Annotated in this window: 101 protein-coding genes and 3 pseudogenes (1 of these 104 only partly in view); 57 read left to right on the plus strand and 47 right to left on the minus strand. The window is 62.9% G+C overall.

Annotated features, from left to right (window positions below):
• Positions 1-83: 83 nt before the first annotated feature.
• Complete coding sequence (locus AC0L14_RS02845; protein ID WP_473484034.1) at positions 84-1,259, minus strand: Mrp/NBP35 family ATP-binding protein; 1,176 nt, start codon at positions 1,257-1,259, stop codon at positions 84-86.
• Positions 1,260-1,501: 242 nt separating this feature from the next.
• Between AC0L14_RS02845 and AC0L14_RS02850 the strand changes: the two genes are divergently transcribed.
• The 9 genes from AC0L14_RS02850 to AC0L14_RS02890 all read left to right on the plus strand — a co-directional run bounded on the left by AC0L14_RS02850 (position 1,502) and on the right by AC0L14_RS02890 (position 9,866).
• Positions 1,502-1,879 carry a VOC family protein gene (locus AC0L14_RS02850; RefSeq protein ID WP_473484036.1) on the plus strand — a complete coding sequence of 126 codons (378 nt, stop codon included), beginning with the start codon at positions 1,502-1,504 and terminating at the stop codon, positions 1,877-1,879.
• 95 nt (positions 1,880-1,974) lie between these two features.
• Positions 1,975-2,874, plus strand: a complete 900-nt coding sequence (locus tag AC0L14_RS02855) for a LysR family transcriptional regulator (RefSeq protein ID WP_473484038.1) — start codon at positions 1,975-1,977, stop codon at positions 2,872-2,874.
• Positions 2,875-3,008: 134 nt separating this feature from the next.
• Positions 3,009-3,488 carry a formate dehydrogenase subunit gamma gene (locus AC0L14_RS02860; protein WP_473636147.1) on the plus strand — a complete coding sequence of 160 codons (480 nt, stop codon included), beginning with the start codon at positions 3,009-3,011 and terminating at the stop codon, positions 3,486-3,488.
• A complete protein-coding gene (locus AC0L14_RS02865; RefSeq protein ID WP_473484044.1) occupies positions 3,485-5,041 on the plus strand; it encodes a formate dehydrogenase beta subunit in 1,557 nt (518 codons plus the stop codon). Before AC0L14_RS02860 ends, AC0L14_RS02865 begins: the two co-directional genes overlap by 4 nt.
• Positions 5,042-5,051: 10 nt before the next feature.
• Entirely contained in the window at positions 5,052-7,928 is a 2,877-nt protein-coding gene (gene fdhF / locus AC0L14_RS02870) for a formate dehydrogenase subunit alpha (RefSeq protein ID WP_473484046.1), read from the plus strand.
• 3 nt (positions 7,929-7,931) lie between these two features.
• Positions 7,932-8,762, plus strand: coding sequence for a formate dehydrogenase accessory sulfurtransferase FdhD (gene fdhD / locus AC0L14_RS02875; protein WP_473484049.1), 831 nt, complete (start codon positions 7,932-7,934; stop codon positions 8,760-8,762).
• Positions 8,752-9,099, plus strand: a complete 348-nt coding sequence (locus AC0L14_RS02880) for a formate dehydrogenase subunit delta (protein WP_095493685.1) — start codon at positions 8,752-8,754, stop codon at positions 9,097-9,099. Before fdhD ends, AC0L14_RS02880 begins: the two co-directional genes overlap by 11 nt.
• A gap of 83 nt (positions 9,100-9,182) precedes the next feature.
• The gene (locus AC0L14_RS02885) at positions 9,183-9,389 is read left to right on the plus strand and encodes a hypothetical protein (protein ID WP_473748595.1); all 207 of its coding nucleotides are present in this window, start codon (positions 9,183-9,185) and stop codon (positions 9,387-9,389) included.
• Positions 9,390-9,503: 114 nt separating this feature from the next.
• A complete protein-coding gene (locus AC0L14_RS02890) occupies positions 9,504-9,866 on the plus strand; it encodes a nuclear transport factor 2 family protein (RefSeq protein WP_473484054.1) in 363 nt (120 codons plus the stop codon).
• A gap of 155 nt (positions 9,867-10,021) precedes the next feature.
• Here AC0L14_RS02890 and AC0L14_RS02895 read toward each other — a convergent pair whose 3' ends face one another.
• The 7 genes from AC0L14_RS02895 to AC0L14_RS02925 all read right to left on the minus strand — a co-directional run bounded on the left by AC0L14_RS02895 (position 10,022) and on the right by AC0L14_RS02925 (position 17,819).
• Positions 10,022-11,449, minus strand: a complete 1,428-nt coding sequence (locus AC0L14_RS02895; RefSeq protein ID WP_473484057.1) for a gamma-aminobutyraldehyde dehydrogenase — start codon at positions 11,447-11,449, stop codon at positions 10,022-10,024.
• Between the two features lie 29 nt (positions 11,450-11,478).
• Positions 11,479-12,294, minus strand: coding sequence for an ABC transporter permease (locus AC0L14_RS02900; RefSeq protein WP_473748596.1), 816 nt, complete (start codon positions 12,292-12,294; stop codon positions 11,479-11,481).
• Complete coding sequence (locus AC0L14_RS02905) at positions 12,284-13,249, minus strand: ABC transporter permease (protein WP_473748597.1); 966 nt, start codon at positions 13,247-13,249, stop codon at positions 12,284-12,286. The genes AC0L14_RS02900 and AC0L14_RS02905 overlap by 11 nt, the downstream gene beginning before the upstream one ends.
• A gap of 250 nt (positions 13,250-13,499) precedes the next feature.
• Positions 13,500-14,498, minus strand: coding sequence for an ABC transporter ATP-binding protein (locus AC0L14_RS02910; protein WP_473636142.1), 999 nt, complete (start codon positions 14,496-14,498; stop codon positions 13,500-13,502).
• Between the two features lie 215 nt (positions 14,499-14,713).
• Entirely contained in the window at positions 14,714-15,868 is a 1,155-nt protein-coding gene (locus AC0L14_RS02915) for an ABC transporter substrate-binding protein (protein ID WP_473484068.1), read from the minus strand.
• A gap of 182 nt (positions 15,869-16,050) precedes the next feature.
• Positions 16,051-16,977 (minus strand): LysR family transcriptional regulator, encoded by a 927-nt coding sequence (locus AC0L14_RS02920; protein WP_123146441.1) that lies wholly within the window; start codon positions 16,975-16,977, stop codon positions 16,051-16,053.
• Positions 16,978-17,042: 65 nt separating this feature from the next.
• Entirely contained in the window at positions 17,043-17,819 is a 777-nt protein-coding gene (locus tag AC0L14_RS02925; RefSeq protein ID WP_473484070.1) for a DeoR/GlpR family DNA-binding transcription regulator, read from the minus strand.
• A 426-nt stretch (positions 17,820-18,245) separates the two neighbouring features.
• Here AC0L14_RS02925 and AC0L14_RS02930 point away from each other — a divergent pair, with 426 nt between their 5' ends.
• Both AC0L14_RS02930 and AC0L14_RS02935 read left to right on the plus strand, forming a co-directional pair.
• Positions 18,246-19,130, plus strand: coding sequence for a phosphotransferase (locus AC0L14_RS02930; protein ID WP_473748696.1), 885 nt, complete (start codon positions 18,246-18,248; stop codon positions 19,128-19,130).
• Complete coding sequence (locus AC0L14_RS02935; RefSeq protein WP_473748599.1) at positions 19,127-21,580, plus strand: GcvT family protein; 2,454 nt, start codon at positions 19,127-19,129, stop codon at positions 21,578-21,580. Before AC0L14_RS02930 ends, AC0L14_RS02935 begins: the two co-directional genes overlap by 4 nt.
• Position 21,581: 1 nt before the next feature.
• On the opposite strand, the pseudogene AC0L14_RS02940 reads toward AC0L14_RS02935, so the two are convergent.
• Positions 21,582-21,716, minus strand: a pseudogene (locus AC0L14_RS02940) (class I SAM-dependent DNA methyltransferase); the annotation flags it as partial.
• Positions 21,717-21,872: 156 nt separating this feature from the next.
• On the opposite strand from AC0L14_RS02940, the gene AC0L14_RS02945 reads away from it, so the two are divergent.
• On the plus strand, positions 21,873-22,868 hold the full coding sequence (locus AC0L14_RS02945; protein WP_473748600.1) for a class I SAM-dependent methyltransferase: 996 nt from the start codon (positions 21,873-21,875) through the stop codon (positions 22,866-22,868).
• Between the two features lie 263 nt (positions 22,869-23,131).
• Here AC0L14_RS02945 and AC0L14_RS02950 read toward each other — a convergent pair whose 3' ends face one another.
• Complete coding sequence (locus AC0L14_RS02950; protein ID WP_473748601.1) at positions 23,132-23,764, minus strand: class I SAM-dependent DNA methyltransferase; 633 nt, start codon at positions 23,762-23,764, stop codon at positions 23,132-23,134.
• A gap of 158 nt (positions 23,765-23,922) precedes the next feature.
• On the opposite strand from AC0L14_RS02950, the gene AC0L14_RS02955 reads away from it, so the two are divergent.
• Positions 23,923-24,825 carry a phosphotransferase gene (locus AC0L14_RS02955; RefSeq protein ID WP_473748602.1) on the plus strand — a complete coding sequence of 301 codons (903 nt, stop codon included), beginning with the start codon at positions 23,923-23,925 and terminating at the stop codon, positions 24,823-24,825.
• 42 nt (positions 24,826-24,867) lie between these two features.
• Here the strand turns inward: AC0L14_RS02955 and AC0L14_RS02960 are convergent, their stop codons facing one another.
• The 4 genes from AC0L14_RS02960 to ilvD form a co-directional block, all read right to left on the minus strand.
• A complete protein-coding gene (locus tag AC0L14_RS02960; RefSeq protein WP_473748603.1) occupies positions 24,868-25,788 on the minus strand; it encodes a DMT family transporter in 921 nt (306 codons plus the stop codon).
• 173 nt (positions 25,789-25,961) lie between these two features.
• Positions 25,962-26,216, minus strand: coding sequence for a hypothetical protein (locus AC0L14_RS02965; RefSeq protein WP_473748604.1), 255 nt, complete (start codon positions 26,214-26,216; stop codon positions 25,962-25,964).
• A 114-nt stretch (positions 26,217-26,330) separates the two neighbouring features.
• Positions 26,331-27,623: an amidohydrolase family protein gene (locus AC0L14_RS02970; protein ID WP_473748605.1), complete on the minus strand. Its 1,293-nt coding sequence runs from the start codon at positions 27,621-27,623 to the stop codon at positions 26,331-26,333.
• Between the two features lie 235 nt (positions 27,624-27,858).
• Positions 27,859-29,703: a dihydroxy-acid dehydratase gene (gene ilvD, locus AC0L14_RS02975; protein ID WP_473484088.1), complete on the minus strand. Its 1,845-nt coding sequence runs from the start codon at positions 29,701-29,703 to the stop codon at positions 27,859-27,861.
• A gap of 253 nt (positions 29,704-29,956) precedes the next feature.
• On the opposite strand from ilvD, the gene AC0L14_RS02980 reads away from it, so the two are divergent.
• On the plus strand, positions 29,957-30,430 hold the full coding sequence (locus tag AC0L14_RS02980) for a VOC family protein (RefSeq protein WP_473484090.1): 474 nt from the start codon (positions 29,957-29,959) through the stop codon (positions 30,428-30,430).
• Between the two features lie 212 nt (positions 30,431-30,642).
• On the opposite strand, the gene AC0L14_RS02985 is transcribed toward AC0L14_RS02980, so the two are convergent.
• Positions 30,643-32,235 (minus strand): peptide chain release factor 3, encoded by a 1,593-nt coding sequence (locus tag AC0L14_RS02985; RefSeq protein ID WP_473526141.1) that lies wholly within the window; start codon positions 32,233-32,235, stop codon positions 30,643-30,645.
• A gap of 136 nt (positions 32,236-32,371) precedes the next feature.
• On the opposite strand from AC0L14_RS02985, the gene AC0L14_RS02990 reads away from it, so the two are divergent.
• Positions 32,372-33,448, plus strand: coding sequence for an NAD(P)/FAD-dependent oxidoreductase (locus tag AC0L14_RS02990; protein ID WP_473526142.1), 1,077 nt, complete (start codon positions 32,372-32,374; stop codon positions 33,446-33,448).
• On the opposite strand, the gene AC0L14_RS02995 is transcribed toward AC0L14_RS02990, so the two are convergent.
• From AC0L14_RS02995 to AC0L14_RS03005, 3 genes are all read right to left on the minus strand, one after another.
• Entirely contained in the window at positions 33,442-34,815 is a 1,374-nt protein-coding gene (locus AC0L14_RS02995; RefSeq protein WP_473748606.1) for an amidase, read from the minus strand. The genes AC0L14_RS02990 and AC0L14_RS02995 overlap by 7 nt on opposite strands.
• 169 nt (positions 34,816-34,984) lie before the next feature.
• A complete protein-coding gene (locus AC0L14_RS03000; protein ID WP_473748607.1) occupies positions 34,985-35,785 on the minus strand; it encodes a class II glutamine amidotransferase in 801 nt (266 codons plus the stop codon).
• Between the two features lie 14 nt (positions 35,786-35,799).
• Positions 35,800-36,054: a DUF6356 family protein gene (locus AC0L14_RS03005; RefSeq protein ID WP_473526246.1), complete on the minus strand. Its 255-nt coding sequence runs from the start codon at positions 36,052-36,054 to the stop codon at positions 35,800-35,802.
• 114 nt (positions 36,055-36,168) lie between these two features.
• Between AC0L14_RS03005 and AC0L14_RS03010 the strand changes: the two genes are divergently transcribed.
• The 6 genes from AC0L14_RS03010 (at position 36,169) to AC0L14_RS03035 (ending at position 40,664) form a co-directional block, all read left to right on the plus strand.
• The gene (locus AC0L14_RS03010; RefSeq protein ID WP_473748608.1) at positions 36,169-36,639 is read left to right on the plus strand and encodes an Lrp/AsnC family transcriptional regulator; all 471 of its coding nucleotides are present in this window, start codon (positions 36,169-36,171) and stop codon (positions 36,637-36,639) included.
• A gap of 84 nt (positions 36,640-36,723) precedes the next feature.
• Positions 36,724-37,209 carry a dUTP diphosphatase gene (gene dut / locus AC0L14_RS03015; protein WP_473526146.1) on the plus strand — a complete coding sequence of 162 codons (486 nt, stop codon included), beginning with the start codon at positions 36,724-36,726 and terminating at the stop codon, positions 37,207-37,209.
• Positions 37,209-37,865: an HAD family hydrolase gene (locus AC0L14_RS03020; RefSeq protein ID WP_473526147.1), complete on the plus strand. Its 657-nt coding sequence runs from the start codon at positions 37,209-37,211 to the stop codon at positions 37,863-37,865. Before dut ends, AC0L14_RS03020 begins: the two co-directional genes overlap by 1 nt.
• Positions 37,866-37,950: 85 nt before the next feature.
• Positions 37,951-38,799, plus strand: coding sequence for a hypothetical protein (locus tag AC0L14_RS03025; protein WP_473526148.1), 849 nt, complete (start codon positions 37,951-37,953; stop codon positions 38,797-38,799).
• A 69-nt stretch (positions 38,800-38,868) separates the two neighbouring features.
• Positions 38,869-39,672 (plus strand): isocitrate lyase/PEP mutase family protein, encoded by an 804-nt coding sequence (locus AC0L14_RS03030; protein ID WP_473526149.1) that lies wholly within the window; start codon positions 38,869-38,871, stop codon positions 39,670-39,672.
• Positions 39,669-40,664: a proline racemase family protein gene (locus AC0L14_RS03035; RefSeq protein WP_473526150.1), complete on the plus strand. Its 996-nt coding sequence runs from the start codon at positions 39,669-39,671 to the stop codon at positions 40,662-40,664. Before AC0L14_RS03030 ends, AC0L14_RS03035 begins: the two co-directional genes overlap by 4 nt.
• A 100-nt stretch (positions 40,665-40,764) precedes the next feature.
• Here the strand turns inward: AC0L14_RS03035 and AC0L14_RS03040 are convergent, their stop codons facing one another.
• On the minus strand, positions 40,765-41,460 hold the full coding sequence (locus tag AC0L14_RS03040) for a sulfate transporter family protein (protein ID WP_473526151.1): 696 nt from the start codon (positions 41,458-41,460) through the stop codon (positions 40,765-40,767).
• Positions 41,461-41,653: 193 nt separating this feature from the next.
• Between AC0L14_RS03040 and AC0L14_RS03045 the strand changes: the two genes are divergently transcribed.
• Entirely contained in the window at positions 41,654-42,646 is a 993-nt protein-coding gene (locus AC0L14_RS03045; protein WP_473748609.1) for an adenosine kinase, read from the plus strand.
• Positions 42,647-42,756: 110 nt separating this feature from the next.
• On the opposite strand, the gene AC0L14_RS03050 is transcribed toward AC0L14_RS03045, so the two are convergent.
• Positions 42,757-45,036 carry an NADP-dependent malic enzyme gene (locus AC0L14_RS03050; protein ID WP_473484123.1) on the minus strand — a complete coding sequence of 760 codons (2,280 nt, stop codon included), beginning with the start codon at positions 45,034-45,036 and terminating at the stop codon, positions 42,757-42,759.
• Positions 45,037-45,176: 140 nt separating this feature from the next.
• Here AC0L14_RS03050 and mutS point away from each other — a divergent pair, with 140 nt between their 5' ends.
• Positions 45,177-47,927 carry a DNA mismatch repair protein MutS gene (mutS, locus tag AC0L14_RS03055; protein WP_473748610.1) on the plus strand — a complete coding sequence of 917 codons (2,751 nt, stop codon included), beginning with the start codon at positions 45,177-45,179 and terminating at the stop codon, positions 47,925-47,927.
• Between the two features lie 223 nt (positions 47,928-48,150).
• Here the strand turns inward: mutS and AC0L14_RS03060 are convergent, their stop codons facing one another.
• The 3 genes from AC0L14_RS03060 to AC0L14_RS03070 form a co-directional block, all read right to left on the minus strand.
• Positions 48,151-48,996 (minus strand): aldo/keto reductase, encoded by an 846-nt coding sequence (locus AC0L14_RS03060; RefSeq protein ID WP_473748612.1) that lies wholly within the window; start codon positions 48,994-48,996, stop codon positions 48,151-48,153.
• Between the two features lie 79 nt (positions 48,997-49,075).
• Positions 49,076-49,462 carry a CopM family metallochaperone gene (gene copM, locus AC0L14_RS03065; RefSeq protein WP_473748613.1) on the minus strand — a complete coding sequence of 129 codons (387 nt, stop codon included), beginning with the start codon at positions 49,460-49,462 and terminating at the stop codon, positions 49,076-49,078.
• Positions 49,463-49,505: 43 nt separating this feature from the next.
• Positions 49,506-52,010 carry a heavy metal translocating P-type ATPase gene (locus AC0L14_RS03070; RefSeq protein WP_473748615.1) on the minus strand — a complete coding sequence of 835 codons (2,505 nt, stop codon included), beginning with the start codon at positions 52,008-52,010 and terminating at the stop codon, positions 49,506-49,508.
• 454 nt (positions 52,011-52,464) lie between these two features.
• On the opposite strand from AC0L14_RS03070, the gene AC0L14_RS03075 reads away from it, so the two are divergent.
• Positions 52,465-55,266, plus strand: coding sequence for a [protein-PII] uridylyltransferase (locus tag AC0L14_RS03075; protein WP_473748616.1), 2,802 nt, complete (start codon positions 52,465-52,467; stop codon positions 55,264-55,266).
• Positions 55,267-55,312: 46 nt separating this feature from the next.
• Positions 55,313-56,911: a murein biosynthesis integral membrane protein MurJ gene (gene murJ, locus AC0L14_RS03080; protein ID WP_473748617.1), complete on the plus strand. Its 1,599-nt coding sequence runs from the start codon at positions 55,313-55,315 to the stop codon at positions 56,909-56,911.
• Positions 56,912-56,941: 30 nt separating this feature from the next.
• On the opposite strand, the gene AC0L14_RS03085 is transcribed toward murJ, so the two are convergent.
• Complete coding sequence (locus AC0L14_RS03085; RefSeq protein WP_473748619.1) at positions 56,942-57,103, minus strand: hypothetical protein; 162 nt, start codon at positions 57,101-57,103, stop codon at positions 56,942-56,944.
• Between the two features lie 425 nt (positions 57,104-57,528).
• Here AC0L14_RS03085 and trpS point away from each other — a divergent pair, with 425 nt between their 5' ends.
• The 3 genes from trpS to AC0L14_RS03100 all read left to right on the plus strand — a co-directional run bounded on the left by trpS (position 57,529) and on the right by AC0L14_RS03100 (position 60,111).
• Positions 57,529-58,626 (plus strand): tryptophan--tRNA ligase, encoded by a 1,098-nt coding sequence (gene trpS / locus AC0L14_RS03090; RefSeq protein ID WP_473748620.1) that lies wholly within the window; start codon positions 57,529-57,531, stop codon positions 58,624-58,626.
• A gap of 89 nt (positions 58,627-58,715) precedes the next feature.
• Entirely contained in the window at positions 58,716-59,207 is a 492-nt protein-coding gene (locus tag AC0L14_RS03095) for a universal stress protein (RefSeq protein ID WP_095493836.1), read from the plus strand.
• Between the two features lie 334 nt (positions 59,208-59,541).
• On the plus strand, positions 59,542-60,111 hold the full coding sequence (locus tag AC0L14_RS03100; RefSeq protein WP_287138436.1) for a NifU family protein: 570 nt from the start codon (positions 59,542-59,544) through the stop codon (positions 60,109-60,111).
• Between the two features lie 124 nt (positions 60,112-60,235).
• On the opposite strand, the gene AC0L14_RS03105 is transcribed toward AC0L14_RS03100, so the two are convergent.
• A complete protein-coding gene (locus AC0L14_RS03105) occupies positions 60,236-60,853 on the minus strand; it encodes a L,D-transpeptidase (protein ID WP_473545279.1) in 618 nt (205 codons plus the stop codon).
• A 225-nt stretch (positions 60,854-61,078) separates the two neighbouring features.
• On the opposite strand from AC0L14_RS03105, the pseudogene cueR reads away from it, so the two are divergent.
• Positions 61,079-61,500: pseudogene (gene cueR, locus AC0L14_RS03110) on the plus strand (Cu(I)-responsive transcriptional regulator).
• A 234-nt stretch (positions 61,501-61,734) separates the two neighbouring features.
• Entirely contained in the window at positions 61,735-61,950 is a 216-nt protein-coding gene (locus AC0L14_RS03115) for a hypothetical protein (RefSeq protein WP_473748623.1), read from the plus strand.
• Positions 61,951-62,031: 81 nt separating this feature from the next.
• Here the strand turns inward: AC0L14_RS03115 and AC0L14_RS03120 are convergent, their stop codons facing one another.
• Positions 62,032-62,820, minus strand: coding sequence for a TSUP family transporter (locus AC0L14_RS03120; protein WP_473748625.1), 789 nt, complete (start codon positions 62,818-62,820; stop codon positions 62,032-62,034).
• Between the two features lie 117 nt (positions 62,821-62,937).
• The gene (locus AC0L14_RS03125; RefSeq protein WP_473748626.1) at positions 62,938-63,171 is read right to left on the minus strand and encodes a hypothetical protein; all 234 of its coding nucleotides are present in this window, start codon (positions 63,169-63,171) and stop codon (positions 62,938-62,940) included.
• A 181-nt stretch (positions 63,172-63,352) separates the two neighbouring features.
• Between AC0L14_RS03125 and AC0L14_RS03130 the strand changes: the two genes are divergently transcribed.
• The 3 genes from AC0L14_RS03130 (at position 63,353) to AC0L14_RS03140 (ending at position 65,850) form a co-directional block, all read left to right on the plus strand.
• Positions 63,353-63,853, plus strand: coding sequence for an MmcB family DNA repair protein (locus tag AC0L14_RS03130; RefSeq protein WP_473748697.1), 501 nt, complete (start codon positions 63,353-63,355; stop codon positions 63,851-63,853).
• A 185-nt stretch (positions 63,854-64,038) separates the two neighbouring features.
• Positions 64,039-64,785, plus strand: a complete 747-nt coding sequence (locus AC0L14_RS03135) for an SDR family NAD(P)-dependent oxidoreductase (protein WP_473748628.1) — start codon at positions 64,039-64,041, stop codon at positions 64,783-64,785.
• A 42-nt stretch (positions 64,786-64,827) separates the two neighbouring features.
• Positions 64,828-65,850 (plus strand): RNA polymerase subunit sigma-70, encoded by a 1,023-nt coding sequence (locus tag AC0L14_RS03140; protein WP_473748629.1) that lies wholly within the window; start codon positions 64,828-64,830, stop codon positions 65,848-65,850.
• Here the strand turns inward: AC0L14_RS03140 and nhaA are convergent.
• The 4 genes from nhaA to hrpB form a co-directional block, all read right to left on the minus strand.
• Positions 65,847-67,037: a Na+/H+ antiporter NhaA gene (nhaA, locus tag AC0L14_RS03145; protein WP_473748631.1), complete on the minus strand. Its 1,191-nt coding sequence runs from the start codon at positions 67,035-67,037 to the stop codon at positions 65,847-65,849. The two genes, AC0L14_RS03140 and nhaA, sit on opposite strands and share 4 nt — an antisense overlap.
• A gap of 201 nt (positions 67,038-67,238) precedes the next feature.
• Positions 67,239-67,802, minus strand: a complete 564-nt coding sequence (locus tag AC0L14_RS03150) for an ActR/PrrA/RegA family redox response regulator transcription factor (RefSeq protein WP_123146405.1) — start codon at positions 67,800-67,802, stop codon at positions 67,239-67,241.
• 63 nt (positions 67,803-67,865) lie between these two features.
• Positions 67,866-69,191 carry an ActS/PrrB/RegB family redox-sensitive histidine kinase gene (locus AC0L14_RS03155; RefSeq protein WP_473748698.1) on the minus strand — a complete coding sequence of 442 codons (1,326 nt, stop codon included), beginning with the start codon at positions 69,189-69,191 and terminating at the stop codon, positions 67,866-67,868.
• Positions 69,192-69,224: 33 nt separating this feature from the next.
• Positions 69,225-71,840 carry an ATP-dependent helicase HrpB gene (hrpB, locus tag AC0L14_RS03160; protein ID WP_473748632.1) on the minus strand — a complete coding sequence of 872 codons (2,616 nt, stop codon included), beginning with the start codon at positions 71,838-71,840 and terminating at the stop codon, positions 69,225-69,227.
• Positions 71,841-72,241: 401 nt separating this feature from the next.
• Here hrpB and AC0L14_RS03165 point away from each other — a divergent pair, with 401 nt between their 5' ends.
• From AC0L14_RS03165 to dhaK, 13 genes are all read left to right on the plus strand, one after another.
• A complete protein-coding gene (locus AC0L14_RS03165) occupies positions 72,242-72,931 on the plus strand; it encodes a PIG-L deacetylase family protein (protein WP_473526169.1) in 690 nt (229 codons plus the stop codon).
• A gap of 229 nt (positions 72,932-73,160) precedes the next feature.
• Entirely contained in the window at positions 73,161-74,492 is a 1,332-nt protein-coding gene (locus tag AC0L14_RS03170; RefSeq protein WP_473484160.1) for an ABC transporter substrate-binding protein, read from the plus strand.
• A 127-nt stretch (positions 74,493-74,619) separates the two neighbouring features.
• Positions 74,620-75,567 carry a carbohydrate ABC transporter permease gene (locus AC0L14_RS03175; RefSeq protein WP_077377482.1) on the plus strand — a complete coding sequence of 316 codons (948 nt, stop codon included), beginning with the start codon at positions 74,620-74,622 and terminating at the stop codon, positions 75,565-75,567.
• The gene (locus AC0L14_RS03180; protein ID WP_123146400.1) at positions 75,564-76,514 is read left to right on the plus strand and encodes a carbohydrate ABC transporter permease; all 951 of its coding nucleotides are present in this window, start codon (positions 75,564-75,566) and stop codon (positions 76,512-76,514) included. Before AC0L14_RS03175 ends, AC0L14_RS03180 begins: the two co-directional genes overlap by 4 nt.
• Entirely contained in the window at positions 76,511-76,717 is a 207-nt protein-coding gene (locus AC0L14_RS03185) for a hypothetical protein (RefSeq protein ID WP_254017500.1), read from the plus strand. The genes AC0L14_RS03180 and AC0L14_RS03185 overlap by 4 nt, the downstream gene beginning before the upstream one ends.
• Positions 76,718-76,720: 3 nt before the next feature.
• A complete protein-coding gene (locus AC0L14_RS03190) occupies positions 76,721-77,833 on the plus strand; it encodes an ABC transporter ATP-binding protein (protein ID WP_473484162.1) in 1,113 nt (370 codons plus the stop codon).
• A complete protein-coding gene (locus AC0L14_RS03195; RefSeq protein WP_473484164.1) occupies positions 77,826-78,845 on the plus strand; it encodes an ABC transporter ATP-binding protein in 1,020 nt (339 codons plus the stop codon). The genes AC0L14_RS03190 and AC0L14_RS03195 overlap by 8 nt, the downstream gene beginning before the upstream one ends.
• Positions 78,846-78,874: 29 nt before the next feature.
• Positions 78,875-79,477 carry a dihydroxyacetone kinase subunit DhaL gene (gene dhaL / locus AC0L14_RS03200; protein ID WP_473748699.1) on the plus strand — a complete coding sequence of 201 codons (603 nt, stop codon included), beginning with the start codon at positions 78,875-78,877 and terminating at the stop codon, positions 79,475-79,477.
• On the plus strand, positions 79,474-79,863 hold the full coding sequence (gene dhaM / locus AC0L14_RS03205) for a dihydroxyacetone kinase phosphoryl donor subunit DhaM (protein WP_123146397.1): 390 nt from the start codon (positions 79,474-79,476) through the stop codon (positions 79,861-79,863). The genes dhaL and dhaM overlap by 4 nt, the downstream gene beginning before the upstream one ends.
• Before the next feature lie 20 nt (positions 79,864-79,883).
• Positions 79,884-80,186, plus strand: coding sequence for an HPr family phosphocarrier protein (locus AC0L14_RS03210; protein WP_473526172.1), 303 nt, complete (start codon positions 79,884-79,886; stop codon positions 80,184-80,186).
• Positions 80,170-81,771 (plus strand): phosphoenolpyruvate--protein phosphotransferase, encoded by a 1,602-nt coding sequence (ptsP, locus tag AC0L14_RS03215; RefSeq protein WP_473748633.1) that lies wholly within the window; start codon positions 80,170-80,172, stop codon positions 81,769-81,771. The genes AC0L14_RS03210 and ptsP overlap by 17 nt, the downstream gene beginning before the upstream one ends.
• 8 nt (positions 81,772-81,779) lie before the next feature.
• Positions 81,780-82,205 (plus strand): hypothetical protein, encoded by a 426-nt coding sequence (locus tag AC0L14_RS03220; protein ID WP_192363160.1) that lies wholly within the window; start codon positions 81,780-81,782, stop codon positions 82,203-82,205.
• A gap of 36 nt (positions 82,206-82,241) precedes the next feature.
• The gene (dhaK, locus tag AC0L14_RS03225; protein ID WP_473526174.1) at positions 82,242-83,228 is read left to right on the plus strand and encodes a dihydroxyacetone kinase subunit DhaK; all 987 of its coding nucleotides are present in this window, start codon (positions 82,242-82,244) and stop codon (positions 83,226-83,228) included.
• A 373-nt stretch (positions 83,229-83,601) separates the two neighbouring features.
• Here dhaK and AC0L14_RS03230 read toward each other — a convergent pair whose 3' ends face one another.
• The gene (locus AC0L14_RS03230) at positions 83,602-84,357 is read right to left on the minus strand and encodes a DUF2259 domain-containing protein (protein ID WP_473748700.1); all 756 of its coding nucleotides are present in this window, start codon (positions 84,355-84,357) and stop codon (positions 83,602-83,604) included.
• Between the two features lie 206 nt (positions 84,358-84,563).
• Between AC0L14_RS03230 and AC0L14_RS03235 the strand changes: the two genes are divergently transcribed.
• Positions 84,564-86,471 carry a propionyl-CoA synthetase gene (locus AC0L14_RS03235; RefSeq protein ID WP_473526175.1) on the plus strand — a complete coding sequence of 636 codons (1,908 nt, stop codon included), beginning with the start codon at positions 84,564-84,566 and terminating at the stop codon, positions 86,469-86,471.
• A 133-nt stretch (positions 86,472-86,604) separates the two neighbouring features.
• Complete coding sequence (locus tag AC0L14_RS03240; protein WP_473748635.1) at positions 86,605-87,687, plus strand: acyltransferase family protein; 1,083 nt, start codon at positions 86,605-86,607, stop codon at positions 87,685-87,687.
• Positions 87,688-88,065: 378 nt separating this feature from the next.
• Here AC0L14_RS03240 and AC0L14_RS03245 read toward each other — a convergent pair whose 3' ends face one another.
• The 6 genes from AC0L14_RS03245 to AC0L14_RS03270 form a co-directional block, all read right to left on the minus strand.
• Positions 88,066-90,447, minus strand: coding sequence for a polysaccharide biosynthesis tyrosine autokinase (locus AC0L14_RS03245; RefSeq protein WP_473748636.1), 2,382 nt, complete (start codon positions 90,445-90,447; stop codon positions 88,066-88,068).
• Positions 90,448-90,714: 267 nt separating this feature from the next.
• Positions 90,715-91,611 (minus strand): UTP--glucose-1-phosphate uridylyltransferase GalU, encoded by an 897-nt coding sequence (gene galU, locus AC0L14_RS03250; protein WP_473748637.1) that lies wholly within the window; start codon positions 91,609-91,611, stop codon positions 90,715-90,717.
• A 54-nt stretch (positions 91,612-91,665) separates the two neighbouring features.
• On the minus strand, positions 91,666-92,634 hold the full coding sequence (locus AC0L14_RS03255; protein ID WP_473748638.1) for a glycosyltransferase family 2 protein: 969 nt from the start codon (positions 92,632-92,634) through the stop codon (positions 91,666-91,668).
• Positions 92,624-93,574: a glycosyltransferase family 2 protein gene (locus AC0L14_RS03260; protein ID WP_473748640.1), complete on the minus strand. Its 951-nt coding sequence runs from the start codon at positions 93,572-93,574 to the stop codon at positions 92,624-92,626. The genes AC0L14_RS03255 and AC0L14_RS03260 overlap by 11 nt, the downstream gene beginning before the upstream one ends.
• The gene (locus AC0L14_RS03265) at positions 93,574-94,569 is read right to left on the minus strand and encodes a glycosyltransferase family 2 protein (protein WP_473484189.1); all 996 of its coding nucleotides are present in this window, start codon (positions 94,567-94,569) and stop codon (positions 93,574-93,576) included. The genes AC0L14_RS03260 and AC0L14_RS03265 overlap by 1 nt, the downstream gene beginning before the upstream one ends.
• 25 nt (positions 94,570-94,594) lie before the next feature.
• Positions 94,595-95,767: a glycosyltransferase family protein gene (locus tag AC0L14_RS03270; protein ID WP_473484191.1), complete on the minus strand. Its 1,173-nt coding sequence runs from the start codon at positions 95,765-95,767 to the stop codon at positions 94,595-94,597.
• Positions 95,768-95,956: 189 nt separating this feature from the next.
• Between AC0L14_RS03270 and AC0L14_RS03275 the strand changes: the two genes are divergently transcribed.
• Both AC0L14_RS03275 and AC0L14_RS03280 read left to right on the plus strand, forming a co-directional pair.
• Complete coding sequence (locus AC0L14_RS03275; RefSeq protein WP_473748641.1) at positions 95,957-97,453, plus strand: lipopolysaccharide biosynthesis protein; 1,497 nt, start codon at positions 95,957-95,959, stop codon at positions 97,451-97,453.
• A gap of 38 nt (positions 97,454-97,491) precedes the next feature.
• Positions 97,492-98,514, plus strand: a complete 1,023-nt coding sequence (locus AC0L14_RS03280; protein WP_309508735.1) for a phosphoribosyltransferase family protein — start codon at positions 97,492-97,494, stop codon at positions 98,512-98,514.
• A gap of 100 nt (positions 98,515-98,614) precedes the next feature.
• Here the strand turns inward: AC0L14_RS03280 and AC0L14_RS03285 are convergent, their stop codons facing one another.
• The 8 genes from AC0L14_RS03285 to AC0L14_RS03320 form a co-directional block, all read right to left on the minus strand.
• On the minus strand, positions 98,615-99,694 hold the full coding sequence (locus tag AC0L14_RS03285) for a glycosyltransferase (RefSeq protein WP_258120737.1): 1,080 nt from the start codon (positions 99,692-99,694) through the stop codon (positions 98,615-98,617).
• Between the two features lie 79 nt (positions 99,695-99,773).
• The gene (locus AC0L14_RS03290) at positions 99,774-100,223 is read right to left on the minus strand and encodes a hypothetical protein (protein WP_123146383.1); all 450 of its coding nucleotides are present in this window, start codon (positions 100,221-100,223) and stop codon (positions 99,774-99,776) included.
• Positions 100,220-101,680: a GMC oxidoreductase gene (locus AC0L14_RS03295; RefSeq protein ID WP_473748642.1), complete on the minus strand. Its 1,461-nt coding sequence runs from the start codon at positions 101,678-101,680 to the stop codon at positions 100,220-100,222. The genes AC0L14_RS03290 and AC0L14_RS03295 overlap by 4 nt, the downstream gene beginning before the upstream one ends.
• Positions 101,681-101,779: 99 nt before the next feature.
• Positions 101,780-103,111, minus strand: coding sequence for a UDP-glucose dehydrogenase family protein (locus tag AC0L14_RS03300; RefSeq protein WP_473484202.1), 1,332 nt, complete (start codon positions 103,109-103,111; stop codon positions 101,780-101,782).
• 61 nt (positions 103,112-103,172) lie between these two features.
• The gene (gene exoK / locus AC0L14_RS03305) at positions 103,173-104,042 is read right to left on the minus strand and encodes an endo-1,3-1,4-beta-glycanase ExoK (protein ID WP_473748701.1); all 870 of its coding nucleotides are present in this window, start codon (positions 104,040-104,042) and stop codon (positions 103,173-103,175) included.
• Positions 104,043-104,220: 178 nt separating this feature from the next.
• Positions 104,221-104,619 (minus strand): single stranded DNA-binding domain-containing protein, encoded by a 399-nt coding sequence (locus AC0L14_RS03310; protein ID WP_473484205.1) that lies wholly within the window; start codon positions 104,617-104,619, stop codon positions 104,221-104,223.
• A gap of 285 nt (positions 104,620-104,904) precedes the next feature.
• The gene (locus tag AC0L14_RS03315) at positions 104,905-105,918 is read right to left on the minus strand and encodes a glycosyltransferase family 2 protein (RefSeq protein ID WP_473637178.1); all 1,014 of its coding nucleotides are present in this window, start codon (positions 105,916-105,918) and stop codon (positions 104,905-104,907) included.
• Positions 105,919-106,355: 437 nt separating this feature from the next.
• Positions 106,356-106,697 (minus strand): exopolysaccharide production repressor exox, encoded by a 342-nt coding sequence (locus AC0L14_RS03320; protein WP_473748643.1) that lies wholly within the window; start codon positions 106,695-106,697, stop codon positions 106,356-106,358.
• A gap of 532 nt (positions 106,698-107,229) precedes the next feature.
• On the opposite strand from AC0L14_RS03320, the gene AC0L14_RS03325 reads away from it, so the two are divergent.
• From AC0L14_RS03325 to AC0L14_RS03340, 4 genes and pseudogenes are all read left to right on the plus strand, one after another.
• Entirely contained in the window at positions 107,230-107,904 is a 675-nt protein-coding gene (locus AC0L14_RS03325; protein WP_095493866.1) for a sugar transferase, read from the plus strand.
• 170 nt (positions 107,905-108,074) lie between these two features.
• Complete coding sequence (locus AC0L14_RS03330) at positions 108,075-109,301, plus strand: polysaccharide biosynthesis/export family protein (RefSeq protein ID WP_473748702.1); 1,227 nt, start codon at positions 108,075-108,077, stop codon at positions 109,299-109,301.
• Between the two features lie 179 nt (positions 109,302-109,480).
• Positions 109,481-110,269 carry a class I SAM-dependent methyltransferase gene (locus AC0L14_RS03335; RefSeq protein ID WP_258120744.1) on the plus strand — a complete coding sequence of 263 codons (789 nt, stop codon included), beginning with the start codon at positions 109,481-109,483 and terminating at the stop codon, positions 110,267-110,269.
• Positions 110,270-110,400: 131 nt separating this feature from the next.
• A pseudogene (locus AC0L14_RS03340) lies at positions 110,401-110,509 on the plus strand (acyltransferase); the annotation flags it as partial.
• Positions 110,510-110,590: 81 nt separating this feature from the next.
• Here AC0L14_RS03340 and AC0L14_RS03345 read toward each other — a convergent pair.
• On the minus strand, positions 110,591-111,853 hold the full coding sequence (locus tag AC0L14_RS03345) for an O-antigen ligase family protein (protein WP_473748703.1): 1,263 nt from the start codon (positions 111,851-111,853) through the stop codon (positions 110,591-110,593).
• 455 nt (positions 111,854-112,308) lie between these two features.
• Between AC0L14_RS03345 and AC0L14_RS03350 the strand changes: the two genes are divergently transcribed.
• The 3 genes from AC0L14_RS03350 to AC0L14_RS03360 form a co-directional block, all read left to right on the plus strand.
• A complete protein-coding gene (locus AC0L14_RS03350; RefSeq protein WP_473544961.1) occupies positions 112,309-113,238 on the plus strand; it encodes a TIR domain-containing protein in 930 nt (309 codons plus the stop codon).
• A 203-nt stretch (positions 113,239-113,441) separates the two neighbouring features.
• Positions 113,442-114,194 (plus strand): SDR family NAD(P)-dependent oxidoreductase, encoded by a 753-nt coding sequence (locus tag AC0L14_RS03355; protein ID WP_473748645.1) that lies wholly within the window; start codon positions 113,442-113,444, stop codon positions 114,192-114,194.
• A 38-nt stretch (positions 114,195-114,232) separates the two neighbouring features.
• Positions 114,233-115,343: the 5' portion of a glucoamylase family protein gene (locus AC0L14_RS03360; RefSeq protein WP_473748646.1), read on the plus strand. It continues 233 nt past the right edge of the window; the window shows 1,111 of its 1,344 coding nt (coding positions 1-1,111); its start codon is at positions 114,233-114,235; its stop codon lies off the right edge, out of view.

Raw genomic sequence — 115,343 nt, forward strand, 5'->3', positions numbered from 1 at the left:
TTTGTGTCTTAGTAGGCCGCGCCGTGGGTGCCGACCCCACCCGCCTCGCTCCGCGAGGCACCCTCCCCTCAAGGGGGAGGGGATCACTCGAACACGATGCTTGGCACGGCGGCTTCGGCCGCGCCGCGTTCTTCGTTGACCCTGCCCCAGACGTTCGAGGCGATGTCGCGGTAGATCTTCGCCTCGGCGCTATCGGGCTTCGAGACCACCACCGGCGTGCCGGCATCGGAGCTTTCGCGGATGCCCATCTCGAGCGGCACTTCGCCGAGGAAGGTGACGCCGAGACGCTCGGCCTCGCGGCGCGCGCCGCCATGGCCGAAGATATCGTAGCGCTTGCCGGTGTCGGGGGCGAGGAAATAGCTCATATTCTCGACGATGCCCAACACCGGCACGTCGACCTTCCTGAACATGTTGAGGCCTTTTCGGGCATCGATCAGGGCCAGATCCTGCGGCGTCGAGACGATGACGGCGCCGGCCAGCGGCACCTGCTGGGCCATGGTCAGCTGCGCGTCGCCGGTGCCGGGCGGCATGTCGACGACGAGCACATCGAGCGGACCCCACTCGACCTCGCGCAGCATTTGCGTCAATGCCGACATCACCATCGGCCCGCGCCAGATCATCGGCGTCTCCTCATCGACGAGGAAGCCCATCGACATGACCTTCAGGCCGTAATTCTCCATCGGCCTCAGGACCTTGCCGTCGACTGTCTGCGGCCGGCCATGGATGTTGAGCAGCCGCGGCATCGACGGGCCGTAGATGTCGGCATCGAGCACGCCGACCCTCAGGCCGTTGGCGGCGAGGCCTAGCGCGATGTTGACGGCGGTGGTCGACTTGCCGACGCCGCCCTTGCCGGAAGCAACAGCGATGATCGCCTCGATGCCGGGAACACCGCGCTTGCCCTGGCTGTGCGAGGCTGGAGCATGCGGGGCCGGTCGTGGCGCGGCAGCGGGTGCGGCCGGCGCGGGCCTGGGAGCGGGCCTTTGCGGAACCGGAGCCTCCATGCCGCCGCCTTTCCTTTCCGCCGTCAGCGCAACCACGGCGCCGGCGACACCGGGGATCGCCTTGACGACGCGTTCGGCGGCGGCGCGCAACGGCTCCATCTCTTGAGCCCGGGCGGCAGGGACGGTGATCGAGAAGAAGACCTTGGCATCAGCAATGAAAATCTCGGAAACCATGCCGAGGTCGACGATGTTGCCGGTGAAGTCCGGTCCGTTGACCGTCTTCAGGCGCTCGATGACGATTTCCTTGGTGACGGACATGAGCTTTTTCCTCTGCTTTCCGCCTGAGATAATGCAGTTCCCGAACAGAACCAAGCGGCGGAACGACACGCACAGTGGCATGGCTTCAAAATTCGCGTCTGCTTGTCGGGATTTGCGGGAGACAAAACGTCTTTAGGGAAGAGGCACGCCAATCGCACAAGCTGCGGTCGCCGGAAAACGAAGCAGCCCTATCTTGTTGCAGGGCTTCGGACGTGCTCGCCAGCAAGGAAAGGAGACCAATCATGCTCGCAAACAGCAACGCAACGGCCAATCTCGCGGTGAAGGACCTGGCCAAGGCCAAGGCCTTCTATGAAGGCGTTCTGGGTCTGACGGAGGTTCACAACGAGGGGGGCGAACTGATCGTCTACAAATGCGGTGACACCAGCATCAACGTGTATCGCTCGATGTTCGCCGGAACCAACAAAGCGACGGCGGTAACCTGGATGGTCGGCGACGAGATCGAAAAAATTGTCAGCGCGTTAAGGTCGAAGGGCGTCGTCTTCGAACATTACGATATGCCGGGCCTGACGCTGGAAGGCGACATCCATGTCGGCTACGGCATGAAGGTCGCCTGGTTCAAGGATCCTGACGGCAACATTCTGAACCTGGTCGACCGTTAGCTTGGACGGAGGCGAAGCTTCGGCCGCATGAGGATTCGCCAAGCAAAAACAGCATGCATCTGGCGTAACCTCACTTGGCCGGGTAGCGTCCGCTCATGATCGACAAGCTGGAATTCTTCATCGCGCTGGCCAGGGAAGAGCATTTCGGCCGGGCGGCGGATGTGTGCGGCGTCACCCAGCCGACGCTTTCGGCCGGCATCAAGCAGCTGGAGGGCCAGCTCGGCGTGATGCTGGTATTGCGCGGATCGCGCTTTCAGGGGCTGACGCCGGAGGGAGAACAGGTGCTGGTGTGGGCGCGCCGCATCGTCGGCGATACCCGCACCATGCGCGAGGAAATGCGGGCGGCGCGCCACGGCCTCTCGGGGCGCATCCGCATCGCGGCCGTCCCGACGGCGCTGGCCATGGTGGCGCGGCTGACGACACCTTTTCGGGCAAAACATCCCGGCGTCACCTTCTCTGTGCTGTCGCGCACCTCGATCGAGGTGCTGTCGCTGCTCGGCAATTTCGATATCGACGCCGGCATTACCTATCTCGACAACGAGCCGCTGGGGCGGGTGACCAGCGTGCCGCTCTATGACGAGCGCTATCAGTTGATCACCGCGGTCGGAACCCCCTATTCCGACCGCGACAAAGTGACATGGGCGGAGCTTAGCCAGCTGCCGCTCTGCCTGTTGACGCCGGACATGCAGAACCGCCGCATCATCGACCAGCACCTTGCCGAGGCCGGCGTTGAGGTGCGGCCGACACTCGAATCCAATTCGATGATCGTGCTGTTCTCCCATATCCGCACCGGCAAATGGTCGTCGATCATGCCGCTCAACCTCTCGGAAACGTTCGGCTTTTCCGAGCCGATCCGGGCCATTCCGATCGTCGAGCCGGATGCCAGCCACACCGTCGGGCTGGTGGCGACACCGCGCGAGCCGCACACTCCGCTGGTCTCGGCGCTGCTGGACGAGGCGATGGCGCTGGCAGACGATTTCCGCGCCCGCCACTGAGCTAGAGATTGCAGGCTGGACGGTGTCGATAGAAGATTTCTATCGAACAACGGATCAGCTTTATTGATTTGGTGGGTTTCCTCTGATTTCCTAAGCACTTAGCGGAAGATTACTACGACCAGGGAGGGCGCTGCATGACAATGCAGCCTGCAGGTACCGAGATCGCGTCGCGCACGGCGGCGATCGTCCAGGAGTTGAAGGGCCTCGAAGGCCCGCTGTTGCCGATCCTCCACGGCATCCAGGAAGAATTCGGCCATGTGCCGCAGGACGCGTTGCCGGTGATCGCCGAGGCGCTGAACATCTCCAAGGCAGAGGTGCACGGCGTCGTCACCTTCTATCATGACTACCGCAGCCATCCGGCTGGGCGGCATGTGCTGAAGCTCTGCCAGGCGGAAGCCTGTCAATCGATGGGCTCGGATGCCATTGCCGCCAAGCTCAAGCAATTGCTGGGCATCGGCTTCCACGAGACGGCCCGCGACGGTTCGGTGACGCTGGAACCGGTCTATTGCCTCGGCCTTTGCGCCTGCGCGCCATCGGCAATGCTGGACGGCGAGGTGATCGGCCGGCTCGATGACGAAAAGCTTGACGAGATCGTGACCGAGGTGCGCTCATGATCCCGCGCATCTACGTTCCCGGCGATTCCGGCGCGCTGGCGCTCGGTGCTGAAAAGGTCGCCAAGGCGATCGAAAAGGAATTGGCCGACCGCGGTATCGAGGCCAAGATCGTGCGCAATGGTTCGCGCGGCGCCTATTCCCTCGAGCCGATGGTCGAGGTGGCGACAGCCAATGGCCGCGTCGCCTATGGGCCGGTAAAGCCGTCCGACGTCAAAAGCCTTTTCGACTGTGGCTTTCTCACCGGCGGCTACCACAAGCGCTGGTTGGGTGCACCCGACAAGATCCCGTTCCTGGCAAAGCAGACGCGGCTGACCTTCGCGCGCTGCGGCGTCATCAATCCGCTGTCGCTCGATCACTACAAGGCGCATGGCGGGCTGAAGGGCCTGCAGAACGCCGTGGCGATGGCTCCGGCCGAAATCGTCAAACAGGTGACGGAGTCGGGCCTGCGCGGACGCGGCGGCGCCGGCTTCCCGACCGGGATCAAATGGAAGACCGTGCTCGATACGACGGCCGACAAAAAATACATTGTCTGCAATGCCGACGAGGGCGACAGCGCCACCTTCGCCGACCGCATGATCATGGAGGGCGATCCCTTCGTGCTGATCGAAGGCATGGCGATCGCCGGCATCGCCACTGGCGCGACCAAGGGCTTTGTTTATATCCGCTCGGAATACCCGCATGCGGTGGCGATGATGGAGAAGGCGGTCGAGGTCGCCCGCAAGGCCGGCCTGCTCGGCGTCAATGTGCTGGGCTCGCCGAACGCCTTCGACATGGAGATCCGCGTCGGCGCCGGCGCTTATGTCTGCGGCGAGGAAACCTCGCTGCTCAACAGCCTCGAAGGCAAGCGCGGCGTCGTTCGCGCCAAGCCGCCACTGCCGGCCATCCAGGGCCTGTTCGGCAAGCCGACGGTGATCAACAACGTCATCTCGCTGGCCTCGGTGCCTGTGATCATGGACAAGGGTGCTGCCTTCTACAAGAATTTCGGCATGGGCCGCTCGCGCGGCACCATTCCAATCCAGATCGCCGGCAACGTCAGATATGGCGGCCTGTTCGAGGCGGCGTTCGGCATGACGCTTGGCGAGATCGTCGACGACATCGGCGGTGGCACGGCCACTGGACGGCCGGTCAAGGCGGTGCAGGTCGGGGGTCCATTGGGAGCTTATTTTCCCCGCTCCCTGTTCGACACGCCTTTCGACTACGAGGCATTCGCCGCCAAGGACGGGCTGATCGGCCATGCCGGCATCACCGTCTTCGACGACACAGCCGACATGCTGAAGCAGGCGCGCTTCGCCATGGAGTTCTGCGCCATCGAAAGCTGCGGCAAGTGCACGCCGTGCCGCATCGGCTCGACGCGCGGCGTCGAGACGATCGACAAGATCGCCAAAGGCATCGAGCCGGAAAAGCAGATCGAACTGGTGACCGACCTCTGCAACACGATGAAGTTCGGTTCGCTCTGTGCGCTGGGTGGCTTCACGCCCTATCCGGTGATGAGCGCAATCAACCACTTCCGCGATGATTTCAAGCCGGCGCCGGTCGCCGAAGCAGCAGAATAGGAGTCTCGCCATGGGTCTCGTTCAGGAAATCGACTACGGCACACCGGCCTCGACCTCCGAGAAGCAGGTGACGCTGACCGTCGACGGCTTCACCGTCACTGTGCCGGAAGGCACCTCGATCATGCGCGCCTCGATGGAGGCCGGAATCACCATCCCGAAGCTTTGCGCCACTGACATGGTCGATGCCTTCGGCTCCTGCCGGCTCTGCCTGGTCGAGATCGACGGCCGCAACGGCACGCCTTCTTCGTGCACGACGCCGGTGGCGCCGGGTATGGTCGTGCACACCCAGACCGGAAGGCTGAAGGACATTCGCCGCGGCGTGATGGAGCTCTACATCTCCGACCATCCGCTCGACTGCCTGACCTGTGCGGCCAATGGCGACTGCGAATTGCAAACGCAGGCCGGCGTCGTCGGCCTGCGCGACGTGCGCTACGGCTATGAGGGCGACAACCACGTCTTCAAGAAGAATGATGGCGCAGAAAACTTCAAATGGATGGCGAAGGACGAGTCCAACCCGTACTTCACCTATGATCCGTCGAAATGCATCGTCTGCTCGCGCTGCGTGCGCGCCTGCGAGGAGGTGCAAGGCACCTTCGCGCTGACCATCGAGGGCCGCGGCTTTGAAAGCCGGGTGTCGGCCGGCATGCATCAGCTGTTCATCGACAGCGAATGCGTGTCCTGCGGCGCCTGCGTGCAGGCCTGTCCGACAGCGACGCTCTCCGAGAAGTCGGTGATCAAGATCGGCCAGCCGGAGCATTCGGTGGTCACCACCTGCGCCTATTGCGGCGTCGGCTGCTCGTTCAAGGCCGAAATGCGCGGCGACGAACTGGTGCGCATGGTGCCCTACAAGGACGGCAAGGCGAACCGTGGCCATAGCTGCGTCAAGGGCCGTTTTGCCTACGGCTATTCGACCCACAAGGAGCGCATCCTCAATCCGATGATCCGCGAAAAGGTCACCGATCCATGGCGCGAAGTGTCGTGGGACGAAGCGCTGACCCACACTGCCAACGAGTTCCGCCGCATCCAGTACCAGTATGGCCGAACCTCGATCGGCGGCATCACCTCGTCGCGCTGCACGAACGAGGAAACCTATCTGGTGCAAAAGCTGATCCGACAGGGTTTCCGCAACAACAATGTCGATACCTGCGCCCGCGTCTGCCATTCGCCGACCGGCTATGGTCTTGGCCAGACATTCGGCACTTCGGCAGGCACCCAGGATTTCGATTCGATCGAGCAGACCGACGTGGTGATGATCATCGGTGCCAATCCGACCGACGCACATCCGGTGTTTGCGTCGCGCATGAAGAAGCGGTTGCGCAAGGGCGCGAAGCTGATCGTGCTCGACCCGCGCCGCACCGACATCGTGCGCTCGGCCCATATCGAGGCGCAGCATCATCTGCCGCTGAAGCCCGGCACCAATGTCGCCGTGGTCACCGCGCTTGCGCATGTCATCGTCACCGAAGGCCTGTTCGACGAGGCCTTCATCCGCGAGCGCTGCGACTGGGACGAGTTCCAGGACTGGGCGTCGTTCGTGGCGCTGCCGGAAAACAGCCCGGAAGTTGTCGGCCAGCTTGCCAATGTCGATCCCGAAGAGATCCGCGGCGCCGCACGGCTGTTTGCCACCGGCGGCAATGGCGCGATCTATTACGGCCTCGGCGTGACCGAGCACAGCCAGGGTTCGACCACCGTCATCGCCATCGCCAACCTCGCCATGGCGACCGGCAATATCGGCCGGCCAGGCGTCGGCGTGAACCCACTGCGCGGCCAGAACAATGTGCAGGGCTCCTGCGACATGGGCTCGTTCCCGCATGAGCTGCCCGGCTATCGTCACGTCTCCGGCGACGCGGTGCGCGATATCTATGAGAGCCTTTGGGGCGTCAAGCTCGACGATGAGCCCGGCCTGCGCATCCCCAACATGCTGGACGCCGCCGTCGACGGCTCGTTCAAGGGCCTCTATGTGCAAGGCGAGGACATCCTGCAGTCCGACCCCGACACCAAGCATGTCGCCGCGGGCCTCGCGGCGATGGAATGTGTCGTCGTCCACGACCTCTTCCTCAACGAGACCGCCAACTACGCGCATGTCTTCCTGCCCGGCTCGACTTTCCTCGAGAAGGACGGCACCTTCACCAATGCCGAGCGCCGCATCAATCGCGTGCGCAAGGTGATGGCGCCGAAGAACGGGCTGGCCGACTGGGAAGTGACGCAGAAGCTCGCACAGACGATGGGGCTTGACTGGAATTACCAGCATCCGTCGGAAATCATGGACGAGATCGCCAAGACGACTCCGAGCTTCGCCAAGGTTTCCTTTGACTATCTGGACAAGATGGGCTCGGTGCAGTGGCCCTGCAACGAGCAGGCGCCGGAAGGTACGCCGATCATGCATATCAGCGGCTTCGTGCGCGGCAAGGGCAAGTTCATCCGCACCGAATATGTGGCGACCGACGAGAGGACGGGACCGCGCTTCCCGCTGCTGCTGACCACCGGCCGCATCCTGTCGCAGTACAATGTCGGCGCGCAGACCAGGCGTACCGACAATATCATGTGGCATAGCGAGGACCGGCTCGAGATCCACCCGCATGACGCCGAAAACCGCGGCCTGCGCGACGGTGACTGGGTCCGACTGACCAGCCGCTCCGGCGAGACGACGCTGCGCGCGCTGATCACCGACAAGGTGTCGCCGGGCGTGGTCTATACAACGTTCCACCATCCAGACACGCAGGCCAACGTCATCACCACCGACTTCTCCGACTGGGCGACCAACTGCCCGGAATACAAGGTGACGGCGGTGCAGGTCGGCGCGTCCAACGGACCGTCGGAATGGCAGCTCGACTATGACGAGCAGGCCCGCAACAGCCGTCGCATCGCGACCTTGGAAGCAGCGGAGTAATCGTTGAGCGCGCGCCGCAAAGCCACGACGCAGATCTCGCGGCTGGCGCACCGCGCCGGCGGCACTGCGGCCGCCAACCGGATGGTGCCGGAAGAGACGCCGGTGGCGTTCTCCTTTGCCGGCACCACCCATGCGGTGATGATGGCAAGTCCCGCCGATTTCGAGGATTTCGCGCTCGGCTTCTCGCTGACCGAGGGCATTATCGCCAACCGGCAAGAAATTGAGGCGATCGAAGTCGAAGATCACGGCGCCGGCATCGACATCCAGATCAGGCTAAAGGACCAGGCCAATACGCGCTTCGAGGCGCGGCGCCGGCGGCTGGCCGGACCGGTCGGCTGCGGGTTGTGCGGCATCGAGTCGATCGAGGAGGCGATGCGTTCGGTCGAGACGGTCGGTTCGTCAAAACTTACGCTTACGGCGGACGACATCGTCCGTTCGGTCAAGCTTTTGTCGAAAGTGCAGCCGCTGCATGCCGAGACCGGCGCGGTCCACGCCGCCGGTTTTTATATCTCCGGCAAGGGTATCGTCATGGCGCGCGAGGATGTCGGCCGCCACAATGCGCTCGACAAGCTGGCCGGCGCACTCGCCAAAGCCGGCATCGATGGCACCTTGGGTGCCGTCGTGGTGACGTCGCGCGTTTCGGTCGAGATGGTGCAGAAGACGGCGGCGATCGGCGCTGCGTTCATCATCGCCGTTTCGGCGCCGACGGCACTTGCCATCCGCACCGCCGAGGACGCCGGCATGACGCTGGTGGCTTTGGTGCGCGGCAATGATTTCGATATCTTCACCCACCCCGAACGGGTGGTTTCGGGAGTTGCCAAGCATGTCGCATGACGAAGGCCACATCATGAGCACCAGCGAGAAGCTGGTCCGCATGGCCAATCAGATCGCCGCCTTTTTTCACTCCAAGCCGCGCGAGGAAGGCATTGCCGGCGTCGCCGAGCATATCAACAAGTTCTGGGAACCGAGGATGCGGCGGCAGTTGTTCGAAATGCTGGACGGCGGTGGCGAAGGCTTCAACGAGCTTGTCGTGGCCGCCTCGGCAAGGATCAAGCGGCCGGCTGCACCGGAAGCAGTGGGCTTCCGCGCCGATGCCGGGGGCGTCGTTCCAGGCGGCAAAGGCCCTGGGGCCGGTGAGTCGAATGCCGGGATCGCCGCTTCGCAGAAGTAGTCAGCAAACGTGCCTCTCATGGCCCATACGCTTGCATTCCCATCTTCTAACGTTTGATCTGCCGTAAGCGTCGCGCCTCTGCTATGTTGAGCGACCAGAAATCGTCGGGCCTGGCGGACAAATCTCGTGAGGCCGTCGAAACGCGATACGCCCGAAGTGGCGACGTGCGGATCGCCTATCAGGTGGTCGGCCAGGGATTGTTCGATCTCGTTTTCGTGCCGGGCTTCATTTCCAATCTCGACCTGCACTGGGAAGACGAAGGCTACAGCCGGCTGCTGAAGCGGCTGTAGCCTTCTCGCGGCTGATCCTGTTCGACAAGCGCGGCACCGGCCTGTCGGACCGCATCGATACCCGCTTCTGATCATCAACAGCCCGATCGTGAAGACGGGCACATGGAGGATAAAATGCCGACCAAGACAAAGCCAGTGAATGGCGCGGCGATCAAGAATGCAATCGAGGGCCGTGACGGAAAAATGCTCGCGAGCTTCTATGCCGATGACGCTCTGGTGCGGGTGATCGACCGCAACAATCCGCCGAGCAAGCCGCGCGAAATTCGCGGACGCGCGGCGATCAGCACATTCTGGGACGACATCTGCAGCCGGGCGATGACCCACAAGGTCGACACCACCATCGCCGACGGCGACAATCTCGCCTTCACGCAGGCCTGCAGCTACCCCGACGGCACGAAAGTGTTCTGCGCGGCGATGCTGGAGCTGAAGGACGGCCAAATTGCGCGGCAGACCGTCGTGCAAACATGGGACGAGTGAGGAGGTAGCGATGTTCAGCGCCAGATGGCAGATCGATGCCCGGCAGGCAGATGAGGGGCGGAAACCAGCTGAGCAAGACTTGTGCTGGCCCTCATCCGGCCCCTCTGGGCCACCTTCTCCCCGTCAACGGGCCGTCAACGGGGAGAAGGAAGGCGCTACCCGTGCGCCACCATCACATGGCGGACAGCGGTATAATCCTCCAGTGCGTAAAGCGACATGTCCTTGCCGTAGCCGGACTGTTTCAGCCCGCCATGCGGCATCTCATTGGTCAGCATGAAGTGGGTGTTGATCCAGGTGCAGCCATACTGAAGCCGGGCTGCCGTCGCCATGGCGCGCGAAACGTCTTTGGTCCATACCGACGATGCCAAGCCGTAGTCGCTGTCATTCGCCCAGTTCACCGCCTCGTCGACCTCGGAAAAACGAGTGACGGAGACAACCGGGCCGAACACTTCGCGGCGCACGATCTCGTCTTCCTGCAGCGCGCCGGCGACGACGGTCGGCTGGTAGAAGAAGCCGGAGCCTTCGCCCGGCTTGCCGCCGGTGGTGATCTCGATGTGCTTCAGCTCCGAGGCGCGTTCGACGAAGCTCGAGACGCGGTCGCGCTGGCGGCGTGAGATGAGCGGCCCGATCTCGTTCTCGGTGTCGTCGGGGCGGTTGTACTTGATGGTCGAGACGGCCGAGGAAAGGTCGGCGACGAGCTTGTCGTAGATCTTCTTGCCGGCATAGATGCGGCAGGCGGCAGTGCAGTCCTGGCCGGCATTGTAGTAGCCGAAGGCGCGCAGGCCATTGATCACCGCGCCGAGATCGGCATCGTCGAAGACGATGACCGGCGCCTTGCCGCCGAGTTCGAGATGCGTGCGCTTGACCGATTTGGCTGCGGCCTGCAGCACCTTCTTGCCGGTGGCGACGTCGCCGGTGATCGAAATCATGTTGACTTTCGGGTGGTTGATCAGCGTGTTGCCGACGCTGTCGCCTCGGCCGAGCACGACATTGACAACACCGTCCGGCAGGATTTCAGCGAGGATCTTCGCCAGCTTCAGCGAGGTCAGCGGCGTCTGCTCCGACGGCTTGAAGACGACGGTGTTGCCGCCGGCAATCGCCGGCGCCAGCTTCCAGGCCATCATCATCAGCGGATAGTTCCATGGCGCGATCGAGGCGACGACACCGATGGCATCGCGGCGGACCATCGAAGTGTGACCAGGAATGTATTCGCCGGCGACCTGGCCGGGCATCGAGCGGACGGCGCCGGCAAAGAAGCGGTAACAGTCGACGATCGCCGGGATTTCGTCGTTGAGCACGGCATTGATCGGCTTGCCGCAATTGAGCGCCTCGAGTGCCGCGAAATCCTTTGCGTCGGCCTCGATGCGATCGGCGATCTTTAGCAGATAACCCGAGCGCTGCGCCGGCGTGGTGCGCGACCAGGTGACGAAGGCCTTTTCGGCGGCAAGCACCGCTGCCTCGATCTGCGCCTGGCTGGCTTCAGGCAGGTTGAGGATAGTCGCTCCGGTCTTCGGATTGAGGATCGGCTCCTCGGTTTCGGTGCCCTTCTCGAATTTCGAGCCGATCAGCATCTTTGTGTCCATGGAAGTCTCTCCCTTATGGATTCTTGACGTCATTTGCCCGAACCGGCGATCTGGTCGCCGTCGCGGGTCAGGTAGTAGGCAAGGAGGATGGGCAGCAGCGTCACCAGCACGACGACCATGGCCACGACATTGGTGACTGGGCGCTGGCGCGGACGGATCAGTTCCTCCAGCATCCAGATCGGCAGCGTCTGCTGCTGGCCGGCGGTGAAGGTGGTGACGATGACCTCGTCGAACGACAGCGCGAAGGCGAGCATGCCGCCGGCGAGCAGCGCGGTGGCGATATTGGGCAGCACGACATGGCGAAAGGTCTGGAAGCCGGCGGCGCCGAGATCCATCGATGCCTCGATCATCGAGCCGGAAGTGCGGCGAAAGCGGGCGACTGCGTTGTTGTAGACAACGACGACGCAGAAGGTGGCGTGGCCAAGCACGATCGTCCAGAACGAGAATGGAATCTCGGCCAGCGAAAAGGCCGAACGCAGCGCGATGCCGGTGATGATGCCGGGCAGCGCGATCGGCAGGATGACCAGCAGCGAGATGGTTTCGCGGCCAAAGAACTGTGTTCGCGAAACGGCGGCGGCGCAGAGCGTGCCGAGGACCAGGGCGACGAGTGTCGAGATGGCGGCGACCCGGACCGACAGCGACAGCGCTTGCCACACGTCCGGGCGGTTCCAGGTGACGGCGAACCACTGCGTCGTCAGTCCCGGCGGCGGCCAGACGAAGCTCTTTTCCTCGGTCGTGAAGGCATAGACGAAGATCAGGAAGATCGGCAAATGCAGGAACAGCAGACCGCAGGCAGCAGCGATCTTCAAGCCGAGAGGGGTGGATTGCGAGCCATCAGAGTGCATCGAAGGCCCCCATGCGCTTGGCGCCCCAGAGGTAGAAACCCATGATGACGATGGGCACCACGGTGAAGGCGGCAGCGAGCGGGATGTTGCCGGCGGTGCCCTGCTGCGAATAGACGGCCTGGCCGATGAAGAGGCGCGAGGTGCCGATGATCTGCGGGATGATGTAATCGCCGAGCGTCAGCGAGAAGGTGAAGATCGAACCGGCGACGATGCCCGGCAGCGCCAGCGGGAACAGCACATTGCGGAAGGTCTGGCCGGGCGACGCGCCGAGATCGGACGAGGCCTCGACCAGATTGCCGGGCACGCGCTCAAGTGCCGCCTGAACCGGCAGGATCATGAAAGGCAGCCAGACGTAAACGAAGACGATGAAGGTGCCGGTGGACGACACCGACAGAGAATTGCCGCCGACGATCGGCAGCGACAGCCAGCCATCGAGCAGCCATAGAAGATGCAGCTTGGCGAGCAGCCAGGACAGGATGCCTTCCTTGGCGAGGATGAGCTTCCAGGCGTAGATCTTGACCAGATAGCTCGACCACAGCGGCAGCATCACGCCGAGATAGAACAGCGCCTTCCAGCGGCCGCGCGCATAGCGCGCCGCGTAATAGGCGATGGGGAAGGCGATGATCGCCGAGGCGAGCGTGACCAGAGCCGCCATCGTTACCGTGCGCAGGATGATGTCGAGATTGGCGGCCTGCAGCAGGTCGCCATAGGTCTTCAGCGTGAACTGCCGGTTTATGAGGCCGGAGAATTCGTCGATCGAGAAAAAACTCTGTAAGAGCAGCGCGAACAGCGAGCCGATATAGACGATGCCAAGCCACAGCACCGGCGGCAGCAGCATCAAGAGCAGCAGCAGCTTCGGCTTGCGCCAGAACAGGTCCAACAGCGCGCCGCGCAGGCCGCCGGCGCGAGGAAGGAGGGCTGGGGCAGATTTTGCCTGGGTCGCGGTCAGAGTCATGGTTTCTTCGACAGGTCGCGATCCTTCGCGCCCCCCTCTGTCCTGCCGGACATCTCCCCCACGAGGGGGGAGATTGGCTGTCGCGACTGCTTTCGCCAATCACCAACGTTGCAGAAGAGGCGCCACTGGCGAAGCTGCCGATCTCCCCCCAAGTGGGCGAGATGCAAAGTGATGGCAAAGTGGGCAGGACAGAGGGGGGCGCCATGAAGCGCCGCACTTGGCCTGTCAGCCAAGACTTTCCTCAGCGCCATCATGCCGGCTCATCCATCAAATGCAGGTGCTCGCGGTTGAAGGTGAGCATGACCGCCTCACCTTCCTTCGGCAATGTCGCACCGGCCGGCACGATCGCATGCAATCTCAACCCGTCGGCGTCGAGCGCCAGTCTGGTCGTGGCGCCGAGATAATTGGTCGAGACGAGACGAGCGGCAACGCCGTCGCCCTTGGCAGCCCGGCCGATGCGAATGGATTCAGGCCGCAGGCTGCCCCAGCGATGCTGGCCGGAATAACGCTGGACGAAGTCCGGCGGCAGCACATTGGACGAGCCGACGAAATCGGCGACGAAGCGCGTCTTCGGGCGCTGGTAGATGTCCTCCGGCGTGCCGATCTGCATGATCTTGCCGTCGTTGAAGACGGCGACGCGATCGGCCATCGAAAGGGCCTCGCCCTGGTCGTGGGTGACGAAGACGAAGGTGATGCCGAGCGCCTTCTGCAGCGACTTCAGCTCCTCCTGCATGTTCTCGCGCAGCTTGAGGTCGAGCGCGCCAAGCGGCTCGTCGAGCAAAAGCACCTTGGGCTGGTTGACCAGGGCGCGGGCGAGCGCGACGCGCTGGCGCTGGCCGCCGGAAAGCTGGCCCGGACGGCGGGCACCGTAGCCGGGAAGCCGCACCAGCGACAATGCCTCCTCGGCCGCCTTCTGCCGCTCGAGCTTGCCGACGCCCTTGACCATCAGCCCGTAGGCGACATTGTCGAGCACGTTCAGATGCGGAAACAGCGCGTAGTCCTGGAAGACGGTGTTGACGTTGCGGCGATAGGGCGGAACGCCTTCGGCACGTTCGCCGAAGATGGAGATCGAGCCCGATGTCGGCTGCTCGAAGCCGGCGATCAGACGTAGGCAGGTTGTCTTGCCGGAACCCGAAGGTCCAAGCATGGCAAAGAACTCGCCCGGCACGATGTCGAGATCGACCATATCGACGGCGCGCACGCTGCCGAAATGGCGCGAGACTTTTTGGAAGGAAACGGCTGCTGTCATGGGCTGTCAGTCTGTTGCCGGTTTGATGTGTTGACGTCGCCGGCGCCGCCACGGATAGGGGGCGGGGCCAGCGAACTTGCGCGACGCCCTACCTCCCCCTTGTGGGGAGGTCGCGGCGAAGCCCGCGGGTGGGGTTATTTGGCAAGAACTGCCGAGCGGACCCCCACCCCGACGCTGCGCGTCGACCCTCCCCACAAGGGGGAGGGTAAGGGAACTCACCGTCCGCCAATGACGCCGATATAGTCCGACACCCAGCGATAGTAAGGCACGCACTGATCGTTCTGGGTGGCGCACTTCGACACCGGCGTCTTCCAGAACTTGATCTTTTCGAAATTGTCGTAGCCGTTGGTCTTGCAGCCTTCGTCACCGAGCAGTTCGTTGCCCTTGCAGGCAGCCGGCACCACCGGCAGCGAGCCGAACCAGGCGGAGACATCGCCCTGCACTTTCGGCGACAGCGAATGCTCCAGCCACATATAGGCGCAGTTCGGGTTGGCCGCCTCGGCCGCCAGCATGGTCGTGTCGGCCCAGCCGGTGACGCCTTCCTGAGGAACGGTCGAAGCGACCGGCTTCTTGGCGGCAGCCAGCGTGTTGACCTGGTAGGGCCATGAACCGGAAGCAATGACGCCTTCGTTCTGGAAATCGTCGACCTGGATGGCGGCGTCATGCCAGTAGCGTCCGACCAGCGTGCGCTGGACGCGCAAGAGATCGAGGGCGGCCTTGTACTGATCCTCGGTCAGCTCGTAGGGATCCTTGATGCCTAGCTCCGGCTTGTGAAACATCAGATAGTTGGCGGCATCGGCGATGTGGATCGCCCCGTCATAGGCCTGGACGCGGCCCTTATTCGACTTGCCGTCGGGCAAGGTCATCTCCTCGAAGACGACGTTCCAGCTCTTCGGCGCTTCCTTGAACACCTCGGTGTTGTACATCAGCACATTCGGTCCCCACTGGTAGGGGACGCCGTAGTGGACGCCGCCAACAGTGAACCACGGCGCATCCTTCAGCCGGTCGTCGACCGTGTTCCAGCTCGGGATGAGATCGGTGTTGATCGGCTGGACCCGCTTGCCGGCGACGAGGCGCAGCGAAGCGTCGCCCGAGGCGGTAACGAGGTCGAATCCGCCCTCGTTCATCAGCGCGACCATCTCGTCGGATGTGTTGGCGGTCTTGATGTTGACCTTGCAGCCTGTGTCCTTCTCGAAGGACGTGACCCAGTCGTAGCCCTTGTCGGTTTCGCCGCGCTCGATGTAGCCGGGCCAAGCGACGATGTTGACCTGGCCTTCGCCCTTGCCGAGTTCCGTCACCTGAGCGATCGCCTGGCCGGAGAAGGTCAGCGCGACCGTCAATGCAGTGCATGACTTCAGGAATGAATTCATCGTCGATCTCCCATTTTGGCGGATGACCCCGAAAACCGGTTCCGGTTTTCGGAAAGGAACATGCGCGACTCTAAGGGGCGCCGCCCTGTCGTGGCGGCTTGGTCCCGATCATGAAGGTGCTGTGAAATTCCCGGTTTCGCAAATTCATTTATCAGAAAGGCGATATCGGTTTTTCCGATAGATTAACGTCCAATCTTCTCCGGCCGCTGACGGACCATGCGCTGGGACTGGGCAAGCCCGATGAAGTCGCGTGCGGCCTGCGGCAGGCCGGAGCCGCGCCGCCAGACCATGCCGACCTGGACCACCGGCAAGGAGCCCGAAATATCGCGCGATTCGATGCGGTCGCCTTCGAGCGACCATGGCCGGTAGACGAGGTCGGGCAGCAACGCCACACCGGCGCCGGTGGCGACGAGGCTGCGCACCGCTTCGACAGAGCGGGTGCGGAAGGCGACATGCGGCTTGGCGCCGATCGCCGCCAGCAGTTTTCCGGTATTCTCTTCGATCTCGTCGACGGTCAGCATGATCAGCGGCTCCGAGGCGATGTCGCCAATGCCGATGATGTCGGCGCCGGCCAGCGGGTGGCCGAGCGGCAGCCATAGCCGGTAGGCCGAGACTTCGAGAATTTCGGACTGCAAGGCGGTGCGGTCGCGCAGGTTCGAGGTGACCATAACGGCGATGTCGAGCTTGCCGCCGATCAGGAGATGTTCGAGGTAATCGCCATTGTCCTCGATGGCCGAGATCTCGACGCCCGGATACGCGCGACGATAGCGGGCGAGAAGGTCGGACAGCACATAGCCGGCGACCAGCGAGGTGACACCGAGCTGCAGCCGGCCGCCCGCCGCCGCTTGCTCGCCGAAGAAGGCGCGGCGCGCATCGGAAACGTCGGCAAGGATCTTTGTCGCATGGCGCAGGAACTGATGGCCCTTGTGGGTGATGTTGAGGCCGCGCGGATGGCGCTCGAACAGTTCGACGCCGAGATCGCCTTCGAGCTCCTTGATCGCCTCGGTGACCGACGATTGCGAGATGGACAGGTTCTGGGCGGCGCCAGACACCGTGCCTTGCTCGGCGACGGCGATGAAGAACTGCAATTGACGGATTGTGAAGGCCATGACCGGACTAAACACCGGGACGGTAAGGAAGAAAAGCCGCCCACCGCTTTACTGCTCTGGTCAGATCAGATCCCGCTTTCGTCGCCGACAATGCTGAGCCGTGCGCCCGCTTGCCCAAGGGCGGCGGCGATGGCGCGCGGCGGCGGCCGATCGGTGACGAGTTCGGAAAAACCGTCGAGGCCGCAGACCTGGACCAGGCCCTGGCGACCGAACTTGGTGTGGTCGGTGACGACGAGCGAGCGCTGGCCGCGCGACAGCACCATGCGGGCGAATTCCGCCTCTTCCAGATCATAGTCCATCACGCCCGTGACGGCATCGACCGCGCCGGTGGAGATCACCGCATGGCTGACGGAAAAGCGGCTGACGAATTCGATCGCCGAGACGCCGAAGGCGGCGCCCGAATCGCTGCGCAATTCGCCACCGGCCATGTAGACCTTGTTGCCGTTGACGGTGGCCAGCGTGCGGGCGATGTCGGAGGAATTGGTAACCACCGTCAACCGCCGGTGTCCGAGCAGCTCGCGGGCCAGGAAAGAGGTGGTGGTGCCGGTGTCGAGCATGATCGATTCGCCGTCGCGGATGGTCGCGGCAACGATGCGGGCGATGGCGCGCTTGGCATCGGCATTCTCGCGCATGCGCCGCTCGAACGGCGCCTCGCCGGCCATCGACGGCAGGCCGACTGCGCCATGCATCTTCAGGATCGAACCGTCACTGGTCAGCGGCTTGACGTCGCGGCGCACGGTCTCCAGCGAGACGCCCAGCCGGTCGGCCAGACTGGCGATGGTGACAGTGCCCTCTTCATGCAAGAGACGCAGGATTTCGCCATGCCGCTTCGAATGGATCATCGGGTTCGCCCAATCGGATTGTTGCGCTGCTGACCGCTTCTAAGGCAAATCGGCCACAGCTTACAAGAAATCCTTGTGGTTTCGGGCAAAAAGCCACAAGTTTTCGTTGACAAGCCGGATCACATGGCGTGACACTGGTTTCGTGACAGGCTCGGAACTGCCACGGGAGAACGATGGCAGAGCCGCACCAAGATTCGCCTGCCCGAACGGCTGGAAAGTCGTCTGGCGCAAGGGAAAAGGAATTTTTCGAATCCGCGGGGGCGGATGCCGGAGTCGAAGAACCCGGCACAGGGGCTCGTCGGTGCGGTGCGGGATACCGATCCCGGGATCCCGCACCGACGAGAACTTCGCATTTCGCCCTCCTGCCGGCCGCCAGCTTTGTGTCCCCCGTGGCGCCTTGAACCCCGCGCAATGAGAGATGGACCCGTGACCGCCGAGGACCGCATCCGCGCCCTGCCCTGCTGGACTGGCAGCATCGAGATCGCGCCGCTGCCGGGCGGCCTAAGCAACGCCAACTATCTGGTCGAGGACGCGGTCGGACGGCATGTCGTCCGCTTCGGCCAGGACTTTCCGTTCCACCACGTCTTTCGCGAGCGCGAGGTGATGACCGCGCGCGCGGCCCATGCCGCCGGCTTCGCGCCGGCTGTCCGCTATTCCGAGCCCGGCATCTTGGTGACGGAGTTTCTCGGCGCCAAGACTTTTGTCGCCGAGGACGTACGCGCCAATATCGGCCGCGTTGCCGCCCTGATGCGCGGCTTCCATCGGGAGATGCCCAATCATGTCTCCGGCGCCGGCTTCATGTTCTGGGTATTCCATGTCATCCGCGACTATGCGCGCACGCTGGAGGAAGCCGGTAGCCGCATGCGAAGCGAGCTGCCGCGGCTGCTGACACTTGCGGACGAGCTCGAACGGGCGCAGAAACTGCTGCCGATCGTCTTCGGTCACAATGACCTTTTGCCGGCTAATATCCTCGACGATGGCCATAGGCTGTGGCTGATCGATTTTGAGTATGCCGGCTTCAACACGGCGATGTTCGACCTTGCCGGTGTCGCATCGAACGCCAGCATGAACGACGAGGAGTCATTCGCCTTCCTGACCGCCTATTTCATGAAGGAGCCGGATGAGGCGATCCGCCGCTCACATGCGGCCATGCAATGCGCATCGCTGCTGCGCGAGGCGATGTGGAGCATGGTTTCCGAACTTTATCTCGACGCGCCCGGCATCGACTACGTTGCCTATACCGACGAAAACCTGACGCGGCTCGATGCCGCGCTGGAAAACTACCGAACAAAATACGGACAGAAATCATGAAATTGCCCGCCCACGCCGAGATCGTCGTCATCGGCGGCGGCATAATCGGCTGTTCGACGGCTTATCATCTGGCGCGTGACCACAAGGCCGATGTCGTACTTTTGGAACAGGGCAAGCTGACTTCGGGCTCCACCTGGCATGCGGCGGGGCTGGTCGGGCAGTTGCGCTCGTCGGCCTCTATCACCCGCGTGCTCAAATATTCGGTCGATCTCTACAAGGGGCTGGAAGCCGAAACCGGGCTGGCCACCGGCTGGAAGATGACCGGGTGCCTCAGGCTCGCCACCAATGCCGACCGCTGGATCGAGTACAAGAGGCTGGCGACGACGGCGAAAAGCTTCGGCATGGATATGCAGTTGCTGTCACCGGCCGAGGTCAAGACAATGTGGCCGCTGCTGGAAACCGGCGATCTCGTCGGCGCCAGCTGGCTGCCGACCGACGGCCAGGCAAGCCCTTCCGATATCACGCAGTCGCTGGCCAAAGGCGCTCGCATGCACGGTGCCAGGCTGTTCGAGGATATCCGCGTCACCGGCTTCGACATACAGGATGGCCGCATCACCGCGGTAAAGACCAACAAGGGCGATATCGCCTGCGACAAGGTGGTGAACTGTGCCGGGCAATGGGCGCGCCAGGTGGGTACGCTAGCCGGCATCAATGTGCCGCTGCAGCCGGTCAAGCACCAGTACATCATCACCGAAAGAATAGACGGGTTGGCGACCGATGCGCCGACGATCCGCGACCCCGACCGGCGCATCTATTTCAAGGAGGAGGTCGGCGGGCTGGTGATGGGCGGCTATGAGCCGAACCCGCAAGCCTGGACGACCGATCTTCCCGGCGGTGATGTCCCTGATGACTGGGAGTTCCGGCTGTTCGACGACGATTACGATCATTTCGAGCAGCATATGAACCAGGCGATCGCGCGGGTTCCGGCGCTCGAAACCGTCGGCGTCAAGCAGATGATCAACGGGCCGGAGAGTTTCACGCCGGACGGCAATTTCATTCTCGGCGTGGCACCCGAATGCGCCAACATGTTCGTCGGCGCCGGCTTCAACGCCTTCGGCATCGCGGCGGGCGGCGGCGCCGGCTGGGTGCTGGCGCAGTGGGTGGTCGACGGCGAGGCGCCACTCGATCTGTGGGTGGTCGATATCAGACGCTTTTCCGACTTGCACCGCGACCGGCTATGGGTCCGCGACCGCACGCTGGAAGCCTATGGCAAGCACTATACGATCGGCTTCCCGCATGAGGAGTATGTCACGGGCCGGCCACGGATCGTGTCGCCGCTCTACGAACGGCTGCAAAAGCATCGCGCCGTGTTCGGCTCCAAACTCGGTTGGGAGCGGCCGAACTGGTTCGCGCCCGAAGGCGTCGAGCCGAAGGACATCTATTCGATGGGCCGGCAGAGCTGGTTTTTGCCGGTCGGCGACGAGCACCGGCACGTGCGCGAGAACGTCGGCATCTTCGACCAGTCGTCCTTCGCCAAATATGAACTGACCGGGGCGGACGCGCTGAAGGCGCTCGACTGGATCTGCGCCAACGACGTCGCCAAGCCGGTCGGCCGGCTGACCTACACGCAGCTTCTCAACACGCGCGGCGGCATCGAGGCCGACCTGACCGTGGCTCGGCTCGGCGAAGAACGATTCTACGTCGTCACCGGCACCGGTTTTAGGACGCATGACTTCTCGTGGATCGGCGACCATGTCGGCAACGAGCTCGACGTGACGCTCACCGATGTCACCGAGGATTTCGGCACGCTGTCGCTGATGGGGCCGCGCGCCCGCGACGTGCTGGCTGCGGTGACCGATGCGGATGTGTCAAACACCGCGTTCCCGTTCGGACATGTGCGGGAAATCTCGATCGCCGGCCACACAGTCCGGGCGCTGCGCGTCACCTATGTCGGCGAGCTCGGCTGGGAGCTGCATGTGCCGATCGCGGCAACGGGCGAGATCTTCGACGCGCTGATGGCGGCGGGCGAGAAGCACAGCATCCGCCCGGTCGGCTACCGGGCGCTGGAATCGCTGCGGCTGGAAAAAGGCTACCGCGCCTGGGGCTCCGACATTACGCCCAACGACACGCCGCAGGAGGCCGGCCTCGGCTGGGCGGTGAAGCTCCGCAAGAATACCGATTTTCTCGGGCGGCGGGCGCTGGAAGAGATCAGCGGCGCCGCGCTGAAAAAACGCTTTGCCGGCTTCACCGTCGATGATTGCGAAATCGTGCTGCTCGGGCGCGAGACGATCTTGCGCAACAGCGAGCCGGTCGGCTACCTGACCAGCGGCGGCTATGGCTACACGGTCGGCAAGAACATCGGCTACGGCTATGTGCGCAACGCCGACGGCGTCAGCGACGATTTCCTCGCCTCCGGCGACTACGAGCTGGTGGTGGCGATGGAACGGACGCCGGCAAAAATCCATCTCGAGCCGCTTTACGATCCGGCGGGAGCAAGAATCGGAGCCTAGATCAGTTCACGCGCAGAACGAGGCCGCGGCTGGGCACGGTGTCCGCCTCGCCCGGCATGGAGACATAGGGCGACGTCTCCTCGGCGCGCGTAACGACGCCCTTCGCCTCGAGGTCGGCGATCCGTGCGGAAAAGCCGGCGCCTATAAGCATTGAGCTTGAGTCCGTGCGTCAGATCGAGAACCGCTCTAGGGTTACTGAGGATAACATCCTATTCACTTTTCCTGAAACTTGTCTAGCATTTCCCCTGGAGTCTACACGTTCGAGACTGTTTTTCTATGACGAGGGCACAATATGCAAATAAACGAAATCAAGGAGAAAAAGCAGAAGATTATCGAAAGGTTCGGCCCCTGGACGGCAGGTTCCATCCATCTGGCCGATCAAATTGACACGTTCGATGAGCCGCACTGGGACGCCCGATTGAGGCGCTTCGTGCAGATCGCTGCAGATCTTGCGGGGAAGCCGTTGGAGAAGCTTCGCGTTCTGGACCTGGCGTGTCTCGAGGGGCAATACGGGATCGAGTTCGCGCTCCATGGGGCCGACGTGCTCGCCATCGAGGGTCGGGAGGCGAACCTTGAGAAGGTGCACTTCGCTAAGGAGGTACTCTCCCTGGACAACCTCGAACTCGCCCTAAATGACGTGCGCAACCTCGACGAGGAGCGCCATGGTCGTTTCGATGTTGTTCTATGTTTGGGGATCCTTTATCACTTGGATGCTCCGGATGTCATGGACTTCGTGGAGAGAATCTCGAAGGTTTGCGGAAAGATATCAATAATCGATACCCATATCAGCCTCAGCGACGAAGCGTCGTACACTTGGAAGGGGAAGACCTACTGGGGCAGGTATGGCAAGGAACACGATACTGATGCGACCTCCGAGGAGAAGCTGGCAGAGCTCTGGAACTCGCTCGACAACCCGAAGGCCTTCCTCTTCACGCGTGCATCGCTCTGCAACCTACTCCGACACGTGGGCTTCACGTCCGTCTACGAGTGCTTGAACCCCTACGAGTATCATAATCCCAACTGGCCGCTGGCTGCAGGAGGGGACAGGCATGTCGTCTGGAGGGATCGCATCACCCTGGTTGCTATCAAAGGGCGGAGTCAGCCACTGCTCTCCTCGCCCATTACGGACGCATCGCCCGAGATCGATCGCCCCGAAAGGCCAGAGTATATCGAGCAGCTCCCGTGCATTCCCGGAGTGTCGCGCAGAAGGTCGAGAGGTCTGCGGTCGCGATTGAGCAGGTTCCTGCCCGGCCCTGTGAAGGCAGTGCTGAGGAGGATAATCCAATGAAATGTCGGACAGACGGCGGCGTTGACGCACCTTCACCGACGGCTGCAAGCCGCCTGACTTCCCCGGAGGCGTAAAGGAGGTCGCCTCTTGGGCACTTTTGATACTGCTGGCGAAGTCGGAAATAAGCCCAGTTCGGGGGCAACATGTTGCTTGTAAACTCGGGCTGTCAATTGTCTAGCCGCGGCCAAATTGGCTTCGCCAGCAGTATCACTTTTGGTGGCATCGAGCGCACGGGAACCTTAACGAGGGGAATGGAAGAATGATCAGCTCACGCGCAGAACGAGGCCGCGGCTGGGCACCGTGTCGGCCTCGCCCGGCATGGAGACATAGGGCGACGTCTCCTCGGCGCGCGTAACGACGCCCTTCGCCTCGAGGTCGGCGATCCGTGCGGAAAAGCCGGCGTCCCATAGCGTGTTCTTGACCGTCAGCACGATTATCCCGCCCGGCCGGCAGATACGGATCAGTTCGTCGAGCCCCTCGGCGCCGACATGGCCCGAGGTGAAGACGCCGGCCGATATGATGCCGGCATAGGCGTCATCCGCGAAAGGCAGCGGTCCGCCGAGCGCCAGACAGTGAAGCGCCGAATAGACGCCCTTGCGAGCTGCCTGGGCCAGCATGCCCTCGGAAATGTCGAGCGCCTCGACCTGCGAATAGCCCGCGATCTTCAGCCACTCGCCGATGAGCCCGGTGCCGGCGCCGGCATCGAGGAGTGGTGCCGCGCCGCGCGGCAGGTGGCGGGCAAGCAGGGCAAGGCAGATGGTCGGATGGCGATAACCGGCCGCCGACATGTCGGCGTCGTAGGTGTCGGACCAGCGGTCGTAGAGCGCCGCCACTTCTTCAGGCCGCTTCGCTGCATAGGCCGCGGCGAGCGCGCCTTCATTTTTCCTGTCCGCCATCGCAGTCCTGTCCGCAAAATCGAAGTGCTGCAGCGCCCTTGCGCGTCCGACAGGACGGCGCAGCGCTGGCGTGAATCGCATACCATCCGATGATAGCCAAACGGCGAAATTTGTGGAACCGTCGTCGCCACAAATAAAGACGTGAAGGGGCGGAAGCGATGGTGAACGAGGAAGCACGCGCGGCGCTTGCAGCCATTCCGGTGCTGGCCGGCTACGAGGGACCGCTGGAGCGGCTTGGCGGCCTCACCAACCTCGTCTTCAGGGCTGGAGATGTCTGCCTGCGGATTCCCGGCAAAGGCACAGAGGAGTATATCAACCGCGCCAACGAGGCGGTGGCGGCACGGGAAGCCGCCAAGGCCGGCGTCAGCCCCGAGCTGCTGCATGTCGACGGCGAGACAGGCGTGATGGTGACGCGTTTCGTCGTCGGCGCCGAGACGATGTCGCCGGAAAAATTCAAGACCCGGCCGGGCAGTCCGGCGCGTGCCGGCAAGGCCTTTCGCAGACTGCATACATCCGGCGCGGTATTTCCCTTCCGCTTCGAGCTTTTTGCGATGATCGACGATTATCTGAAGGTGTTGTCGACCAAGGACGTCGCCCTGCCTGCCGGTTACCACGACGTCGTGCTCGAGGCGGAAACCGTGCGCTCGGCGCTAGCCGCGCATCCCCTGCCTCTCGTCGCCTGCCACTGTGACCCGCTGTGCGAAAACTTCCTCGATACGGGCGACAGGATGTGGATCGTCGACTGGGAATATTCCGGCATGAACGATCCGCTCTGGGATCTCGGCGACCTCAGCGTCGAAGGACAGTTTGATACGGCGCAGGAGGAAGAGATGATAGGCGCCTATTTCGGTGGCGAGCCAACGCCGGCGGAGCGCGGCCGCATCGTCATCTACAAGGCGATGTGCGATCTCTTGTGGACGCTGTGGGGGCTGATCCAGCTTGCCAACAGCAATCCGGTCGACGATTTCCGCGCCTATGCCGACGGTCGCTTTTCACGCTGCAGGACGCTGATGGAGACGGCCGACTTCTCAAGGCATCTGGCGGCGGTGCGCGCGGGTTAAGTACCAAAAAATCTGAACCTTAAGGTACCAGAAATCTGGACCCTAGTTGACGCCTTTCGGCACGTTTTCCGGCGGCACCGTGTCGACCACTTTCTGGCGATGGAAGATGAACAGGCCGGCCAGCACGATGATGCCCGAGCCGATCAGGATGCGCGGGCCGGGCATGTCGCCGAAGAAGGCCAGCCCGAAGATCACGGCCCACAGCAGCAGGCTGTAATGCAGCGGCGCCAGTGTCGAAGCGGGCGCCAGCTTCAGCGCCCTGGTGATCATCAGATGCGCGCCGCAGGAGACGACGCCAAGAAGCAGCATGGCACCGAAATCGAGCGAGGACGGCGTCTGCCAGTTGCCAATGGTGAGAAACCCGCCGACCAGCAACGTGCCGATGGTTTGCCAGGTAACCAGCGAGGTGTCGCTGGTGCCACGCAACCGCCGGTTGAGGATGATGGCGAAGGCGAATGAAATGCTTCCGGCCAGCGCGAAGGTCGACGATAGCGAAAACGCGGCCGAGGACGGTTTGAGCATGATCAGCACGCCGCAGAAGCCGACCAGGATCGCCATCCAGCGGCGCCAGCCGACCTTTTCACCGAGCAACAGGTGCGACAGCGCCGCCACGTAGATCGGTCCGGCCATGTAGAAGCTCATGACGTCGGCGAGCGGCAGGTAGACGACGGCGGCATAGAACAGCGCCGTGTCGAGCGTCGTCATGACGACGCGCAAGACCTGCAGTTCCAGGCGCTCCATGCGGAACAGCTTGCCCGTGCCTTGACGCGCGACCATCGGGCCGAGCACGAAAAACGCGCCGATGGAACGGATCAGCACGACCTGGCCGACGGAAAAGCTGGCGACCAGCCATTTGCCCATCGCATCGTTCAACGCAAACAGGAAATCGCCGGCCAGCATCAGCAGAATGCCGGCCAAAAGCACGTTCCTGATCGTCGAATTCTGGGCTGGTGGCTGTGCCATGCCGATGTCGCTTCCTCCCGCATGAAAGCTCGGTGAGCAGCGTCGTAGACGCAAGCAGCCGCTTTGACGAGCGGAAATCGGGAGACCGGCCAGACCAGAGCCGGAAATCGGCTGGGCCTATGGCGCAGATCGCAGCTTGAATGGCCGCTCTGCGGCTAAGCTAAGGGTTGCGCTTACTTTGGCCGTGGCCGAATGATGACCGGACGATAGACCACCGGCCGGTCCCAAGGATCGAAAGCCGACGCACTTCTCAGCTCAGCGCGCCGCGCGAGATCGATGCGCTGCAGACATTCGGCGAAGGCGTCATTCTTCCTGACGAAGCCGTAGGACCGGCATTTCGCCTCGTCCGCGGCACGACGGTCTTCGGCCGTCATGCAGCCTGCACAGGTCGCCGCCAACGCGACCACCATCGCCGTCTTGTGGCACATCGTGTCCTCCTCGCCATAAAAGTGGAGACTGACTGTAGACTTAAGATCAGGGCCTATCAATCTGATCGACGTGTGCGGCCTGATGCAGGCTCAACATCTTATCGGGCCTGCCAATTATTGGTCGTGAAGTGGGCGGCGATGCCTGCGGTTCACTGTTCCCGGCCGTCCCGCGATCGAAAGCCGCGTTTCCTGCCTGGCCCGCTCGGCCACCACCTTGCCCCTGGCGATGACGCAGAGGCGCTCGGGACGCAGACGCAAGGCCTCGACCGGATCGCCGGCATCGAGGACGACGAGACTGGCGCGCTTGCCGACCGCCAGGCCGAGATGGTCGAGGCCCATGATGGCAGCGTTGACGTTGGTGACCATGTCGAAGCAGCGTGCCATGTCGGCCGGGCTCGACATCTGGGCGACGTGAAGGCCCATGAAGGCGACGTCGAGCATGTCGGCGGTGCCCAGCGAATACCAGGGGTCAAGCACGCAATCCTGACCCCAACCGACGCGGATGCCGTGGGCAAGCATTTCCTTGACCCGCGTCAGGCCGCGGCGTTTGGGGAATGTATCGTGGCGACCCTGCAGCATGATGTTGATCAGTGGATTGGGGATCGCCGAGACGCCTGCCTCTGATATCAGCGGCAACAGCTTCGAGACATAGTAATTGTCCATCGAGTGCATCGAAGTGAGATGCGAGCCGGCGACCCTGCCCTGCAGGCCGAGACGTTGCGTCTCATAGGCCAGTTGTTCGATATGGCGCGACAGCGGATCATCGGTCTCGTCGCAATGCAGGTCGACCATGAGGCCGCGCTTTGCCGCGATTTCGCACAGTTCCGTCACCGAACGCGTTCCGTCGGCCATGGTGCGCTCGAAATGCGGAATGCCGCCGACGATGTCTACACCCATGTCGAGCGCCCGGATGGTGTTATCGCGCGCCGTCGGCGAGCGATAAAACCCATCCTGCGGGAAGGCGACCAGTTGCAGGTCGATATAGGGCGCGACCGTCTTCTTCACATCGAGCAGGGCTTCGACCGCCAGCAACCTGGTATCGCAGACATCGACATGGGTGCGGATGGCGAGCAGGCCCATTGTGACAGCCCAGTCGCAATAGGCGAGCGCGCGCTCGCGCACCGCTTCGTGCGTCAACAGCGGCTTCAGCTCGCCCCACAGCGAAATGCCTTCCAGAAGCGTGCCCGACGTGTTGATGCGCGGGATGCCCAGGGAGAGCGTGGCGTCCATGTGAAAATGCGGATCGACGAAAGGCGGCGAGATCAGATTGCCATGGGCGTCGATCGCCGTGCCCGCGCTAACGTTCAGCTCCGGCTCGATGGCCGCGATCGTCTCGCCGATGATGCCGATATCGGCGATCCTGCCGTCGGGCAGCGTGCCGCCGCGGACGATAAGGTCAAAATCCATCTAAAGCCACCTCGTTCAAAAAGCCGGAACCTTCAGCCGCGGCTCTCCCTTCTCCCCCTGTGGGAGAAGGTGGCCGCCCACGGGTCTTGCCTCCGGCAAGCCCGAGGACAGGCTCCGCGGCCGGATGATGGGTGCTCCAGCTTGGCACCAGCGGCACTCCGTCCAGCACCCCTCAACCGTCTTGGCGCTACGCGCCAATCCACCTTCTCCCACAAGGGGAGAAGGAAAAGCGAACCTATTCCGGCACATACCTTACCGCACCCTTTGCAGCACTGGTCGCCATCGACGCGTAGGCGCGCAAGGCCATCGTCACCTTGCGCTTGCGCTTTTCCTCTGGCTTCCAGGCGGCAGCTCCCTTTGCCTCCATCGCGGCGCGGCGGGCGGCCAGTTCGGCATCGTCGACGGCAAGCCGGATGGTGCGGTTCGGGATATCGATCTCGATCGTGTCGCCCTCATGCACCAGCCCAATCAGCCCGCCTTCCGCCGCCTCGGGAGAAGCATGGCCGATCGACAGGCCGGAGGTACCGCCGGAAAAGCGGCCGTCGGTGACCAGCGCGCAGGCTTTGCCGAGGCCCTTCGATTTCAAATAGCTGGTCGGGTAGAGCATTTCCTGCATGCCGGGGCCGCCGCGCGGCCCTTCGTAGCGGATGACGACGACATCGCCGGCCTTGATCTCGTTGGACAGGATCGCCTTGACGCTGGCGTCCTGGCTTTCGAACACCCTGGCCGGGCCGGTGAATTTCAAGATCGATTCATCGACGCCCGCGGTTTTTACGATGCAGCCGTCCAGTGCCAGATTGCCCTTGAGCACGGCAAGGCCGCCGTCCCTGGAAAAGGGATGCTCCACCGAGCGGATAACGCCGGTTTCGCGGTTCGTGTCGAGATCGTCCCAGCGCCGGTCCTGGCTGAAGGCGACTTGCGTCGGCACGCCGCCTGGTGCCGCAAGGAAGAAATCGCGAACGTTCTGGCTTGACGTGCGCGAGATATCCCAATGGTCGAGCGCTTCGCCGAGACTTGCGGTGTGCACGGTTGGCAGGTCGCGGTTGATCAGTCCGGCGTTGTCGAGCTGACCGAGGATCGCCATGATGCCGCCGGCGCGGTGGACGTCCTCCATATGGACGTCGGCCTTGGCCGGCGCAACCTTGCACAGCACCGGAACGCGCCGCGACAGCCGGTCGATGTCCTCCATGGTGAAATCGACCTCGCCCTCATGCGCGGCAGCCAGGATGTGCAGCACGGTGTTGGTCGAGCCGCCCATGGCGATGTCGAGCGTCATCGCATTCTCGAAGGCGCCCTTCGAGGCGATGCTGCGCGGCAGCGCCGTGTCGTCGTCCTGCTCGTAGTAGCGCTGGGCGAGATCGACGATCAGATGGCCGGCCTCCACGAACAGCCGCTTGCGGTCGGCGTGCGTTGCCAGCGTCGAACCGTTGCCGGGCAGCGAAAGGCCAAGCGCCTCGGTCAGGCAGTTCATCGAATTGGCGGTGAACATGCCCGAGCAGGAGCCGCAGGTCGGGCAAGCCGAGCGCTCGATGGTCTTTACGTCCTCGTCGGAGATCTTGTCGTCAGCGGCAGCGACCATGGCGTCGACCAGATCGAGCGCCTGCGTCTTGCCGGCGAGCACCACTTTGCCGGCTTCCATCGGCCCGCCGGAGACGAAGACTGTCGGGATGTTGAGGCGCAGCGACGCCATCAGCATGCCCGGCGTGATCTTGTCGCAATTGGAGATGCAGACCATGGCGTCGGCGCAGTGGGCATTGACCATGTACTCGACCGAGTCGGCGATCAGCTCGCGCGACGGCAGCGAATAGAGCATGCCGTCATGGCCCATGGCGATGCCGTCGTCGACAGCGATGGTGTTGAACTCCTTGGCCACGCCGCCGGCCTTCTCGATCTCGCGGGCGATCAACTGGCCGAGGTCCTTCAAATGGACATGGCCCGGAACGAACTGGGTGAAGGAATTGACTACGGCGATGATCGGCTTGCCGAAATCGGAATCCTTCATGCCGGTGGCGCGCCACAGGCCGCGGGCGCCGGCCATGTTGCGGCCATGGGTGGTGGTGCGGGAGCGATAGGCAGGCATGAATTTTCCTTGACTGGCCGGCGACGCTCGATGGGAGCGCGGCGGCGCTGAATTCGACCGCAGGCGTTATAGACGCCGACGCCTGGTCTGGCCACAATTTTGCGCCGCGCCAGATTCTTTCGAAAATTTCGATACCACTGTCGGATTGCGTGCCGAGCAGCCGTCCTTGGGCAAACGGCAAGAGGATGGCAGCATTCTCGGAGCCAGCCGTTTCACCGTGATAGCAACCGAAAACAGCCCGAGGAGCAAGCAAATGCAAAAGATCACCCCCTGCCTGTGGTTCGACGACCAGGCCGAAGAGGCCATGAACCACTACATCTCCATCTTCAAGAACTCGAAGGTGCTGAGCGTGATGCGCTGGCCCAAGGGCAGCGGCGATAATGAGGGCAAGGTGCTGGTGACCTATTTCGAGCTCGACGGCGTGCAGTTCCAGGCGCTCAACGGCGGGCCGCAATTCAAGTTCACCGAGGCAGTCTCGCTCTCCATCGACTGCAAGACGCAGGAGGAGGTCGACTATTTCTGGGACAGGCTCATCGAGGGCGGTGGCGAGCCCAGCCAGTGCAGCTGGCTGAAGGACAAATTCGGCGTCTCCTGGCAGGTCGTGCCGGAGCAATTGCCGAGGCTGCTGCAGGACCCCGACACAGAAAAGGCCGGCCGTGTCATGCAGGCGATGATGCAAATGACCAAGATCGACATCGCCAAGATCGAAGAGGCAGCCAAGGGCTGAGGGAAGGCGACCTCCCCTTCTCCCCTTGTGGAAGAAGGTGGCCGAGCGAAGCTCGGTCGGATGAGGGGTGCTGGAAGGATCGCTACCTTGAAGAGGTAAACGCCTAGAACCCTTCGACGTTTCACGCCGAGTTTCTTCCAACACCCCTCTTCCGTCTCGGCGCTGCGCGCCGATCCACCTTCCCCCACAAGGGGGGAAGGGAGGGCCGCAGCTCAAGCCGCCTTGTCGCGGACCTGATAATCCTTGACCGCGGCGAAGCGGATCGCCTTCCAGCGTTCGGCCTCGTAGTTGAGCGAAAAGGCGTGCTGGGCCAGGAACACCGGATCGTGGTCGAGGTCGCGGGCAATGTCGCCGCGATGCGCCTCGATGAAGCGATGCATCTCGGCCTTGTCGTCAGCCGATATCCAGCGACAGACCGAAAAGCGCGACATCTCGAAATCGACGGGCAGCGTGTACTCGATGCTCAGCCGTTCCTTCAGCACGTCGAGTTGCAGCGCGCCGACGACGCCGACGATGGCCGGTGAACCGTCCTCCGGCGAAAACAATTGCACGACGCCTTCCTCGGCCATCTGGTGCAGCGCTTCCTTCAGCTTCTTGGCCTTCATCGCGTCGCCGAGGCGGACGCGGCGCAGGATTTCCGGCGCGAAATTCGGCACGCCGCGGAAAAGTATCTCCTCGCCCTCGGTCAGTGTGTCGCCGATGCGCAGCGTGCCGTGGTTGGGGATGCCGACGACGTCGCCGGCAAAGGCCTCGTCGGCAGTGACGCGGGTGCGGGCGAAGAAGAATTGCGGCGCCGACAGGCTCATCGGCTTTCCCGTGCGCACCAGTTTGGCTTTCATGCCGCGCTCGAGCTTGCCCGAGCAGACGCGGACGAAGGCGATACGGTCGCGGTGGTTGGGGTCCATATTGGCCTGGATCTTGAAGACGAAGGAGGTCATCTTGTCCTCGGTCGCCTCGACCTTGCGGGTGTCGGCGTCCTGCGCGCGCGGCGGCGGCCCGTAGGCGCCAAGCGCTTCGATCAGGTCGCGCACGCCGTAATTGCGCAGCGCCGAGCCGAAATAGACCGGCGTCAGATGGCCCTCGCGAAACGAGTCGATGTCGAGCGGACGGCAGGCTTCGCGCGCCAGCTCGAGCTCCTCGATGAAGGCTTCGCGCTCGTTCTCCGGCAACAGCCCGGCGACGCGGTTGGAATCGGGACCATTGACCGGCGTGCGTTCCTTCTCCGCGTCGCCCTTTCGCACGGCGTTCAGCGCCAGGTGGTAGGTGCCGGAAAAGGTTTTGCCGCGGCCGATCGGCCAGGTGATCGGCGCGGTGTCCAACGCCAGCTTCTGCTCGATCTCGTCGAGGATCTCGAACGGGTCGCGGCTTTCGCGGTCCATCTTGTTGACGAAGGTGATGATCGGGATATCGCGCAGCCGGCAGACCTCGAACAGTTTTAGCGTGCGCGGCTCGATGCCCTTGGCGGCGTCGATGACCATGACCGCCGCGTCGACCGCCGACAGCGTGCGATAGGTATCGTCGGCGAAATCCTCGTGGCCGGGCGTGTCGAGCAAATTGAAGACATTGTCCTCATACTCGAAGGTCATCACCGAGGTGACGACCGAGATGCCGCGCTCGCGCTCGATCTTCATCCAGTCCGACCGGGTCTGGATGCGATCCTTCTTGGCCTTGACCTCGCCGGCAAGCTGGATGGCGCCGCCGAACAGCAGCAGCTTTTCGGTCAGGGTCGTCTTGCCGGCGTCCGGATGCGCGATGATCGCGAAAGTGCGGCGGCGCGCCACCGCGTTCGTGATGTCTTCAGCCAATTTATGGAATCCCATGTGGTGCGCGGGCTTCTAGCAGCGCTTTTGTGGCCTGTCGAACAGTTTTGGGCAGTTGCCCGGTCTTGAGATAGGGTTGCCGCAACGACATCAGAAGACCCGATTCGACAAAGGACCATCGATGAGCGCAGCCAAGCAAGTCATCGTCGTCGGCGCCGGCATCATCGGCGCGTCCATCGCCTGGCATCTGGCGAAGGCCGGCGCGAAGGTGACGGTCATTGCCGACAGCGGCGCCGGCGGCGTCGCGACGCCGAATTCCTTTGCCTGGATCAATGCCAGTTGGGGCAATCCAGAAGCGTATTTCCGGCTGCGCACCCGTTCGATGGCCGAATGGACGCGGCTTGCGCATGACGTGCCCGACATTCCGTTGGAATGGTGCGGCGGCCTGTGCTGGGACCTGCCGCCGGCCAAGTTGGAGGCCTATGCCGTCGAGCATTCTGCCTGGGGCTACGGCATCGAGCGCGTCGACCGCGTGGGAGCCGCACGTATAGAACCCAATTTGACCGAGCTTCCCGATTTCGCCCTTCACGTCGCTGAGGAGGGCGTGGCCGAGCCGGTCGCGGCCACGCAGACGCTGCTGGCCGACGCCGAGCGGCTTGGCGCGCGGGTGATGACCGGCACGACAGTCACCGCGCTGATACAGACCAATGGTAGGATTACCGGCGTGGATACGTCAGGCGGACGGATTGCCGCCGACGAGGTGGTGATCGCGGCCGGCGCCGGCTCTCCGGCAATCGCTGCGACGGCCGGGATAAAACTGCCGATCGAGACGCCGCCCGGCCTGATCGTCCACTCACGCCCCTACGAAAGGCTGCTCAACGGCCTGGTGATCGGCGATCGGCTGCATATGCGCCAGACTGCCGAGGGCCGCATCATCGCCGGTTCGGATTTCGGCGGCGCCGATCCGGGCTTGGATGCCGAAGCCACCGCCCGCGAGCTGTATGCGGCGATGAAGAGCATGCTGCGCGACGCCGGCGGGCTGGAACTGGATTTCCGCACCGTCGGCTACCGGCCGACGCCGATCGACGGCTTTCCGATCATCGGGCGGGCTCAAGGCGTGGGCGGCCTCTATGTCGCGGTCATGCATTCCGGCATCACGCTGGCGCCTGCGGTCGGCCTGTTCGCCGCCCGGGAAATCCTCGACGACGCGCGCGACCCGCTGCTTGAGCCTTATGGGCTGACGCGGTTTGCTCAATAATCTGGCGGCCGGCGAAAGCCGCCGGTCAGCGGCGCCATCGCCTTGGCGATGCCAAGCAGCCGCGATTCGGACCAGCGGCGGCCGACCAGTTGCAGGCCGATGGGCAGGCCGTCGCGGTCCTGCCCGCAGGGCAGCGACAGTGCCGGATGGCCGCTATAGTTGAACACCGCGCCGTAGGCCGGCAGCAGCCAGTAGCTCTGCTCCCTGTCATCGACCTTGATCGGTGTTCCCGGCTCGCAATGCGGAAAGGCCGTGGTCATGGCGACGGGGCAAAGCAAGACATCGCAACCTTCGAAAAACCGGTCCCAGGCAAGGATTGACTGGTCGCGGCGGGCGAGCGCCTCGAACCAGCGCGAGACCGGTGTCGGTTCTTCTGGCGGCTCCGGCTGCGCAGCCTCTAGCATCATGCCGATCAGCGCGCCGCCTTGCGTCAGATCGTCATGCAGGTCGAGCGTCGGCAGTCTTGCCTCCTCGACGGCTGCCCCCGCAGACTTGAGTTGCTCGGCCAGACTTTCGACCGCGGCCCTGATCTCGCCGGCTACCGGAAAGCCCGGAAAGGCCGGCGCGAAAGCGATGCGCAGGGTCTTGGGATCAACCTCCGGCGGGCCCTCGACAGGCACCGGCGCAAGATCGGTGTCGCTGCCATCCGGCCCTGCTATGATCCCCAGGATCAGCGCCAGATCTTCGACGTTGCGGGCCAGCGGACCGATACAGGACATCAGCCGCACGCTGCGCGGCGCATCGGCGGGATCGGGAAAGGCGCCGGCCAGGGAGACGCGATGCTCGGTCGGCTTGAGGCCGTAGATGCCACAAAAGGCTGCAGGCAGGCGGATCGAATCCTGCATGTCGGTGCCGATCTCGAATGGTGTCATGCCCGCGCAAAGTGCTGCCGCCGCTCCCCCGCTGGAACCGCCGGCGGTGCGCGAGAGATCCCATGGATTATTGGTGCGGCCGAACAGCGGATTGTTCGACTGCCAGTCGACCAGCATCGTTGCGACATTTGTCTTGCCGACCAGCACGCCGCCGGCCGCCTTCAACCTGAGAACGACCGGGCTGTCCTGCCGTGCGACATAGTCGGCGAAGGGCGGGAAGCCAACCGTGGTTTTCATCCCAAGTGTTTCGTGCGTGTCCTTCAGCGTGAACGGCACGCCGTGCAGCGGCCCAAGAGCGTCGCCGCGCGCCTGCGCTTCGTCGGCCTTCTTCGCTCGAGTGCGAGCCCCTTCCCTGTCGAGCGTGACGACCGCGTTGACCGCCTCATTGTGCCTGTCGATCTCAGCCAAATGCGCGTCCAGCGCTTCCACGGCGGAAATCTTGCGGTCGCGGATTGCGGCAGCCAATTCTCTGGTGGAGGAAAAGACGAGGTTCATGACCAATGCTCCGGCTTGCTAGCGGCGCCAGCCTCACCAAATGGCGGGCTACGGCGCGTCTTCAAGCCGAGTTCAGCATTCGAGGACCGGTGTTGCTTGATCGGAATTGCGCTGCGAGGGTCTGCTGAGGTCGGCGCCGTCGCGCGATATTGCCGCGATAGCGAGGGATCTACACGGCCAGCGCCAGCCTTGCCGGCTCGGGCGCAAACGGACGAATGGTCACGCCGTCTCTGGTGATGGTGACGAAGCTAGAGGGCGGGATCGGCTGCCAGTCGCCGCCATCACGGTCGAAAGGCTCCGACATAAGACATCGCCCGCCGCCATTGCGGAAGACGGAGGTGTAGAGCGTCGGCGCGTGGGCATCGGTCGCATAGCGCACCGCATGGAGCGATTCGCCGTCCGACAGGGCGGCGGTAAGTCTCAGTGCCGGTTCGAAGCCGGCGCGGCGCGAGGCATCGATCACCCGCGCCGTAGCGCGCGACACCGCGCCTTGCGGATCGCCCGCCAGACCTTCGTCGATCATCAGGAGAAAGAAGAGTTCGGAATCGGTGGTGCCTTCGCGCTGGGCGAAGCCAGCGTCAGAGAGCGAATTTTCCAGCGCGCGGCGGATTCTTTCGAAGCCGCCGATCTGGCCGTTGTGCATGAACGACCAGCGGCCGGCAGTGAAGGGATGACAGTTCATGCGGCTGGTGGCGCCGCCGGTCGAGGCGCGCACATGGGCGAGAAACAGGCCGGATTTGATCTGCCGGCACAGGCTCTTCAGATTGGGATCGGACCAGGCCGGCAGAATGTCGCGATAGAGACCCGGTTCGCGCCGATCACCGTACCAGGCGAGACCAAAGCCATCGCCATTGGTCGGCGACTTGGCTTCCTGGGCGCAATGGCTCTGGGCGATCAGCGAATGGCAGGGTGCCGTGACGATGTCTTCGAGAAAGACCGCTTCGCCAAGATAGGCCGCCCACCGGCACATCGCTTAATCTTCCCTCAGGCGCGATCCATGCGAGCCGCAGGCTCCTTGATTGGGTGTGTGCCTCTGCTGTGCGTGCGCTCATAGAGCTCGCGAACGATTCGGCTGGCCGTAGTCTCAAACACAAACGGCAAGAAAGCGTGAATGAGCGCGGCGAACGCCGCCATGAACAGGCGCGAGCAGAACCACGCCGCGAAGGCCATATGGCTGAAATAGGTCTCGCCCACCTTGGCCGGGTGAGAGGTAAAGAGCCTTGCAAGCCGTGTCGTCATGGTGATCCCTCCTACCGGGACAAGCCCCGATGCTGAGTATTCTGGCACGAGCTTTTGGTTCATTGGTCCCAAATCATCCTTGTGTTTGGCCAATTATTGGGACAAACATCCCACATGCCGCGGGAAATCGATGAGATCGACCGAAGATTGCTGGCCGAGTTGCAACGCGACGGCACATTGTCGGTCGACCAATTGTCGGAAAGAGTGTCGCTGTCGCGCAACGCCTGCTGGCGCCGGGTGAAGCGGCTGGAAGAAGACGGCGTCATCACCGGCCGGGTGGCGCTGGTCGATGCCGACAAACTTGGACTCGGCCTCTCGGTGTTCATCCTGGTCCGGACCTCCAACCACGATCCGGACTGGCTGCAAAAATTCCGGGCGGCAGTGAGCGGCTTTCCCGAGATCACCGGCGTCTACCGCATGTCCGGCGACCTCGATTATGTCTTGCGTGCCCGCGTCGCCGATGTGAAGGCTTATGACCGGCTCTATCAACGGCTGATCGCCAAGGTGGCGCTGTCAGACGTTTCGGCCTCCTTCGTCATGGAGGAGATCAAGGAGACGACGGTCGTTCCCATCGAACTGCGCTGAAGCGGAACTGCGCTGAAAGAAAGCCGTTGATAGCCTAGCCGCCGAGTTGACCGAATCGGCGTTGACAGCGATAGGATCAGCCTCATGCGCGCAGCACTCTACACTTCCTCTGTCATCGGTCCGGCCGTCGGCTTCGTCAGGTTGCCGCATGGTGAAGGCCTGCCGCTTCCCGCCTACGAAAGCACGGGCGCCGCCGGCATGGATCTGCGCGCCGCGGTGCCGGACGACCGGCCGCTGCTGATCCTGCCGGGAAAACGCGCGCTGGTACCGACCGGGCTGATCCTGGAGATCCCGGAGGGCGTGGAAGGCCAAGTCCGGCCGCGTTCAGGCCTCGCCTTCAAGCACGGCCTCACCTGTCTCAACACACCGGGCACCATCGACAGCGACTATCGCGGCGAGGTCAAGGTGCTGTTGATCAATCTCGGCGACGAGGATTTCGCGGTGACGCGTGGCATGCGGATCGCCCAGATCGTCTTCGCCCCGGTGACGCAGGCGACGGTCGAGGAGCGCACCTTGGCCGGCGGCACGGCACGTGGCTCCGGCGGCTTCGGATCGACCGGCACGGCCTGATGTCCCTACCCAAGCTCGTCATCTTCGATTGCGACGGGGTTCTGGTCGACACCGAGAACCTGGCCAATCGGCGCCTTGCCGAATGGCTCAGCGCTGCCGGCTATCCGGCGAGCTTCGAATATTGCCGCAAGAATTTCTCTGGCCGCAGCATGGTCTCGGTGCAGAAGGAAGTCGAGGCGACCGGCGTCAGCCTCGGCGCCGATTTCGTCGAACGCTGGAACGCCGGCCTGCCGGACCTGTTCGCGCATGGCGTCGAAGCCGTCCCCTATGTCAGGGAGTTCATCGAAGCCGTGCACGCGGCCGGCATCGCAACTTGCGTCGCTTCATCGGCACGGGTGTCTAAAATGCACATCACGCTCGGCCAGACCGGGCTGCTGCCGCTGTTCGAGCATGCGCTGTTCAGCTCGACCATGGTCTCGCGCGGCAAGCCGTTTCCCGACCTGTTCCTGCATGCCGCAGGCACGATGGGCTTCGCGCCCGCCGACTGCATCGTCATCGAGGACAGCGTCGCCGGGACATTAGCCGGCATTACCGCCGGCATGCGCGTTTATTCCTATCACGGCGACCCGCATTCCGACCGCGACGGCCTGACCGAGGCCGGCGGCATCTTGTTCGACGACATGCGCGAACTTGCCGGGCTGGTGCCGATCCACTGATCTAATCTTCAGGCTTGTTATCCGGCTGTACGCCTCGGTCGTCCGTGCTAGCTTGCGGACGCTCGACCGTGGGAGGCGCCAGCGTATGAATTCCATCCTGCTTCGCTTCGTCCTCGCCTGTTTGCTGCTGCCGTGCCTGTGGACGACGGCCGGCGCGCAAGACGGCAGCTTCCCGGACCTTGGCAGCGCCGTTCCCGGCCACCAGGACACGACCTATTTCGACCTCGCCAGGATGGTCATTCCCGATCTGGCGGCGGACAAGGACGGCTTCTACCGGGGTTCTATGCCGATCGAGATGCGCCATATCGAGGGTCCGGATAGCGGTGGCTCGCCGCCCGAAACGTCGGGCCTTTCCAACGCCGCCGCGCTGGACATCAAGGCCGGCGGCAAGGATCGGCTGGCCATGCTGTTCGACCTCGGCAGCTCCTCCGACAGCGCCGAGGGTTTCGCGGTGCTGGCGCTCTACGATCTTGCCGGCAAGCCGAGACTGCTCGACGCTGTCAATGTCGCCGTCGACCGAAGCAACTCTTTCCGCGATCCGGGCAAGCTGCCGATCGGGCCCGGTGATGACGCGATCATCACCCTGAGCACGCATTTCAATTCGAGCCAGGGCTATATGAGCACGCCCCTGATCCTGGTCCGCGACGACAGGTTCGAACTGATCGACATGATCTATACGTTCGACGAGTCGCTGTGCGCCTACAAGCGCACGCAAGAATTGACCTTTCAGACCGTTGCGGACGGCCAGCCCTATGCGGCCATCAAGGCGACGGTGACCGATGCCACCGTGCCGAATGGCGAAAGCTGCGACGATCCGGCGCCCGAGGCTTCCTCGCGCGACATCTCCGCCACCTACCATTGGGACGGGACCGCATACGTCAAGGGGTCCGACGCATTGGACAAATTGGCAGGAGAGAACGCCAATCGCTTCTGAACCAATCGCATTCGTTTGCCCGTCGGGCAGTGGCGGGATAAAATGCGCTTCGCACTCTGGGGAGCATCCATGGACAAGGGCAAAATCTTTCGCGACCTGCACAGTTCGATCTTCGTCATGCCCAACCCCTGGGACGTCGGCACGACGAAACTGCTGGCCTCCTTCGGTTTCAAGGCGTTGGCGACGACCAGCGCCGGCTTTGCCTTTTCGCGCGGGCTGCCCGACGGCGCGGTGACCTTCGAGGCGATGATCCACCACTGCCGCGACGTGACGGCGGCGACCGGCCTGCCGGTCTCGGCCGATCTCGAGAAGGGCAAGGGCGACAGCGCGACGAGCGCCGCCGAGACCGTCTTTGCAGCCGAGGCGGCAGGCCTCGCCGGCTGCTCGATCGAGGACCACACCGGCGAGCCCGACAAGCCGATCTACGATTTTTCGCATGCTGTCGAGCGCGTCGCCGCTGCAGCGGAGGCGGCACGGGCGCTGAAGCACGACTTCGTCTTCACCGCGCGGGCCGAGAATTTCCTGTGGGGCAGGCCCGACATCGACGACACGATCAAGCGGCTGCAGGCCTTCGAGAAGGCCGGCGCCGACGTGCTCTATGCGCCGGGCATCAGTGACATCGAGACGGTGCAGACCGTCTGCTCGGCGCTGACCAAGCCGGTCAACGTCATGGTGAGGCCCGGCTTCACTATCGCCGATCTTGCCCTGGCGGGGGTCAAGCGCATTTCGCTCGGGCCCTGGCTCACCAATTTCGCCTTCGGCATGCTGGAGACGGCGGCGCGCGAGATCCAGCAGGACGGCACCTTCGGCTTCACCCGCACCGCCATGCCATTCGGCAAGCTGCAGGCGCTGTTTGCCGAACCCAAAGCATGACGCTCACCGTCGTCGACATGCACACCGGCGGCGAGCCGCTGCGGATCGTCACCGGCGGTTATCCCAAGATCCCCGCAGGCACCATTCTCGAAAAGCGTGCCTATGTGCGCGACCACCTCGATCATCTCAGGAAGATCCTGATGTTCGAGCCGCGCGGCCATTACGACATGTATGGCGCGCTGCTGGTGGAACCCGACCTGCCCGGCGCCGACCTCGCGGTGCTGTTCATGCACAATGAGGGCTATTCGACGATGTGCGGCCACGCCATCGTCGCGCTCGGCCGCTACGCCGTCGACGAAGGGCTGGTGGCGCGGCAGGAGCCGCTGACTACAGTCAACATCGAAGCGCCGTGCGGGCTGGTCGTCGCCTCGGTCGAGGTGCAGGACGGCAAGGCCGGTGCGGTGTCGTTCGAAAGCGTGCCGGCCTTTCTGTTCGCCCGCGATCAGGAGGTCGAATTGCCGGGCTTCGGGGCGATCGGCTTCGACATCGCCTATGGCGGCGCCTTCTATGCGCTCGCCGATTGCCGCCAGTTCGGGCTGGAATTCGGCAAAAACCGCGTGCGCGACTTCGTCGATGCGGCGACGGCGCTGACGGAGAAGCTGAAGAAGGAATTCCCGCTGTCGCATCCCGACCATGCCGACCTTGCCTTTCTCTACGGCACCATCCTGACCGACGGACAGGACGTATTCTCCGATAGCCCGACCAAGAACATCTGCGTCTTCGCCGAGGCCGAGGTCGACCGCTCGCCGACCGGATCCGGCGTCACAGCGCGGCTGGCGGCAATGCATGCCAAGGGCGAAATCGCCGGCCAGACGCGGCTGTTCGAGAGTATCGCCGGCTCGCGCTTTTCCGGCAGCGTGGCGAGGATCGCGAAAGCCGGGCCGCATGACGCCATCATCGCCCGTGTCGGCGGCCGCGCCTTCTACTGCGGCCGGGCCGAATTCATCGTCGAACCCGACGACGAACTGGGACGCGGTTTTCTCTTACGCTAGCGCCGGGCCCACAAACGAAACGGAGCGTAACGTTTGGGTGCGTACCGGAAGCACCGGACACCGCCATTCGCACCCCGGCATCACCTGAGCATCAGCACTCCTAAGCCGCTTCCCGCGCCGAGATCGCCTTGTGCAGGTGCACCATCATGGCGGCGGCGAACAGCGGCGTCAGAAGGTTGAGCAGCGGCACGGCGAGGAAGCCAGCGACAACCAGCCCGGCGAGGAACACGGTGACGGCATGTTTTTTGCGCAACGCCCGTGCCTCGGCCTCCGGGCGAAAGCGCATAGCGGCGAATTCGAAGAATTCGCGTCCCAGCAGATAGCCGTTGACGATGAAGAAGGCGGCGATGTTGATGCCCGGCACCAGCAGAAGCAGCAAGGCGACGATGTTGCCGAGGATGACGACACCGAAGAATCTTATCGCCAGCACCATCGAGCGCAGTGCCGGCATGGCGCGGCCGGGCGGGTCGTTGGGATAGTCGGTGCGCTCGACCACTTCGGCGACGTCGTCGAGAAACAGGCCGGCGATGATCGCCGTCACCGGCGCGATCAGCAGCGCCAGACCCAGCGCGAGACCGATCCCGGCGACGATGACGCCCAGCCATCCGGCCCAGGACGGCAGGCTGGGCAGCCATGCGTCGATCCATGGCCAGGCCAGCCATTCGAACAGGCCCTCGATTGCGAACCACAGCGCGGCGAGCGCCAGCAAGGTCAGGCCCAGCGTCTTCACGAACACCGAGCGGAATTCGGGCGAGAACAACCGGCTGGCGGCGGCGCGGACGGCGCTAGAGATCACGGCGTTTCCAATTCCATGGCTGGTATCTCCGAGGCAGGCGGAGACAGGGCAAGGACAGGCGCACAGCGCGATGCGGTGCATCTGCCGTTCGACAGATTAATCGATCCGACCCTAGGCAAAGCCGCATCAAATCGCTAGACCCGCCCGCGGCCGGCGTGCCAGAAAGCCGGTGGTTTTCGCGGAGACATCATTGATGCCGAACTATGACGTGCTTTGTATCGGTAATGCCATCGTCGACATCATCGCGCAGTGCGACGAGGCATTCCTGGAGACGAACGGCATCATCAAGGGCGCGATGAACCTGATCGACACGAGGCGCGCCGAGTTGCTCTACAGCCGCATGGGCCCGGCGATCGAAGCCTCCGGCGGCAGCGCCGGCAACACGGCGGCGGGCGTCGCCAGCTTCGGCGGACGCGCCGCCTTCTTCGGCAAGGTCTCGAACGATGCGCTCGGCGAAATCTACGCCCATGACATCCATGCGCAGGGCGTCGCCTTTGACACCAAGCCGCTCAATGGCGAGCCACCGACGGCGCGCTCGATGATCTTCGTTACCCCAGACGGCGAGCGCTCGATGAACACCTATCTCGGCGCCTGCATCGAGCTCGGGCCGGAAGATGTCGAGGCCGACAAGGCGTCCGGTGCGGCGGTCACCTATTTCGAAGGATATCTGTGGGACCCGCCGCGCGCCAAGGAAGCGATCCGGCAGACGGCCAAGCTCGCGCATGCCGCCGGGCGCGAAGTGTCGATGACATTGTCGGATTCGTTCTGCGTCGACCGCTACCGCGAGGAGTTTCTGGACCTAATGCGCTCGGGCACCGTCGACATCGTCTTTGCCAACAGCCACGAGATCAAATCGCTCTACCAGACCGCCTCGTTCGACGAGGCGCTGGCCCAGATCCGCAAGGACTGCAAGATCGCGGCCGTCACGCGCTCGGAAATGGGCTCGGTCATCGTGCGCGGCGACGAGACCGTCACCGTCGACGCGACCAAAATCCGGGAGCTGGTCGACACCACCGGCGCTGGCGACCTCTATGCCGCCGGTTTCCTCTACGGCTACACGCAACGGCGCAGCCTGAAGCATTGCGGCGATCTCGGCTCGCTGGCAGCCGGGCTGGTCATCCAGCAGATCGGGCCAAGGCCGAGGCAGAATTTGCGCCACGAGGCTGAGCAGGCAGGCCTGCTGTAGGGAGGCGGCACGTCTTCCTTCTCCCCTTGTGGGCTGGAGCACCCCTCATCCGACCGAGCTTCGCTCGGCCACCTTCTCCCACAAGGGGAGAAGGAAGAGGCGCTCGCTCCTCACGCCCCCGCCGTGTACGCGGCGATGGCCGCCATGTTGACGATATCGCTGTCCTTGGCGTTGAGCGAGACGATCTGAACCGGCTTGTCCAAGCCGACCAGCAGCGGGCCGATGACGGTCGAGCCGCCGAGTTCCTGCAGCATTTTGGTCGAGATCGAGGCCGAGTGGAAGGCCGGCATGATCAGCACATTGGCCGGCCCGGTGAGCCGAATGAACGGGTATTGCGCCATGGCGCGCGCGTTGAGCGCCACGTCGGCGGCCATCTCGCCGTCATACTCGAAATCGACGCGCCGCTTGTCGAGGATGCGCACCGCTTCCTGGACGCGCTCGGAGCGCTCACCCTGCGGATGGCCGAAGGTGGAATAGGCAAGCATAGCGAGCCTTGGTTCATAACCCATGCGGCGGGCAAAGCCGGCGGCTTCCTCGGCGATGTCGGCGATCTGTTCGGCATTGGGCATGTCGTGCACGGCGGTGTCGGCGACAATCACGGTTCGGCCCCGCGCCAGCACGATCGAGGCGCCGATGACGCGGTGGCCGGGCTTGGCGTCGATGGCACGGCGGATGTCGTCGAGCGCCGTGGAATAGTTGCGGGTGACGCCTGTGACGATGCCGTCGGCGTCGCCCAGCGCCACCATGCAGGCGGCGAAATGGTTGCGGTCGTTGTTGATCAGACGCTGGCAGTCGCGGAACAGGAAGCCCTTGCGCTGCATGCGCTCGTACAAATAGTCGGTGTAGACGCCATTGCGGCGCGACAGCCTGGCATTGATGATCTCGATGCCTTGCTTGCCAAGCTCGATGCCGGCGTTCCTGGCATTCTCCTTGATGATGTCGTCGCGACCGAGCAGGATGGCGGTGCCGAGCCGCTGGTTCACATAGGAGACGGCGGCGCGCATCACCTGCTCCTCCTCGCCCTCGGCGAAGACGATGCGCTTGGGCTGGCGGCGCACGCGGTCGTAGATGCGCTGCAGCGTCGAGGCGATCGGATCGCGGCGGGCGGAAAGCTCCTGCGCGTAGCGGTCGAGGTCGAGGATCGGCTTGCGCGCGACGCCGGACTCCATCGCTGCCTTGGCGACCGCGATCGGAATGGCCGAGATCAGGCGCGGATCGAACGGCACCGGGATGATGTAGTTGGGGCCGAATTTCGGCCGCATGCCCTGGTAGGCGGCGGCGACGTCGTCGGGCACGTCCTGGCGCGCCAGTTCGGCGAGAGCCCGCGCCGCGGCGATCTTCATGTCGTCATTGATGGTGGTGGCCCGTACGTCCAGCGCGCCGCGGAAGATGTAGGGGAAGCCGAGCACGTTGTTGACCTGGTTCGGATAGTCCGAACGCCCGGTGGCCATGATGGCATCGGTGCGGATTTCGGCGACTTCCTCCGGCGTGATCTCCGGATCTGGGTTGGCCATGGCGAAGATGATCGGCTTCTCGGCCATCGACTTCACCATCTTGGTGGTCAGCGCGCCCTTGGCGGACAGGCCGAGGAACACGTCGGCACCGTCCAGCGCCTCGGCCAGCGAGCGCGCGTCGGTCTTGACGGCATGCGCCGACTTCCACTGGTTCATGCCTTCGGTGCGGCCCTGGAAGACGACGCCTTTGGTGTCGCACAGGATGATGTTCTCGGGCGCAAAGCCCATCGCCTTCATCAGTTCGATGCAGGCGACGCCGGCCGCGCCCGCGCCATTGCAGACCATTTTCGTGGTCTTCATGTCGCGGCCAGTGATTTCCAGCGCGTTGATCAGGCCGGCGGCTGAGATGATGGCGGTGCCGTGCTGGTCGTCATGAAAGACCGGTATGTCCATCAGTTCGCGCAGCCGCTGCTCGATGATAAAGCACTCCGGCGCCTTGATGTCTTCCAGATTGATGCCGCCGAAGGATGGACCGAGGAAACGCACGCAATTGATGAACTCGTCGGCATCCTCGGTGTCGACCTCGAGATCGATGGAATCGACATCGGCGAAGCGCTTGAACAACACCGCCTTGCCTTCCATCACCGGCTTGGCGGCCAGTGCGCCGAGATTGCCGAGGCCGAGGATGGCGGTGCCGTTGGAAATGACGGCGACCATGTTGCCGCGCGCCGTGTAGTCGAAGGCGCGGCTGGGATCCTCGGCGATGGCAAGGACGGGAACCGCGACGCCCGGCGAATAGGCGAGGCTGAGATCGCGCTGCGTCGCCATCGGCTTGGTGGCGACGATCTCCAGCTTGCCGGGGCGGCCCATGGCGTGGAATTCCAGCGCCTCCTGCGCACTGACGGAGGGTCCGGGGTTTTCGGTTTTCCTGGCCATGATGCTTCGATTTCCTCACCCGTGCGGCACCGCTTGAGACGGGTGCAATGCTTTCTTTTGTGGAACGTTCGGGATTAAGGCTACACTTCGCCGCTGTAAACCGCCAAGCAGATGGCTTGGCAAATTTTGGAAGCAGCTTCTTGAACGACGAAACGCCCATTCGCAGCGACAGCGCTACGACGGCCTTTGCGCCGGCGACGCCGATGATGGAGCAGTATATCGAGATCAAGGCGGCGAACCCGGATTCGCTGCTGTTCTACCGCATGGGCGATTTCTACGAGCTGTTCTTCGACGACGCTGAGAAGGCGAGCCGGGCGCTCGGCATCGTCCTGACCAAGCGCGGCAAGCACCAGGGCCTCGACATCCCGATGTGCGGTGTGCCGGTGCATGCCGCCGACGACTATCTGCAGAAGCTGATCGGACAAGGGTTCCGCGTCGCCGTCTGCGAGCAGATCGAGGATCCGGCCGAGGCAAAGAAACGCGGCGGCAAATCGGTGGTGCGACGCGACGTGGTGCGGCTGGTGACGCCAGGCACGATCACCGAGGACAAGTTGCTGGCGCCGTCGGAATCGAGTTTCTTGATGGCACTTGGCCGGGTCAAAGGCGGAGCGGAACCAAGAGGCGGGGAGCGCGGCAGCGCGACAGGGAGCCAAGGAAGTTTTGCGCTGGCCTGGATCGAGATCTCGACCGGCGCCTTCCGCGTTGCCGAGACCACCGCCGACCGGCTGCTCGCCGATGTCTTTCGCGTCGACCCACGCGAGTTGATCGTCGCCGAGCCGGTGTTTTACGACGCCGAGCTGAAACCGGTGTTCGATGTGCTCGGCCGGGTCGCCAATCCGCAGCCACCGAGCCTGTTCGATTCAGCGTCGGCCGCCGGGCGCATCGCCCGCTTCTTCGAGGTGGCGACGCCGGACAGTTTCGGCACGTTTTCCCGCGCCGAACTATCGGCGATCTCAGGCGCCATCGCCTATGTCGAAAAGACGCAGAAGGCCGAGCGGCCGCCGCTGTCGCGGCCCGAGCGCGAGGAGCAGGGTTCGACGCTGTTCATCGATCCGGCGACACGCGCCAATCTGGAACTGCTGCGCACCCTGTCCGGCAGCCGTGAGGGTTCGCTGTTCAAGGCGATCGACCGCACGGTGACCGGCGGCGGCGCGCGGCTGCTCGCCGACCGGCTGATGGCGCCACTGACCGACCCGGCGGCAATTGGTGCAAGGCTGGATTCGGTATCGTTCTTCCGCTCCGAGACTCGACTGTGCCAGGCGGTGCGGGCGAGCCTGAAGAGCGTCGCCGACATGCCCCGCGCCCTGTCGCGGCTGGCGCTCAACCGCGGTGGCCCGCGCGACCTCGGCGCGCTGCGCGCCGGGTTCGAGGCAGCCGGCGCTATTGCCGAACTGTTTGGGGCGACCGCCCTGCCGCAGGAACTGGCGGCGGCGCTGGCGGCGATCGAGGCGCTGCCACGCCCGCTGGCCGAGCATCTGACGCAGGCGCTCAGTGACGAGCTGCCGCTGCTCAAGCGCGATGGCGGCTTCGTCCGTTCCAGCTATCATGGTGAGCTCGATGAGATGCGAGCGCTGCGCGACGAATCGCGCAAGGTCATCGCCGGGCTGGAGCGCTCGCTGATCGACGAAACCGGCATCCGCTCGCTGAAAATCCGGCACAACAATGTGCTTGGCTACTACATCGAAGTCACCGCCAACCACCATGCGATCATGACGAGCAGCGATGGGGCGAAGGCGCGCTTCATCCATCGCCAGACCATGGCCAACGCCATGCGCTTCACCACGACGGAACTGGCCGAGCTGGAATCGAAGATCGCCAATGCCGCCGACCGGGCGCTGGCGATCGAGCTTGCCGCCTTCGACAGGCTGACAGCGGAAGCGGTCGGCCTGTCGGACAAGATCCGCGCCGGCGCCGATGCGCTTGCCGTGCTTGACGTGTCGTCGGCACTTGCGCTGCTTTCCGAAAGCGAGGCCTGGTGCCGGCCGGTGGTGGACGCGAGCCTCGCCTTCGCAATTTCGGGCGGGCGGCATCCGGTGGTCGAACAGTCGCTGCGGCGTTCGGGCGAAGGACCGTTCGTCGCCAATGATTGCGACCTATCACCAGAGGGCGATGCCAAAAACGGCGCGATCTGGCTGCTGACCGGACCCAATATGGGCGGCAAATCGACCTTCCTCAGGCAGAACGCGCTGATCGCCATCCTCGCCCAGACCGGCTCCTTCGTGCCCGCGGCATCAGCTCATATCGGCGTCGTCGACCGGCTGTTTTCACGTGTCGGCGCTTCCGACGATCTGGCGCGCGGCCGTTCGACCTTCATGGTCGAGATGGTCGAAACGGCGGCGATCCTCAACCAGGCCGGCGAGCGCGCGCTGGTGATCCTCGACGAGATCGGCCGCGGCACCGCTACCTTCGACGGCCTGTCGATCGCCTGGGCGGCGGTCGAGTATCTGCACGAGAAGAACCGCTGCCGGGCGATTTTCGCCACCCATTTCCACGAGATGACGGCGCTGGCCAGCAAGCTCGCTCGACTGCACAATGTCACCATGCGGGTCAAGGAATGGGAGGGCGACGTGGTCTTCCTGCACGAGGTCGGCAAGGGTGCCGCCGACCGCTCCTATGGCGTGCAGGTGGCGCGTCTGGCCGGCCTGCCGGAAGCGGCGGTCGGGCGGGCCAGGGAAGTGCTGCACCAGCTGGAAGCGGGCGAGGTGTCGGGCAAGGCAAACCGGCTGGTCGACGATCTGCCGCTGTTTTCGGTGGCGGTGAAACGAGAGGCGCAAAAGCCGGCAAAGAGCGATGGACTGAGCGCGGCGCTAGGGGAGATCAATCCCGACGAGATGACGCCACGGGAGGCGCTGGAGGCGCTGTATCGGCTGAAGGGAATGGCGGGGAAGTAGTCAAGCTTCGTACGATAGTGCTCTACGGCGCCCCCTCTGTCCCGCCGGACATCTCCCCCACTTGGGGGGAGGTTGGCAGCTTCGCAGACAGCATCTTTTCTCCAGCGTTGGAGCTTGGCGAAAGCGATGGTGATAGCCAATCTCCCCACCTGTGGGGGAGATGTCCGGCAGGACAGAGAGGGCGCGAAGGAATGCGACCTTAGCCTGATCCCCGCTACTATCCTCAAATCATCTGCAGCCCGCGCTTGCGGGTCGGTGGCGGGAAGGCACGGTCGATGTCGGCGAAATCTTCCGAGGTGAGCTCGATGTCCAACGCAGCGACATTCTGGCGGACATGCTCTTGCCTGCCGGCCTTTGGAATGGCAATGACGCCGTCCTGTGCCATCACCCAGGCCAGCGCCAGCTGAGCCGCCGTGGCATTGTGGCGGGCGGCAATGGCTTCGAGCCTGGCGTTGCGCGCCAATACGCCCTGATCGACCGGCGAATAGGCCATCAGCGGAATGCCGCGCTGCCGGCTCCAGGGCACAAGGTCGAATTCCGGGCCGCGCTGGGACAGATTGTAGAGGATCTGGTTGGTCTGGACGCTGTCGCCAGCAGGCAGGCTGACCAGTTCCTCCATCTCATGGGTGTCGAAATTGCTGACGCCCCAGTGGCGGATCTTGCCGGCCTTTTTCAACGCCTCGAAGGCCTCGGCCGTTTCCGCCAGAGGCACGCTGCCGGGCCAATGCAGCAGATAGAGATCGATCCGGTCGGTGCGCAGATGCCTGAGGCTTCTGTCGCAGGCCGCCAGCACGCCGGTGCGCGAGGCGTTGGACGGCAGCACCTTGGAGACCAGGAACACCTCGTCGCGGCGCCCGGCAATGGCATCCGCCACCACCTCCTCGGCCCCGCCGCTGGCATACATTTCGGCGGTGTCGATCAGCATCATGCCGAGATCGAGCCCGAGCTTGAGCGCGTTGACCTCATCGGCGTGGCGGCGGGCGTCCTCACCCATTTTCCACGTGCCTTGACCAAGCACGGGAACGGCTTCGCCCGAGGGCAATGTGGTGGTTCTTATCGTTGCCGGCATGGCGCACTCCAGTCGAGACCGGATGGCACCACACCCTTCGGGAGAAATCCACCCCGGATTTCCCGCGATCTGCCTGGTGCTACTTCACCGGATGGGCGGCGAGCCAGGCCTGCATCTGCTTGATCTCGGCTTCCTGCGCGGCGATCACCGCTTCGGCCAGCTTGCGCATTTCCGGATCCTTGCCATTGGCAAGCTCGACCTTGGCCATGTCGATCGCCGCCTGGTGATGCGGGATCATGCCGCGGGCGAAATCGACATCGGCATTGCCGGAATGTTCGATCGCCATCATGGCGGTGTGCATCTTGTCCATCGCCGTCTTGTAGCCGTCGGTCGAGGGGCCTTGCGCGCCCATCGCGCCCATGTCGTGTTTCATCTCCTGGGCTTGCGACGGAATGCTTTCGAGGAAAACGGCAAGCAGCATTCCCGCCGCCATCAGCAGCAGCACGATCTTCTTGGCCAAGGTCATTCATTGTCTCCTTTTTGAACGAATTTCTATCTGGGGACTGGGCTCAGAGTTTCAACGTCCTGAGCCGCAACGCGTTGGTGATGACCGAAACCGAGGACAGGCTCATCGCCGCCGCCGCCAGCATCGGCGACAACAGCGTGCCGGTGAGCGGATAGAGCACGCCGGCGGCGACCGGCACGCCAAGCACGTTGTAGAGGAAGGCGAAGAACAGGTTCTGGCGGATGTTGCGGATCGTCGCCTGGGCGAGTGTGCGGGCCCGGGCGATGCCGTTGAGATCGCCCTTGACCAGCGTGATCCCAGCGCTTTCGACCGCTACATCGGCGCCGGTGCCCATGGCGATGCCGACATCGGCGGCGGCCAGCGCCGGCGCGTCGTTGACGCCGTCGCCGGCCATGGCGACGCCGGCGCCCCTGGCGCGCAACTCCCCGACCAGCGCGCTCTTCTGTTCCGGCAGCAGGCCGGCACGCACCTCGTCGATGCCGAGTTTGCTTGCGATGGCCTTCGCCGTGCGTTCGTTATCGCCGGTCGCCATGATGATCTTCAGGCCCCGGTCGTGCAGCGCCTTGATCGCCTCTGATGTCGTCGCCTTTATGGGGTCGGCGACGGCGACGATGCCGGCCAGTTTGTTGCCGACGGCGACGAACATCGCAGTCTTGCCCTCGGCCTGCAGCGTCTCGGCGCTGGTGGAGATAGATGCGATATCGATGCCGAGATCGGCCATCATCGCAGCGTTGCCGAGCGCGACCTTCTTTCCCGACACCGTGCCGGAAACGCCCTTGCCGGTGACCGCCTCGAAACCGCCGGCGTCGGGAATTTTTACCCCGCGCTCACTGGCACCTTCGACGATCGCCTCGGCCAGCGGATGCTCCGAGCCTTTTTCGAGGCCGGCGGCAAGTGCCAGCAGATCATCTTCCGTCATGCCCTCGGCGGCGATGACGTCCGTCACTCTCGGCCGGCCTTGGGTCAAGGTGCCGGTCTTGTCGACAATCAGCGTGTCGACCGAGGCAAAGCGTTCGAGCGCCTCGGCGTCCTTGATCAGCACGCCGGCATGCGCGCCGCGCCCTGTGGCGGTCATGATCGACATCGGCGTGGCAAGGCCCAGCGCGCAGGGACAGGCGATGATCAGCACCGAGACCGCCGAGACGATGGCAAAGATCAGGCTGGGTTGCGGCCCGAACATCGCCCAGGCGATGAACGCAACGATCGCAACCACCACGACGGCCGGGACGAAATAGAAGGAGACGCGGTCGGCCAGGCCCTGGATCGGCGCGCGCGAACGCTGCGCCTTGGCGACGAGCTCGACGATCCGCGCCAGCGTGGTTTCGGCGCCGATCCTCTCGGCACGCATGATCAGCGAACCGTTCTTGTTGAGCGTGCCGCCGGTGAGGGGGTCGCCTTCAGTCTTTTCGACCGGCAGCGGCTCGCCTGACAGCATCGATTCGTCGATGGAAGAGCGGCCTTCCAGCACGATGCCGTCGACCGGCACGGCATCGCCGGGGCGGATGCGCAGGCGATCGCCGGCCTTGACGGTGTCGAGCGGCACGTCGTTTTCGGAACCGTCCTCGCCAATCAGCCGCGCCGTCTTCGGCGCGAGGTCGAGCAGCGCGCGGATCGCCGAGCCGGTTTTTTCACGGGCGCGCAATTCCAGCACCTGGCCGAGGAAAACCAGCGCCACGATGACGGCGGCCGCCTCGAAATAGACCGGCACCGTGCCCTCATGACCGCGGAACTGGTGCGGAAATATGTCCGGGAACAGCGTGGCGACGACGCTGTAGAGATAGGCCGCACCAACACCAAGCGAAATCAGCGTCCACATGTTGGGGCTGCGGTTGAGAACCGAATCCCAGCCGCGGTGGAAGAAGGGAAAAGCGGCCCACAATACAACCGGGCTCGCCAGCGCCAGTTCCACCCAGACCTTCGCCGAATCCTCGATGAAGGCGCTAACCGTCATGCCAAGCATCGGGGCCATCGCGAATATCAGCAATGGCACGGACAATACGGCACTCACCCAGAAGCGCCTGGTGAAATCGACCAGTTCCGGGTTCGGTCCCTCTTCGCCGGTTGGCACGCCCATCGGTTCCAGGGCCATGCCGCAGATTGGGCAGGCGCCTGGCTTGTCGCGGACGATTTCCGGATGCATCGGGCAGGTGTATTGCGTGCCTTTCGGCATCGGCTGCGGCTCCGACCTGTCGCCAAGATACTTTGCCGGCTCTGCCTCGAATTTCACCTTGCAGCCGGCCGAGCAGAAATAGAAGCCCTGGCCTTCATGCCGGGAAAAGTGCTTCGCGGTGGCACGGTCGACATGCATGCCGCAGACCGGGTCGGTGGCGGTCAGGTAGTTTTCCGGCTTGGCCGTGAATTTCGAACGGCAGCGCTCGCTGCAGAAATGATAGCGATGGCCGCCATGCTCGGCTGTCGGCTTGCCGGCAGTCGGATCGACGGTCATGCCGCAGACCGGGTCGCGAATGACGGCTTCGGCGACGGACGGAACAGCTTTTGCCGCGCAGCAGCCGCTATGGGCGTGATGGTTATGGTCGGAATGCGTCATGCGGAAAGGCCTCTCTGTCTCGATCGTGAAAACGGAGGTAGTGCTTCCAGCGACTGGAAGGTCAAGGGCCAATTTCGACCCTTTCGTGCCGCGATGCATACCGGACGGCCTGGGAGAAAAAACGCACGCAACTGCTGCCATCGACGCCCGCCACTTTGGGCTTGGCAACATCGTCGAGCAAGACCATCTATCAGCCTGTTCCGGCGCTGTGCGTCCAGGACCAGTTCCTAGGCGGCAAGGCGATCGGATTTGCCAAGCCTGCTCAACTCGGAGCGGAGCGACCGGTGGGTTGCAATCGCATGGTCAAAAGACACAAGAAGACGGCATCTGCCGGCGGCGCCAGGAGGCGATCATCGAGTTGGACTACCGTGGAGAGCGTGTCCGTCCGCCCCATACCCAGCGCTGCGAAAACGCGCTATAGACGCCGCCAAAACGGCGAGGCCGAACGGCACTTATGGCAAGAATCTCTCTAAAGCTCGATGAACTGATCGACGGCGAAGCCTTGCGCCGCGAGATGACCGCGCTGACCGCGGCCACGGCAGGCGACGGCTCCGGCAAGGCTGAGCGCGCCGGTGTTCTCCAGCTTCTCAAGGGCAGGCTGGCCGCCGGCCGCAGCATCGCCGAACGCATGCTGATGGAGGACGGCAGCGGCACCGCCTGCGCCGCCCGGTTGTCGCATCTCATGGACGAGATCATCCGCGCGCTCTACGACTTCGCCGCCACCCATGTCTATCGCGTCAAAAACCCGTCTTCGGCCGAACGCATGGCCGTCGTCGCGGTCGGCGGCTACGGCCGCGGCACGCTGGCGCCGGGATCCGACATCGATCTCCTCTTCCTGCTGCCCTACAAGCAGACGCCATGGGGCGAGCAGATCGTCGAATACATGCTCTACATACTGTGGGATCTGGGGCTGAAGGTCGGTCACGCCACCCGCAACATCGACGAATGCCTGCGGCTGTCGCGCACCGACATCACCATCCGCACCTCGATCCTGGAAGCGCGTTTCCTGTGGGGCGAGCAGAAACTCTATGACGAGCTCTTGCAGCGTTTCGACCGCGAGGTGGTGCGCACGACCGGGCCCGAATATGTGCAGGCCAAGCTTGCCGAACGCGACGAGCGCCATGCCAAGGCAGGCGAAAGCCGCTATCTGGTCGAACCCAACGTCAAGGACGGCAAGGGCGGCCTGCGCGACCTGCAGACGCTGTTCTGGATCGGCAAGTATTTCTACCGGGTGCGCACCGGCGAGGAGCTGGTCGACAAGGGCGTCTTCACCGGCACCGAATACCGGGAATTCCAGAAGGCCGAGGACTTCCTGTGGGCGGTGCGCTGCCACATGCATTTCCTCACCGGCAAGGCCGAGGAACGGCTGCATTTCGACATCCAGCGCGAGATCGCCGAACGGCTGGGCTACACCACACATCCGGGCCTGTCGGCGGTCGAACGCTTCATGAAGCACTACTTCCTCGTCGCCAAGGATGTCGGGGATCTGACCCGCATCTTCTGCGCTGCGCTCGAGGAAGAGCAGGCCAAGCATGTGCCGGGCTTCAACCGTATCTTTCTCACCTTCTCGCGCCGCAAGCGCAAGCTTGCCGGCACGTCCGATTTCATTATCGACAACCATCGCATCAACATCGCCGACGACCTGGTGTTCGAGCGCGATCCGGTCAATCTCTTGAGGCTGTTCTGGTTTGCCGACAAGCACGGGCTGGAATTTCACCCCGATGCGCTGAAGCTGCTGACCCGTTCGCTCGGCCTCGTCGGCAAGGCGCTCAGACGCGACGAGGAAGCCAACCGGCTGTTCCTCGACATCTTGACGTCGGACCGCAACGCCGAACTCAATCTCAGGCGCATGAACGAGGCGGGATTGCTGGCAAAGCTGATCCCGGATTTCGGCAAGATCGTCGCCATGATGCAGTTCTCGATGTACCACCACTACACGGTGGACGAGCATTTGATCCGCTGTATCGGCGTGCTGGCCGAGATCGAGCGTGGCGACGGTGAAAAGATCCACCCGCTCGCCCACTCGCTGATGCCCGGGCTGAAGAAAAGCCGCGAGGCGCTCTATGTCGCGGTGCTTTTGCACGACATCGCCAAGGGGCGGCCGGAGGATCATTCCGAAGCGGGCGCTCGCATCGCGCGGCGCACCTGCCCGCATATGGGGCTGTCGGCGGCCGATACCGAAACAGTCGCCTGGCTGGTCGAGAACCATCTGATCATGTCGATGACGGCGCAAACGCGCGATCTCAACGACCGCAAGACGATCGAGGATTTTGCCGCGACCGTGCAGTCGGTCGAACGGCTGAAGCTGCTGCTCGTCCTCACCGTCTGCGATATCAGAGGCGTCGGGCCGGGCGTCTGGAACGGCTGGAAGGGGCAGTTGCTGCGCACGCTCTACTACGAGACCGAATTGCTGTTGACCGGCGGGTTTTCGGAGGTGTCGCGTGCGATGCGCACCGCGGCAGCCCGCGAAAAGCTGGCCGAGGCGCTCGCCGATTGGCCGGAAAAGGCCCGCAAGCGCTATGTCGCCAAGCACTACGAGAATTATCTGCTGACGGTCGATCTCGCCGACCAGCTTCGCCACGCCGAATTTATCCGCGAGGCGGATGCGGCGGGCAAGAAGCTCGCCACCGTGATCAAGACCCACCAGTTCGAGGCGGTGACCGAAATCACCGTGCTGGCGCAGGACCATCCCCGCCTGCTTTCGGTCATTGCCGGCGCCTGTGTGGCGGCCGGCGGCAACATCGTCGACGCGCAGATCTTCACCACCTCCGATGGCCGCGCGCTGGACACCATCCTGATCTCGAGGGAATTCGACCGCGACGAGGACGAACGCCGCCGCGCCGAGCGCGTCGGCCGGCTGATTGAGGACGTGCTGTCGGGCAAGAGCTGGCTGCCGGAGATGATCGAAAAGCGGACCAAGCCGCGGCGCGGCGCCAAGGTCTTCCGCATCCAGCCGCGCGCTGAAATCCGCAACACGCTGTCGAACCGGTTCTCGGTGATTGAGGTCGAGGGGCTGGATCGGCCGGGCCTGCTGTCCGAGATCACCCGGGCGTTGTCCGACCTGTCGCTCGACATCGCCTCGGCACACATCACCACTTTCGGCGAAAAGGTCATCGATACCTTCTATGTTACCGATCTCACCGGCCAGAAGATCGACAGCCCGACGCGCATGGCCGCCATCCAAAACAGGCTGATTGCGGTCCTCGAAGGCGCCGTGCCCGAACGCGGCGGCAAGGCCAAGGCCGCCGCCGAGTGAACGCCGTCCTCGATTTTTCCCGATCACCCAGGCAATCTGCACACACATGAGCCTTGTCAAGAAATTCGCGACGGTCGCTTCCGGCACGCTGATGAGCCGCGCGCTCGGCTTCGGCCGTGAGATGCTGATGGCGGCCGCACTCGGCACCGGGCCGATCGCCGACGCCTTCAACGCCGCCTTCCAGTTCCCCAACACCTTTCGCCGGCTGTTTGCCGAAGGCGCCTTCAACGCCGCCTTCGTGCCGCTCTTCGCCAAGGAGATCGAGACCCACGGCACCGATGGCGCCAAGCGCTTTTCGGAAGAGGTGTTCGGCGTGCTGTTCACGGCGCTGCTGGCGCTGACCATCGCCATGGAACTGGCGATGCCGCTGATCGTGCGCTACCTGGTGGCGCCGGGCTTTGCCGACACGCCGGGAAAGTTCGAAATGACGGTCCGGCTTGCGACCATCATGTTTCCCTACCTGATCTGCATGTCGCTCGGCGCCATGATGGCCGGCATGCTGAATTCGCTGCGCCGCTATTTCGCCGCCGCGGTGGCGCCGGTGTTCCTCAACATCATCCTGATCGGCGTGCTCGCCTATGCCTGGCACAAGGGATCTGACGCGCGCACCGTCGGCTTCGCACTGGCCTGGGGCGTGCTGGCGGCGGGGCTGGTGCAACTGGCGATCGTCTGGGTGGCGGTGCGCCATGCCGGCATCTCGATCGGTTTCCGCCGGCCAAAGATGACGCCCAATGTCAAGCGGCTGCTGATTCTGGCGCTGCCAGCGGCAATCACCGGCGGCATCACCCAGATCAACCAGCTGATCGGCACGGCGATCGCCTCGGCGCAGGACAGTGCGGTGTCGTCGCTCGCCTATGCCGACCGCATCTACCAGCTGCCGCTCGGCGTCGTCGGCGTCGCCGTCGCCATCGTGCTTCTGCCCGAACTGTCGCGGGCGCTGAAGTCAGGCAATCTGATCGAGGCGGCCAATCTGCAGAACCGGTCGGTGGAGTTCACGCTGTTCCTGACCTTGCCGGCGGCGGCGGCACTGCTGGTCATGTCGGAGCCGATCGTGGGGCTGGTCTACGAACGCGGGGCATTTGCCGCCAACAACTCGACGCCGATTGTGGCGGCGATCCTGGCGATCTTCGGCTTGGGCTTGCCGGCCTTCGTGCTGATCAAGGCGTTCACGCCCGGCTATTTCGCCCGCGAAGACACGCGCACGCCGATGATCTTCGCCGCCATCTCGGTGGCCGTGAACATCACCACCGCGCTGACGCTGTTTCCGTCGATGGGCGCGCCGGGCATCGCCGTCGCCTCGGCTGTCGCCGGCTGGGTCAATGCGCTGATGCTGCTCGGCGTGCTGATCCGGCGCGGCCATTGGGGCCGTGACGTGCCGCTCATGAGACGCATCCCACGGCTGGTGCTGTCGGCGGCGGTGATGGGGGCGGCGCTGTATTTTGCCGAGCACTGGTTTGCCGCCAGCCTCGCTTCCGGCTCGCCGCTGGTGGTGAAGGCGGCGACGCTGCTTGGGCTCGTCGCCGGCGGGGCGCTGCTTTATTTCGTCACCGCCTTCGTCACCGGGGGGGCGGATTTTGGCATGATCCGGCGCAGTATAGGGCGCAAGCGGCCTGCACCGGTCAAGGAACAGTCTCCAGATCCGTGAACCAAACCGTAGCGACCCCGTCGACAAGCATCAGTCTTCGCCGGACAATTCGTCATAGACCGGGCGCGGCAGCGGCTTACGTGCCTGCTCGCTCAGCTCAATACCGAACTCGGCCCGAAGTCGCGCCGCTGTCTCCAGTAGCGTCTCGCGGCCATGTCGGCGCTCCACAGCTTTCTCGTTGGAGATGGTCATCCATTTCTCGTCAGATCGTTTGCAGAATATATTCCACCCTATCATACGTATCGATGTCGGCGCTGCCCCTCATTGCCCTGCCGGGCATTTCTCCCCGTAAACGGGGAGAAAGTGGCTGGCGGCCCCTCGGCGCCCTTCCTGCAACGCTTGTCGTTGGCGAAACCGTCGACGACGGGGCTTTCTCCCCGTCACTATACGGGGAGAAATGCCCGGCAGGGCAATGAGGGGCAGCGCCGACCTGTCAAGCCGAGACAAGCGCTATAACCGCGGCGCCAACAACATCGAACATGCCATCCGACCTGAAGCAATTGCTCTGCCGCGATCGCCTACAGCCCCTTGATCCGCTCCCCGCTCTCGTCCATAAGCGCGCCGTCGAAAGACTTTCGCCGCGCGCGAAACGGCCCTCCACAAGCCAGGAAAATCCCATGACTGACTCCAATCAGCCCGTCTTCAATCAGCCTGCCTTCAAGCCGCTCGTCTTTTCCGGCGTCCAGCCGACCGGCAATCTGCATCTCGGCAACTATCTCGGCGCCATCAAGAAATTCGTCGCCCTGCAGGACACCTCCGATTGCATCTATTGCGTCGTCGACCTGCATTCGCTGACCGCGCAGCTCGTCCATGACGATCTCAGGGACCAGACGCGCTCGATCACCGCGGCGTTCCTCGCCTCCGGCATCGACCCGAACAAGCACATCGTCTTCAACCAGTCGCGGGTCATGCAGCACGCCGAGCTCGCCTGGATCTTCAACTGCGTGGCCCGTATCGGCTGGATGAACCGGATGACGCAGTTCAAGGACAAGGCCGGCAAGGATCGCGAGAACGCCTCGCTTGGGCTGCTCGCCTATCCGAGCCTGATGGCGGCCGACATCCTCGTCTACCGCGCCACCCATGTGCCGGTCGGCGATGACCAGAAGCAGCATCTGGAGCTGACACGCGACATCGCGCAAAAATTCAACAACGACTTCTCGGACCGCATCGCCGGCCTTGGCGTCGGCGTCGAGATGAAGGTCGGCGAGGAGACGGTGAACGGCTATTTCCCGCTGACCGAACCGATCATCGGCGGACCGGCGGCGCGCATCATGTCGCTGCGCGACGGCTCGAAGAAGATGTCGAAGTCGGATCCGTCGGACCTGTCGCGCATCAATCTGACCGACGATGCCGACACCATCTCCAAGAAGATCCGCAAGGCCAAGACCGACCCCGAGGCGCTGCCCGGGGAATTGGACGGCCTGGTCGGCCGGCCCGAAGCCGAAAACCTCGTCGGCATTTATGCAGGTCTCGCCGAGATCTCGAAGGAGGCGGTGCTGAAAGAGTTCGGCGGCCAGCAATTTTCGGTGTTCAAGCCGGCGCTGGCCGACCTTGCCGTGGAAAAGCTGGCGCCGGTCGCCGGCGAAATGCGCCGCATTTCCGATGATCGCGCCTATGTCGACGCGGTGCTCAGGGATGGCGGCGAGCGGGCCGGCGCCTTGGCCGAGGCGACGATGAAGACCGTGCGCGACATCATCGGCCTGCTGCAGGGCTAATCTGCACCAAGATCGCTACATCCGCCGGTCGCTTGCGGCCGGGCTGTGGCGGTGGCAGATTGCGACCGAAACCATCGAACAGGGTGAATATGGTCTCCAAACGCCTCAGCCGCGAAGCCGGCCATCGCCGCAAGTTCCTGGCGATCATCGACGACACGCCCGAATGCGAGCGGGCCGTCGTCTACGCCTCGAAACGCGCGCAGAGCACCAACGGCGTGCTGGTGCTGCTCTATGTGATCGAGCCCGACGATTTCCAGCATTGGCTGGGTGTCGAGAAGATCATGCGCGAGGAGGCCACCGCCACCGCGCGGGCGGCGCTTGATGCGTACGCCAACAAGGTGCGCCAGAAACTCGGCATCGAGCCGGAACTGGTGGTGCGCGAGGGCAAGCCGACGGAAGAGATCCACAAATTGATCGAGGAAGACCAGGATATCGCCATCCTCGTGCTGGCGGCCGGCGCCGGCAAGGAGGGGCCGGGGCCGCTGGTCGGTGCGGTTGCCGGCAAGGGCGCCGCCTTCCCGATCCCGGTGACGGTGGTGCCGCAGAACCTGTCGGACGAAGAAATCGACAGCCTGGCCTAAGGTTAAGTTGATATTCAGGTGAGGCCGGCCTGCGAACGGCGGCTTCCTGCGCTTCCGGTGCTCACGTACTTTAAGTACGCTCCGCTCCGGTTCTCGGAATCCACCATTCTCGGCGCGGCCTGACCTGAATCTCAACACACCTTGGCGCAAAATCCCTGGCCAGCGCAAAAATCGAAGTGCTACAGCCCTTGCACGTCCAATAAGGACGCGCGGCGCTGTAGAAGAAAATTCATTCTCTCGGGCGGCCGGCAATGGCTTTCGCTTGAATGTCCTGCCGATAAGGCCTATTTAGAATTATTCCAAACTATCTGCCCGAATGGGCACGGAGACATCCATGTTCATCCAGACCGAATCGACGCCAAATCCGGCAACATTGAAGTTCCTGCCCGGCAAGGAAGTGCTTGTCGAAGGCACCGCCGATTTCCGCGATGCCGACAGCGCCGCTACGGCTTCGCCGCTGGCCGGCCGCCTGTTCGAGATCCCCGGCGTCACCGGCGTCTTCTTCGGCTATGATTTCGTCACCGTGACCAAGGACGGTCCCGACTGGCAGCATCTGAAGCCGGCGATCCTCGGCGCCATCATGGAACACTTCATGTCCGGCGCGCCGGTGATGGCCAGGGCCGGCCCCGCCGCCGAGACCAGTCAGACCGGCGAATTCTACGACAAGGCCGACGAGGAGTTGGTCATCACCATCAAGGAACTGCTCGACACACGGGTGCGCCCGGCCGTCGCCCAGGACGGCGGCGACATCACCTTCCGCGGTTTCGAGAACGGCACCGTGTTCCTGCACATGAAGGGCGCCTGCGCCGGCTGCCCGTCATCGACGGCGACGCTGAAGCACGGCATCCAGAACCTGCTCCGGCATTTTGTGCCCGAGGTTCAGCAGGTCGAGCAAGTCTCTTAGAGACTCCGCTCAAAAATACGCTAATTCACCTTCACGCGATAACAAAACAAAAAACCGGGCCAAAGTGCCCGGTTTTCTGTTCTGGACGTCTGTTGTTGCCTAGACGGTCCGCATATGAAAGTTTTTACAGGACGATGACCTTGGCGCCGACCGAGGTGCGGTCGTAAAGGTCGATGATATCCTGGTTCATCAGCCGGATGCAGCCCGACGACATCGCCTTGCCGATCGAGTTCCACTCCGGGCTGCCATGCAGGCGGTAGCCCGAATCGCCGCCCTTGTTGAACAGATACAGGGCGCGCGCGCCGAGTGGGTTCGTCAATCCCGGCTCCATGCCGCCGGCAAACTTGGCGAGCTCCGGCTGGCGCCTGATCATCGCCGAAGGCGGCGTCCAGGTCGGCCATTCGCGCTTCGCCGCGATACGGGCGGTGCCGCGCCATTCAAAACCCTCGCGGCCGACGCCGATGCCGTAACGCATCGCCTCGCCGCCGCCCATGACGTAATAGAGAAACTTGTTCTGCGTATCGACGACGATGGTGCCCGGCTTTTCATCGGTGTCGTAGCTAACGACCTGCCGGCGGTACTTGAACGGCACCTTTTCGATCGGAATGCGCGGCAGTTGATAGCCCGCATCGGTCATCGGGCCGTAGTTGTTGGTGAATATCCGCGAGCCGATGGTGCTGCAACCAGCAATAGCCGTCGACAGCGCAAGTGCGGCGACGATTGCGAATGACTTCATGCGCATGAAAAGGTCCGATGCCCCACCCAAGAGATAGCGGCACGAGACGGCCGCCTTGTCGCCATCATTCATGCTGGCATTTGCTTTGCTTGCCAAGCGCGCGATGCCTATATGCAGGCGCTTACATGCGGGTAAGTCCGCAACTGTGGCTTTCCGGCAACGGCCTTCATAAGATTATGTAGGAAATTCAATGGGGCGGTCCGCCAGCCCGCCAGAAGTCGAGGAACTGTCATGAATGTCGGAGATGCCGCCCGCCGTTCCGGCCTGCCGGCCAAGACCATCCGCTACTATGAGGAGATCGGCCTGATCCGACCGCAGCGCGCCGGCAACGGCTACCGCGACTATTCGGGCGCCGACATCCACCGGCTGACTTTTCTGCGCCGCGCGCGCAATCTCGGCTTTTCCATCGACGACTGCCGCCAGCTGATGGCGCCTACCAGGACCGCAGCCGCGCCAGCCATGACGTGCGCGAGATCGCCGCCGCGCATGTGAGTGCAATCGAGGAGAAGGTGCGCGAGCTGCAGACTATGCGCTCGACCCTGCAGAAGCTGATCCATGCCTGCCACGGCGACGACCGACCTGACTGCCCGATCCTGGACGATATGGCGGGCGTTGCCTTGTCGCCGGATAAAGGCGTATCCGCACAGGTGTGAAGGTCTTTGACGTTTCGTGAGGAGGGGATTGATGATTTCGACAACCGTCGAACTGCGCACTGTCGAAGGCACTCAGGCGACCATGGGCTGGGCCGGCGGGCACACGATCGTCGTGACCGGCCTGAAGGCAAGGCTGGAGGGCTGGGGCTCGGCTTCAATGGCGCCCAGTTGCTGGCGCTGGCGATCTGAGGATGCTTCTGCAACGACCTTCGCTATGTCGTGGAGGAGATCGGCGTGGAGCTCGGAAAGATCACTGTCAGCGTTACAGTGAACCTCGAAGGCAAGCCTTTGCTGGCGACCTCGACAATCATGACGGATTCCTGCGAGGCACTGGACGGTTCCGATCCCCGGAAGATCATCGACAAGGCCAAGGCGATTACCGCGGTCAGCAATTCGCTGCGCCAGGGCGTGCCGGTTGCGATCGAGATGGCGGACGCGGGAAGGGCCTGACCCGTCTAAGGGATAATCGCCGCAGATGAATGAGCCGGTGCGCCGTCAACGCGACGAGACCAAGCGCTAGCTGCGGTGGTGCTATTCTTGCCGCCAGATCTTGTAGGCTGAGATCACCAGAATTGCCGCCAGCAGCGGGAGCAGGATTTGCTCGGGGACCACTCCAAGCAACTGCCCACCGATATATGTCCCGACAATCGAACCGGCAGCCATGGCCAGCAAGAACGCCTTGTTCCTGCCGATGACCGAAAAGCTTTGGTCGCGGCTGTAGCGCGTGAAGCCGACCAGCATCGTCGGCAGGCTTACCGCCAGCGATAGGGAGCCCGCCAGCTTGATGTCGGCACCGAACAGAAGGACAAGTGCCGGAATAAGCAGTTCGCCGCCTGCCACGCCGAGCAGGGATGCCACGACGCCGACGGCAAACCCTGCAATTATCCCGGCAACGATCAATGCGGCTCCGGTGACCGATTGCAATCCTGTAGCATCAGGATCATGACCGAAAACCAGGACAATCGCGATAAGGATCAGCAGCGCGGCAATCACCTTGTAAAGCGTTGCGGACTTGAGCCGCGTTGCCCATCCCGCCCCAAACCAAGCGCCTAGAAGGCTACCAGCCAAGAGATTGAGTATGATCGGCCATTGTTCGGCTATCGACGCTAGCGGCACCGTGGTGGCCCGGAATGGCAGCGCCGTAGCGACGACAACCAAGCCGGCGGCCTTGTTCAAGATCACGGCTTCAAGAGCGGCAAATCGAAACAGACCAATCAGGAACGGCAGACGAAATTCTGCACCGCCAAGGCCGATCAATCCGCCAAGCGAACCAACACCAGTTCCAACTGCAAATGCACCAAGGCCACGCCGCTCAATCATTGAACCGATATGCCGTGGCGAGACTGGGAATGCTAGCCGTTTTCCAGGATGGGTTGGTCAACTGCACAATCGCCTATTGGCGGCAGGGGTCAATGCTTGATGAAGCTACAGTGCCGATCAAGAGATACCGTCGACACGCTCGGCTATGGCGAATGCCTGTAGGTTCCTTGCCTTGCCGTGGTCTTCTTCGGCGTTGGCGATAATCGAGAAGAAGGCCGCACGGGCGATGTCCTTCTTTGAGGCGTTCGGGTGTTCCTTCCTGGCCGCTTTGATCAATTGCTTGGGTGCCATGTCAGGCGTCACGACCCGCATTAGGGGGTCGGCTATCGCCTGCATCTCGTCCGCGTTCATCATCCAAACTCCTTAGAGTCACCCGCATTCGCACAGTATCTCATATTCCTAATGTGTGGAAAACGTGCGGCGTCCGTTTGGGAACCAACCGAGATTTCACGTAAAAATCCACACACGCATCCGCCTTGGGTGCATCAAAAAGGCGGTGCAAACCGTGAACAAAGTCTGGCATGATGCCGCCATGCCAATCATCTCACCGATTCCTCTCAACCCTCTCATCGACGGCCGCCAGTCGGAACGCGCGATGCTGGTCAGGCGCGGCGTGCAGCGGCTGCTCAAGGAGATGGGCGCGCATGTGCTGCCCGAGCTGTCGCTGGCGACCGGGCGCCGTGCCGACCTCGTCGCGCTGACCCGCCAGGGTGACATCTGGATCATCGAGATCAAATCCTCGATCGAGGATTTCAGGGTCGACCGCAAATGGCCGGATTACCGGCTGCACTCCGACCGCTTCTTCTTCGCCACGCATCCCGGCGTGCCCTCGGAGATCTTTCCGCAGGAATGCGGCTTTATCCTCTCCGACGGCTACGGCGCCGAAATCCTGCGCGATGCGCCCGAGCACCGCTTGGCGGCGGCAACGCGCAAGGCGCTGATGCTGAGGATCGCGCGAGCGGGTGCATCGCGGCTGCTCGCGGCGGAACTCGCCGGTGTGGCTGTGCCAGCGCTGGACGGTGAAAGCGAATAGGAGTGCGCCGGTCGGCGACAAGCCTCGCACGTCGCCACCCAGCGTTGGCATCGGACCGTGCCTTTCTGCGGGCCTGCCGATCCCCTCGAGATGATTTTTGATCTTGCACCGATGATTTTCGCCTGCCTGCGCTGTCCTGATCAATAGGCGCTGGAATGGTCCGGTGGCGGAAAGAGAGGTGATCCATGGGATCGTTACAAGGTCAGAATGTCGTCGTCATCGGAGGAAGCCGGGGTGTCGGCCGCTCGATCGTGGAAGCCGCGCTTGGCGAAGGGGCAACAGTGCTTGCAGTTGCTCGTGGCACAGAAGCCCTGAAAGAGCTCTTCCGGGAGACATCAGGTGTGAAGACGCTGGCGGTCGACGCCACCAAAGAGACCGCACCCGATGCGGTTTTCGCCGCGCTTGAACCAGACGTCCTGGTGATCTGCGCCGGCGCCCTCGCTCCGTCCGCGCCCGTCCAGGAACAGAGCTGGGAGGACTTCTCGGCAAACTGGGAAATGGACGTCAAGGCATCGTTCCTGTTCTGCAAGGCGGCACTCCAGGGTCGGCTCAAGCCGGGGAGCCGGGTGGTTCTGATCTCCAGCGGCGCGGCATTCAGCGGCGGGCCGCCGAACTCTGGCGGCTATGCCGGCGCAAAACGCATGCAGCTGTTCCTCGCCGGTCATAGCCAGAAGGAATCGGACCGACTTGGTTTCGGCCTGCGTTTCATGGCGCTTTCGCCGGCGCGCATCATGCCGGGCACCGGCGTCGGCGATCGCGGCATCGACGGCATTTCGGCCTATATGGGCATTAGCCCGGCGGACTTCCTGGCGGGCATGACCGACATGCAGACTCCGGCCGATGTCGCACGGGCTGTAGTCGCGCTCGCCACCGGCCAAGCGCAGGGCTGCTCCTTCGTGGTGAGCGGCAGCGGACTTGCGGCGGCGGCATGAGGCGCGCAGGATGCCAGCCGACTTCAGCACCGCGGGCTTCCTATGACAGACGCTCCTGGCCCTGTTGAGCCATTGGGCCTGCCGGTCCTCGATCGGCTGGCCTTCGAGCGCTTGACAGTGGCTCATCGCCGCGAGCTCAAGCTCCACTGCTACCGGATGATGGGCTCGTTGCACGAGGCGGACGACCTCGTGCAGGACACTTTCCTGCGGGCGTGGCGCGCACGGTCGCAGTTCGACGGACGAGGCTCGGTTCGCGGCTGGCTCTACACAATCGCCACCAATAGCTGCCTCAACGCCATCAAGGCGAGGTCGACGGCGCATCGCATTCTCCAGCAACCCGAACGGCCGCCCTCCAACGGGCGGGCCGTCGGCGGGCCTGCCGAACTCACCTGGCTGGAGCCCTATCCGGACGCCGAGCTTCCGGACCTCGTTGACGGCGAGCCCGGCCCGGAAGCGCGCTACGAGACCCGTGAAGCGGTGCAACTTGCCTTCGTCGCGGCGATCCAGCTTCTGCCGCCCAGGCAGCGGGCCGCCCTGTTGCTTTGCGACGTGCTGGGGTGGTCTGCGGTCGAGACGGCGCAATTGCTGGGTGGATCGGCCGCTTCGATCAACAGCGCCTTGCAGCGGGCCCGCGCGACGCTTGGCGAGCGATACCCTCAGGGACGCCCCGTGCAGCGGTCACGGTCCAGTCCGGAGGAGGGCCTGCTGCTCGAACGCTACATGCGTGCCTGGCAGACCGCCAACCTCGACGGCTTCATCGAACTCTTGAGGGAGGACGCCACCTACCACATGCCGCCATGGCGGGAATGGTACCAGGGGCGCAAGGCGATCCGCGATTTCATCGAGACCGTGTGGGGCAATTTTGCCGGCTATCGCACGGTGGCCACCCGAGCCAACGGCCAGCCCGCTGTCGGGGTCTATGCACTGGACCATCCTGACCGTGTATGGCGACCCCACTCGCTGCATGTCATTGAGCCCGCCGACGGCAAAATCGTTTCCCTGACGATCTATGTGCCGCCGCTCGGGCCCGAACTGTTTGCAGCCTTCGGCCTGCCGCCGGTCTAGTCCGCTTCCGCCTCGCCCGCCGCCGGCGCGATCAGCAGCACGGCGGCGCCAAGCAGTGCCGCGATGAGCGATCCGGCCAGGATGCCGACCTTGACCGCGTCCTGCAGCTCGACGTTGCTGGCGAAGGCGAGCAGGCCGATGAACAGGCTCATGGTGAAGCCGATGCCGCAGAGCAGCGAAATGCCGATCATGTGCAGCCAGCCGGCATTGACCGGCAGGTCGGCGAAGCCGAGCCGGATGGCAAGCGCGGAAGAACCGAATACGCCGACCAGCTTGCCGGCGACGAGGCCGGCGGCGACGCCCAGCGTCAGCGGCTGGACCAGGGTGGCTGCGCTCAGGCCGGCGAGCGAGACGCCGGCATTGGCGAAGCCGAAGATCGGGATGACGACGAAGGGCACTATTCTGTGCAGGCCGTGCTCAAGCCGATGCAGCGGCGAATGTTCGAGATCTTGTCCGACGCCCGGGGAGACTTTCAAAGGTATGGTCAGGGCCAGCGCCACGCCGGCGAGCGTGGCATGGACGCCCGATTTCAGCACCAGCACCCACAGCACGACACCAAGCAACAGATAGGGCAGCAGCGTCAGCACCTTCATGCGGTTGAGAACGACGAGCAGAGCGATGACGGCGAAGGCAGCGCCGAGATAGGCGAGCGACAGGCCGCTCGTGTAGAACACCGCGATGATGATCACGGCGCCAAGGTCGTCGATGATGGCGAGCGCGGTGAGGAATACCTTCAGCGACCCCGGCACGCGGCTGCCGAGCAGCGACAGCACGCCAAGCGCAAACGCGATGTCGGTGGCGGTCGGGATCGCCCAGCCGGACAGAGCGGCTGGGTTGTCGCGGTTGATGGCGACATAGACAAGTGCTGGCACCAGCATGCCGCCGGCAGCGGCGATGCCGGGCAGGGCGCGGCGTGGCCAGGTCGAGAGCTGGCCGTCCAGCATCTCGCGCTTGATCTCCAGGCCGACCAGCAGGAAGAACACGGCCATCAGGCCGTCATTGATCCAGTGCGATACGCTGAGTGGTCCCAGATAGGCGTGAAGGGCATCGAAATAGGTTTCGGCCAGCGGCGAATTGGCCACAACCAGGGCCAATGCCGCGGCTGCCATCAGGACGATGCCGCCTGCCGCCTCGCTGGCTAGGAATTCGCGAAAAATGGAGATCGGCCGCGGCTTCTGGTCCTGCATGTCGTCTCCGTCCTATCGGCCGGCAGGGCCGGTGTCGCCTCGTGCGATGATGCGCAAACACCAATGGCAGGGCAAGTCTCTACAGCGCCGCGTATCCTTTAGGGCGGGCAAAGGACGCTGTAGCACTTTGCTTTTGCGCTTAATCGCCAGCGACAACCGATTCCGCCATTCGCCGACACGAACCTTCGGCTCGGTTAGGCGTCAGCGCGGCGCGCGCTTGGCGAGTATCCGCTGCAGCGTGCGGCGATGCATGTTAAGCCGGCGCGCGGTCTCGGAGACGTTGCGGTCGCACATTTCGTAGACGCGCTGGATGTGCTCCCAGCGCACGCGGTCGGCCGACATCGGATTTTCGGGCGGTGCGGCGCGTTCACCCGCCGTGCGGGTAAGGGCCGCGAAAATGTCGTCGGCATCGGCCGGCTTCGACAGATAGTCAATGGCTCCCAGCTTCACCGCCGTCACCGCGGTGGCGATGTTGCCGTAGCCGGTGAGGATGATGGCGCGGGCGTCGTCGCGCTTCTCGCGGATGGCGGCGACGACGTCGAGGCCGTTGCCGTCGGCGAGCCGCATGTCGACCACGGCGTAGGCGGGCGGATTGGCGCGCGCCTTGGCCACCGCCTCCTCGACGCTCTCGGCCGTCTCGACCACGAAGCCCCTGGCTTCCATGGCGCGGGCCAGGCGCGTGAGGAACGGCTTGTCGTCGTCGACGATCAACAGCGAGGTGTCCTCGCCTTCAACCATTGCGCCAATCGGTTCGTCGCCGTTCATCGTCTTGAAGTTCCTGCTGCCTGATTTTTACGCAAATATAGTTTTGGAGCGCTATTGTCCAATTCAAGCCGTGTCAAACATGGTGGCCGAAGCCGATTCAGGATTGAGGAAGACGCTGCGCGGCCACGATATCTGCACGACGGCGCCCTCGCCCGGTTCGTTTGAATTGCGGAAATCGAGCGTAGCCCCCGAGCGTTCAAGCAAGGTCTTGGCGATGAACAGCCCCAGTCCCAGGCCGCCGCCGGCCTCGGTGCCCTGGCGCGTCGACATATAGGGCTCGCCGATGCGGTCGATGATTTCGGGAGGGAAACCCGGCCCGTCGTCAATGATCGAGAAGGTGACGGCAGCCTCGTTCCAGCTCCAGCGCACGGTGACGGCCTTGCGGGCAAAATCGACGGCGTTCTCGACCAGATTGCCGAGGCCGTAGATGACGCCGGGATTGCGCCGCCCAACCGGTTCGGGGCCGATGCGCTCGCCGGGGCGAAGCTTGATCGAGATGCCGAAATCGCGGTGCGGGGCCGTCATCTCCTCAACCAGCGAAGTTAGCGGCATGCGGGAGAGATGCGCCTCGCCCTCGGATGACAGGCTGGTCAGGCGCTTGAGGATTTCGCGGCAACGCTCGCTCTGCGAGCGCAGCAGCGTCACGTCCTCGCCGTATTTCGGATCGTTGCGGAGCGCCTTCTCCATCTCCTTGGCGACAAGCGTGATGGTGGCAAGCGGCGTGCCGAGCTCATGCGCGGCGGCGGCGGCAAGGCCGTCCAGCGCCGACAAATGCTGCTCGCGCTGCAGCACCAGCTCGGTGGCGGCAAGCGCGTTGGCGAGCAGCCGGGCTTCCTCGGCCACGCGGAAGGCGTAGATCGCGGTGAAGGCGATCGAGGAAAACACCGCCATCCACATGCCGGCGACGTAGATGAACGGCATCTCCAGCGGCGCACCCTCGTACCAGGGCAGCGGCAGATGGAAGAAGACCAGCAGGCTCGCCGCCACCATCACCAGCGCGCCGAGGATGGCGGTCAGGCGCAGCGGCAGCGACGTCGCCGAGATGACCACGGGCACGGTCACCAGCACTGAAAACGGATTGGTGAGGCCGCCGGTCAGATAAAGCAGGCCGGCAAGCTGCAGGCTGTCGATGGTCAGGATGGCGAAAGCCGGCAGCGGGGTCAGCCGATGCGCAGCCGGATAACGGAAGGTCAGCAACAGGTTCATCCAGGCCGAACAGGCGATCAGCGCGAAGCAGGGGCTGACGGGCAGCGGGAACTTCAGCCCATAGGCAACGACGATAACCGCCAGGCTCTGGCCGACGATGGCAAGCCAGCGCAGCCTGATCAGCGTGTTGAGGCGCAGCCGCTGGCTTTGCTGGAAGTCGGGCGCCCGCAGGATGTTTATCATGGCCAAGGATTTATAGCCGGAAAAGGATAAAGGCTAGGTCCCCCGCGGTTTGGCGCGGCTGGTGGCGGTGGCGAGAAGCGGGTTCTCCGGCCAGACGTGCCGGGGGTAGCGGCCACGTATGTCGGCCCGCACATCGGCCCAGGAGCCGCGCCAGAAACCGGGCAGGTCGCGGGTCGTCTGGATCGGCCGGTGCGCCGGTGACAAAAGCTCGAGCGTCAGCGGCACGGTGCCGTTGGCGATTGCGGGATGCCGGTCGAGACCAAACAACTCCTGGACGCGGATCGCCAGCACCGGCCATTCGCCATCATAGCGGATCGGCACGCGGCTGCCGGACGGAGCGTCGAAATGGGTCGGCGCCAGTGCCTCGATCCTGCGCTGGAGATCGTGCGGCACCAATGCCATGAGACCGGCCGAGAGCACGCCCAGATCGATCGCGGCAAAGGACGCTGCGCCGGAGAGGAAGGGCAGCAACCAATCGTCGAGGCGGTCGACGAGCGCCGCGTCGGAAACATCGGGCCAGGGCGCGCCGAGGCCGCGATGCAGCCAGCCGAGCCGTTGGCGCAACGTTTCCGCTTCCTTGCCCCACGGCAAAAGCGACAGGCCGTGTTCGCGCAAGGCGTCAAGGATGGCGCGATCCGCGTCGACGCCGGCCGGCGCCGGCAGCATGCGTTCGGACAGGGTGATGGCGCCGAGGCGAACGGTTTCGCGCACGCGCACTGCGCGCCTGTCGCGGTCGAAACCGGTTTCGCGGCTGGTCTCGATCTCGTCGGCAAGCGAATCGCGAATGTCGGCCTCGTCTATCGCCGCCGCTGCCGTGATGCGGGCGTTCTGCGCCTTGCCCTGCAGATCGGCGACGACGAGCCAGGCCGCCCCCGCCAGCGGATCGGCGGCGTCGAGCATGGCGCCCGAACCGTTGGCCAGCACGAAACGGCCGCGCTCGCCGCGCGCCTTGGCGACGCGGTCCGGCCAAGCATGGATGAGGAGGGCGCCGGCCCTACCCTCCCCCTCGAGGGGGTCCGAAGGACGGGCGAGACCCGTGGCTCGCCCCGGTACGTCGATCCGCGAAGCGGAGCGGGGTGGGGTCGGGTCGGGCACGCCATCGGCGACCCCACCCCGTCTCCCTCGCTTCGCTGCGCTCGGCTCGCTCGCCGACCCTCCCCTCGAGGGGGAGGGTGAGGCCTGTTTCGCCAGCCGCTCGGCAAGCTGCCGTGCGGCGGTGGCGCGCGGCGATCTTTCGGATCGGAACCGGATCAACCGCCGTTCGAGGTCGACGCTGTCGCCGCCAAGGCCACGCTCGGTGAGCAGCACGGCGAGCATGGCCGCCTCGAACGCCTGGCCGGTTTTTGCCGCCTCGGCGACCATGTGAGCGAGCCGCACCGGCAGTGCCAGCCTGCGCATCGCAGCACCCGATTCCGTCAGGCGCCCTGCCTCGTCGACGGCGTCGAGCGCACGCAGCAGCGCCCTTGCCTCGTTGAGCGCCGGGGCCGGCGGCGGATCAAGGAACGAAAGGCTCACCGGGTCGGCGACACCGAAGACGGCGCAGTCGAGCAAAAGTCCGGAAAGGTCCGCCTCGAGGATTTCCGGCGGGGTGAAGGCGGGAAGTGCCGCCGTCTGCTCGGCCCGCCATAGCCGGATGGCGACGCCCGGCTGTGTGCGACCGGCGCGGCCGGCGCGCTGGTCGGCGGAGGCTTTGCTAACCCGCACCGTCTCCAGCCGCGTCAGGCCGCTGGCCGGCTCGTAGCGCGGCAACCGCGACAGGCCGGAATCGATGACGACGTGCACGCCGTCGATGGTGATCGAGGTCTCGGCGATCGACGTCGCCAGCACCACCTTGCGGCGGCTGGACGGCGCTGGCTTGATCGCGGCGTCCTGTGCCTTGTTGTCGAGCATGCCATAGAGCGGCACGATGTCGGTGTCGGCACTGACGCGGCCTTGCAGCCGTTCGGCCGTGCGCTCGATCTCGCGCTGGCCGGGCAGGAAGGCGAGCACGCTGCCGCTCTCATCGGCAAGGGCCGCGCGGATCGCCTTGGCCATGGCGTCCTCTATTGCCGCGCCGGCCGGCCGCTCGTCGTAGCGGATGTCGACGGGAAAGGCGCGGCCCTCGCTCTCGATCACCGTGGCGCCGGAAAGCAGCCGCGCGACGCGCGCGCCATCGAGCGTCGCCGACATTACCAGCAATCGCAGATCGGGCCTCAGCGCACCTTGCACGTCAAGCGCCAGCGCCAGACCAAAATCACCGTCGAGCGAGCGCTCGTGGAACTCGTCGAAGAAAACAGCCGAGACGCCGGGCAGCTCCGGATGGTCGAGGATCATCCGCGACAGCACGCCTTCTGTGACGACGAGGATCCTTGTCCTCGCAGAAGTGCGGTTTTCCATACGCATGGCATAGCCGACCGTCTCGCCGGGTTCCTCCCCGAGCAGTTCGGCCATACGGCGGGCAGCGGCGCGGGCAGCGAGCCGGCGCGGCTCGAGCAGAATGATCTTTCCCGTGCCGAGCCACGCCGCTTCGAGCAGCGCCAGCGGCACCAGCGTCGTCTTGCCGGCGCCGGGCGGCGCCACCAGCACGGCGCTGTTGCCATGACCGAGCGCTTCACTGAGCGCCGGCATCACGGCGGAGACCGGAAGCTCCGGCAAGGGTTTTCTGGTCATTGTTCCAAGGATGCATCCATCCAATTGCGGCGGATCCGCAGCGCCCGCATATCAGCCGTGGCGATCGCCGCGCAACCGGCAACGGGCCAACTCAAAACCGGGTCCGTGAGAACGGGTTCCAGCGCACCGTGTCGAGCCTCACCTCCTCGCGCACCATCGTCACAAGGCCCGAGCCGCCGACGACGGCGAGACCGACAAGCGACAGAAGATCTGGCGACAGAAGATCCGGATATTCCTGGAGAAAGCGCGCAGGATCACCGCCAGAGGATCTGCAAGTATTGCGTCGGCGCGATCTGCCCAGGCTTTTGACAACGGCATCGTTGCATGAACAGCTTGCGTAGGCGAGCAGAGCGAGCAGAATTCCGTTCGTCCCGTTATTCCGATTCCAGGGAGAGAGCAGAGTGAAGATACTGGCACTCGGTGCGCATCCGGACGATATCGAGATCTTCATGTTCGGTACGATGGCGGCCTATGCCGCACAAGGCGCAGAACTGGTTTTTGCGATAGCCACGGATGGCGCCAAGGGCGGGAAGGGCGATCCGGGATCACTCGCCCGCGCCCGCCGCGAGGAAGCGGCTGTGGCGGCGGACCTGCTTGGCGCAACATCGCACTTCCTCGATTTTCCGGACGGCGCGCTGGTTGCCGATGCCGCGCTGATCGCGGCGCTGAAGACGCTGATCGGTGATATCAGGCCGGATCTGGCGATCACCCATGCGCCGAACGACTATCATGGCGACCACCGTGCGCTGTCGGACGGCGTGCGCATCGCGGCGTCCTTCGCTGTCCCGGTGCTGCACGCCGATACGCTCGGCGGCACCGGTTTTTCGCCGACGCACTATGTCGATATCTCCGGGCATTTCGAGCTCAAGGCGATGGCGATCCGGGCGCATCAGTCGCAGGATCCCGAACGTTTCGTCGATGCGGCGCGCACGCAGAACGCGTTTCGCGCCGGCCAGTGCAATGGCGCGGCCGGTTCCTTCGCTGAGGCCTTCCGCTTCGAACCGATCTTCCCCTTCGCCGATATCCGCGCCCTGCTGCCGCCCGCCCCAGTGATCCGGCCGGTGACGGTGAGCACCAAAACGGTCAAATGAGCGCACCCGCGCGCCGAACGATCTGACACGCGCCTTTCCTGAACCAGCGACCGATGCGCTATGCTGCAGCGCAGCGACGAATTCGCTTGCCTTGTTTAGTAAAAATTGCATCACTAAACAAATTACTAAACATCCGCCGCTCAACCGCGTCGATATGTTTAGACCCCTGAGGAGGGGTTGAGGTTTTTGAAACCGTCATCCGGGCGTGTTTCGCAAATGGGAGGAAGGCATGAAATCGACCTTGAAACTGACGTTGGGACTGACATCGGCGATGTTTGCGTCGACCGCCGTTTCGAATGTCGCGCAGGCTGAAGATCTGACGCTTTGCTGGGCAGCCTGGGACCCGGCCAACGCGCTTGTCGAATTATCAAAGGATTTCACCAAGGAAACCGGCATCGGCATGAAATTCGAATTCGTGCCGTGGACCAACTATGCCGACCGCTTTCTCAACGAACTGAATTCCAAGGGCAAGCTGTGCGACCTGATCATCGGCGACAGCCAGTGGATCGGCGGCGCCGCCGAGAACGGCCACTACGTCAAGCTGAACGACTTCTTCGACAAGGAGAAGATCAGCATGGACGACTTCGTGCCGGCGACCGTCGTCGGCTATTCCGAATGGCCGAAGAACACGCCGAGCTACTGGGCGCTGCCTGCAATGGGCGACGTCGTCGGCTGGACCTACCGCAAGGACTGGTTCTCCAAGCCGGAACTGCAGAAGGAATTCAAGGAAAAGTACGACTGGGATCTCGCCGCGCCGACGACCTTCGACCAGCTGAAGCAGATCGCCGAGTTCTTCCAGAAGCGCGAGATCGACGGCAAGACGGTCTATGGCGCGTCGATCTATACCGAGCGCGGCTCCGAAGGCATCACCATGGGCGCCATGGACGTGCTCTACAGCTTCGGCTTCAAATATGAGAACCCCGACAAGCCCTACGAGATGGACGGTTTCGTCAATTCCGAGAAATCGGTGAAGGGTCTGGAGTTCTACAAGGCGCTCTATGACTGCTGCACGCCTCCCGGGGCCTCGAACAGCTACATGGGCGAAGGCGTCGACGCCTTCAAATCCGGCCAGGTGGCGATGCACATGAACTTCGCCTTTACCTGGCCAGGCCTGCAGAAGGACGAAAATGTCGGCGGCGACAAGATTGGTTATTTCGCCAATCCCAAGGGGCCCGATGGCGATCAATTCGCCCAGCTTGGCGGCCAGGGCATCTCGGTGGTCTCTTACTCCGACAAGCAGGAGGCTGCGCTCAAATACATCAAGTGGTTCGCCAACAAGGATGTTCAGGCCAAATGGTGGTCGCTCGGCGGCTTTTCCTGCCTCAACGCAGTCGTCAAAGATCCAGGCTTCCCGGCCAGCCAGCCTTACGCGCAGACCTTCCTCGACTCCATGGCCATCGTGAAGGATTTTTGGGCAGAGCCCAGCTATGCGCCGCTGCTGCAGGCGTCGCAGAAGCGCTTCCATGATTACGTCGTCGCCGGCCAGGGGTCGGCCAAGGATGCGCTCGATGGCCTGGTCAAGGACTGGACCGAGGTCTTCCAGGACGATGGCAAAATGTAATTGGGGCAAGACCTAACCGGCTCCTCCCGAGCCACGACCGCGTGTCCCGTGCCACCCTTGGCACGGGACACAGTTCAGATAAATTCCATTGTCGAGACGAACCCAAGTGACCGAAGCGGGACTGACCATGCTCAATCGGACTGCGGACAGCGTTGCCCGGGCTACGCCTGAGCCGTTGGCCCGCAAGGTCCGGGGCATCAGCGACAAGGGCCTCGCCTGGCTGTTCATCTCGCCGACGATCCTCTTGCTTCTCGCCATCAACATCTTCCCGCTGTTCTGGGCGATCTATCTGTCCTTCACCAACTACCGCGCCAATCGCCCCAATGAGGTCGTCAGGAATGTCGGCCTTGCCAATTACAAACGCATCCTCGGCGACCAGGACATCTGGATCGCCATGCAGACGACGGCGCATTTCGTGTTCTGGACCATTCTCCTGCAGACGCTGATCGGTTTTACCCTCGCCTGGCTGATTGACCGGAAGTTTCGCGGCCACGCCTTCTGGACGACGATCATTCTGGTGCCGATGATGCTGTCGCCGGCAGTTGTCGGCAATTTCTGGCGCTTCCTCTACGAGCCGCAGATCGGCCTGTTCGCCTATGCCATCTCGTTCGTCACCGGCATTCCGGCGACGCAGATCGGCATGCTCTCCAACGTGTCGCTGGCGCCGTGGTCGATCGTCATCGTCGACACCTGGATGTGGACGCCTTACGTGATGCTGATCTGCCTCGCCGGCCTGCGTTCGATCCCCGAATACATCTATGAGGCGGCAGAAGTCGACCGTGCCTCCAACTGGCGGCAGTTCTGGTCGATCACGCTGCCGATGGCGCTGCCCTTCATCATGCTGGCGGTGCTGTTCCGCGGCATCGAGAACTTCAAGATGTTCGACATGGTCAACCTGCTCACCGGCGGCGGACCGGGATCAACCACCGAAGTCGCCTCGATCACGCTGAAGCGGCAGGCCTTCGAAAGCTGGCGGACCGGCTATTCCTCGGCCTTCGCCATCATCCTGTTCGTCGCGGTGTTCGGACTTGCCAACATCTACGTCAAGGCGCTCAACAAGGTGAAGCAGAGATGAGCCTGACGTCAGCCCACTCGGTCGTCGCACCCTCGGCCACGTCGAAGCGCGTCGCCGGCACGATCATCGTGCTTTACGCACTGATCTCAATCGTGCCGCTGCTGTGGATCTTCGCCACCAGCTTCAAGACACCGCCGGATTCGATCGCCTATCCGCCAAAGATCCTGTTCCAGCCGAGCCTCGAGGGCTACTGCAATCTGTTCTCGACCCGGACCCGGCAGACACCGGAATACATCAACTCGCTGGGACCGGCGACGGGCGTCTGCGACGAGACAGTGCGCAAGCGCAACATGGTGATCGCCGGCCCGTCCAATTTCATGCCGCGCTTCGTCAATTCGCTGATCATCGCCTTCGGCTCGACCTTCTGCGCTGTGTTCCTCGGCACTCTGTCGGCCTATGGCTTCTCGCGCTTCAAGGTGCCGTTGGCCGACGATCTCCTGTTCTTCATCCTGTCGACGCGGATGATGCCGCCGATCGCGGTCGCCATCCCGATCTACCTGATGTATCGCGAGCTTGGCCTGTCGGACACCGCGCTCGGCATGATCCTGCTCTACACCGCGGTCAACGTGTCGCTTGCAGTGTGGCTACTGAAGGGCTTCATCGACGAGATCCCGCGCGAATATGAGGAAGCGGCGATGATCGACGGCTATACGCGGCTGCAGGCCTTCTGGCGCACCGTGCTGCCGCAGGCGACCACCGGCATTGCCGCGACCGCCATCTTCTGCCTGATCTTCGCCTGGAACGAATATGCGTTCGCCGCACTGCTGACCTCGGGCACGGCGCAGACCGCACCGCCCTTCATCCCCACCATCATCGGCGAAGGCGGCCAGGACTGGCCGGCGGTCGCCGCGGGCACGACGATCTTCCTGGTGCCGATCCTGGTGTTCACCATCCTGCTTCGCAAGCAGTTGCTGCGCGGCATCACCTTCGGCGCGGTGCGCAAATGAGCCTGACCCAACCCGCAAAACGGAAGTCGCGCTGGCCGGCATGGGCCAGGCGCGGACTGATGGAGAATATCGCTACCGCGATCATTGCCATTGGCTTCCTGATGCTGTTCCAGCCCTTCGCGCTCTCGCTCTACACTTATTCGTTCATCACCATGCTGGCCGGTACGGCGATGTTCATCATCGTCTCGAAGTTTCCGGAGTAGACGATGGCGGAGATCAGGGTCGAGCATCTGAGAAAGGCATTCGGCGATTTCGTCGCCGTGCAGGATTCCAACTTCGTCGTCGGGGATGGCGAGTTCTTCGTCATGCTGGGGCCGTCGGGTTGCGGCAAGACGACGACGTTGCGCATGATTGCCGGGCTCGAACTGCCGACCGGCGGCAAGATCCTGCTCGGTGGCGAGGACGTCACCATGCGGCGTGCCCGCGAGCGCGACATCGCCTTCGTCTTCCAGCTGTTCGCGCTCTATCCGCATATGAATGTGCGCAAGAACATCGGTTTCCCGCTGTTGGCACAAGGTATGCCAGGCATCGAAATCCGCCAGCGCGTCGAAGAGACGGCGAAGCTGTTGCGCATCGATCATCTGCTCAACAAATCGGTCTCCGGCCTTGCCGGCGGTGATCGCCAGCGCGTCGCGCTCGGCCGCGCCATCGTGCGGCGGCCAAAATGCTTCCTTATGGACGAGCCGCTCGGCACGCTCGACACCGAATTCCGCGATCTCATGGTCCATGAGTTGCGCGAACTGCACAACCGCATCCACGCCACCACGGTCTACGTCACGCATGACCAGATGGAAGCGATGTCGATGGCCGACAAGATCGCGGTTATGAACCACGGCGTCATCGAACAGTTCGGCACGCCGCGCGAAATCTACGACCGGCCGGCGACCATGTTCGTCGCCGATTTCATCGGCTCGCCGCCGATGAACTTTCTCGGCTTCGGCGGCGGGCTTTCAAAGGGCGCCAGGGAGATCGTGGTGCAAGGCGCCAAAGTGGCGGTGCCGGAGGTGCGCGAGGACATCGCGCCGGCCGACATGGCGCTCGGCATCCGACCGGAGCACATCCGCTTCGACGACGCGTCGAAGCTGCGCGGCGCCATCTATGGCACCGAATATCTCGGCACCACGCAGATCGTTGCGGTGGAGACATCCGGCGGCATCGTCAAGGCGCGGGTGCCGGCCGAAATCCGGCTCAATGCGGGCGACCATGTCGGCCTAGCGCTGAGCAGCGCACGGCTGTCGCTGTTCGAGAAGGGCTCCGGCCGCGCGGTGCGAACCGCAATCCATGACGCGGCTTCCCAGGGAAGAGCGCATCATGGCTGACGTGGACATCAAGAGCGTGACCAAGAGCTTCGGCGAGCATGTCGCCGTGGACACTCTCGATCTGCACGTCGCCGATGGCGAATTCGTTGTGCTGCTCGGCCCGACCGGCGCCGGCAAAACGACGACGCTGCGGCTTATCGCCGGATTGGAACGGCCGGATATGGGCTCAATCCATATCGGCGGCCGCGATGCGACAATGTTGTCGCCGGCCGAGCGCGACACCGCGTTCGTCTTCCAGCAATATTCGCTCTATCCGCATCTGTCGGTCTACGACAACCTGGCCTTTCCGCTGCGCTCGCCGGCGCGGCGGCTGAGCGAGGCCGCGGTGCGTCGCCGCGTCGAGGATGTGGCCAAGATGGTGCGTATCCACCACAAGCTGAACAACCGCTCCACCAAGCTTTCCGGCGGCGAGATGCAGCGCGTCGCCATCGGGCGCGCCCTGGTGCGCAAGCCCTCGATCTATCTGATGGACGAGCCGCTGTCGTCGCTCGATGCCAAGCTGCGCGCCGATCTCCGGCTCGAGCTCAAGCGCATCCAGGCCGAGCTCGGCGCCACCATGCTTTATGTCACGCACGACCAGATCGAAGCGATGACGATGGCCGATCGCATCGGAATTCTCGCCGACGGCGTGCTGGTGCAGATCGGCACGCCACGCACCATCTACTCGGAGCCGGCAAACCTTCATGTCGCCGCAAGGCTCGGCCAGCCGGCGATCAATCTGTTGCCGACCGGCCTGCTGCCGGATGGCGATATGCCGGCGGGAACCAAAACGATCGGCGCGCGTACAGAACATCTGTCGATCGGCAAGGCATCGAATGGCCCCGCCGACGGCGTTGTTAACTGGGTCGAACATCTGGGCGACCAGAACCACCTGCATGTGACGGTGGGGAGCAGAAAGCTGGTGACGCTGACCGACCCCGACATCCAATTGGAAAAGGGCGACAGGGTGATTATCCGCTACCGGGCGCCGCTGTTCTTCGACCAGGCCGGCAATAGGATTGCAAACCGATGAGCGCTGGAACGATGGTCAAGACTGGGACGATGGACAAGGTTGACCTGAAGACACTGATATCCGTCACCGCCAACACGATTGCCGCCCACGCGGACGAACTGACCGCGCTCGACCAGACGATCGGCGACGGCGACCATGGGCTGAACATGAAGCGCGGCTTCGAGGCAGTGCGGGCGGAGGCCGAGGCGTTTGCGGCAAAGCCATTGCCGGAGGCGCTAAAGGCGATCGGCACCAAGCTGGTGATGACCGTCGGCGGAGCCTCGGGCCCGCTGTTCGGGACGCTGTTCATGGCGCTCGGCAAGGAGATTTCCGCAGAGCCGGATCGCGCCAATCTGGCTATGGCTTTCGGCAAGGCAATCGAGGCGGTGGCAGCCAGGGGCAAGTCGCAGGTCGGGCAAAAGACCATGCTCGACGTGCTGCAGCCAGTGCATGACGCCCTGCTGCAGGGAAAAACCGAGGCGGAAATCGCCGATGTCGCGGACAGTGCGGCCGATGCCACCGTGCCAATGAAGGCGTTGCGCGGACGCGCTTCGTTTCTCGGCGACCGCTCGATCGGCCATATGGATGCCGGCGGGCGCTCGGTCGCGCTTCTGGTGCGGGCTGTCACTGAGACCATCAAGGGGCACGCATGAGCAATGTCGGCATCGTTATCGTATCGCATTCACCGCTGGTCGCCGAGGGCACGGCCGACATGGTGCGCCAGATGGTCGGCGACGAAGTGCCGCTTGCATGGTGCGGCGGAAACGGCCATGGCGGGCTGGGAACCAATGTCGAGGCGATCATGGGCGCCATCAACAAGGCCTGGTCGGAGGCGGGTGTCGCCATACTTGTGGATCTCGGCGGCGCCGAGACCAACAGCGAGATGGCGGTCGAGATGATCGGCGAGCCGCGTGCGCACAAGATCATCGTCTGCAATGCGCCGATCGTCGAAGGCGCGGTGATGGCGGCGACGGAGGCTTCCGGCGGCGCTTCGCTCAGGGAAGTGGTGGCGACGGCACACGAATTGTCGCCATCGTGAATAACAGGAATTTTGACAGCATGTCGGCATCCGCAGAAGCCACCGTCCTGATCAGCCATGAGGTGGGCCTGCATGCGCGCCCTTCGGTGAAGTTCACCAAGCTCGCCAAAACATTTTCGGCCGAAGTCGAAGTGGCGCTCGCCGCCAACGGGCCCTGGTTCGATGCCAAGAGCATCGTCAAGGTGATGGCCGCGAAGGCGCCGAAAGGCACGGTGCTGCATATCCGAGCGAGGGGTGACGGCGCCGGCGAGGCGGTCGGCGCGCTGGTCGAGCTGGTGCGGCGCGATTTCGACGAGGGCGTGGACCATGCCCGAACCGCTTAGGCTGCAGGGGATTTCGGCTTCGGCCGGCTATGCCGAAGGGCCGCTATTCAACCTCGATCCGGTTGTCGCGCGCTATGGCCGTAAGGCGACCGCCGCGGACGAGAGGCTCGCGCTCGAAACGGCAATCACGGCAGCGACAGGCCGGCTTGCGACGCTGATCGAAGCGACCAAGGGCGACGCCGCCGACATTCTCGAATTCCAGCTCGCCATGCTGGATGACGATGCGCTGACCGGCCCGGCCTTTGCCGCGATTGCCGCCGGCCAGCCGGCCGATGCGGCCTGGCGGCAGGCGCTCGACGCCGAAATTGTAGGCTACGAAACGTCAGACCAGGATTATTTCCGGGCGCGCGCCGCCGACATGCGCGACATCAGAGACCAGGTGCTGCGCGCGCTGACCGAGGACAGCGAGGCAGCCGCGCCGGCGGGAGCCATTTTCTACGGCGAGGACATCGCGCCGACACGCTTTCTCGAAACCGACTGGAGTTCCGGCGGCGGCATTGCGCTGAAGGCGGGTAGTGCCGCCAGCCACGTCGCCATGCTGGCACGCTCGCGCGGCGTGCCGATGATCGTGGGGCTTGGGGCAGACGGGCTCGGTGCTTCGCCGGCTCATCTTGCCGGCGTCGCCCTGCTTGATGCCGAGCATGGCGGCATCATATTGGCGCCATCAAGGGCAGAGGTCGAGGCGTTCCGGCGATCATCGTCGTCTTTCGCGGCGCGTCGCGACAGGGCGGAAACTTTTTTGGCCCGGCCGGCGGTGACGAAAGCCGGCACGGCGGTGCGGGTGCAGGTCAACATCGCCGATCCGTCCGATGTCGACAACATCGATGTCTCGACCTGCGACGGCGTCGGGCTGATGCGAACCGAGTTCCTGTTCGGCAAAACGCTGCCAGACGAGGAAACGCAGTATCGCGCCTACCGCAAGGTGCTCGAATGGGCTGAAGGCAGACCGGTGACCATTCGCACCGTCGACGCCGGCGGCGACAAGCCGGTGCCAGGCTTCACCGTGGCGGAAACTAATCCGTTCCTTGGCCTGCGCGGCATCAGGTTGTCGCTGGCAAGACCGGAGGTTTTTCGGCTGCAGATCAGGGCGCTGCTGCGCGCCGCCGTGCATGGCAATCTGAAGGTGATGTTCCCGATGGTCGCCGTTAGGGACGAATATGAACGTGCCGCCGCGCTGTTCGCGGAAGAACAGGCTGGCCTCATAGAACGCGGCGTCGCGCAAAAAATGCCGCCGCTTGGCATCATGGTCGAGGTGCCGTCGGTGGCGATCGCTCCTGAGGCTTTTACCGAGGTCGCCTTCTTCTCGATCGGCTCGAACGACCTTACGCAGTATGTGATGGCGGCGGCGCGCGACAACGCGTTGGTTGCGCATCTCAATTCGATCAGGCATCCGGCCGTGCTTCGGCTGATCGCCTCGGTTGCGGCGTTCGGCCGCGTGCAAAGGATTCCGGTCAGCCTATGCGGCGACGCCGGCGGCGATCCGGCGGCAATCCCGGCGCTGATTGAGGCCGGCCTGCGCGACCTTTCCGTGGTTCCCGCACAACTCGCAATGGCCAAGGCGGCCATTGCGGACGTTTCGATCTAGGCACCGGCATGGCCGACAAGACACCTGAAGCCGGCTCCGAAGAGGCGATCCGCGCCTATAAGACGATCCTGTCGCAGGTCCTCGACCAGCGCCCGTCCGGGATGCGCCAGCGCCTCGCCGACGCGTTGGGCAAGCATCGCAGCTTCGTCACCCAGATTTCCAGCCCGACCTACTCGATCCCGATCCCGTCAAAACATTTGCCGGCTATTTTCTCCGTCTGCCATTTCAGCCCGGCCGAACGCGATCATTTTCTAGCCGCCTACCATCAGGCGCATCCCGGGAAAATGTCGGTGGCATCAGGCATGCGCAAGACGCGGCATGTCTCGTTGATCGTTCCCGATTTCGGCGACGACAAGCAGAATGCGGCGCTCGATCGGGCGGTCAACGATTTCATCCAGAAGATCACCAGCATCGCCGGCAAGGGCGGGACATAGTCGCGCCAAGTTCAGCTATTTCGGGAGGAGACGGCCATGAAGAAGTTTCTAAATTCTGTTGACACGGTGCTGACCGAAAGCCTCGATGGCTTCGTTGCCGCCCATGCCGACATACTGGCGCTTGGCGACGAGCATAAATTCGTGCGCCGCAGGACACTCAAGCCCGGCAAGGTGGCGCTGATCTCCGGCGGCGGCTCTGGCCACGAACCGCTGCATGGCGGGCTGGTCGGGCATGGCATGCTGGATGCCGCCTGCCCCGGCCAGGTGTTCACCTCGCCGACGCCGGACCAGATGCTGGCGGCCGCGGAAGCGGTCAACACCGGCGCCGGCTGCCTGTTCATCGTCAAGAACTACGAGGGCGATGTAATGAATTTCGAGATGGCCGCCGAAATGTCGGAGGGCGTGATGCAAGTGGTGACCAATGACGACGTCGCGGTCGAGAACTCCTCCTACACCACTGGCCGGCGCGGCGTTGCCGGCACGCTGGTGGTCGAGAAGATCCTCGGTGCCGCAGCCGAGCAAGGCATGGCACTGAAGCCGTTGAAGGCGCTCGGCGAGCGCGTCAATGGCGCAACGCGCTCTATGGGCGTTGCGCTGACCAGTTGCACCGTACCGGCCGCCGGCAAGCCGACCTTCGATATCGGCGACGGCGAGATGGAATTCGGCGTCGGCATCCATGGCGAACCCGGCCGCCGCCGCGACGCGTTGAAGAGCGCCGACGCCATCGCCGAGGAGATCTGCGCGGCGATATCAGGCGATCTCGGTGACAGGGCAAAAGGCCCGGCGCTGCTTTTCGTCAACGGCTTTGGCGGCACGCCGCTGATGGAGCTCTACCTGATGTACAACAGTGCCCGGAAAATCTTCGAGAGAAACGGCGTGACGGTCACTCGCTCACTGGTCGGGTCCTATGTGACATCGCTCGACATGGCCGGCTGTTCGATCACGCTGACCATGCTCGACGACGAGACGACCGCATTGTGGGACGCGCCGGTACATACGGCTGCGCTACGCCGGGGGATGTAGCACGGCCAAGGCCGCGCTGCGGCTCACGACAAGAAGTGGCCGTCAAGCAAAGCCCGCTTCGGTCTGCGAAGCGGGCCTTTGCAAGGAATCCCAAAGACAGTCGGTGACAACACTGTCATGCGCTATGCCGAGCATTGTCAGGCCAGTGTGGTGGAGTTAGGCACAATGTTGCTTTTCCTTTACCTTTGGTAAGGTAAGAAAATCCGGCGGGTTTTTGGAGGCAGAACATGCGTTACAATTGGGATCGGGCGCCGACCGGTTTCGAACGTCACAGAAAGGCGCTGGTCGCCGCCTTGCTGATCGCCGGCGGTGTCGGCCTCATGCTCGCGGCGCTGCCGCTTTAGAACCGCATTTGAGCGCAAGCAGGCGCTTTTCAACGCACCTGGCCGGTCACTGCGACAAAGCGGCGGTCCCGTCCTTCAAATCCCTGACTGAAGCGTTGCACGAGCACGGCAAGCACAGCCGGTTTGCCGTCCGGGGTGAATGCATAGGATTCCGACAGGCTGTAGGAAGTCGGACAATGCCTCGAGCCGGGCACGGCCTTGTCCTGATGCAGCAGTTTGAACGGCTTGCCATCCTGTCCCTGCAGCGTCAGGCGGAAACCGAACGCCTTGCCGGTCGCGGCGCCTTGCTGCGTCTCGTCGAAGCTTGACGAGCAATCCGTCGTGCTGTCGGCCAGGATCTGGTCGAGCTGGATGCTAGAGATGCCAAGCACGTCATAGCTCGGCGAAAGCGATTTCTGCGAAACCTGCTCGAGGCGCGCAATATCTTGGTAAGCGACCATGTCGTCGGGAAACGTGAACCTGTCCACAGCCGTCCGCTCGCCGCGCGGCGCTATGGCATATCGGGCGAGGATCGGCGCCGCCTGCGCGGCAGCCTGTGCCCTCGCCTGATCGAGAGTGAGCGTCGCCTCCTCGGTTTCGTCGACGATGCGGATCGGCTTGCCGCCGACGAATTCATCGGTGCGCGTGTCGATGATGTCGATCTCCGACCAGCCCGAATCCGAAGCGCCGGCATCGAGCGTGCCGTATTGTTCGAAGGCGAAGTAGCTACCGTCCGGCGAAAAGCCGATAATGCGCCGGGCCGCCGCATCGCCGGCCTGAGCGGCGGAAACGACCACCAACAGCATCGCCGCCAAAACGGCAGATCCAACCTTGCACCGCAACTTCATTGCGACTTGCCCCCAATTATGACCCAGACTGCAATTATGACCCGAGACCATCATGCCGGGTATTTGCGACCAAGGCGAGAACGCCAAACGACGAAATTGCACATGCTTGCAAAAACAGCATACGCTATTTCAAAGGCAGCAAACATTCCTGGGGAGTAAGCCGGATGGCGTCACGCTACCACGAGGTCTATGACGGCTGGAAACGCGACCCGGAAAAATTCTGGGCGGATGCGGCCAAAGCCATCGACTGGTTCTCACCGTTCGACACGGTCTTCGATCCGAATGCCGGCGTCTATGGGCGCTGGTTTGGCGGCGCCTCCTGCAACACCTGCTTCAACGCCGTCGACCGCCATGTGGCGGGTGGCCGCGCCGATCAGACCGCGCTGATCCATGACAGCGCGATTTCAGGCACGATCAGGAAATTCACCTATACCGAACTGAAACGCGAGGTGATCGCGCTGACGTCGGTGCTGAAGAACCGCGGCGTCCAAAAAGGCGATCGAGTCATCATCTACATGCCGATGGTGCCGGAAGCGGCCTTCGCCATGCTTGCCTGCGCCCGGATCGGCGCCGTGCATTCGGTCGTTTTCGGCGGCTTTGCCTCGCACGAGCTCGCCACGCGCATCGACGACGCCAGGCCGAAGCTGATCATTTCCGCCTCTTGCGGTCTGGAGCCGGGGCGCGTCGTTGCCTACAAGCCGCTGCTCGACACGGCGATCGAGATGTCGCGGCATAAGCCCGAGGCCTGCCTCATCCTGCAGCGCGACCAACTGCGCTGCGAGCTCAGGGAAAACCATGACATCGACTATGCCGACGCCGTCGCCCGCGAGCGGGCCGCGGGCGCCAATGTCGACTGCGTTCCGGTGCTCGCCACTGATCCGCTCTACATCATCTACACGTCCGGAACGACCGGCCAGCCCAAGGGCATCGTGCGCGACAATGGCGGCCACATGGTTGCGCTGAAATGGTCGATGGAGAACGAGTTCGGCGTCAAGCCGGGCGAGGTGTTCTGGGCGGCTTCCGACGTCGGCTGGGTGGTCGGCCATTCCTACATCGTCTACGGCCCGCTGCTGCATGGCTGCACAACCGTCCTGTTCGAGGGCAAGCCGGTCGGCACGCCGGACGCCGGCACCTACTGGCGGGTGATCGCCGAGCATGGAGTCGTCGCGCTGTTCACCGCGCCGACCGCCTTCCGCGCCATCAAGGGACAGGACCCCAAGGGCGAATTCGTTCCGAAATACGACCTGTCGAAGTTCCGCACGCTGTTCCTCGCCGGCGAGCGCGCCGATCCGGAAACCATCAAATGGGCGGAGCAGAAACTGAACGTGCCGGTGATCGACCATTGGTGGCAGACCGAGACCGGCTCGCCGATGACGATCAACCCAGCCGGATTGGGCCTGCTGCCGATGAAATATGGCTCGCCCGGCGTGCCGATGCCCGGCTACGACATTCGCGTGCTCGACGATGCCGGGCACGAAGTCCCGCGCGGCACGTTGGGCAATGTCGTCGTCAAGCTGCCGCTGCCGGCCGGCTGCCTGCCGACGCTGTGGAATGCCGATGACCGGTTTCGCCAAGCCTATCTCGACGAATTCCCCGGCTTCTACAAAACGGCGGATGCCGGCATGATGGACGAGGACGGTTATTTGTTCGTCATGGCCCGGACCGACGACATCATCAATGTCGCCGGCCACCGGCTGTCGACCGGCGCCATGGAGGAGGTGCTGGCCGCGCATCCCGACGTTGCCGAATGCGCCGTCATCGGCATCGCCGATGCGATGAAGGGCCAGGTTCCGCTCGGCTTCGTGGTGCTGAATGCGGGTGTCGCGCGTGACAGCGGCGCCATCGAGGCCGAGGTGGTCACCCTGGTGCGCGAGCGGATCGGCCCGGTCGCCGCCCTCAAGACGGTGGTGACGATCAAGCGCCTGCCAAAGACGCGCTCCGGCAAAATCCTGCGCGGCACCATGCAGAAGATTGCCGACAAGGAAGGATGGACGATGCCGGCGACCATCGACGACCCGGCCATTCTCGACGAGATCACTGCGGCGCTCAAAGGGCGCGGCATCGGACTTTAGTTGCTTTCGGAGCGCGGCAGGCGGATCGCGGCGTGGGACGAATTCACGAATTCATCCTGCACTGCAATCGTCTGTTGTGCAATGCAGCAATAGCCCTTAAACTTTGCGTGGGGGGCCATTCCGAAGGCACGGCATGGCTCAGCAAAAAACCACATTCGGCGGCATCGACATCCTGCGTTTTCTCGCCGCCGTCCTCGTGATGTTCTACCACTACGGCTTCTGGGTGTGGGCGTTCCCGGAGGGCGTTTCGGCGCGCGCGACGGGCGGCATCCCGACCCATCCGGAAATAGGCGGGCTGGTCCAATTCGGATGGGTCGGCGTCCAGATATTCTTCGTCATCAGCGGCTTCGTCATCGCCTTCAGCGCCGAGCATTCGACACCGCTGCGGTTTTTCGAGGCAAGGGTGAAACGATTGGCGCCGGCCGTCTGGATCTGCGCGCCAGTCACCGTGATGGTGCTGCTTTTCGTCGATCTCAGTTGGCCGACGGACGCTGTCACCAGGCTCTTGCGCACCGCCTTGTTCGTTCCGTTCAACCCCTGGGTCGACAGCGTCTACTGGACGCTCGGCATCGAGATCGCCTTTTATGCCGTCGTCTGGATCCTGCTGCGGCTCGGCCGCTTCGATCTGATGGAAGCGGTGGCAGTTGCGCTCGGCGCGATCAGCACGCTTTTCTGGTGCCTGTACTATCCATTCGACTGGTCGGACCTTGCCGAGGCGCGCTGGCTCGACCTGCTCCTGGTGCATCACGGATGTTTTTTCGCGACAGGTGTGCTGCTCTGGCTGATGCGTTTCAAGGCAGTGACGCCGGCCCGCCTTGTTTTCTGCGCCTTGTTCCTGGCCGGCGGTGTGCTGCAGATCGTCAGTGCTGTCGACGTCCGCAGCATCAAGGTCGAAGCCGCGATGCCCTACGCGCCGCCGCTCGTCCTGTTTCTCGCTGCCATGGCGCTGATGGCGTGGTCGTTACGGCTCGACCTGTCCTGGCGCGGCTGGCGTCGGATCGGGCTGATGACCTACCCTCTCTATCTGATCCATAATGTCGTCGGCGCGGCTATTCTCGGGGCCTTGATGCGCGCGGGAGTGCCATACCTGCTTTCGGTGGTCATCGTCGGCGCGACCATGATCGCCGCGAGCTGGCTGATTGCGATCGAGGCCGAACCGCGCATCCGGCTTCTGCTCGACCACACCATCTTCCGCTATCGGCTCAAGGCCGCGTAACCGCCCCGGCGTGTCACGCCGGTTCCTGGCTGCAAAGTCCTGCTGTGAACGTGCGGCGCGAACAATGGTGCCCACGCTTTTTGGCGCGGCATGACGACGCGACTTCCCAAGCGAGAATTATTTTCTATCGTGGATCATCTTCTGCAGTGGTGAGCCCTTTTTCCAACCGTGTCGACCCGGCGCGGTTCGGCGACCTCTCGGGTCAAGCGAGGAGATCGACCAGCACCAGAAGCGACATTCCCGCCGACCATGTCAGCTTCATGCGCAAGGCTGCCGATCATGCTCTGTTCGAGGGCATTCATGCGCCAGCATCAGGCTCGGCATCGGTCTCGCCGCGCAGGACGACGCTGTGCCCAACATTCGTTCTGGTATACCGCCTCAGGTGTTTGCCTTCGTCCGCGCTTCCGATTTTTCCAGATAGTAGCTCGAATATCTGTCGAAGAATTTTTCCGAGCCGCCGATCGATCCATACTTCGCCAGCTTCTTCAAATCGACTTTGTTCAAGACGACGCCGACGATCTTGTTGGCGATATAGGATTCCGAGCTCAGTATGGATTGCACCATCGCACGCGGCGTGCGCCCCCACTCGGTCACGAGCACGAAGCCGTCGGCAAGCGGGGCAAAGGCCTTGGCATCGACCACCGGTCCGAGCGGCGGCAGGTCGACGATGATGTATTCGAAGGTTTCCTTGGCGTTGTCGATGAAACGCCGCATTCCGGCCGACGACAGAAGCTCGCTAGTGTGCGAGAAATGACCGCGCGGGACGGCCGGGACGATCGCCAGCTTCGTCTGCCGGTCGATCTTGCCGACGGACTGCCAGGTCTGCCCACTCACCACCGCTTCCATAAGGCCTTGCTCGGCCTCCATGCCAAGGCTGCGACTGAGGCCGGGGTTGCGCAGGTCGCCGTCCACCAGCAGGGTTTTCGACCCGTTGGCGGCAAGCAATCCGGCCAGATTCGCCGCCACGGTCGACTTGCCCTCGCCGGGAAGGACCGAGACTACGCCAATGACCCGGTTGCCTTGCCCTTCCATCACGACGTCGAAGGCAATCTTGGCGCTGCGGAGCGTTTCGGAAAACATCGATGCTGGAGCGTCGATGCTCACCCGCATGCGCGCGCGCCTTTCAGCGATCGACGGTGAGTGAGCGGTTTTGAGGTCCGCCTGACCGTCATCGCGCCTGTCATCCTTGACGACCTTGCTGCCGATGATCGGCAGGTAGCCGAGGAATTTGAGGCCGACGCGATCGCGAACGTCTTCGCCGGTCCTGAAGAACCGTTCCCTGAATTCATTCAGGCCGCCAACCCCGGCTCCCATCATCATGCCAAGAACAAGCGAAAGTCCCAGCACTATGGACATGCGCGGGGTTGCCGCGGACTTCGGCAGCGTCGCGTCGGAGATGACGCGGATCTTGCCGACCGGGAAGGATTGCTGCTGGGACGCTTCCTCGTAGCGGCCAAGGAACGTCTGATAGAGCGTCGACAGCGCGGTTGCCTTCTGCTCCAATTCGCGCAGCTTGACCTTCGACTGGTTGTCGATGGAACTCTTGCCAGCCGCTAACGCGACATTTGCGCGGAGCGCCGTCTCGCGTGCGAGAGCGACTTCGTATTCGTTGCGGTAGCTTTCGGTCAATTGCTTCAGCTCGCCGAAAATCTGCGCCGAAATGTCGGCCTTTTCCTTGGCAAGTGCGACCGCCTGGGGATGCTCAGCCCCGAAATTGGCTTCGATATCCTGCTGCCGCTTGGCGACAGTGAGATAGCGGGTCTTGAGCGTTGAAATGACCGAGTTGCTCGGCTGGTCGGCGGATATAGCGGCGTCCCTGAATGCGTTGTCCGAACCGCTTTCGACGATCGACTTGTATTGCTGGTAACGGGCGCTGGCGCGGGCGGTATCGGCCTGCGCCTCAATGAGCTGGCCATTGAGGTCCGACAGTTGCTTGTCACTGATCAACTGGCCGTCATCGACGGCCAGCCCATGTTCGGCCCTGAACTTCTCGACGGCGAGCGCCGCTGCCTGGGAACTTTCGCGAAGCTCCGTCAGCCGGCCCTGCAGCCAGACCGCCGCCCGCTCGGTCGCATCGAAGCTCGCATCGAGCTGATCCGCGAGATAGGCGTCGGCATAGGCTTTGGTGACCGCGGTCGCAAGAGCGGGGTCCGTCGCCTGGTAGGCGATGGAGATCACATAGCTTCGACCGATGCGCTCGGCTTGCACCTCGTTTTGCAGTTTGAGGATAGCGTAATCGCGGCGTGACGACGCAATCATCGCGTCACGCGTCGCCGCATCAAGCTGAGTAACGTCGGTAGTACCCACGGCGGGACTGGGACGGAAATACCGGACCACGCCGCGCACAAAATCGGCAGCTTTCGACACGGCCGACGTCGGAGGGTCCATGAAAGCGTCGTTCTGATCGAGCTTCTGCTTGTCGACGACCACCGCCGCCAGCCTCGCCGAATGGAGAATTTCAATCTGGCTCAAAATGGCGGAGTCGGTCTGCATGCTCACCGACGCCGCCGAGACCTCATCAACGACCTTGTTCAAGCCTTCGTCGATCAGCACGCGGCTCATTGCCATATAGGTGGGAGGCGTGGTCTGCAAATAGAGCACGCCCAGAAAAAGTCCGATGGCGGCGCATGCCGCAACAACCTTTGCCTGCCTTGCTGCCATGCCGAGCAAGCGCTCGACATCGATAAAGTCTTCGGCGCTGACTGCGTCCGAACTCGGCAATGGCTTCCTCTTGTCGAGAGGAAAATTGGCATAATTCATCTTCGGTCCAATTCTAGTTTGTACCTAGAGCGGCGGTCTCTCAAGTCGAACTGTGCCGCCGCTCTATTTTTGTCGAACATCGGATTTTCCCAAAACCGGTCTCCACTTTGGGTCCGATGCTCAAGTTGCAGACGCTAGAGCAAAATCGAGAGCATCAGCATATCTACGATGCAAGCTTCATGCCAGACACCGCGAGACCTGGGCAGCAAAACATATCGGCGTGTCTTGCGTCATCATCCATTTGCCAATGCTCCCAAATAATGGGCTTTATGCGGCTTCCACCCGGCGCTCATGCGACCGGACGAACTCCTGAAGCATCTCGAAGATCGACCCCTTCATGTCGTCACGCGCCAGCGCGAATGCGACATTGGCCTGGATGAACCCCTCCTTCGAGCCGCAGTCGAACATTCGACCGTTGAAGGGCTGGGCGAAGAAAGTCTGGCTCTGCGCAAGGCGGACCATGGCGTCGGTCAGCTGAATCTCGTTGCCGGCGCCGCGCTGCTGATTGCCGAGCAGCGCGAAGATCTCGGGCTGCAGGATGTAGCGGCCGTTGATGTAGTAGTTCGACGGCGCATTGGCCGGAGCCGGCTTTTCGACCATGGCGGTGACCTCGAAACCCGAGCCGACATCCGCGCCGCAGCCGACAATGCCATATTTGCTGGTCTCGGTCGGATCACAGCGCTCGACAGCGATAACGTTTCCACCGGTCTGCGCATAGAGGTCGGTAATTTCGGCGAGACATCCGCGCCCGCCGAAGGACACCATGTCCGGCAATAGCAATGCAAAAGGCTCATCGCCGATGACCTCCCGGGCGCACCATACCGCATGGCCGAGACCTTGCGGCGACTGCTGCCGGATGAAGCTCGTCGCGCCAGCCACGGGAAGCAGGCTTTCGAGCGCCTGAAGCTGCGCCGTCTTGCCGGTCTGCTCCAAGGTCCCGACCAGTTCGGGATGCAGATCGAAATAATCCTCAATGACCGCCTTGTTGCGGCCCGTCACGAAGACAATGTGCTCGATGCCGGCTTCGAACGCCTCGTCCACCGCGTATTGCACGACAGGCCTGTCGACGACCGGCAGCATTTCCTTCGGCATCGATTTGGTCGCCGGCAGGAATCGCGTTCCAAGCCCCGCTACCGGTATGACTGCCTTCCTGACTTTCTTCATTGCATATTCCTTCTGAGGAGATCACTTCAACCTGTCGCAGGCCGCCACTGTTTTTCAGCTGCCTGCACCCTTCACCTCCCCCGCACCCGCGGCAAATTGCGCCGCCACCCTTCGCAGCCGAACGGCGATCGGCATGCCCATATGCCGAACCGCCGCCGGATCGCTTAGCACCGTCCACACCGCCTTGAGGGGGGATCGGGCCTTGATGTGCTGGACCAACGAAAGGAAAGACGCCGCCTTGCGCAGGCTGCGCGTGCGCCTCGCGAAAGCGGCCTCGGCGGCTGCGTCCATCGAATGGGTCCTGGCGAAAACGAGGTCGGCCTTGCGCATCGCCTCGACGTGATGAAGTTCAAGCACGCGGGAAATGGAGCCGGTCCGGATATGGTAGACATAGCCGGTCGCCGGCTCGACCACGCATTTGCCGCCCTTGGCCAGAGCACTGGCCAGCAGGATGTAATCTTCTCCGATGATCAGGCCTTCGTCATAGCGAAGCCCGTTTTCGCTCAGGAAGCGTCGCTGGAAGATCGGTTTGAGATAGCCGAGATTGAACCTGGATTCGAAGACCACGTTGCCGGCGATATAGTCCGCCAGCGAGATTTCACCGAGCCCCTCCAGGTAGTCGGCCGGGAACATCGTCTCCTCGGCAACGCCGTCCTCGCGAACGACCTGAAGATTGTCGACCGCGATCTCGGCGCCCGCTTTCTCCGCACGGTCAATCATGGTGCAGATTCGCCCGGGATAGACCGCGTCATCGGAATCGAGGACCGCGACCCACCTGCCGCGAGCAAGCTCAAGGCCGGCATTCCTGGCGCCGCCGGGACCGCGGTTTTGCTCAAGTGCGACAACGCGTACGATGTCTTCGGGGTAGGATCGCGCCAGATCGAGCGTCCGGTCGCGCGACTGGTCGTCGACGACGATGATTTCGACGCTGACATCGCGCTGGGCGATGGCGCTGGCGATCGCCCGCTCGATGGTCAGCTCCGCATTGTAGGCGGCAATGACAAAGGTGACGTCAGGCTGCATGCTTGCCCCCTTCCTGCGGCGAGGGCAGGCCGTACTGCGGGATTTCACGCACCCCGACGAGACCGCTCACGACGCCGACATGCATGACGCCGCGAAGCACGCTGCGGTTCCTGCGCACGGGATTGATGGCGACCGGGATTGCCGATGCGAAACAAAAGACCGCCTTTGCCGAGGCAAGACCAACTTGCCTCACCAGCGCGAGCCCATTCGCGTCGCGCCCCAGAAGGTGCCCATGCGTTTGCCCGGCGCGGAACCGGCGGCGGCGGAGCCAGTCGAATGCGGCCCTGGCGCGCGGCACCACTTCGTCGACCCAGGCCTGCGGCGAAAAGGCGATGCGGCCGCCGGCCTTGACCATATGATCGAAGAATTCGGTGTCCTCGCCGCCGGTCTGGCCACGCGCCAGGCTGAACCGTCGGCCGCGGAGGCAGTCGGCGCCCATCCTGAGCAGGACGTTGCAGGTGTAGCCGGTACGGATCTCGCCGCGCACCCAGACCGGCAGGGTCGAGTGGAAATCGCCGCGGCGCATCCAGTCGGGCGCGTCCGGCCGATAGCGCGCCCGCACCGGCCCGAGCACTGCGGCGGCGCCACTCACCTCCGCCGTCGCCACCAGTTCGGCGAGCCATCTGGACGATGCCGTTTCGTCGTCGTCGAGGAAGGCGACGAAATCCGACGTGCTGGCGTCGAGGCAGGCGTTGCGGGCGATCGAGATGTTGCGCGCCGGGCAATGATGGTAGCTGATCGGCAACTTCAACGTCTCCGCCAACGTCGCCACCAGCAGCTCTGCCGTCGGGCCGTCATCATTATCGGCCACGATGACGCGGATGTCGTATCCCGAAGGCACGTCAAGGGCGGCTATCGAGCGAAGCGTGTCAGCAAGCTCCGGCCGCCGAAACGTGCAGACGCAGATGTCGATGCTGCGGTTTTTTTCGGCCACACCCATCACGCCACCCTGCGCTGTGATCGGGGTCCAAGCAGTTGCAACCAGAAGCCGACGGACCAGCCGAAATGCATGACCATCGCCGAAATCCCGGCAAGCGCACTGTCCGGAGTGCGCTGGCTGATCGCGGTCCACGCGCCATAGCCGAGGCAGACCGACGCCCACACCAGCAGCGGCGTGATTGCCAGCCAATGCACGAAGGAAAAAGCAGCGAGAAGGACGACTGGGAACACCAGAAGCGGTACCATCTGCCGGACCTTCGGTATCATGCGGTGCTTGAGAATGTTCTTTGCCCGGCCGCGGCCATAGCCGAGATACTGGAAATAGAGGTCGGCGAGCGACGAGCGCGGGTAATAGATCATTTGCGTCTTGCCGCTCATCCAGATCCGGTAACCGGCCTTGCGCAGCCGGTAGTCGAGTTCCGCATCCTCGTTGTGGCTGAACGTCTCGTCATAGCCGCCCACCGCCTTGAAGGCCGATATTCGCATCAGCGCATGGTGGCCGTGATCGACCCACTCTCCCACTGAGAGATGCCGGTGCTTGGAGCCGCCAGTGCCGAGCTTGGAATTCTGTGCAGCCGCCACCGCTTTCTGCACCATACCGCTGCCGCTGGTCAGCATGGAGACGACGACCGAATCCGCGCCGGTGATCCGCGCCTCCTCGACCAGCCGATCGCAATAATCCGGGGAATAGCCGCCATGCGCGTCGATGCGAATGACATATTCAGCCCCTTCGCCATAACTGGCCACGGCGAGATTGATCGCCGCACTCTGGAGGCGCTTTTCGTTGTGAAGAAGGATGATCCGCGGATCCTTCCCGGCGATCTCCTCGACGATCGCCCTTGTGCCGTCCCTGCTGCCGCCATCGGCAACGATGATCCGGGCACCGAGCCTCTCGGCCGCCGGGCGAAGCTCGTGAACAAGCGCGCCGATGTGAGACGCTTCGTTCAGGCACGGAATCACGATCAGGCCGGACGGAAGAATTTTGGTCTGCATCATTGGCCCATGTCCATCCAACGCCATCCTAAGCCAGTGCCTTGGCAGCATATGAATCGGGCACGGCCGTCAACCTGCGAAGCTTCTCGACGAGCGCCCGGCAATCGCTGCGGTCGTGGCTCCAGGTTCGCGGATTGCGGGCAAGAACACGCGCCCGCAATTTCCCGAAACGATGCTCCTCCAGTTCGCCCAGGGCGGCTTCGAGTGCCTCGGGAGTGGCTTGAGGCAAAAGAACGCCGATCCCCTGCCGGTCGAGGAACCGGCCAGTTTCGGTGTTGCCCATCGAGATCGGCACGGCGCCGAAGCGGCAGCCCTCGTAGAGGCGGTTGGGCAGCAGCCATTCGGAATTCAGCCCCTGCTCGAAAAAATCGATGGCCCAGGAAAAATGGACCTCACGGTAGATCGTAGCCATATCCTCGGGATTCCGATAGGGCCCGCCGAACGAGAGCCAGGGCTCGGATTCAACGAAACCGTGAAAATCCGGAAATTCGGAAAGCGCCGGACGGCCTCTGAGGATGATTTCGAAGCGGCCCTCGAGCCGTCGGGAAAATTCGGCCAGAAGCTCTAGGGAGCGGCGGCATCGGAGTGCGCCGAACCAGCCGATCCGCCAAGGCGGAGGGGTGGGGGCCTCCACCGCTGTGCGATCATCCAGCGAAACCGCGGCAATCTCGAAATATTTGTTTTCGAGCAGTTCGACCGGCGCAGCAATCTGCCCGAATGGCTTGAAATAATTGGCGATGAAGGCCGGCGAACTGGTGACCAGCAGCTTTACATCCCTGGCCAGATAGCGTTCCGCGCCGCGCATGGCCCTGCCCAGAAAGTCGTCGCGAAGCATCAGACGATGGATGTCGAGACACTCATAGACGATCGGCACCGTTGCCTGGAACGCCGATCTGGCACGCCGGGCAAGCGCCAGCATTTCCAGATTGCGTGCGACGATGAGGTCGGGTCTTGGCATCGAACCTAGTTTCGAACCGATCGAGACCGCCGCCTTTGTGACTGCTGCCAGACGCTGGGCGAATCGGCCGTCGCGCGTCGCGCCAAGATCGATCGGCCGCAAGCCCTCGACATCCGCGATCGGGCTTACAGTCCGACGGAAGCCCGCCAGTGTGACCTGGGCGCCGCCTGCCTTGAGCATTATGATCCGCCGGCGCACTGCCGGATCGGAGACGTCGTGTACCAAGTACAAGACATGCAGCATGAAAACTCGACCGCTGTTGGCCCGCCCGGAAAAACCCTAGTACAGCTTTTGCTGCATCGCAACATTTTTGGTGCAGCGGGGCAGGAATCCATGTTTTTTGTTGCACTGCAAAATTAATGCCGTAGTTTGATGGTGGCATCGGCCATGGGTCGGATATTGGGACCGGCACAAAAATCAGGGATCCTGAATTTGCAAGCCAATGCATTCGATCCGCCAGGGGGCTCTCTCCGAAGATCGGTCGGACGCGGCGCTATCGTCACGGCTTTGGCGCAATCGGTGCGGGTCGCGACGCAGGTCGCCTCCGTCATCGTGCTGTCGCGCCTGCTGTCGCCGCACGACTTCGGTGTGGTGGCAATGTGTGCGCCGGTGCTTGCCTTCATCGCGCTGTTCCAGGACTTTGGCCTAACCCAGGCGACGATCCAGAAAAGCGGAATCAAGCATGAAGAGATCAATTACCTTTTCTGGATCAATGTCGCGGTCAGCGTGTTACTCGCTTGCGTGCTCGTCGGCGCGGCGCCTCTGGTCGCCGCCTTCTACGGCGAGCCGCGGGTGGCAGATCTGGTGGCCGCGCTCGGGCTGCAGATCATAGCCTATGGGCTCGGCGCCCAGCATCTGGCGCTGCTGACACGCCGCATGCAGTTCGCCCGCCTGGCCATCATCGACGTCGCAAGTGCCATCGCCGGCCTCGTCGTGTCGATCGCCTGGACTTTCATCGACCGTTCCTACTGGGCGCTTTTTGCTGGCACGCTGACAGCAGCCGTGCTGCCCACGACTTGCTTCTGGGCAAGCTCGCGATGGCGCCCCAGCCTGCCGCGCAAGGTTGGCGGCATCAGCGAGCTGATCAATTTCGGCGCCGGCATCACCGGATTCAACTTCGCCAACTTCTTTGCCCGAAATCTCGACAATGTGCTGATCGGAAAATACTGGGGCGAAGCGCAGCTTGGGCTCTATGACCGCGCCTACAAGCTGCTTCTGTTTCCGCTGAGCCAGATCACCAACCCGCTGTCGAAGGTCATGGTGCCGGCTCTTTCCAGGCTGAAGGACGAGCCGGACCGCTACCGCAGCGCCTATCTTCGCGTCATGCCGCTGATCTTGCTGGTTGCACTTCCAGGTGTCGCCTTCGCCACCGCCATGGCCGACGTGCTGATACCGTTCGTGCTCGGCGAGCAGTGGCGGCAGAGTTCCAGCATCTTCCTGGCGCTCGGTTTTGCCGGGCTGCTGCAGCCGCTCAACAACCCGGCGGGATGGCTTTTCATCAGCCAGGGCCGCTCGGGCGATTTTATGCGCTGGGGCATCATAACAGCCTTGACCTCGGTGCTGGCCTTCATCGTCGGCCTGCCCTATGGCGCGCTGGGCGTGGCGATCGCCTATGCAGTCAGCGAGTATCTCAGAACGCCTTTCCTGTGGCTCTATATCGGCAAGACCGGGCCGCTGCGGGCAAGCCATATTCTTCGCGCGGCAACGCCCTTCGTGCTTGGTGCACATCTGGCGCTTGCCGCTATCTGGTTCGCCAAGCCGCTGCTGCCGCAACAGCACATCCTCGCCATGGCAAGCGCGGTGGTGCTATCCTACATAATCACCATCGTGGTCGCCCTAGCGTTTGCTTCCGGCCGCGAGGCGTTTCGGGAGGCACTGAAGCTCCTGCCGGCACGGGCGCCCACGGCGGCACCAAGCGAGGCGAAGTAACTTGCACGGACATCCATACGAGGACCAGGCCTGATCCCATGCACTACCGATCGATCTCCGACATGAACGATGCCATTGTCAGGAACCTTCACCGGTTGCCGCGCGATATCGACCTGGTGGTCGGTGTTCCCCGAAGCGGCATTCTCGCCGCCACGCTGCTCAGCCTGACGGCGAACATCCCTATGACCGATCTGGACAGTTTCCTTGCCGGAAAGATCTATACTTCGGGGGTCACCAAACGCCGGGCCGCGCTCGACCGGCAGGCTTCCGACATGCGCAAGGTTCTGGTGATCGACGACAGCGTCAGCGGCGGCGCCGCCATGCGCGAGGCACGCAGCCGCGTAGAGGCCGCCGGCATCAAGGCGGATTTCACCTTTGCCGCGGTGTTCGGCCTGCTGCCACAGCACGAGGAAACCGACATCGTCTTGGAAGTCGTGCCGCATCCAAGGATGTTCCAGTGGAATTTCATGCACCACAAATTCCTCGCGCAATGCTGCGTCGACATCGACGGCGTGCTCTGCCTGGATCCGACCGAAGCGGAGAACGACGACGGCCCGGCCTATGAGAAATTTCTGAGCGAAGCACTGCCTCTCTTTGGACCGACCCGCAAGATCGGCTGGCTCGTCACCAGCCGGCTCGAGAGATACCGCGCGCTTACCGAAGCATGGCTCGCAAAGCACGGCATCGAATACGACAAGCTGATCATGCTTGACCTGCCGAGCAAGGCGGAACGGCAACGGCTTGGCGTGCATGGCAGTTTCAAGGCCGATTTCTACCGCAAATCCGATGCCATCCTGTTCATCGAAAGCGAGCACCAGCAGGCGCTAAAAATCGCCAAGCTTTCCGGCAAACCGGTGCTGTGCGTGGAAACGCATGTGATAAATTATCCCGACACGTTGTCGCTTCCGGCACTTCGACAGACGGCACGCAACCTTCCGGACAGATTGCAGGAGATCAGTTCGCCCGACGGGCGCAAGACGGCGATCAAGACCGTCGCGCGCACGCTGCTTGGCGAACGCGGCTACGAGACGCTCAAGAGCCGGGTCAAACGACCGGCCTGAACCTGGTTTCGGGACTTAAAGCGCGTCACGCGACGCGCTTTAAGGTTTGTTTTATGCAGTCGTTGTCCCAAAACCGCTACGCACTTTTGGGCGACATGCATTAGGCGGCTTGCCGCGAAGGCTGTCGTGTCGCCCTCTCTAGCATCGAGAAGAAGGTCGCGAACTGACTCGCCGGATCGAGTTCCGGGCGCTCGGAGAATGCACGCGCCGCCGCGGAAAGCCGCCGATATTCCTGGCTGTCGGTCCACAGACGCCTGACCACTGCCACCCAGTCGGCGAGTGGGGCGTCGTAGTCCAGCACCACGCCACCGGAGCCGACCGCTTCGGGCAGGCCACCACGACGCGAGCCGACGACGGGAATGCCGCTGCAATGCGCTTCCGACGCCACTCGCCCCCAGGCCTCTTCCCATTTGCTGGGTGCGAGCAGGATTTTCGTGCGGCCATAGACCGTCTTCATATCGCTGGTCCGGCTCTCCAGCGTGACGTTACCGAGCGGCGCGATCGTCTGCTCGATCCGGGCCCGATGATCGTCATCGAGCTTCCAGCTTTCGACGAACAGGAACGGGATTTCGGAGCAGGCGGCGGCGATGCGCACCGCAAGCTCGAAACCTTTTTCCTCATAGGGGTTGATCAGCGTGACAAACGCACCCGTCGTCGGCGTGCTGTAGAGTGCGGGATTGATGGTCGGCGGTATAACCGTCGAATCGATATCGAATTTTGCCTTGTAGGAGCGCGCCGTGAACTCGGAATTGGCGATGTAAAGCGCCGAATGCAGCTCGCGCAGATCGCCGCCCAATTCATGAAACTCGACATTCCTCAGATACACGACCAGCGGTACGCCTTCGGCCTGCAGCGCCTTGCCGATCGGAACCGACTTGTGGCACTGGACCACGGCGACGTCCGGCCTCAGCTTTTCGACGGCAAAACCCGCCGCCTCCCAGGGAAACCAAGCCCGCACGACCGGATAGCCCGGATAGCTGTCGATGACCGCTCGCTGCCTCAGAAGCTTCATCTTGGCGCGCGCCTTGTAGCCGAAGACGCCCTGGCCGAACAGCGCGGCGAGCACCGACGCCTCATGTCCGCGCTCGAGCAGCTGCTCGGCAAGATGATGAGTGCTGGACTGGACACCGCCGCTGAACTGGGGCGTGTAACCGTTGCCGCCTGCAAAAAGCACTTTCATGGTTTCGGCTCCTGTCGCATTCTCAAGTTTACGGACGATGACGGATCGCTTGTTTACGGATGGTGACTGCAACCCGCCTTCAGGCACCCTGCTGCATCTCTAAATTGGCGAACGGATTGGTGCATGGCTGCCATCCGGTGAATCGGATCGGGTCGGTTGGCGAACTGCGCCGGGCGTAGTCGGTCAGCATATGGAACTCGGCAATGACCCAGCGGTCGAAATGCCCCAGATCCTCTTTTTTCCGTTCGGGCAGCAACCGGCGGGCGGCGCCCAATTTCAGCGCCTCAAGCAGAGTGACCGCATCGCCCAGCTTTTCGTTTGGAAATATCCAGGGATTCCGCTTTTGGAACTCCAAAACGAACTGCTGCATATGCTCGATGCGCATGTTCAGCCTGCCGAAATATCTTTCGAGCGTGACGCGCACCAGGTCCTCATCCGAAAGCGAGGAAACGGCGGCGTAGGCGATGCCGGTCGAAGCAACTCCGCCAGCCATGATGGCCAGTGCCGCGCGTCGCGAAAGCTTGATCATCCGGCCATTTCCTTTCCCGCTATCCGGCTCGCCGCCCGCAAGGAGAGGGCTGCCGCGGTCAGGCTCGGGTTCGCACAGGAGCAGCTTGGATATGTGCTCGAGCCGACGACAACAAGGTTCCTGAGCCGATGGTGGATCATGTCGCGGTCGACAACCGAATCCGCCGGGCTCACGCCCATCCTCAACGTGCCCTGGACGTGCGACTCGGTCCGCCGGATGCCGCGATCGAAAATCTCTTCGACCGGCAGCGGAGCCAGAAGCGCCGGCAATTTCTCCTTTGCCCGCGCCATGCCCTTGACCGCGTAGTCGGATGCCCCATTGAAACTGACGAAGGCGTTTTCATCCTCGTCGAGGACCACGAGATTCTCCGGGTCGAGCAGGTCTTCGGTGACAATGATGAGGGGAAGCGTCTGACGGACACGTCCCTTTTCGGGGCGCATCCCGTGTTGCCAGCGGTTTTCGAAATAGACCAGCGCCGCCGCATGGTCTGATCTGTGAGGGCCGTCATAAAGGCCGAAATTCAAGCCGGTGGTGATGGTGCTTCCGTCGAAATTGTCGACACCGTCGAGATAGGCTTCGAAGTTCCATCCGTAGGATTCGTGCAGGCCGCGCCCGACGAATTCGCCCGATAGGCCCGACCGCAACATTATCGCCGGGCTCTGGATGGCATTGGCGCCCAGAATGAAAAGATCGCCGCTGACCGAATACTCCTTGCCCTCATGAACGAATGCGACCGAACGGACCGATCCGCCGACATGGTCGAGCCGGCGCACTTCAGCGCCAAGGCAGACCGAAACGTCGGGATGCTCGAAGACGTGCATCAGGCCGTTGTTGGCGGTGAACTTCGCGTCGACCGGGCATAACCCGCATCGCAAATTGGCGCAGCACGAAGACCGCTGCGCGGTCGGCACCCGCGCCCTGGCTGTCGGCACGACAAAATGCTGGTCCGGCTGCGCCGCTTTCATCATCCGGTCCGGCGTCGACATGCGATGCGGTGGTTGGGGAAACGGCCTGGAACGCGGCATCATCGCCGCCATGTCGGGGTCGCCTGAGATCGACATGACGTCCTCTGCCTCGCAGTAGAACGGCTCGAGCTCGTCATAGCTGATCGGCCAGTCGTTGCCGACCCCGTAGAGGCTTTTCAGCCTGAAGTCGTTCGGATGAAAGCGCGGCGTCTGCGCGAACCAGCAATTCGTCCCGCCACCCAATCCGATGGTGTAGTTCCACGGCTTGTCGGAGTTGGTCTTGTAGGTGGTCTCGTCCTCGATGTCGGTGTTGACGTTCTGCTCGAGCTGCCATTCATGCGTGTTGTGCCGGCCCCATTCCAGAACCAGAATGCGCGCCTTTCGCTGCTTGGCGAACGCATGCAGGAAGAAGGCCGAACCGAAACCGGAACCGACAGCGACAAGATCAAAATGTTCGTTGGCGATCTGTTCCGGCCTGATGCCCAACACCATCAGATAAGACCCCTTGCTGACACGAGCGCGTTCATCGGCGCCCTTGTGATCGTCCTTGATGTCCGAGCCGGCCTTGTCACCGGCCTTTCCCGCATGGTCTCACGCCGCCATCCTGCCGATGCTGTGATATTCGATGCCGTAGCGAGCGATGACCTTCGGGTCGTAGAGATTTCGGCCGTCGAAGATGATCGGCGTGATCAGCGCATCCTTCATCGCATCGAACGACGGCGCCTGGAAGTTCTTCCACTCGGTGGCGATCATGAGAGCATCGGCGCCGCGCAGCGCTGCCTCCTTGGTGCCGCACAAGAGCAGATCCTCGCGCAGTCCGTAGATGGCCTGGCATTCCTGCATCGCCTCGGGATCGTAAGCCTGCACTTTGGCACCGGCCTTCCACAGCGCTTCCATCAACACACGCGCCGGCGCCTCGCGCATGTCGTCGGTATTGGGCTTGAAAGCCAGGCCCCACAGCGCAAAGGTCTTGCCCTTCAGATTGCCCTCGAAATAGCGGTTCACCTTGTCGAACAGGACCGACTTCTGTTCATTGTTGCGTTCCTCGACCGCGCGCAGCAGCTTGGCATCGAACTTGACGCCTTCCGCGGTCTTGATCAGGGCGCGCACGTCCTTGGGGAAGCATGAGCCGCCATAGCCGAGGCCCGGATAGATGAAGTGATAGCCGATGCGCGGATCGCTGCCGATGCCCCTGCGGACCTCCTCGATGTCGGCACCCAGCTCCTCGGCCAGATTCGCCATTTCGTTCATAAAGCTGATCTTGGTCGCCAGCATGCAATTAGCCGCGTATTTGGTGAACTCGGCGCTGCGCACATCCATCACGATCATCTTCTCGTGGTTGCGGTTGAATGGAGCGTAAAGCTCACGCATCACTGTCTCGGTATCCTCACTGCCGGTGCCGACGATAATGCGGTCGGGCTTCATGCAGTCGGCCACCGCGGAGCCCTCCTTGAGGAATTCCGGATTGGAGGCGACGTCGAAAGTCAGATCCTCGCGGCCCCGCGCCTTCAGCGTCGCGGCGATCTTGGCCTTTATCTTTTCGCAGGTGCCGACCGGCACGGTCGACTTACCCACGACGATCTTGGGCGCGTCCATCTCCCGGCCGATGGCCTCGGCAACGGCCAGCACATATTTGAGGTCGGCCGAACCATCCTCGCCCGGAGGCGTGCCGACGGCGATCATCTGGATTTGGCCATGCTTGACGGCGGCCGCGGCATCGGTGGTGAACTTGATGCGGCCGGCCGCATGGTTCTCCTTGACGAGGTTTTCGAGCCCGGGCTCGAAAATCGGGATGAGGCCCTGATTGAGCCGCTCGACCTTTTTCACGTCGATGTCGACGCACACCACCTGGTGTCCAACTTCGGCAAGCACCGCCGCCTGCACGAGACCGACATAACCAATTCCAAAGACCGTCAAATTCATTTGGTGTCATTCCTGTTCAAGACTTCGGAGCGCTTTCGGTCCGGCCGGTTCAGATTAGTCTTTACTTTATGCTGCATGCCAGCGATTCCGGAAACTGGCATGGCTGGCCCAGTGCCGTGAATGCGACGCGGTCAACTTGCATGGTGAGCTTGCGGCCCGGATCCGAAAACGGCCCCAGCCATTCCTTCATCGTGTCGCTGCCCCAGTGGCTGAAGAAAATCTTTTGCGCATGGCTGGGCAGCTTTGCCGGATCGGTGATCGTGTTCACCAGTTGGCCATTGACGTACCAGCGCAGCCGGTCTTTCTCCCAGACGAAGGCATAGTCGTTGAAAGCCTTGTCGGTGCCGCCAGCTACATCCACTACTTTCTCATTGTTGCCCTTGCCGGCTATGTAGGCGTTGACCTGCACCTTGGACGTGTCCTTGGTCAGCACCTCGAAGTCGATTTCATCCCACGGCTGCTTATCGGTGGGGCCGATATATGTGAAGAAGGCGGCGTTGATGCCGGAGCCCGCATCGGTTTTCAGCCGCGCCTCATAGGTGCCATAGCCGAAGCGCTTCTTAGTCTGGATCTCGCCACAGGCAAAGTCGCGATCCTTCAGCTTCCGCTTTTCGAAACCGAGCGTCAGCTTGCCGTCGGAAAGCTTGACCTGGCTTTTGGACCAGGTGCAGTTCTGAAATTTGCCGTTTGTCCAGCCGTCGGCAATGTACCAGCGCGCACGGTCGAAGCTGGTGAAATCATCGACGAACGATGGCGCAGTCGGGATGTCCTGCGAACGGGAAGGGGTCGGGCCTGCAATCAGGCTGCCGAGTGCGACCAGCAGAAACGCGCCGCCCGAACATAGCTGCCTCAGGTTCCCTTGCCTGATCGTGCGCGTGAACGGCCTGTCGCCGGTTGCTGGGGTGGACGTGCTTTTCGGATCCGCATTCATACCAAACTCACCTTTGTGCTGTGCGCCCCCAACCCAAAGTCGACGTTCAAACCATGACGAAACGAGATGATCTTGACCGTCTGCCAATACCTTCCTTGTGTTGCTTTTTTTGTCCTGTGCAGCCTTTTGCTGTGGCACCAAACCCCTTGCCTGTGGCGCCACCCAGGATCCTTGAAGTTCACCCCGTGCCGGCAGCCGGCTTGGCGAAATCAGCCTTGGTTGTGGAGCTACGCTCGACGCTTTCGTCGAAGATTGCATCCAGCGAATGACGGAGATCCTTCATTAATTCGTTCTGGCGCGCGAGCGCCGCGATGCGCCGCTCGCAATTCAGGATCGACTTCGTCAGTTCGCTGACCTCGGCGGATCTACTGGAGGAGACCGCCCCATTCTCCATCGCCTCGACCAGGAAGGCCGCGTTGGTGGCCTTGGTCCGATAGCGATTCTCAAGGCCGTTTTTCTCCGCCTCGACCTCGGCTGCGATCTGGTCAAGCAGCTTTGCCAGGCGGTCAAGGCGCGAGATGTCGGTCTGCCTGTCTCGGGCCGGATCCCTTGATCTAAAGCCGAATATCGAGACCATCCGCTCAGTTTCCTGTCATGGTCGGCCTGGCACTCATGGTCGGCCTGAGGCCACCCCCGTGCCCATCCGGGCCAACAAAACCTTGTCGCATCGTCCAGCTCCTCTGACAGGGGGACATTTTCGGGCCGATTCAAACAGCCAACCAAAATTGCTGCACCGCAACATACATGCCATCCCCAAGGCGAGTAGGCAACCACCTAGTGTGGCGAATCGGAAATTCGCATCACAATGGGGCGGGGTAAGGGCCTGTTGACAGGATCGGCATGGCACGGGCTGCGGACAAGCTTAAGTCTCGCCGGCCGGGCTGGTTGCGGCCATGAGAAAGCGCAACGGCGGCACAGGCTGCTTTGAGCCAAAGCCAGCGCGGCGAAACAGCGCATCCAGCTTGTCGGCGGCCACGCCGCGGACGATGGGGATAAGGTTGGATTGGCTGGCCAGGGCGTAGGCCGCAGCCGATGTCAGCCCCTGCTCATTCTTCATGTCGAGGAAGTTTCGCAACCGGTACTTGTCGCGTACCTGCCGTTCGTGCCTTCTGAGCACGGCCTTAGAACCTTCCGGCAAACTGTCGATCGCCAGCAGCGCCAGATCCGCGTCGGCCAGACGCTTGAGATCCTGCGTCTTGTGCCGGCCGCTCAGGGAATCCGCGCGGACGATCGCGCCATAGCCGCAGGACCTGATGACCTTGAAGCGCGCACCGCAAGCCACCGCGCGCGCGTAGAGTTCATAGTCTTCGCCCAGTCGCAGGTTTTCGTCATAGTGCAGCCCATGCCGGTCGAGAAAAGCACGGCTGATCACCGGCTTGAGGAAACCCAACTCACCTCTCTGCACACGGCGACTGGAGATGTTGCCTTCGATGAAACGCTCGAAATCGAGGAACTCCGGATCGGGCGAGAACCGCGGAGCGGCGATTTTCGAGACGTCGGTGGCCGCGTCGTCCCTGATCATCATGATATTGTCGGCAGCGAAATCCCAATCGGCGCTGGCGAACAATTCGCGAAATCTGCCCGCAAGAAAAAAATCGTCGGCGTCCAGAATGCTGATGAACGGCGATTTGGAGCTGGCGATCGCGGCGTTGCGGGCGAAGGAAGGACCGCCGTTGACGTCAAGCCGGATTACGGAAAGCCTGCCGCTGCCATCGTCGGCCGCCCGAGCGACTTTCGCGGTATCGTCGGTAGAGGCGTCGTCGACGACGACGACTTCCGCCACCTCCGGCTCGCGCAATGCCGATGCGATGGCAACCGGGATTGTCCGCGCCGCGTTGCGGGCAGCGATGATCACGCAGACCTGGGGTTCTGTCATCAATTCGCCTCTCGACTGCACGGTAGCTCCGATTCCTCGCCCTTCCCCGTTGAATGTCCAATGCAGCTCTCGTTCTCAACGACTGCCGGCTGTTTGAAAAAGCGTCAGCCGGCGCTTATGCTGCAGGTGCGAAGCAAAGCATCGTCAAAATCATTCGCCCCGTCCAGTCTTTCCTTTCGGTGTCGCCTCGGCGCAAATCTATGGGCGATGAAATGCCAGCGGATAGACGGGCCGCTTCGCACACCGTCCCTGCTCATTCTGGATGGACCGTCAGCGCACTCGAATCGGCGATCATCAGGTCGATCGACAGGGTTTAGGCAATATTAGGGGCTGAATCAGAGGATCCGAGGCTGAAGGAAAATCCGGAAGCCGGTTGTCCAGGATGTTGTTGGGCGAGCAGTCCGCCAGGAATCCGATTGACGCTACCTGTCGTCAGGTCAGTGGAGGCTTCTCCTGGCACTGAACTTCTCGCCATCGGCCGTTTCGGCCGAACTCAGCTTTCGTTCGGCATCGCGAATCTTATCAGCCGACGTCGGGGGATTTCTGACAACCATGACGAAAACCAACAGAAAGTAACCCAGCTGGATGACAATGGCGCAGGCTATAGTGCGAAACAGCGTTGTGCCTAGCGGAGCACCGTCGAGATAAGACCAGGCGGCCACGATCGCCAGGGCGAAAATCATGCCGACAATGAATTTTGGTAGCGACATACCCGACAGCCCGTCAACCTGCTCGGGCAAAAATCGATGATTGACCCACCCCGAGCCTCCCTTCGCCATGCGAGCTGTTGAGGCCGCTCGCTTTTTGGCCGGTTGCTTCCGGCCTTCCCACGCTGTCCATACTCTGACAGAAACAAACTGCAACTCTATTAAGGTGTGCAATAGCGGGCAAGGCCAACGGCAAATTATTTTGGATAAGTTCGCGGGATCGAGTCTGCCATGTTGCGATGCACACATCGGCATCACGGCCAATCACCCGGTATGGACTCACTTCAGTAAGAGCCGCAATATTAACCAGTATTTTACCTTAAATATTTCCTATATTTACAAATATGAAGCACGATAAACACTCGAAGATGCGACACAAAGAGCGATTCGTCCAAAATCAACCCCAAAAAGGCACTAAATTTTTCACGATTGCCCATAATTTGTCACAAACTCGCCATAAAGTTCAACATTTGTGCAGGATCGGTTTATTATTTAGTCAATTCATGACGTGATTATTTCAGGCGCTCAAGAAATTGTGTGTTGCGATGCAGCATTTTTTTGATATCGTGCGGCAAACCATCCGTTCAACGTATGGAGTTTACGCATGAGGGACGTAGCCAAGCCGGCCGACGCGGAATTTTCGCAGGCCGGTATCGATTTTCAACCAATCGGCGGCCTGCTCAAACGCAGCTTCGATATTGCCGGTTCACTGATTGGCCTGGTTGCTCTCAGTCCGCTGTTTGTGATGGTCGCGCTGCTTGTCAAGTTTTCTGACGGCGGGCCGATTTTCTACGGTCACAGCCGGATCGGTCGGGGAGGACGGATATTCCCGTGCCTCAAATTTCGGACTATGGTACAGAATGGCGAACAGGTGCTGGCTGCATATCTTGCCGCCAACCCGGATGCCAACGCCGAATGGATAGCGACCCGCAAGCTCAAGAACGATCCGCGCGTCACGCGCGTCGGGGCCGTGCTGAGGAAGCTCAGCCTCGACGAATTGCCGCAGATCATCAACATCCTTCAGGGCGACATGAGCCTTGTCGGTCCTCGCCCCGTCGTGCGCGACGAGCTCGAAATCTACGGCAGTTCGGCTGTTTATTACCTGAAATCGCGCCCCGGCCTGACCGGGCTCTGGCAGGTCAGCGGCCGCAACGACGTTTCCTATGACAGCCGCGTCGCATTCGATCGCCACTATGTCGAGAACTGGTCGCTATTCGAGGACATTCGCATTATCATCAAGACCGTGCCTGCCGTCTGGATGTCGCGGGGCTGCTACTGACCGGCCGGGACCCGGTCTCTGTGTGGACCCGGTCTCTGTGTGGATGAGTGACTGTCGAGACGCCAGACATTCTGCAGCAAGTTTCATCGGGCGAGGCTAAGCGGATCGGAAACGTTCAGTTGAAAACAGACATCTTCGAAATCTCCAGCGCCGGCATTGTTAGCAATCGCATGCGGCGGATGCGGCTTTTGACCACTTGCCTCGCGCTGGCGCTCACCATTCCCCAACTCGCCGCCGCCGATGAGTACCGCCTTGGATCGCAGGACAAGCTGACCGTCCGCGTGGCCGAATGGCAGACCGTTGAAGGCACGTTCCGCGACTGGACGGCCGTCAACGGAGAGTACACAGTCGGCCCGGCCGGAACATTGTCCGTGCCGTTCGTCGGCGAGATGCCGGCATCCGGCAAGACGACATCCGAGATCGCGGCAGCGATTGGCCAGGCGCTCCAGCGCAAGCTCGCCCTGGCGGACCGGCCGGAAGCCTCCGTCGAAATGGCGCAGTACAGGCCGTTCTACATTTCCGGGGAGGTCCAGACGCCGGGCCAGTATCCTTACGTGCCGGACCTGACCGTGCTGAGGGCGATGAGCATCGCCGGCGGTGTCCGGCGGAGCCCAGAAGGACAGCGGTACGACCGCGACATGATCAACGCCAAGGGCGATTTTGACGTTCTCCAAGACCAACGGGTCCGACTGATCGTCAGGCGCGCCCGCATCGAAGCGGAGATCGCGGACAAGCCGACATTCGACGTACCGAAGGAGTTGGGCGACGATCCGAAGCTGGCAAGTATCGTTGCCGACGAGATGGCGATCCTGACAGCCGACCAAAAGAAGCTCAAACTGCGCCTTCAGGCGCTCGACGACTTGAAGAAGCTGCTGCAGAGCGAGATCGAATCGTTGCAGAAAAAGATCGTCAACCAGCAGCGGCAGGTCGACCTGGCAAAAGAACAGCTCAGCGGCATCGGTTCGCTGGCGCAGAAAGGCCTTGTCGTCAACACGCGGGTTCTGGGTTCGCAACAGACGATCGCCGACCTGGAAGGCCAGATCCTGGATTACGACACGGCCATCCTCACCGCCAAGCAGGCGATCAGCAAAGCCACCCAAGATGCCATCGACCTGGAAAACACCCAGAATGCGGACCTGGCCGCCGACCGGCAACAGGTAGAAGCCGATCTCAGTGCAACGATGCTCAAGATGAACATGCAAACAGGCCTGATGGCCGAAGCCATGTCCGGGAACCCGGCACTGCAACGCTATCGCGACGGCGAAGAGCCGGCAATGACGTTTAGCCTGGTTCGGATGGTCGACGGCAAGACCAGCGCAATCACCGCCAGCGAAGACACGCCCGTACTGCCCGGGGACGTGATCAAGGTGAAGCTGGTACCGATGGCTAGCCAATAGGCCTTCGAGCGATGGGCTGATCAGATCACGCCGAACAGATCGACTGGATCGGCGAAGAGTTGGACTCGGACGAGTTCGACCTTGAACTCGCCAACACTGTGCTCGCCGCCCCGGACAAGCCGGCCTACCGCCAACTCGGGACGTGAGTAATTGCAGCGCAAGGAGATGTTGTGCTTTAGTTGCAACTTAAATCCGAGGAGGACTTTGTCGTGCACAGTGAAAGGGACGAAATCGTCAGTCGAGAAAGAGAATTTCACAATCTCAGATTCAGTCAGGAGGAGGATCCAAGAGGAAGCCTGGACAAGTGGTATCGAACAATTCGTCACGGCGCTGAACGTCAAGACGAGCAAATAAAACGCCTGTCGAAGAACGCAGACGTGCTCGAGTACGGTTGCTCCGATGGCGGGTGGTCCCTGCATTCCCTGCACCTGCCCGATCTTTGCCGATCTCTGACGGGGATCGATATTTCGGATGTAGCAGTAAACAAGGCGAACGAACGGGCGAGCACCCTTGGAAGCACGAACGCTACATTCCTGGCGATGAATGCGGAAGCCATGTCCTTCGAGGACAACAAGTTCGACCTGGTGTATGGACGCGGGATCATCCATCACCTGGACCTGGACCGGTGCTTTTCCGATGTGGTCCGTGTCTTGAAGCCGAACGGCGTGGCGTCCTTCTACGAGCCGATGGGACACAATCCTCTCCTGAATGCCTTCAGAAGGCGGACACCCCTTATCCGCACCGCCGATGAACATCCTTTGTTAATTTCGGACTTCGCGTTGGCCCGCCGCTATTTCAGCAATGTCCAGGTGGACTATTTCGGCCTGTGCTCCGTAGGAAGCGCGCTAATGCCGCGAAGCATCTCGGAAACCGTCTACACCGTTGGCAAAGCTGTCGATTCGGTGGTTCTGACGCTTCCCTTCGTGAAGCGGTTCGCATGGTATGCGCTCCTAACCCTTAGGGCCTGATCAATAGGTGGCAGGCCCAACTGGGGCGAGGGTGGAAGGAGCAAGTGCCTCTCGCCACCGCTTCAGAAGCTGCCTGCGTGATGATTGTTGGCCTGAGCGTTGTTAGGCGGCGTCTTCGTCCGAAGTTCAATACAATAATCCTGCCTGGCGTCGAAATCGGGGATCATCGCGTAATTGGATCTGGGTCCGTGGTCGCCCCCACGAAGCATGGCTGCGGGAAATCCTGCCCGAATAATTCGCGAATTTGTGGCGTCCCAGGATTACATTTATTTTGATACTAATCTTAGCAAACGAACATCAAGACGATATTTGGCGCTTTGCTTAGCCCCTTGCGGTTTCTGGTTCCGCGAGGTTGGCTGCGGCCCACCGGGGACGGGCGACAGGCACCCTCACCAGCTTGAAGTAGCTGTAGTAGAGGAGGAAAGAGCCCATGATATAGGGGTTGAAGGTATCGATCTCGACGAAGGATCGGATGAACAGAAGCACCATCACGCCGGCAAGAATCACGGACTCGGCTTGCCATGTCCTGAATATCAACGCCGATATATGGCCCCACAGCGTGCGCACGATGATCAGCGACATCAGCGTCGCCCCGACATAGCCAAGCTCGACGAGGGCTTCGATATAGGTGTTGTGGAAGTGGAAGCCGCTTCGGGTCGTGATGTAGAATTCGTTCCAAAGCCGCTCGGCCTCGGCGAAACCCTGCACCCAATAAGCCGCGTAGCCGACGCCGAGGATCGGTGCTTGCTGCGCCGCATCCCAGCCCTGCTCCCAGAGATAGGTCCGTCCGGTGAGCGTGGAATCCTTTCCGAAGGCGCCAAGGATGAAATCCAGAAGTCCCGCAAAGGCAACCACGGTGACCGCGACCAGCCCGAATGCGCCGACTAGGAAAATCACCCGTCGGTAGCGGAGCGAAAGCTTCTTGGCCATGGTAAGCAGAGCCACCAGAGCGAGAGCTGCCGGTATCGAAGCCGTCGAGGTGGCGGAATGCGCCATGACCAGCAGATAGGCCGACAGGACGAGGACCGGCGCCGTCAGGAAAAGGCTTGTCCGGCCGCGTCTGAGGAAGACCAGGAAGACAATGCAAAAATAGATGCCGAGCGATGCGACAAAGCCGATCTGGTTTTTGGAGCTGAATGCGCCGACGAAATTGTACGTCCCGTCGAGCATATCATAGGAATAACCCCCGACCTTCAGCGAATAGAGCAGAACGACAAAAATCCCAATCAGTGAGCCTATCGTCAACGTTCGGACGCTGACGGTGCGCGCTGCAATGTAGGCGCAGGCGATATGGGAGCAATACTGGATTGCCGTCCTCAACGTGATGCCGGGGGCATCCGACCAGAACACCGAGAGGCAGACGTAGACTGCAAACGCCAGCGGGAGCCACGCGCCGGAGGCATGTCGCAACAGCCGCCGGTAGTCGACCAGGATCAGGGGAAGCCAGACCGCATAGTAGGCCAGGATCAGGATCTGGCCGAAAACGGAGGAGTAGGAGAACGCCCAAACGGAGATGGCAACCGCAAATGTGCCGTAGACCGTGCTCTTCTCCGGGTCGACCAACAGAGATTTTGGAATCTTCATCTCGGTAGCGAATTCCCGTCCATGCAGTTCAATGCCGATTCGCCGTCGCGCCATGTGCGAACGCTTCCATTGTGCAGTGCAATATAACCCATCCCCTACAGCCTGTCACCCAAATGAGGCAAAAACAGCCATAAGGCGCCCCGGGGACGGCGGTAAAAGGCCGCGACAGGCCGTGCGGCAAGAAACCGAGCATCCCGGCGCACGGCTGGGCATCGCTGTCGGCGCCGTCAAAAACCATCGCCGCCGCATTTATGAGAGGCTCGGCATCACCACCGCGCGGAACTGTTTTTGCAGTTCTTTCAGCACCGGACCGAAAAATAGCAGCCGGCATTCGTTGCATCCGTTGCAATGAATGAGGCCCTCCGCGTACGCTATCTCCGGGACAACCAGACGATGGCCACACGAACAATTGGCAGGCGCTGGTCGTCCCCGATCTGCTGGGTTGGAGCAAACGGATGGACAAACCTCGAATCTTCCTGGGCTCTTCGGGGAAGCAGAAAAAACTGCTGCAGGCGCTGACACGCGGTCTTGAAGACATCGCGCATGTGGAACCTTGGACGACGTCCTTCAATCCGGGGACAACCACCCTGGGGCGCCTCCTCGAGCTTACGCGTGAAGTCGACTTCGCCGCTTTCGTGTTCGCTCAGGACGATTGGACCAGTGTGAGCCAGCCGGCATCGTCTGCGGCGGCATCCGCTCAAGCTTCTCCACGAGACAATGTGGTTTTCGAGGCCGGGCTTTTCGGCGGAGTCCTTGGAATGCGCCGGACGTTCATCCTCCATGCCAACGGCTCCAAGCTTCCAAGCGATCTCCTCGGCCTCACCTCCGTAAGGTATGGCGAGGCGACGACCGGCGCGGAGATGAGGGCGATCAACCAAAAGCTTCGGAATGCGATCGAGAACGAAAGTCGCGTCGCCCGCATAGAGGGCTTCTGGTGGCAGTTTTCCCTGACGGAGCGCTCCGCCAGGGAGCCGTCCGCCGTGAGCCTCTTGCGTATCTCGCGAGGCCGCGATGGTGCGCTGGAGTTGGCCGGCCGCTCATGGCAAGAGAATGGCAGTCTGTCAGCCAGATACTGGAGCGAGGCGGTAAAGGAGAGAAAGGAGCCTCCCGGCATCTTCTACTTTTGGAATGGAGAACGGCCCTTGGATGCGAACGCGTCGCAGTTGTACGGGACGGGAGAGATCCGGCTGGAGTCCGCCGATCGCGCATCCGGGTATTTCACGACGCGCGCGGACACGAACCCCGAGGTGAATGCGCGCACGTCCGGGGTCTACCTGCCCGCCGATCCGGAGGACTTAAGCATCCTGGACGGACGCGACAATCAGCGGCGCGTGGAGTTGATCGCAGAGCGGCTGAGCCATTGGAAGTCGATCAAGAACGTCTGAACTGCGCCCATGGGAGTCGCTTGGACGGCCCTGCCGCCTCGCCGCGACCGCAGCCCCAGTATCATATGGAGAGGTAACAGCCAGGAGGGGCTTCTCAACCGCCTGCTGCTGGCCCACCACGAAGCTGTTCGGAGGCTCCAGACTCCGGCTTGAACTTCTCTGTCGTTGACTTCACATTCGCCGCCGATTGGGAGGACGAGCACATGACGATGAGTTTTGCGGGACGGTTTGCCGGGCGGTCGGCCGTGATCACCGGTGGCGCGTCGGGAATTGGCCTGGCCGTCGCGCAAAGAATCGCTGGGGAGGGCGGGCGCGTTTGCGTCTGGGATCGTGACCCCGCCCAAATCGAGCAGGCGAAGGCTGTCATTGCGGACCTGCACAGCGTGACAGTCGACGTCGCCGATCCCTTAGCGGTCGAACAGGCCGCCCAGCAGACATTCGATACCCTTGGCGCGGTCGATATCCTGGTCACCAGTGCGGCCATCACCGGACCGAACACGACGACCTGGGACTATTCGGTGGAGGATTGGCGCCGGGTCATCGACATCAACATCAATGGCGCCTTCTACTGCAACAAGGCACTGGTTCCGCACATGCTCAAGCGCAATTACGGCAGGATCGTCAACATCGCTTCGATCGCCGGCAAGGAGGGAAACCCGAATGCCTCTGCCTACAGCACCTCCAAGGCGGCGGTGATCGGCCTGACCAAGTCGCTGGGCAAGGAACTGGCCAAGACCAAGGTGACGGTGAACTGTGTCACGCCGGCGGCCGTGCGCACCGCGATCTTCCAGCAGATGAGCCAGCAGCACATCGATTTCATGCTGTCGAAAATACCGATGGCGCGGTTCGGCGAGGTCGAGGAGGTGGCGGCGCTGATCTCCTGGATTGCTTCCGAGGAATGCTCTTTCACGACGGCTGCCGTTTTCGACATTTCCGGCGGCCGGGCGACCTATTGAAGCAACTGAGGCGCGATCCAGACTGGAGTTAACGTCGTTTGCTTAGGGTCGAATCCCCCCTGTCCGACGAAGATCTGCTCGACCGCTTCCAGTGCGCGGCCTTCGGCTATTTTCTGGAAACCGTGAATCCCGAGAACGGGCTGGTCGCCGACACCTCGCGGCCAAATTGGCCGGCAAGCATCGCGGTCGTCGGCTTCGCCCTGTCCTGCTATCCGGTCGGGGCGGAGCGCGGCTGGATGACGCGAGACACAGCCGCGAAGCTGACGCTTGCCGCACTGCGCTTCTTCTGGAACAGCCGGCAAGGCAATGGCGACAACGTCACCGGGCACAAAGGCTTCTATTACCATTTCCTCGACATGCAGACCGGCCTGCGCGCCTGGCGATGCGAATTGTCGATGGTGGACACTGCGCTTTTGATGGCCGGCGTGCTCGTGGCTGGCGCCTATTTCACGGGCGACAATGACGAAGAAACCGAAATCCGCGAGCTCGCGGAAGTGCTCTACCGGCGCGTCGACTGGCGATGGGCGCAAGGCAGCAATTCGACCTTGCGGCAGGGCTGGAGGCCGAAGAGCGGCTTTCTGCGTTATGGCTGGGAAGGCTACAACGAAGCGACGATGCTCTACGTTCTGGCAATGGCCGCCCCGGACAAGCCAGCCTCGGACGACAGCTATGCCGGCTGGACGGCGACATATCAGTGGGAAAACATCTACGGCTACGACGTGCTCTATGGCGGCCCGCTGTTCATGCACCAGTTCTCGCATGCCTGGATTGACTTCGACGGCATCCGGGATGCGTTCATGCGGGAGAAGAACTCGGACTATTTCGAAAACAGCCGCCGCGCGACCTACCTTCACCGGGACTATGCGCGGCACAACCCCTCTGGCTACGACGGCTACGGCGAAGGACTTTGGGGCCTTTCGGCGGGTGACGGACCCGGCAACTTCCGCGCGCAGATCGAGCGGCGACCGCGCAAATTTTCCGGCTACGCGGCGCGCGGCGCACCGTTCGGCCCCGACGACGGAACGATAGCGCCGTGGTCGTATCTCGCATCGCTGCCCTTCGCGCCGGAAATCTGCTTGCCGGCGCTGCGCCACCTCAGAGAACGCCACCCCGAGGTGACCGACGGTTTCAGGATGCCGAGCGGCTTCA

This window comes from Mesorhizobium sp. WSM4841 (assembly GCF_055811515.1).

Coding starts and splice junctions, on each gene's coding strand:
- AC0L14_RS02845 (WP_473484034.1), bottom strand. CDS start 1,259: ATGTCCGTCACCAAGGAAATCGTCATCGAGCGCCTGAAGACGGTCAAC.
- AC0L14_RS02850 (WP_473484036.1), top strand. CDS start 1,502: ATGCTCGCAAACAGCAACGCAACGGCCAATCTCGCGGTGAAGGACCTG.
- AC0L14_RS02855 (WP_473484038.1), top strand. CDS start 1,975: ATGATCGACAAGCTGGAATTCTTCATCGCGCTGGCCAGGGAAGAGCAT.
- AC0L14_RS02860 (WP_473636147.1), top strand. CDS start 3,009: ATGACAATGCAGCCTGCAGGTACCGAGATCGCGTCGCGCACGGCGGCG.
- AC0L14_RS02865 (WP_473484044.1), top strand. CDS start 3,485: ATGATCCCGCGCATCTACGTTCCCGGCGATTCCGGCGCGCTGGCGCTC.
- fdhF (WP_473484046.1), top strand. CDS start 5,052: ATGGGTCTCGTTCAGGAAATCGACTACGGCACACCGGCCTCGACCTCC.
- AC0L14_RS02880 (WP_095493685.1), top strand. CDS start 8,752: ATGTCGCATGACGAAGGCCACATCATGAGCACCAGCGAGAAGCTGGTC.
- AC0L14_RS02885 (WP_473748595.1), top strand. CDS start 9,183: ATGTTGAGCGACCAGAAATCGTCGGGCCTGGCGGACAAATCTCGTGAG.
- AC0L14_RS02890 (WP_473484054.1), top strand. CDS start 9,504: ATGCCGACCAAGACAAAGCCAGTGAATGGCGCGGCGATCAAGAATGCA.
- AC0L14_RS02895 (WP_473484057.1), bottom strand. CDS start 11,449: ATGGACACAAAGATGCTGATCGGCTCGAAATTCGAGAAGGGCACCGAA.
- AC0L14_RS02900 (WP_473748596.1), bottom strand. CDS start 12,294: ATGCACTCTGATGGCTCGCAATCCACCCCTCTCGGCTTGAAGATCGCT.
- AC0L14_RS02905 (WP_473748597.1), bottom strand. CDS start 13,249: ATGACTCTGACCGCGACCCAGGCAAAATCTGCCCCAGCCCTCCTTCCT.
- AC0L14_RS02910 (WP_473636142.1), bottom strand. CDS start 14,498: ATGACAGCAGCCGTTTCCTTCCAAAAAGTCTCGCGCCATTTCGGCAGC.
- AC0L14_RS02915 (WP_473484068.1), bottom strand. CDS start 15,868: ATGAATTCATTCCTGAAGTCATGCACTGCATTGACGGTCGCGCTGACC.
- AC0L14_RS02920 (WP_123146441.1), bottom strand. CDS start 16,977: ATGGCCTTCACAATCCGTCAATTGCAGTTCTTCATCGCCGTCGCCGAG.
- AC0L14_RS02925 (WP_473484070.1), bottom strand. CDS start 17,819: ATGATCCATTCGAAGCGGCATGGCGAAATCCTGCGTCTCTTGCATGAA.
- AC0L14_RS02935 (WP_473748599.1), top strand. CDS start 19,127: ATGAAATTGCCCGCCCACGCCGAGATCGTCGTCATCGGCGGCGGCATA.
- AC0L14_RS02945 (WP_473748600.1), top strand. CDS start 21,873: ATGCAAATAAACGAAATCAAGGAGAAAAAGCAGAAGATTATCGAAAGG.
- AC0L14_RS02950 (WP_473748601.1), bottom strand. CDS start 23,764: ATGGCGGACAGGAAAAATGAAGGCGCGCTCGCCGCGGCCTATGCAGCG.
- AC0L14_RS02955 (WP_473748602.1), top strand. CDS start 23,923: ATGGTGAACGAGGAAGCACGCGCGGCGCTTGCAGCCATTCCGGTGCTG.
- AC0L14_RS02960 (WP_473748603.1), bottom strand. CDS start 25,788: ATGGCACAGCCACCAGCCCAGAATTCGACGATCAGGAACGTGCTTTTG.
- AC0L14_RS02965 (WP_473748604.1), bottom strand. CDS start 26,216: ATGTGCCACAAGACGGCGATGGTGGTCGCGTTGGCGGCGACCTGTGCA.
- AC0L14_RS02970 (WP_473748605.1), bottom strand. CDS start 27,623: ATGGATTTTGACCTTATCGTCCGCGGCGGCACGCTGCCCGACGGCAGG.
- ilvD (WP_473484088.1), bottom strand. CDS start 29,703: ATGCCTGCCTATCGCTCCCGCACCACCACCCATGGCCGCAACATGGCC.
- AC0L14_RS02980 (WP_473484090.1), top strand. CDS start 29,957: ATGCAAAAGATCACCCCCTGCCTGTGGTTCGACGACCAGGCCGAAGAG.
- AC0L14_RS02990 (WP_473526142.1), top strand. CDS start 32,372: ATGAGCGCAGCCAAGCAAGTCATCGTCGTCGGCGCCGGCATCATCGGC.
- AC0L14_RS02995 (WP_473748606.1), bottom strand. CDS start 34,815: ATGAACCTCGTCTTTTCCTCCACCAGAGAATTGGCTGCCGCAATCCGC.
- AC0L14_RS03000 (WP_473748607.1), bottom strand. CDS start 35,785: ATGTGCCGGTGGGCGGCCTATCTTGGCGAAGCGGTCTTTCTCGAAGAC.
- AC0L14_RS03005 (WP_473526246.1), bottom strand. CDS start 36,054: ATGACGACACGGCTTGCAAGGCTCTTTACCTCTCACCCGGCCAAGGTG.
- AC0L14_RS03010 (WP_473748608.1), top strand. CDS start 36,169: ATGCCGCGGGAAATCGATGAGATCGACCGAAGATTGCTGGCCGAGTTG.
- dut (WP_473526146.1), top strand. CDS start 36,724: ATGCGCGCAGCACTCTACACTTCCTCTGTCATCGGTCCGGCCGTCGGC.
- AC0L14_RS03020 (WP_473526147.1), top strand. CDS start 37,209: ATGTCCCTACCCAAGCTCGTCATCTTCGATTGCGACGGGGTTCTGGTC.
- AC0L14_RS03025 (WP_473526148.1), top strand. CDS start 37,951: ATGAATTCCATCCTGCTTCGCTTCGTCCTCGCCTGTTTGCTGCTGCCG.
- AC0L14_RS03030 (WP_473526149.1), top strand. CDS start 38,869: ATGGACAAGGGCAAAATCTTTCGCGACCTGCACAGTTCGATCTTCGTC.
- AC0L14_RS03035 (WP_473526150.1), top strand. CDS start 39,669: ATGACGCTCACCGTCGTCGACATGCACACCGGCGGCGAGCCGCTGCGG.
- AC0L14_RS03045 (WP_473748609.1), top strand. CDS start 41,654: ATGCCGAACTATGACGTGCTTTGTATCGGTAATGCCATCGTCGACATC.
- AC0L14_RS03050 (WP_473484123.1), bottom strand. CDS start 45,036: ATGGCCAGGAAAACCGAAAACCCCGGACCCTCCGTCAGTGCGCAGGAG.
- AC0L14_RS03060 (WP_473748612.1), bottom strand. CDS start 48,996: ATGCCGGCAACGATAAGAACCACCACATTGCCCTCGGGCGAAGCCGTT.
- copM (WP_473748613.1), bottom strand. CDS start 49,462: ATGACCTTGGCCAAGAAGATCGTGCTGCTGCTGATGGCGGCGGGAATG.
- AC0L14_RS03070 (WP_473748615.1), bottom strand. CDS start 52,010: ATGACGCATTCCGACCATAACCATCACGCCCATAGCGGCTGCTGCGCG.
- AC0L14_RS03075 (WP_473748616.1), top strand. CDS start 52,465: ATGGCAAGAATCTCTCTAAAGCTCGATGAACTGATCGACGGCGAAGCC.
- murJ (WP_473748617.1), top strand. CDS start 55,313: ATGAGCCTTGTCAAGAAATTCGCGACGGTCGCTTCCGGCACGCTGATG.
- AC0L14_RS03085 (WP_473748619.1), bottom strand. CDS start 57,103: ATGACCATCTCCAACGAGAAAGCTGTGGAGCGCCGACATGGCCGCGAG.
- trpS (WP_473748620.1), top strand. CDS start 57,529: ATGACTGACTCCAATCAGCCCGTCTTCAATCAGCCTGCCTTCAAGCCG.
- AC0L14_RS03095 (WP_095493836.1), top strand. CDS start 58,716: ATGGTCTCCAAACGCCTCAGCCGCGAAGCCGGCCATCGCCGCAAGTTC.
- AC0L14_RS03100 (WP_287138436.1), top strand. CDS start 59,542: ATGTTCATCCAGACCGAATCGACGCCAAATCCGGCAACATTGAAGTTC.
- AC0L14_RS03105 (WP_473545279.1), bottom strand. CDS start 60,853: ATGCGCATGAAGTCATTCGCAATCGTCGCCGCACTTGCGCTGTCGACG.
- AC0L14_RS03120 (WP_473748625.1), bottom strand. CDS start 62,820: ATGATTGAGCGGCGTGGCCTTGGTGCATTTGCAGTTGGAACTGGTGTT.
- AC0L14_RS03125 (WP_473748626.1), bottom strand. CDS start 63,171: ATGAACGCGGACGAGATGCAGGCGATAGCCGACCCCCTAATGCGGGTC.
- AC0L14_RS03130 (WP_473748697.1), top strand. CDS start 63,353: ATGCCAATCATCTCACCGATTCCTCTCAACCCTCTCATCGACGGCCGC.
- AC0L14_RS03135 (WP_473748628.1), top strand. CDS start 64,039: ATGGGATCGTTACAAGGTCAGAATGTCGTCGTCATCGGAGGAAGCCGG.
- AC0L14_RS03140 (WP_473748629.1), top strand. CDS start 64,828: ATGACAGACGCTCCTGGCCCTGTTGAGCCATTGGGCCTGCCGGTCCTC.
- nhaA (WP_473748631.1), bottom strand. CDS start 67,037: ATGCAGGACCAGAAGCCGCGGCCGATCTCCATTTTTCGCGAATTCCTA.
- AC0L14_RS03150 (WP_123146405.1), bottom strand. CDS start 67,802: ATGAACGGCGACGAACCGATTGGCGCAATGGTTGAAGGCGAGGACACC.
- AC0L14_RS03155 (WP_473748698.1), bottom strand. CDS start 69,191: ATGATAAACATCCTGCGGGCGCCCGACTTCCAGCAAAGCCAGCGGCTG.
- hrpB (WP_473748632.1), bottom strand. CDS start 71,840: ATGACCAGAAAACCCTTGCCGGAGCTTCCGGTCTCCGCCGTGATGCCG.
- AC0L14_RS03170 (WP_473484160.1), top strand. CDS start 73,161: ATGAAATCGACCTTGAAACTGACGTTGGGACTGACATCGGCGATGTTT.
- AC0L14_RS03175 (WP_077377482.1), top strand. CDS start 74,620: ATGCTCAATCGGACTGCGGACAGCGTTGCCCGGGCTACGCCTGAGCCG.
- AC0L14_RS03180 (WP_123146400.1), top strand. CDS start 75,564: ATGAGCCTGACGTCAGCCCACTCGGTCGTCGCACCCTCGGCCACGTCG.
- AC0L14_RS03185 (WP_254017500.1), top strand. CDS start 76,511: ATGAGCCTGACCCAACCCGCAAAACGGAAGTCGCGCTGGCCGGCATGG.
- AC0L14_RS03190 (WP_473484162.1), top strand. CDS start 76,721: ATGGCGGAGATCAGGGTCGAGCATCTGAGAAAGGCATTCGGCGATTTC.
- AC0L14_RS03195 (WP_473484164.1), top strand. CDS start 77,826: ATGGCTGACGTGGACATCAAGAGCGTGACCAAGAGCTTCGGCGAGCAT.
- dhaL (WP_473748699.1), top strand. CDS start 78,875: ATGGACAAGGTTGACCTGAAGACACTGATATCCGTCACCGCCAACACG.
- dhaM (WP_123146397.1), top strand. CDS start 79,474: ATGAGCAATGTCGGCATCGTTATCGTATCGCATTCACCGCTGGTCGCC.
- AC0L14_RS03210 (WP_473526172.1), top strand. CDS start 79,884: ATGTCGGCATCCGCAGAAGCCACCGTCCTGATCAGCCATGAGGTGGGC.
- ptsP (WP_473748633.1), top strand. CDS start 80,170: ATGCCCGAACCGCTTAGGCTGCAGGGGATTTCGGCTTCGGCCGGCTAT.
- AC0L14_RS03220 (WP_192363160.1), top strand. CDS start 81,780: ATGGCCGACAAGACACCTGAAGCCGGCTCCGAAGAGGCGATCCGCGCC.
- dhaK (WP_473526174.1), top strand. CDS start 82,242: ATGAAGAAGTTTCTAAATTCTGTTGACACGGTGCTGACCGAAAGCCTC.
- AC0L14_RS03230 (WP_473748700.1), bottom strand. CDS start 84,357: ATGCTGTTGGTGGTCGTTTCCGCCGCTCAGGCCGGCGATGCGGCGGCC.
- AC0L14_RS03235 (WP_473526175.1), top strand. CDS start 84,564: ATGGCGTCACGCTACCACGAGGTCTATGACGGCTGGAAACGCGACCCG.
- AC0L14_RS03240 (WP_473748635.1), top strand. CDS start 86,605: ATGGCTCAGCAAAAAACCACATTCGGCGGCATCGACATCCTGCGTTTT.
- AC0L14_RS03245 (WP_473748636.1), bottom strand. CDS start 90,447: ATGAATTATGCCAATTTTCCTCTCGACAAGAGGAAGCCATTGCCGAGT.
- galU (WP_473748637.1), bottom strand. CDS start 91,611: ATGAAGAAAGTCAGGAAGGCAGTCATACCGGTAGCGGGGCTTGGAACG.
- AC0L14_RS03255 (WP_473748638.1), bottom strand. CDS start 92,634: ATGCAGCCTGACGTCACCTTTGTCATTGCCGCCTACAATGCGGAGCTG.
- AC0L14_RS03260 (WP_473748640.1), bottom strand. CDS start 93,574: ATGGGTGTGGCCGAAAAAAACCGCAGCATCGACATCTGCGTCTGCACG.
- AC0L14_RS03265 (WP_473484189.1), bottom strand. CDS start 94,569: ATGATGCAGACCAAAATTCTTCCGTCCGGCCTGATCGTGATTCCGTGC.
- AC0L14_RS03270 (WP_473484191.1), bottom strand. CDS start 95,767: ATGCTGCATGTCTTGTACTTGGTACACGACGTCTCCGATCCGGCAGTG.
- AC0L14_RS03280 (WP_309508735.1), top strand. CDS start 97,492: ATGCACTACCGATCGATCTCCGACATGAACGATGCCATTGTCAGGAAC.
- AC0L14_RS03285 (WP_258120737.1), bottom strand. CDS start 99,694: ATGAAAGTGCTTTTTGCAGGCGGCAACGGTTACACGCCCCAGTTCAGC.
- AC0L14_RS03290 (WP_123146383.1), bottom strand. CDS start 100,223: ATGATCAAGCTTTCGCGACGCGCGGCACTGGCCATCATGGCTGGCGGA.
- AC0L14_RS03295 (WP_473748642.1), bottom strand. CDS start 101,680: ATGGTGTTGGGCATCAGGCCGGAACAGATCGCCAACGAACATTTTGAT.
- AC0L14_RS03300 (WP_473484202.1), bottom strand. CDS start 103,111: ATGAATTTGACGGTCTTTGGAATTGGTTATGTCGGTCTCGTGCAGGCG.
- exoK (WP_473748701.1), bottom strand. CDS start 104,042: ATGAATGCGGATCCGAAAAGCACGTCCACCCCAGCAACCGGCGACAGG.
- AC0L14_RS03310 (WP_473484205.1), bottom strand. CDS start 104,619: ATGGTCTCGATATTCGGCTTTAGATCAAGGGATCCGGCCCGAGACAGG.
- AC0L14_RS03315 (WP_473637178.1), bottom strand. CDS start 105,918: ATGACAGAACCCCAGGTCTGCGTGATCATCGCTGCCCGCAACGCGGCG.
- AC0L14_RS03320 (WP_473748643.1), bottom strand. CDS start 106,697: ATGGCGAAGGGAGGCTCGGGGTGGGTCAATCATCGATTTTTGCCCGAG.
- AC0L14_RS03325 (WP_095493866.1), top strand. CDS start 107,230: ATGAGGGACGTAGCCAAGCCGGCCGACGCGGAATTTTCGCAGGCCGGT.
- AC0L14_RS03330 (WP_473748702.1), top strand. CDS start 108,075: ATGCGGCGGATGCGGCTTTTGACCACTTGCCTCGCGCTGGCGCTCACC.
- AC0L14_RS03345 (WP_473748703.1), bottom strand. CDS start 111,853: ATGAAGATTCCAAAATCTCTGTTGGTCGACCCGGAGAAGAGCACGGTC.
- AC0L14_RS03350 (WP_473544961.1), top strand. CDS start 112,309: ATGGACAAACCTCGAATCTTCCTGGGCTCTTCGGGGAAGCAGAAAAAA.
- AC0L14_RS03355 (WP_473748645.1), top strand. CDS start 113,442: ATGACGATGAGTTTTGCGGGACGGTTTGCCGGGCGGTCGGCCGTGATC.